This is a genomic window from Acidisoma silvae, from assembly GCF_020618775.1.
GTDB lineage: Bacteria > Pseudomonadota > Alphaproteobacteria > Acetobacterales > Acetobacteraceae > Acidisoma > Acidisoma silvae.
This window is the reverse complement of sequence record NZ_JAESVB010000004.1, coordinates 115344-227867: the sequence shown is the minus strand read 5'-3', so window position 1 is coordinate 227867 and position 112524 is coordinate 115344. Positions and strand designations below refer to the sequence as shown.

Below are 112524 nucleotides of genomic sequence, written 5' to 3'. Positions count from 1 at the left end.
GGCGGCAATCTGTCGGTCATCATTCTCGACATCGATTTCTTCAAGCGCTTCAACGATCTTTACGGCCATATGATCGGTGACCGCTGCATCGTGCAGGTCGCCGCCACGCTGCATCGTGCGGCGCGCCGCGCGGCGGATGTGACGGTACGCTACGGCGGTGAGGAATTCGCCTGCGTGCTGCCCGATATCGGCTATCAGGAAGCGATGGAAATCGCGGAGACGATCAGCATGCGGGTTTCCGCCCTGGGCATTCCGCATGACGCCTCGGATACCGCGCCCTTCGTGACCGTCAGCCTGGGCGTTGCGACCGCATCCTGCACGATGGATATTCCCCCGGGCGCCTGGATCAACGCGGCCGACCGGCAATTGTATCTGGCCAAGAATGCAGGGCGCAATCGCGTCATCGGGCGGGAATTCAGCCATGCCGAACTGCGCGAATATGTCGTGATGCTGTAAGGGAAGGCGCGGCGGCTACACCAGCCGCGCAATCGCCGCGAATCCCGTCACCGCGCCGAGTTCGACAACCGCCATGGACAGAACGGCGGGGGTGATGCCGATACGGTCCGTCAGCACCGCGAAGACGAAGGGCGAGATGGCGCCGGCCACCAGCCGCACGGACATGATCTTGCCCTGGCGCGCGCCATAGCCCTCCGCCCCGAACAGCGCCAGCGGCAGCGTTCCGGCAACGATGCTGTTCAGCCCGCTGCCGATGCCGAACAGCAAGGTGAACAGCATGGCACCGGCGAAGGATGGCGCCGTCAGGCACAGCACGACCAGCGCCACCGGAAACATCGCGGCCGAGGCCGTCGCCAGGGTCAACTGGGGCATGTCCTTGTTGAAGACGATATTGATGATGCGGCTGGCGACCTGAGCCGGCCCGAACAGCGCGCTAACAAAGACGGCCGCCGGCCCCAGCGCGAGGGCCTTCAGCATGGGCAGCATATGGACCTGGATTGCCGCGCCGACGAAGCTCTGGAAGGAGAAGGCAATTGCCATCAGCACAAAGCCGCGGTCCCGCGCCTCCGGCGGCAGCGTTCCCGGCATCGAGACCCGAATGACAGCCGGCTGGTGCGCCACCGTCTCCGGCATTCCGGGCCGCCGGCAGAACCAGAGATGCACCGGCAGACACAGGCACAGATGCAGGGCCGCGAAAATGAAATAGACCTGTCGCCAGGTCATCAGATGCTCCAGCCCGCTCGTCAGCGGCCAGAACACGGTCGAGGAAAAGCCGCCGATCAGGGTCAGATAGACGATGCTGGCGCGCGCCTTGGCCGGGTGGCGTTGCACCAGCAAGGGAAAAGCCGCGCCATATTGCACGAGGGTCGAGGCGACGCCGGAGGCGATCAAGGAAGGGACAAAAAACAGACCGGTCGGCGCCAAGGCGCAGGCTGCCAGAGAGGCCGCTGCCGCGACCGAGCCGATGCTCATGACACGGCCGGCGCCGGCGCGGTCTATCCAGCGGCCGACGAAGGGTGACGCCAGGCCCCCGGCCAGGAAGGCCGCCGACAGCGCACCGAAAATCCAGTCGCGCGACCAGTGGAAATCCCGCGCCATGGCGGGCGCCAGAATGCTGAAGCTGTAATACAACGTGCCATAGGCCAGCAGCTGGGACAGGCCCAGCATGGCGATATCGAGCCAGTCGCGGCGGCCCTGCCGTCCAGTCGCAGCCAGCATCCGACTCTCAAGACGTTATCCTTGTCTCCTCGGTAGGCGCAGTCGCGCAGCGCCGCCAGCCCTTAAATCGCCGGACTTTGCGGCTGGTGATGCACCCTGCGCATGAGTGCATGGGCCGCGACAATCGCCGCCGCAAAACCGGACGCGGCACCGACACCCAGCGCCCAGCGTGGCCCGCAATGGTCGGCCACCCAGCCGACGACCGGTGCGCCGACCAGCGTGCCGCCCAGCGCAATGCCGACGCGCAAGGCCATCACCCGGCCGCGCATCGCGGGTTCGGTCGACAGCTGCATCAGGCTGTTCGTCGTATTGGTCAGTGTCAGCGCCGCGACACCAATGACAACTAGGCAGGCTGCGAAAAACCAAACGCCGGGCGACAGTGCGGCCGCCAGGCAGCCGATGCCGAAAAACGCCGATCCGACGAGGAGCGACCGGAAGCGGGCTGTCTCCCGGCTGGCATTGAACAAAGCACCGCTGATGGTGCCGATGGCCATGGCGGAGGTTAGCCAGCCAAAACCATTGGCGCCGGTATGAAAGACCCGCACGGCCATGGTGGCGATATAGATTGTGAAATTCAGGCCGAAGGTGCCGATCAGCGCGAGCAGCAGCAGGATGGCGCGCAGGTCCGGCCGCGCCCAGGCATAGCGCAGCCCCTCGACAAAGCTTCCACGCCCGCGCCGCGCCCGCGCTTGCAGGTGCAACGCGCCGACGCGGATCAGCTTGAGCGACATCAGCACGGCGACGAAGGACAGTCCGTTGATCAGGAAAGCCCAGCCGGTGCCGACGGAGGCGATGACAAGTCCGGCCAGGCCCGGTCCGATCATGCGCGCCGCATTGAAGGAGGTGGAATTGAGCGAGACCGCATTTGACAGGTCACGCTCTCCCACCAGTTCACCCACGAAGGTCTGCCGCACCGGCGCGTCGAAGGCGGCGGCGGAGCCGAAGAGGAAGGCAAAGACGTCCACCTGCCAGAGACGGACATGACCGGTGACGGTCAGCAGGCCGAGTGCCAGCGCCAGCAGACCCATCGCCGCCTGCGTGGCCATCAGCAGCCGGCGCTTGTCGAAGCGGTCGGCGGCCGAACCCGTCCAGGGCAGCCACAGAAGCTGCGGGCCGAATTGCAGCGCCATGACGACGCCGACGGCCGAGGCATTGTGATGCGTGAGTTGCGTCAGCACCAGCCAGGCCTGCGCCGTGCGCTGCATCCAGGTGCCGATATTGGAGACAAGCGCACCCGCCGCCCAAATCCGGTAATTATGGACCCGCAGAGAACGGAAGGTGCCGCCGCGCGCCGCGCTCACGCGCGCTCTGGCCTGTTGCCGCCATGGAATCGGCCGAAATGCCGGGCGGCAAAAAGCGACAGCGCCAAAATACCCAGAGCCAGCGCCAGCACATCAGAGGTGTCACGGAGATTGAAGTTTCCCACGCGGCAGATGAGAAGATAGCCCGCGACGAGATTGGCGAAACCCCAAAGAATATTAACGGTGGAGGAGGAAAGCCCCTCCCCGCGCGGCTTGGCGAAGGGCGACTGAAAGGGCCGTCCCATCAGCCCGGCGACGCCATGCGGCACGGCATTGGCCAGAAAGACGCCGCCAAAGAAATAGGCCAGAACATGAGGTTCGAGCATGATCAAACGTTCCTGGTGTTCAGCAGGTCGATGATCGCCTGCGTGGTTGCTGTCTCGCCCAGGCGCGGAAAGACATGGGTCAGGCAATAGTCATGCGCTTCCGCCCGCCGATCCGTCATGGCGTCTATCGCCAGCGTGACATGGAAACCCTGTTCGTACGCCTGTCGGGCCGTGGCCTCCACACCGCCACCGGTCGCGATGCCAAGAATGACGACCTGCGTCACGCCAAGCGCCGTCAGCCGCGCATCCAGGTTGGTCGTCGCGAAAGCCCCCCAGCTGCGCTTCGTCACCACGATATCGCCGGGGCGCTGGCCGAGTTCGGGCACGAAATCGGTCCATCCCTCCGGCCATATCTGTGCCGGGCGTGGACGCTCCGTCCGCCCCGGCGCGCTGCCGTCGACATTAACCAGCACAACCGGCAGGTCTTTTGCGCGAAAGGCATCGGCCAGAAGGCGCGCATTGGCCAGGATTCCCGCAATCGGGTGCAGCAGCGGCAGTTCCACGATGCCCTTCTGCAAATCGACGATGATGAGGGCCGTCTGCTTATCCAGTGTGGTGACGGGCATAGGCCGCCTCCTTCTCTATCTGTGATCAGTCATCGACCAGCCGCTTAAGGAGATCGACGGCGATGCCGAGGGTTTTCTGCTCACCCGGTGAGAGCCGCGCGGCGATGGTGCGGGTCAGCCAGTCCTGCCGGGCGGCGCGGCCGTCCCGCAGCAGGGCAAGGCATTGATCGGAGAGCGACAGGATGGTCTGCCGCCCGTCATGCGGGTCCGGCCTGCCCTCCACCAGCCCCGCCGCCTCCAGCGGCGCGATGGCCGCACCCATGGATTGCGGGCGCATCCCCTCCGCGCGCGCCAGGGCCGAAACCGTGGTCGGCCCGTCTTTCTCCAGCCGCAGCACGACCGCGACCTGCGAGGGCGTGAGGTCGCCGCTGCCCGCTTGATCGCGCAGGCGGCGCTTCAGCTTGCTGGCAATGGCGCGCAGCTCGCTGGCGAGGATGGCGGCCAGATCGGGCTGGCTATCGGCTTCAGGCATGCTCATGCCTGCCGTTAGAGCAGTACGAAGGTAAACTTCCAAGTTAATCTTTGTAGATAGGCTTCACAGTTAAATTCTAAGATGCCGGTGAGAAGACCTTGCCGGGAAAGGCGCTGTCGAGCAGATCGAGAAACGCGCGAACCTTGGCGCCGATCAGCCTGCGCGAGCTTTGCAGGGCCCAAATTTCGACGGGCGGCCCGGCATGGACGCCCCAAAGCGCAAGACGGCCGGCGGCAATATCCTTGGCCACCAGCAGTTTCGGCAGCAAAGCGGCGCCGGCGCCGGCTAGAACCGCCTCCCGCACCATGAGTAAAGACGAGAGCCGCAGCACCGGCTCGGGGCGCATGGCAAGCGCCCCGCCCGCGTCGGCCGCGATGCGCCAGACCTGGCCCGGCGTGCTGGCCGAAAGCAGCACGGCCCGCACCGCAGCTCCATCATCCTGCGGCATGACCTGGCCCAAGGGCGCCACGATCAGCCGCTCGTCATGCAGGAAACAGCGGCCGACCAGGGTTTCATCCGGCGCTGGATCTATGCGAATGATAAGGTCATAGCCGTCCTCCACCGGATCGACCTGACGATCCTCCGCCGTGATCTCCAACTGCACGTCCGGATAGGCCAGGGCAAAACGGGCGGCGATGGCGCCAAGCGCGACATGGGCGAAGACCACCGGCGCGCTGACCCGGAGGCGGCCACGCGGGGTCGCCGCACCCAGCACCACGGCCTCCCCCGCTTCGGCGATCTCAGCCAGCAGACCCTCCGTCCGGTCATGCAGGCTGCGGCCCTCATCGGTCAGGCGCAGGCTGTGCGACCCGCGCTCGATCAGCCTGACCCCCAGGCTCTGCTCCAGTTCGGCCACGCGCCGCGACAGCGTGGCCTTGGATCGGCCGGACAGCCGGCTGGCACGCCCGAATCCGCCGTGGGACGCCACCAGATTGAAATCGGTCAGAGCATCGAGATTCATTACGGTGTTCCGATTTTGAGACGTTCCGTCTCTATTTTGCCGCCTTCTATCGAAAATCGGAACAGCTAATTGTCTACCCAGCGAGCAGCTTTGCCCGCATTCGGAGGAGCAACCCAATGACCATTCTTGTTACCGGCAGCACCGGCACGATCGGCGCCCAGGTCCTGGCCAATCTGCAATCGTCAGGCAGCGAGGTGCGGGCGCTGACCCGGTCGCCCGATAGCGCGATACTGCCCAAAGGGGCCAAGGCCGTTCGCGGCGATCTCGCCGATGTCGACAGCCTGCGTGCGGCTATGGCGGGCGTCAGCACGCTATTCCTGCTGGCCCCTAATGTCCCCGACGAGCTGACCCAGGCTATGCTGGCCCTGACGGTCGCCAAAGATTCCGGTGTCACCGGCATCGTCTATCTGTCGGTGATGCGGGGCGAGGCCTATGCCGACGTGCCGCATTTCGCCGGCAAGTTCACCGTGGAACGGATGATCGCGGCGCTGGACCTGCCGGCGACCATTCTGCGCCCGGCCTATTTCATCCAGAACGACCTGCGTCAGAAGGACGCGCTGCTGCAGGCCGGCGTCTATGGCTCGCCCATCGGCAGCCTTGGCGTCTCCATGGTCGATATCCGCGATATCGGCGAGGCCGCAGCCATCGAACTGGTGCGGCGCGACCGATCCCCTGCGCCGCTCGGCCGCGAAATCTACGAACTCGCCGGTCCGGATGCTTTGACGGGCGAAGGCATCGCCGCGATCTGGACCGGCCTGCTGGGGCGCGCCGTGCGCTATGCCGGCGACGATCTGGGGGCGATGGAACAGCGGATGCGTGGCATGCTGCCTGCCTGGCACGCCTTGGACATGCGCCTGATGTTCGCGCGCTACCAGTCGGACGGGGCAGTGGCGACAGCACAGGATATAGCGCGGCTGACCGCCCTGCTGGGCCACGCCCCGCGCTCCTACAAAGGCTTCGCCGCCGATGCGGCGCTCCATTGGGCCAAGGGCTGACCGTCTGGCCGGGCGGTTGGCCTCTTCGTCGGCGCCGTCACGGCGTCGACGAAGGCGCGCAAGGCTGGCGCCATGTGCCTTTGCTGCGGATAGCATAGATAAAACCCTTCGAAGGGGGCGGACCATTCTTCCAGCAGCGGCACCAGCCGACCGTCCGCGATCAGCGCCGCCGCGTCGGAATCCTTGACGAAGGCGATGCCGACGCCGCTGGCCGCCGCCTGCACCGCGAAGGCGCGGCTATTGACGATCAGAGGCCCGTCCACCGCGACCGAAAACCAGCGGTCATTCTCGCAGAATTCCCAGTCGTAGATCGTGGTCTTGCCCGGCCAGCGCCAATTGATGCAGCGGTGATGCAGCAGATCGGCCGGGCTCTCGGGCCGGCCCTTTTCCGCGATATAGGCCGGCGAGGCCACGGCGATCTGGCGGATGGCCTCGCCCAGCTTCACCGCCACCATGTCACGCTCGATCACCTCGCCCACCCGGATGCCGGCATCGAAACCGGCGGCGACCAGATCGATGACGGCATCGTCCAGCGTGATATCCAGCACAATGTCCGGGAAGTCCCGTTGAAACCGGGCCAGCATGGGCAGCAGGAAGATATCCGCCGCGATGCGGAAGGCATGGATTTTGACGATGCCCGCCGGGCTGCCGTCGGTATGGCGGGCACGGCCGAAGGCCGCGGCCAGCGCCGCGATCGCCGGCCTCGCCTCCTGCAACAACACCGTGCCGGCCTCTGTCAGCGAGACGCTGCGCGTGGTGCGGTTGAGCAGCCGCGCGCCCACGCGATCCTCCAACCCCCGAATGGTCTGGCTCAGCGCCGAGGATGACACGCCCAAAGTTTCGGCCGCGCGGGCGAAGCTCAGGGTCTCGGCCACCGCCGTAAAGGCGCGCAAGGCACCGTAATCTGCCGGCAGAACCATGGGCCGCTTCCATTCATAAGTTCAGCTAAGCAACCCGTGTAGCAGATCACCGATTATCCCGTCTCGCGGCAGGATTATCTCCCATCCAGTTCTTCAAGGAGATGGGTAATGACGACATGGCTTATCACCGGCATCGGCCGGGGCCTGGGCAAAGCGCTGGCAGAGGCCGCACTGGCCCGTGGCGATACCGTCATCGGCACGGTGCGCGAAGGCCAGCCGGATATCGCCACCGGCGCGGGCAAGCTTCACGTCCTGCCGCTGGAAATCACCGACGGGGCATCGGTGACGGAGACGGTCTCCCGCGCCTTCGCGCTGCTCGGCCGTATCGACGTCATCGTCAACAACGCGGGCTACGGCTTGCTGGGCGCGGTTGAGGAAGCGACAGACGCGGAAGTGGCGCGGCTGTTTGCCGTCAATGTCTTCGGCCCTTTCCAGCTGATCCGCGCGGCGCTGCCGCATCTGCGGGCGCAGGGAGCCGGCCACATCATCAACGTCACCTCCATCGCCGGGCGCGCGCCGATGGCCTCCTCCGGCCTCTATGCCGGCGCGAAATTCGCGGTGGAGGGTCTGTCGGCCGCCCTGGCGCAGGAAGTCGCGCCCTTCGGCATCACCGTCACCGCCGTGGCCCCCGGCGCCTTCCGCACGGATTTCCTGTCCGACCATTCCATCCGCCGCAGCGGCGCGGGCCTGGGCGAGACCTATGCCGAGACCGTGGGCAAGGCGCTGGCCTATATGGACGGCATGGCCGGGCAGCAGATCGGTGACCCGGACCGTGCCGCCAAGGCGCTGCTGACGCTGGCGGATAGTGCCACGCCACCGCTGAACCTGCTGCTGGGGTCGGACGCGCTGCGCCGCGCGCGGGCGAAGCTGGCGGCGGTCACCGCCGAAATCGACGCCTGGGAAGCGGTGACGCTCAGCACCGACTATCCTCAGGCTTGACAGCACAAAACCGGCGGCCGCGTCTCTGCGGTCGCCGGTTCCGTGGCAGAGCCAGTCAGGCGACTTGCGTCAGGCGGCGATCTTCATCGGCACGCCGAACAGGGCTTCGGCGCGAGCCATGAGTCGATGCTGCGTCAGAGGCTTCACCTGACGTGCCGATTGCGCACGCGGCAGATCCATTTCCTCGATCGGCGCATCACCATACAGCGCTTCGTGTTCCGCCCAGTTGTCGAAGGCCATGCGGCTGACATTGTCCACGAAGGTCTCGGCCGGGACGCCTTCGGCCAGGATGAGTTCATGGCTGGACAGTTCGATATGGTAATAGGTGAAGGTCTCCGGCACGTCGTATTCGCGGGTGATGGAGAGGTCGTTCACCAGAGCGCCCGCCTGCACCAGCACACCGTCGATCAGCAGCGCATGATCGGGCGAAACCAGCAGGTCGCGCAGCGGCAGATTGTCACCGAGCGCACCCGCGCGGATGCGGATGGGCAGAACGTTCAGCGGGTCGCGGCCTTTGGCGGAATTGGTGCTGATGCCAATCCAGCGAATCTCTTCCACCTTGCCGCTGGATGTTACCACCAGATCGCCGATCTCGAAGGTTTCGATGGCCTGCTCGCCGTCCAACGTGCGGATCATGGTGCCGTCGAGGAAGCAGAGGATCGAGTCACCGGTAACGTCCGCGCCAACGGTGATGCCGCCGGCATTGGCCGAGAAGACCAGTGACCCGGTATCGGGATTTCCCGAACCCGGATTGATCGAGGTTGTTCCGACATGGAGCGTGCTGGGAGCGGCAAGCGTGCCCACCGTGAAGCTTGCAATCTCACCGGTGCCATCCGCGCCACCGCCGTACAGCGTCACAGTCTGCTGGCCGAGCACCGACGCGCTGACGGTGTAGCTGGTGACCGGCGTGGTGAGGCCTTCGAATTCAATCTTGTCACTGGCATTGACGAAACCCGTGATGGATTGTGCCGTCAGAATAGCGATGCCACCACCGGAACCGTTGACGATGAAAGTACCGCCCGTGGTTGTGCCGCCGGTATTCTCGAAATTCACACTCACGCCCGTCAGCAGAGACAGGCCGGTCGCGCCGACATCGAATGTGCCGCCATTGCCGATATTGGCCGTGACAGTGCCAAGGGCGGTCACGAGGCCGCTGTTTTTGACATCACCGCCGTCGATATCGAAGACATTCCCCAATGCGCCGACGACGGAACTGAAATCGAGTTCACCACCGACATGGAAGGTATTAGCCAAACCGATCGTGAAAGTCACCGTGTCCACAACGGTCGGAACGATCGCAAAGGTGGAGAGTGCCGCGAGAAGGCCCGATATATTCTCGGATGTCGTGATGACGTTGGTTGTCGGGATGGGATAGACATTGTCTTCCCAGCTGCCGGTAATGGTTACGTTGGTGAATGTGACGAGAGATAGAGGCGGAAAGTAAGGCAGACCAACCGCATAGGTCACACCATTAGCATTACTGTAACTCATCCCAGCTCTCCATGCGAAATCGGCGATTAAGAAACGGATGTCTGACGCAGCACGTGGGTGTGCGATTTCTCCCGCTTCCTAAGCAGAATTTCTCGGGGACATCGCTCTGAGTGGGACCGTAATAAGATTAACAAAGCATGGTCAATTGCTTTCTACTTTCAAAACCAGAGTGATGACTTTGCAAAATTCAGTCATAAAAATCGGTTCTTCTTTTTTTTAACAATATGTTTTTGTTAGTTTTTTATCGATTTATCCGGCCATTTTTTGCGATATTTTCGATGAGCCAATATCGGTTCTTTACATGACTAATTCTGTCGATTGAGACCTAGTCCCGATTATTTACTGCGCATTTTATTTGCGAGCGGTTTTTGACGTTAAATCAATGGATTACAAATAATTCTGAAGGAGTTATCTTCCAGGCCGCTTAGTTTTCTAATCTCACGGCCTAGTCCGCCGCACTAGGCGCTGACCACATCAACTAAGCCGATTGACCGGGCAACATTTTTTTGTCTGATTATTTTTAAAGCCCGATCACGAAATCGTCTTTATGGATCAGCAACGAGTCTCGCGTTTGCGTGAGTGCTACCGCAGGATCGGCAGGAACACGGCAGGTCTCCGGGCATGTGGCGTGCCGTGCGCCTGTCGCGGCAAAGCCATTCGCATGACCCTTCGGTCCGCAGACGGGACGTCTCGCCAGGGCGGCCCAAGAGCAATCTGGATTTATGAGAGATTTGGCGGAGAGGGTGGGATTCGAACCCACGGTACGCTTACACGCACGGCGGTTTTCAAGACCGCTGCCTTAAACCGCTCGGCCACCTCTCCGCGGTCGGCCGCAAACTAGTGCGCCTTGCGTCCCAGCGCCAGTGCCACCGGGCCGCAAATCGCGCTTATCCGCTGTTTCTAAACCAATGCGACGCCCTGGCTGCTGAGATCGGGCGGCATGGCGCGGCCAAGGGCGTGGGTCGCCGCCCCCACGTCGCGCACGATATAGCCACGCCCCCAGACAGTGGTGATGACATCCCCTGCCCCGGCCTGGCTCAGCTTGCGGCGCAGCTTGCAGACGAAGACGTCAATGATCTTGATGTCAGGCTCGTCATTGCCGCCATAGAGGTGGTTGAGGAAGGATTCCTTGGCGACGATGCTGCCGCTGCGCAGGAACAGCAGTTCCAGGATGCGATATTCCTTCTCGGTCAGATGCACGGTCTTGCCATGCACGGTGACGATGTTGGAATCCATATCGAGGACGGTGGACCCGAGCCCGATGCGCGAATGACTGAGCCCCTTGGACCGACGCACCAAAGCCTGGATGCGGGCGCCCAGCTCGGCGTCATCGAAGGGGCGGGCCAGAAAGTCATCCGCGCCCAGGGAGAAGGCCTTCACCTTCGCCTGCGGCCGCGTGAGACTGGACAGAACCAGGATAGGCACACCGACGGAACTCCACCGCAGCCGGCGGATGACCTCATACCCATCCGTGTCGGGCAGAATCAGGTCCATGACCAGCGCGTCATAGTCGTAGCGCTTGGCGAGCTGGAAGGCTTCTTCCCCGGTCTCGACATGTTCCAGCACCGCCCCGGTCGATTTCAGGGCCCGCTGGGTTGTCGTCACCGCTTGCACGTCATTGTCAACGAGGAGGACACGCATTGGCCTACATCCTATGGTTGTAAGCCAATGGTGCTACCTATGCGTGTATTCGTCAATAACGGGCGCAACCCCAGGCTGCATCATTAGGGTAAAGGCAAGAAACCTCTAAACACAGCCTATTGTTACGATGACGACGCAATTTATTGAGCATCGCTTCATAGCGCTCACGAATTCGTGATCGCAATAAACTGACAAACGACGACACGGCTCAAACGCAAAAAGCTGCAACCGGAGGATGCAGCGTTTTAACAGTCAGCGCGATAGCGATTTTGGGGAAATGATCAGAACCGTGGTGGGCGCAACAGGGATTGAACCTGTGACCCCCACCGTGTCAAGGTGGTGCTCTCCCGCTGAGCTATGCGCCCACGGTTCCGATGGACGTCTTCCTAACCGCAGTTGCCGGAGGCTGCAAGAGGGCTGTCACAATCAAGCCCCTCTTCGTCCGGGGATCGGCTCTGCGCCGCGCGGTTTGCGGAAGTCCAACCGGCAGGCACTGCAAGTTTTGCGACTCCGCGGGCGATTCGGGCCGGCCAGGGTCTCACCGCCCGCCGTCCGAACGCCCGCGAAACGCCCTTTAACCCGCGATCCGCATCAGATGGATATCGACCAGCGGACGCTTCTGCACGCGCTTGCCCACCGTCCGGCGCAGCGACGCCTTGGCCGATTCCGCCAGCGCGAAATCGTCCCGCCGCAGGGGTGCCGGCAGGTCAGCGACGGCGGCCGTAAATTCGGCTTCCATACGCACCCGCTCGGGATCCTCGGCATCGAAAAGGCCCGGCGCGCTGATTTGCGCATTGCCGCGAATACGGCCCTGCTCATCCACCACCAGACTGCCGATAACGACACCGTTGAACAGCATGCGCCGGCGGGCCGCCAGCACGCCGCCCGACATCGGCACCAGCCGGTTGCCGTCCACCGCCAGACGGCCGACCGGCGCGCTGTCGATGATCGCGGGGCGACCGGGGGCGAGTTCCAGAATGTCGCCATCTTCCAGCATCAGCGGCTTGGCGCCGGCTTCCTCGGCCAGACCCGCATGGGCCGTCAGATGGCGCCATTCGCCATGCACCGGCACCGAATATTTCGGCCGCACCAGGGCATAGATCCGCCGCAGCTCGTCCCGAGCCGGATGGCCGGAGACATGAACCATATGGTCGTTATCCGTCATCAGCCGCACGCCACGGCGGACCAGATTGTCCTGCACCAGCCCGACCGCCCGCTCATTCCCCGGAATGACGCGGCTGGAGAAGATGACGGTATCGCCCTCCCCCAGTGCGATGCGCGGATGGGTATCCAGCGCCACGCGGGACATGGCGCTGCGCGCCTCGCCCTGGCTGCCCGACAGGATCAGCAGCAGACGATCATCCGGGACATCCGCCGCCGCGTCCTCACTGAGGAAATGCGGCACGTCGGCCAGATAGCCGCATTCGCGCGCCGCTGCCTCGATATTGCGCAGACTGCGCCCCGCAATCGCCACCTGGCGGCCGACGGCCTTGGCGGCCAGGCCGATGCTTTCCAGCCGCGCCACATTGCTCGCGAAACAGGTGATGGCCACTCGCCCGCTCAGATTGCGAATCAGTTCCGGCAGCGCGCGGCGGACTTCCGCCTCGGACCCGGAATGGCCTTCGACCAGCGCATTGGTCGAATCGCAGACCATGGCCAGCACGCCCTGGTCGCCCAGGCGCTTCAGCGTCGCTTCGTCCGACACCGGACCCACGACCGGGTCCGGGTCCAGCTTCCAGTCGCCACTATGCAAAATCACGCCATAGGGCGTGGTGATGGCCAGCGCCTGCGCTTCCGGCACCGAATGCGCCATGGAGACGAATTCGATCGAAAAATCGCCGAGGGCCAGCGTGCTGCCCGGCTGCACGACATGCAGCGTCACTTCGGCCAGCAGTCCGGCTTCCGTCAGCTTGCGGCGCAGAACGGCGGCCGCGAAAGGTGTGGCGTAGATCGGGCATTGCAGCCCGCGCCACAGCCAGGCGACGGCGCCGAGATGGTCTTCATGGGCATGGGTAATCACAAGGCCCAGCAGCTTGTCGCGCCGCTCGGCAATGAAACTCGCGTCCGGCACCATGACATCCACTTCGGGATGCTCCGGCCCGCCGAAGCCCAGGCCGCAGTCTACCGCCAACCACTGCCCATTGCAGCGGTAGAGGTTCAAGTTCATGCCGATCTCGCCCGTCCCGCCGAGCGGGAGGAAAGCAAGATCGTCGTCATAATTGGTCATTAGGCCCTTATCCTTGGTCAATCTCCTGTGGAATGGCGCTTCCAGTCCTTCGGCAGGCTGGGAGCGGAATTGCGCAGCGCCAACAAGCGCATCCCTTCCAGCGTGAGATCGGGGTCAATCGATTCGAAAATAGCGGTGCCTTCGGCAAAAAGCGGAGCGAGGCCGCCGGTCGCGATCACCTTGATCGGCACACCCAGCTCGCCACGGATGCGGGCCACAAGCCCCTCCACCATGCCGACATAGCCCCAGAAAATACCGGACCGCATGGCGGGTACCGTCGAACGTCCAATCACCACCTGAGGCCGACCGATCGCAATGCGCGGAAGACGCGCCGCGGCTCGGTGCAAAGCCTCGATCGACAGATTGACGCCCGGCGAGATGATCCCGCCGATAAAATTCCCATCCTGGTCCACGACATCAAAATTGGTGGCCGTTCCGAAATCCACAACCACCAAGGGGCCACCGTAAATGTGATGGGCGGCCAGCGTATTCAGCAGACGGTCCGCCCCCACTTCGGTCGGCGAATCGCTGCGGATCTCAAAACCCCAATCGAGCTCGGCCGAGGCGATCATCGGCTCGACCTCGAACCACTCGCGGCAGAGACGCCGCAGGTGATAGAGCGCCGCCGGCACCACGATGCCGATGACGGCCCGGGTTACCGATTTCGGCTCCAGCCCGCAATGGCGCATCAAGGTCATCAGCCAGACCGCATATTCGTCCGAGGTGCGCTGCGCATCGGTCGAGATGCGCCAGTCGCCCCGCCAGCCTTTGCCGTCATGAATGGCCATGACGATATTCGTGTTCCCGGCGTCGATCACCAGAAGCATGGCCGATTAGCCTCCCTGCCCCAAAAGTACGTCGCCGGTGGAAATGGCGCGTATTGTTGCGCCCATGGATAATAACAACTCGCCGGTTTCGGATAGTCCGGCGAAGAGACCTTCGGCCATGCTGTCGCCGCGTGCGTCGCGCACCGTGATCGGCGTGCCGATGGGGTGAGCCCGCTCCAGCCAGGCCGCGCGGATCGGCCCGAAGCCGGTTTGCGCCAATAGGCCGCGCCAATGGTCGATGCGGGCGATGAAGATGGCCGCAACGTCACGGGGTGTGGGCGGGGCATCCGTGCGCGAGCGGAGGGCGGCCGTGCGCCGGCCAGCCACCACCGGCGCCACCGCCAGATTGCCGCCGACGCCGATCACCAGCCAGTCCAGCCCGTCAGGACTCATGCCGGCATCGACCAGCACGCCGCCCAGCTTGGCACCGTCGCGCAGCACGTCATTCGGCCATTTGACGGTCAGCAGATCGGGTTCGGTGTCGAAAGCCGCCAGCGCCTCAACGAAGGCAAGGCCGGCCAGCAGCGCCCATTGGCCGGCGCCGCCGGCCTCGGCCGCATTGCGCGGCCGCAGCAGGACAGAAAGATAAAGATTGCCGAGCGGCGCGCTCCAGCTGCGCCCGCGACTGCCGCGCGCGGCGGATTGGGCGAGCGCCAGAATGGCGAGCCCATCTTCGGCGCCCGCATGGGCGCGGGCGACGCAGGCATCCGAGGTCGAGGGGATCAGCTGGACTTCTTCGAGCCGATACCCCCGGGCAAGCTGAAGCGGAACCGCCGAGGGGCTTGCTGTCACCCCAACAGGGCCATGGCCGCGGCCTGCGCCGCGGTGGTGACGGGACCGGCCACCAGAATGAACAGCAGCGTCACCGCCCCGGTCAGCGCGACGACGAAGGACAGCGACGGTGCCGGATGGTCAAAGGCCGCTTCCGGCGCATCGAAATACATCAGCTTGACGATGCGCAGGTAGTAATAGGCACCGATGACGCTGGTGATGACGCCGATCACGGCCAGCAGCCACAGCCCGCTTTGGATTGCCGCCAGGAAGACGTAAAGCTTGCCGAAAAAGCCGGACAGCGGCGGCACGCCGGCCATGCTGAGCATGAAGATGGTCATGGCGATGGCAAGGCCGGGATGATGGCGGCCGAGACCGGCAAGATCGGTGATCTTCTCCACCGAGCGGCCCTGGCGGCGCATGGCGATGATGATGCCGAAGGCGCCGAGCGTCATGAAGATATAGGTGGCGAGATAGACCAGCATGGCGCTGATGCCATTGCCGTTGCCGGCGGCCAGACCCATCAGCGCGTAGCCGACATGGCCGATGGAGGAATAGGCCATCAGGCGCTTGATATTGGTCTGCACCAGCGGCGCCAGCGCGCCGAGGATCAGCGAGGCGATGGCGATGATTTCGATCAGAAGCTGCCACTGCACGAACAGATGCCCGAAGGGCCAGGCCATGACGCGGATCAGCATCGCCATCGCCGCCACTTTCGGCGCGGAGCCGAACAGCGCCGTCACGGATGTCGGCGCGCCCTCATAGACATCCGGCGACCACATGTGGAAGGGCACGGCAGCGATCTTGAAAACGATGCCGACCAGCACGAAGACCATGCCGATGACGAGGCCGACCGACGGCGTGCTGGTAACCAGCGCGCGGGCGATATGGATGAAATCCGTGCTGCCCGAGAAGCCGTAGGTCAGCGTCATGCCATAGAGCAGGATGCCGGAGGCAAGCGACCCGAGGACGAAATACTTCAGGCCGGCTTCCGAGGATTTCAGGCTGTCGCGGGCGAAAGCGGCGACCACGTAAAGGGCGAGCGACTGCAATTCCAGCCCCAGATAGAGGGTCATGAGATTGGTGGCACCCACCATGATCATCATGCCGCTGGAGGCGAAAAGGATCAGGATCGGGAATTCGAACCGCGCCAGTCCCTCCTCCCGCTCATTGAAGTCGAGCGACAGGATGATGGCGAGGCCGGCGCCGGCCAGGATCAGCAATTGCGCGAAGCGGCTGAAGGCATCGGCGATGAACAGGCCGCCGAAGCCCAAGCCGGTCGGCGAGACCAGAACCAGGCCGCCGACACCCAGCAGGGCGCCGAGCGACAGCATGCTGGACAGCTGGAAGGCGTGCTTCTTGGGCGCGAAGACACCGGCCATCATGATGGCGAGCCCGCATAGCGACAGCGCGAGTTCGGGGAGAGCGATCAGCCAGTTCATCAGTTGGCCCCCCCGGCCGGAACGCTGCTCGGGGCGAGAGTGCCTGCCGCCGAAGCCAGATGCGCGGGCGTGCCGGCCAGGGCCACCGTATGGGCCTGGGCCATGGCATTCGCCGTCGCATCGAAGAAGGTGGAGAAGCTGGAGGGATAGATCCCCATCCAGATGGTCAGGATCACCAGCGGCACCAGCATGACGATTTCACGCGGGCCGATATCGGCAAGCACCTTCAGCTCGGGCCGTTCCAGCCCGCCGAAGATGACCTTGCGATACATGACCAAGGTATAGATGGCGCTCAGGATCAGCGTCGTGCCGGTCAGCAGCGACAGCCAGAAATTGACCTTCAGGGCGGCCACGATGACCAGGATTTCGCCGATGAACCCGGCCGTGCCCGGCAGGCCGACGGTGCCCATGGCGAAGATCATGAACAGCAGCGCGTAGAAGGGCATGTTGCGGGCCAGGCCGCCGAAACCGTCCATGCTCTGGCTGCGCGTGCGGTCCATCAGCACGCCGACGCAGATGAACAAAGCGGCGGTGATGAAGCCGTGGGACAGCATGCGGAAAAGCGAGCCTTCGATGCCCTGCACCGAGAAAGTGAAGATGCCGACCACCGCGATGGCCATATGGCCGACCGAGGAATAGGCGCAGAATTTCAGCAGGTCGCGCTGCACCAGGGCCGCGATCGATGTGTAGATGATGGCGACGACGGCCAGCGTGAACATGAAGGGCGCGAAATACTGCGAGGCCTGCGGCAGCAGCGCCACCGAGAAGCGCAGGAAGCCGTAGCCACCCATATTGGCCAGCACGCCCGCGAGCAGAACCGAACCCGCGATCGGCGCCTCGTTATGGGCGTCGATCAGCCAGGTATGCACCGGCCAGATCGGGATTTTCACCGCGAAGGCGGCGAAGAAGGCCAGGAAAAGCCAGAACTGCATGTGCGGCGGCAGCGGCATGCGCAGCATGTCGGGGATGCTGGTGGTGCCGTCATGCACCCAGAGGGCGATGAGGCCGAGCAGCATCAGCATGGAGCCCGCGAACATGAAGAGGAAGAACTTGATGGCGGCATAGCGCCGGCGTTCCCCGCCCCAGACGCCGATGATGACGAACATCGGGATCAGCACGGCTTCGAAGAAGACGAAGAAAAGCATGAAATCGAGCGCGCTGAAGATGCCGATCATGGTGGTTTCCAGCACCAGGAAGGCGATCATGTATTCGCGCGCCCGCGCCCCGCCCTGTTTCCAGGCCGACAGAATGGCGATGGGCGTCAGTGCGGTGGAGATCAGGACGAACAGAACGCTGATGCCATCCACGCCCATGCGGTAGGAGACGCCATATTGCGGCAGCCAGGACATGACCTCCTGGAACTGGAAGCCCGCGAAGCTTTTGTCGAAATCGAACCACAGAACGAGGCTGAGAACGAAGACGATGAGGCTGGTCCAGAGCGCCGTCCAGCGCGCGGCGCGAGCAACCGACTCTTCATCGCCGCGAAGGAAGAACAGCACCACCACGCCCGCCAGCGGCAGGAAGGTGAGCAGAGACAGCAGGGGGAAACCGGCCTGGTTCATCGTGCTCACCGGAAGATCAGGAAGACGGTGATCAGGACGACGAGCCCGATCAGCATGACAAAGGCGTATTGGGCCAGCGAACCGCTTTGCAGACGGCCGACGCCACCCGCCGAGAAGCGCGCGAGACCCGCCCCGCCCCGCGGAATACCGTCGATGATATCCTCGTCGCCCACATGCCAGATCGCGCGGGCGATGGCGTGATAGGGCTTCACGAAGATGACGTCATAGAGTTCATCGAAATAGTATTTGTTGAGCAGCAGCCGGTAGATCGGCGCGAAGCGCGTCGCCAGCATGGCCGGCAGTTCGGGCTTGGCGACATACATCACATAGGACAGCACGAAGCCGAGGACGGCCAGCACGGTCGGCAGGATTTCGATCAGGAAAGGCGTCTTGTCGATATCGAGCAGGATCGACGGATGGTTGATGGCCGAAATCGCGCCGTTCCAGAACTTCGCCTGGTCCGCGCCGATGAAGTCATGCGCGAAGACGCCGCCGACGAAGATGGCGCCAAGGGCCAGCAGGAACAGCGGGCCGGTCATCACCAGCGGGCTTTCATGGACATGGCTCATGACATGATCGTCGCCGCGCGGCTTGCCGTGGAAGGTCAGCAGCAGCAGGCGGCCGGAATAGAAAGCCGTCAGGAAGGCGGCGGCCGCGACGCAGAACCAGGCATAGCCGCCGCCATGGCCCATGAAGGCGGCGTTGACGATGGCGTCCTTCGAGAAATAGCCCGACAGCGGCGGGATTCCGGCCAGCGCCAGGCTGCCGATCCACATCATGACATAGGTATAGGGAATGAGCTTCGCGAGACCGCCCATCTTGCGGATGTCCTGCTCGCCCGACATCGCGTGGATGACGGAACCGGCGGTGAGGAACAGCAGCGCCTTGAAGCAGGCATGGGTGATGAGGTGGAAGATCGAGGCCTGATAGGCGCCGACCGAGACCGCCACGAACATATAGCCGAGCTGCGAACAGGTGGAATAAGCGATGATGCGCTTGATGTCGGTCTGCACGCAGCCGATCGTCGCGGCGAACAGCGCCGTGGTGCCGCCGATGACGCCGACCACCGCCAGCGCCACGGGCGCATATTCCAATAGCGGCGACATGCGCACCATCAGGAAGACGCCGGCGGTGACCATGGTGGCCGCGTGGATGAGGGCGGAAACCGGCGTCGGGCCTTCCATCGCATCCGCCAACCACGGATGCAGACCGATCTGGGCCGACTTACCCATGGCGCCGATGAAGAGCAGGATGCCGATCACGTCGAGGGCGTGCAGATCCGTGCCGAACAAATGGTAGACGGCATGGCTCTGCGCGCTCACGGCGGCGAAGATGTCCGGGAAGCGGACCGAGCCGAAGAGGAAGAAGACCAGGCCGATGCCAAGCGCAAAGCCGAGGTCGCCGACGCGGTTCATGACGAAGGCCTTGATGGCCGCCGCATTGGCCGAAGGCTTCTCATACCAGAAGCCGATGAGCAGGTAGGAGACGAGACCCACGCCTTCCCAGCCGAAGAAGAGCTGGACGAGGTCATTGGCCGTCACCAGCATCAGCATCGCGAAGGTGAACAGCGACAGGTAGGAGAAGAAGCGCGGGACCGAGCGGTCACCATGCATATAGCCGATGGAATAGATGTGGATCAGGGTGGCGACCACCGTCACCATCAGCACCATGACGGCCGAGAGGCTGTCGTAGCGCAGCGCCCAGTCGACCTGGAAACCGCCGACATGCAGCCATTCGGCGATGGCGATCGTCGTCGGATGCCCGGCGCCCGACAGCAGATGCACGCCGGAAATGACGCCGCAGACCGCGGCGATGAGCATCCCGAGGATGCTGACGAATTGAGCGCCCTGGTCCTTGAGCCAAGGACCGAACAGACCCGCGATCAGCGAGCCGAAGAGCGGTGCGAAGACGGCAATAGCGAAGATCACGTCTCAGCCCTTCATCAGATTGACGTCTTCGACCGCGATCGAGCCGCGGTTGCGGAAGTAGGTGACGACGATCGCGAGGCCGATGGCCGCCTCGGCGGCGGCGACGGTCAGCACGAACATCGTGAAGATCTGCCCGGTGAGGTCATGCAATTCGCCGGAAAACGCGACGAAGTTGAGGTTCACGGCGAGCAGGATGAGTTCGATCGACATCAGGATGGTGATGACGTTCTTCCGGTTCATGAAGATCCCGAAGATGCCCACCACCAGCAGGATGGAGGAGACGACCAGATAGGGGCCGATACCGATGGGCATATCAATGCGCTCCCGGCTTGTGGGTCACGGCGACGGCGTCGCCTTCCGGCAGCGTCACCTTCGGTCCTGGCGCGGTCAGCGCCGGGTCGGTGCGGGCCGCGTCAGGACGCAGGATGCCAAGCTGCTTCACGCCGACGCCGATCGGCACATCCATCATGGTCAGCGCATCCGCCGGCTGGCGGGCGTTCTGGCGTGCGATGTTCTGGCTCTTGGAGCGCGTGCGTTCACGATGCGTGAGCACGATGGCGCCGATCATGGCGACCATCAGCACGACCGAGGAGGTTTCGAACAGGAAGGCATATTGCGTGTAGAGGATGCGGCCGATGGCATCCGTATTGCTGATGCCGAAGGGCATCGGCGTCATGCGCAGCCCGGCGGCGGCCGGGGCGATCTTCCAACCACCCACCGCCATCACCAGTTCCAGCAGCAGGATGATACCGACCACGGCGCCGATGGGCGCGTAGCGCTGCACGCCCGCCCGCAATTCCGAGAAGTCGATGTCCAGCATCATGACCACGAACAGGAACAGCACGGCGACGGCGCCGACATAGACGATGATCAGGATGAAGGCCAAAAATTCGGCCCCCGCGATCAAAAACAGGGCGGCAGCGTTGAAGAAGCACAGGATGAGGAACAGCACGGAATGAACCGGGTTCCGGGACGTCACCACCATCACCGAGGAGACGATGAGGATGGCGGCGAAGAGATAGAAGAAGATTTGAGCGAAGATCATGGCGCGCTGTTACCGGTACGGGGCGTCTAGTTCGAGGCGCCGCGCGAGTTCCGGCTCCCAGCGGTCGCCGTTCGAAAGAAGCTTGTCCTTGTTATAAAGCAGCTCCTCGCGCGTTTCGGTCGCGTATTCGAAATTCGGGCCTTCGACGATGGCATCCACCGGGCAGGCTTCCTCGCAGAGGCCGCAATAGATGCATTTCACCATGTCGATGTCGTAGCGCGTGGTGCGGCGGCTGCCGTCTTCACGCGGTTCGGCCTCGATGGTGATGGCCTGGGCCGGGCAGATCGCCTCGCAGAGCTTGCAGGCGATGCAACGCTCTTCGCCATTGGGATAGCGGCGCAGCGCGTGTTCGCCACGGAAACGCGGGGATAGCGGGCCCTTCTCGAAGGGATAGTTGATCGTCACCTTCGGCTTGAACATGTAGCGAAGCGTGATCGCCATGCCGCCGACGAGTTCCGTCAGCAGCAGACTGCGCGCCGCACGGTCGAGGACACCCATTATTCCATTCCCCTTTTCGTCGTCGCAGCCATGGTGACCGTATGAAACTCAGCCATGGGGCAGCCATCCGAAGATTTCGAGCGCGCAGGCCGTCAGCACCATCCAGCCGATCGACAGCGGCAGGAAGACTTTCCAGCCCAGCCGCATCAGCTGGTCGTAGCGGAAGCGCGGGAAGGTCGCGCGCACCCAGATGAAGACGAACATGACGAAGCAGATCTTCAGGATCAGCCAGATCGGTCCCGGGATGAAGGCCAGGAACGGCACCGGCGACATCCAGCCACCCAGGAAGAGGATGGAGGTCATGGCGCTCATCAGCGTCATATTCGCGTATTCGCCGAGGAAGAACATGGCGTAGGTCATGGAGGAATATTCCACCATGAAGCCGGCCACGATTTCGCTTTCACCTTCCGCCAGATCGAAAGGCACGCGGTTACATTCCGCCAGGCCCGAGATGAAGAAGACGATGAACATCGGGAAAAGCGGGATGAAGAACCACAGCCCGTTCTGCGCGCGCACGATGTCGTTCAAATTCAGGCTGCCGACGCAAAGCAGGACGGAGACCATGACGAAGCCGATGGAGACTTCGTAGCTGACCATCTGCGCCGCCGAGCGCAGCGCGCCGAGAAAGGCGTATTTGGAATTGGACGACCAGCCGGCAATGATGATGCCGTAGACGCCGAGCGAGCTGATCGCGAACAGATACAGAATGCCGACATTGATATTGGCGACCGCGAGATGGTTGCCGGTCGGCACCACCGCCCAGGCGACCATGGCGAGGCCGAATGTCAGCAGCGGCGCGATGAGGAACAGAACCCGGTTCGCGCCGGTCGGCACGATGGTTTCCTTCATCACCATCTTGATGGCGTCGGCGAAGGGCTGCCACAGGCCGAAGGGACCGACGACATTCGGCCCCTTGCGCAGCTGCATCGCCGCCATCACGCGGCGTTCGCCATAGGTGGCATAGGCCACGATCATCAGCAGCGGCACCAGCACCGCGAAGGTTTCGAGGGCCGCGAGAATGATCTGGCCCAGGATGGTGGAGAAGAAACCCATGACCGTCTCTTACTCCGCCGCCTGCAGGACGGGGACGTAGGTCTCGGTACAAGCTTGCATGGTCGGGCTCGCGCGGCTGATCGGGTCGGTCTGGTAATAATCGGCGATGGTATTGCCGAAAGGCAGGTCGCTGACGGACTGGCCGAGATTGGCAGGGCCGGCCGTATCCGTCGTTGCCAGTCGCGTGAAATTATCGACCGTTCCGAAGACCGGGTTGACGGCGACAAGGCGCTGGCGAAGGGCGGCGATGCTGTCATAGGGCAGCGTCTTGCCGATCACCGCGCTGAAGGCGCGCAGGATGCGCCAGTCTTCCTTGGCGTCGCCGACCGGGAAGGTCGCCGGCTGGATCTGCTGCACGCGGCCTTCCGTATTGACGTAGGTGCCGCTCTTTTCGGTATAGGCCGCGCCTGGCAGAATGACATCGGCGCGCGCCGCGCCCCGGTCGCCGTGATGGCCCTGATAGATGACGAAGGTTTCCGGCGCGATGGCGCTGGCGTCGAATTCATCGGCGCCCAGCAGCCACAGCACGTCCACACCGCCGGAGACCATTTCGGCCCAGCCCTTGGCACCCGCCGTCGGCACGAAGCCGAGATCGAGCGCGCCGACGCGGGCGGCGGCGCGGTGCAGCACGTTGAAACCGTGCCAGCCTTCGACAAAACCGCCGACCTTTTCGGCCAGCGCCCAGGCGGCGGCCAGAACGGCGGCACCATTCGGTCCCTGCAAAGCCCCCTCGCCCACGACGATCATCGGCTTGGCGGCACCCGCCAGAACTTCGGCGAAAGCATGGTCGCCCGACAGCAGCGCCGTCAGCGTGTCAGCCCCCGCACCGATGATGTCGGACGGATAGGTGAGATCGATCGCCTGGCCGATGACGCCGACCGGCAGACGGTTCTGGCGCCAGCGCTTGCGGATGCGGGCGTTCAGGATCGGCGCCTCATGGCGCGGATTGGTGCCGATGAGCAGAACCGCATCGGCTTCTTCGATGCCGGCGATGGTGCTGTTGAAGAGGTAGAAGTCGCGACGGCTGGTATCGAAGGCAGCACCACCCTGACGGGCGTCGACATTCTTCGAGCCGAGCGAGGCCAGCAGATCCTTCAGCGCCAGCATGCTTTCGGCATCCGCCAGGTCACCGGCCAGCGCGCCGATGCGGTCACCGGCGACATCCTTCAGCCGCGCGGCGACGGCCAGGAAAGCCTCTTCCCAGGTCGCCACCTGCAACTTGCCGTTCACGCGCAGCCAGGGCTTGTCCAGGCGGCGGCGGGTCAGCCCGTCCACGATATGGCGGGACTTATCGGCCAGCCATTCCTCGTTCACGTCCTCATTCAGGCGCGGCAGGATGCGCATGACCTGCGGCCCGCGCGTATCGATGCGAATGGCGGAACCGACCGCATCCATGACGTCGATGCTGTCGGTCTTCTTCAACTCCCAGGACCGCGCCGAGAAGGTATAGGGTTTGGAGGTCAGCGCACCGACCGGGCAGATATCGACCAGATTGCCGGAGAGTTCGGAAGACAGCGCCTTCTGAACATAGGTGGTGATTTCCAGATTCTCGCCGCGCGAAACGCCGCCCAGTTCCGGCACGCCGGCGATTTCGGTTGCGAAACGCACGCAGCGCGTGCATTGAATGCAGCGCGTCATCACCGTGCGGACCAACGGACCCAAGTCCTTGTCGCGCTGCGCGCGCTTGTCCTCGGTATAGCGGGAATGGTCGCGGCCATAGGCCATGGCCTGATCCTGCAAATCGCATTCGCCGCCCTGATCGCAGATCGGGCAATCCAGCGGATGGTTGATGAGCAGGAATTCCATCACGCCCCGGCGCGCCTTGCGGGCCAGGGGGCTGTCGGTCTTCACCACCATGCCCTCACCCACCGGGAAAGCGCAGGAGGCGACGGGCTTCGGCGCCTTTTCCACTTCCACCAGGCACATGCGGCAATTGGCGGCGACGGACAGGCGGTCATGGAAACAGAAGCGCGGGATTTCCTTGCCGGCGGCTTCCGCCGCTTGCAGCACGGAAAAGCCCGCGGGAACGTCAACCTCGATACCGTCGATGGTCAGCTTGGTCATCGGTGCTACTCCGCCGCGATCGCCATGGGTTGCGTGGCCGTGGGGGAAGCGCCGCGCGATGCCTTATAGGCCGCGATTCGCTCCTCCATCACGGGGCGGAAATGCCGGATCAGCCCCTGGATCGGCCAGGCGGCCGCGTCACCCAGCGCGCAGATCGTATGGCCTTCGACCTGCCGGGTAACCTGCTCCAGCATATCGATCTCATCGACCTCGGCGCGGCCTTCGACCATGCGGTTCATGATCCGCATCATCCAGCCCGTGCCTTCGCGGCAGGGCGTGCACTGGCCGCAGCTTTCATGCTTGTAGAAAGCCGAGATGCGCGCAATGGCCTTGATCAGATCGGTTGACTTATCCATGACGATGACGGCGCCGGTGCCGAGGCCCGAGCGCATTTCGCGCAAACTGTCGAAGTCCATCAGCGCCTTTTCGGCCATGTCCTTGGTGATCATGGGCACCGAAACGCCGCCCGGAATGATCGCCAGCAGATTGTCCCAGCCGCCACGCACGCCGCCGGCATGAGTTTCGATCAATTCGCGCATGGTGATGCCCATCGATTCCTCGACGGTGCAGGGCCGGTTCACATGGCCGGAAATCGCGAAAAGCTTGGTGCCCTGGTTCTTGTCGCGGCCGAAGCTCGCGAACCATTTGGCGCCACGGCGCATGATGGTGGGGGCGACCGCCACCGTCTCGCAATTGGTGACGGTGGAGGGCAGACCATACAGGCCCATCGCCGCCGGAAAGGGCGGCTTGGAGCGCGGCATGCCCTTCTTGCCTTCCAGGCTTTCCAGCATCGCCGTCTCTTCGCCGCAGATATAGGCGCCGGCGCCGCGATGCACGAAGACGTCGAAATCATAGCCCGAACCGGCGGCGTTCTTGCCAAGAAGCCCGGCCGCATAGGCCTGCTCCACCGCCGCCTGGAGGCGCGTATATTCAAACCAGTATTCGCCGCGCAGATAGCAATAGGCGGCCGTCGCACCCATCGCGAAACCCGCGATGAGGCAGCCTTCCACCAGCTTATGCGGCTCGTTGCGCAGGATCTCGCGGTCCTTGCAGGTGCCGGGCTCGCTCTCATCGCAATTGACGACGAGATAGGCCGGCTTATTGCCGCGATCCTTCGGCATGAAGGACCATTTCAGGCCGGAGGGGAAACCGGCGCCACCACGGCCGCGCAGGCCGGAGGCCTTGATCTCATCCACGATCGCGCCACGACCGAGGCCGAGAATCTCGGCCGTGCCGTCCCAGTCGCCACGGGCGCGCGCGCCGTCCAGCGACCAGTCCCGCTGGCCGTGGATATTGGTGAAAAGACGATCCTTGTCTTCCAGCATCTTGGGGCCTTCGACCGTCATGGCTTACGCTCCCGCAGGCTTGGCCGCGCCATCGGCGGCGGGCGGATTAGCAGCGGCCGCAGCGGCAGCGGCCTCGGCTTCAGCGGCCGCCTTCGCAGCGGCTTCCGCGCGCTCGCGCTTCACCACGGCATATTTCTCCGGCGACCAGAATTCCCCGGCATGGGTCAGTGTCGTCGGGCCGCCCTCGGCCTGGCTGCCGAGACGATTGATCGTCGGGCCTGCGGCCGGCGGCTCGCCACGACGAAAAGCATCCAGCAGTGCTTCCGTGCGCGGACCGTCGAGATCCTCGTAATAGTTTTCGTTATTGACCTGCATCATCGGCGCATTGACGCAGGCGCCCAGGCATTCGACCTCGGCCATGCTGAACAGCCCGTCCGCGCTCACTTCGCCGAAATGCGAGAGGCCGGTTTTCTTGAAACAGGCCGCCACGACCTCGTCCGAGCCACGCAGCCAGCAGGGTGTCGTCGTGCAGACCTGTAGATGGTAGCGGCCGACCGGCTTGAGGTTGAACATCGTGTAGAAGGTCGCGACCTCATAGACGCGGATCGGCGCCATATCGAGCATGGCCGCGACCACATCCATACCGACGCGCGGCACCCAGCCGCTATTGGTCTGGCGCGCCATCTGCTTCTGCACTTCATAGAGCAGGAAAATAACGGCGCTCGCCTTCCGCTCGGGCGGATAGCGCTTCAGGATTTTCTCGATCTCGGCGAGGCTTGCGGCATCGAACGCGAAGCTTGCCGGCTCCGCAACCTCGGCAACGTGTGAAGAGCTCATGATTACCTGTCGATTTCGCCGAAGACGAGGTCAATGGACCCGATGATGGAGACCGCATCGGCCAGCATGTGACCCTTCGCCATCTTGTCCATGGCCTGCAGATGGGCAAAGCCCGTGGGACGGATCTTGCAGCGGTAGGGTTTATTGGTGCCGTCGGCGACCAGATAGACGCCGAATTCGCCCTTGGGCGATTCGACCGCCGTATAGGTCGTCCCCGCCGGCACGTGGAAACCTTCCGTAAACAGCTTGAAGTGATGGATCAGCGCTTCCATCGACCGCTTCATCTCACCCCGCTTGGGCGGCGTGAACTTGTTGTCGGCGATGCGCACCGGGCCGGGTTTCATCTTGGCCAGGCACTGGCGGATGATCTTCAGGCTTTCCCGCATTTCCTGCACGCGGACCAGATAGCGGTCGTAGCAGTCGCCGTGGCGGGCGACGGGAATGTCGAACTCGACTTCGCTGTATTTGGAATAGGGCTGCGCGCGACGCAAATCCCACGGCACGCCGGAAGCGCGCAGATTAGGGCCCGAAAAGCCCCAGTTCAGCGCTTCCTCGGCTGTCACCACGCCGATATCGACGGTGCGCTGTTTCCAGATGCGATTGCCGGTCAGAAGCCCTTCCATGTCATCGACGAAGGTCGGGAAGGTATCGCACCAGGCGAGCATACGCTCTTCCAGGCCGGCCGGCAGATCACGGTTGACGCCGCCCGGACGGATGTAATTGGCATGCATGCGCGCGCCGGACGCCGCTTCGTAGAATTCCATCAGCTGCTCACGCACCTCATAGCCCCAAAGGCTGGGCGTGGTGGCGCCGACGTCGAGCGCGAAGGACGTGATATTCAGCAGATGATTGAGGATGCGGGTGATTTCCGCGAAGAGCGTGCGAATCCACTCCGCCCGCTCCGGCACTGCAATGCCGAGAAGCTTCTCGATCGCCATCACATAGCACTGTTCCTGCGCCATGGGGCTGACATAGTCGAGCCGGTCGAAATACGGCGTATTCTGCAAATACGTCCGATATTCCATCAGCTTTTCGGTGCCGCGATGCAACAGCCCGACATGCGGGTCAGCGCGGTCGACGACTTCGCCGTCCATTTCCAGAATCAGGCGCAGCACGCCATGCGCGGCCGGATGCTGGGGACCGAAATTCAGCGCGTGACTGTCGATCTCGATGATCTTGGTCTCGGGATTGACGATCGTGTGTTCCGGCACGGTGCCGGTGACGGTTTCGCTCATGGCTCAGCCCTCCCGATGGGCTTTCTCGTCACCGGGCAAGTTCGTCATGCCTTCCCAGGGCGAGATGAAATCGAAACGGCGGAAGTCCTGAACCAGCTTCACCGGCTCATAGACGACCTGCTTGCGCTCTTCGTCGTAGCGGACCTCGGTATAGCCGGTCAGCGGAAAGTCCTTCCGCATCGGGTGACCGACGAAACCGTAATCGGTCAGGATGCGGCGCAGATCCGGCTGGCCCGAGAAGGGTATGCCGAACAGATCCCAGGCCTCGCGCTCCCACCAGGTGGCGACGGCCCAGAGATGCGAGACGGACGGCACCGGTGCCACACCGTCGGTCGTCACGATGACGCGGATGCGATGGTTCAGCGAGACGGACAGAAGATTGTAGACGACCTCGAAGCGCTCGGGATTCGCGGGCCAGTCGACGCCGCAGATATCCATCACCTGCTCGAAAGCGAAGCGCGGATCATCCTTCAGCACCGTCATCAGCCCAAGCAGCGAGTCCCGGTCGGTGCGAATTTCAATTTCGCCGACATCGACCTTGGAGGACAGAACGCGCGGCAAAGCGGCCGCCTCAGCCGCCAGAACCTCGAAGGGGGTCAGCGGCGCCGGAACCGGGGCTTCGGCGGCTGCGGTGTCGGGAGTGTCAGCCACGGAGAATGGTCCCCGTGCGGCGGATCTTCTTCTGCAACTGCATGATCCCGTAAACCAGCGCTTCGGCGGTCGGCGGACAGCCCGGAACATAGACGTCCACCGGCACGATGCGGTCACAGCCGCGCACCACCGAATAGGAATAGTGATAATAGCCGCCGCCATTGGCGCAGCTGCCCATGGAAATGACCCAGCGCGGCTCGGACATCTGGTCGTACAGCTTGCGCAGCGCCGGGGCCATTTTATTGGTCAGCGTGCCGGCGACGATCATGACGTCGCTCTGCCGGGGGGAGGCGCGCGGAATGACGCCCATCCGGTCCAGATCGTAGCGCGGCATATAGGCATGGATCATCTCGACCGCGCAGCAGGCCAGGCCGAAGGTCATCGGCCACAGGCTGCCGGTGCGCGCCCAGTTCACGATATTGTCGAGATTGCCGACGATGAAGCCCTTGCCGGAAATCTCGCCAGTAATAGCCTTCATCACGGCGTCCTGATCCGGTCCCGGCGGAAGCTCGCGCCCGTTCCAGACGACGTCGGTTCCGGTGGTCCCGGCTGCTGCACCGCTCATCGCTGTCACTCCCAATCCAGGGCGCCTTTGCGCCATGCGTAGACGTAGCCGACCATCAGTTCCGCCAGAAAGGCCAGCATGGTCACGAAGCCCATGATGCCGATATGGGACAGGCTGACGGCCCAGGGGAAGAGGAAGGCCACTTCCAGGTCGAAGATGATGAAAAGCAGGCAGACGAGATAGAAGCGCACGTCGAAACGGCGGCGCGCATCGTCGAAGGGCTCGAACCCGCATTCATAGGCGGAGAGTTTCTCGGCATAGGGTTTCTGGCGCGCGGCCAGCATGGCGCCAGCCATCATGGCCCCGGCGATGACCGCTGCAATCGCTCCAAAGATCAGAATGGGCCAGTACTGCGAAAGCAGAGGTTGCACCTTCATCTCCTCGGTCGGGACGCTAGACGTGTCGCACTTATGCAGCGGCTTACCGCATTTGCGAACGGACCCTAGTCCCTCCGCAAGCGGTGCGCCACCCCCCTTAACCCACTGTCATGAAAGACTTGTAATCATGGCACACCCGGCCATTAGGCATGGCAGACGGCAGGCAAGCAACGGCGAAAAGCCCCGGTTGTCCGGGGCTTTTTCGATGATGGCAGATTGACGTATTTAGGGGAAGGTTGTCGCCGCTGGCGCGAGTGACGGGGCTCGAACCCGCGACCTCCGGCGTGACAGGCCGGCGCTCTAACCAACTGAGCTACACCCGCAGCGACGAGAGGGGAATTAGCCCGCTGGCCTGACAGCGTCAAGCGCGCAAAGCCTGGAAAAACGCCGTTCTGCTGCCCGGTCAGCGATGGCCGCCCTGCCCGCTTTGGGCGTTGACATCAAGTTGACGCATATTTCGTGAGTCGCGTGGGCGGTGGAATATCCGCAGTAAACACGTCATCCCCGGCCTTGCCGGGGATGACAGACAAAACGATGCGGTCCGGCTTCATGCGCGGGCGACGACCGACGAATGCGCGACCGCGTGCAGCCACAGGCTGCCCAGCGGCGCGAAAATCGGATGCAAAAAACTGGGAAAAGAATGGTGGGCGGTGACGGTTTCGAACCGCCGACCCTCTCGGTGTAAACGAGACGCTCTACCGCTGAGCTAACCGCCCGCCGTGCCGATACGCATATCGGTATGGGAAAACCCGGTAGCGTCCCGATGCGGCCAGCACAAGAGCGCTGGACGCATCGAGCTTTGCTTTGTGCTTCGAACCGCCAGAGCGGCCTCGACCATAAAGCGGGGCCGGGGACGAGGCCCCGGCCCTTATTACCGGCTGGAAGACCAGCCGCAGCCGTCAGGCAGCCCCCAGGAGACCCAGGAACCGTCCGACAGGCTGATTAGTTCAGCGAGTCCTTCAGAGCCTTGCCGGGCTTGAAGCGCACGGAGGTGGAAGCCGGAATGGCAATCTCCTCACCCGTGCGGGGGTTACGGCCCGTGCCGGCCTTGCGATGGGCGGTCACGAAGTTCCCGAAGCCGACCAGGCGCACTTCAGAGGACTTCAGCCCTTCCGTGATCTTGGCGAAAACCGCGTCCACAACCTCACCGGCCTTAGCGCGGGAGAGATCAGTCGCTTCCGCGACCGCCGCGATCAAATCATTTTTGTTCACGCTCGAACTCCCTGTTCTCAAAAAACCTAAATCCACGACGGAGGAACACCGGGCATGTCGGTCCGGATGTCTGCGGACCCACTCCCAAAAGTTCGTGCCCCCATCGGCACAAGCCAAAAGAGTCTGCGCTTGTGGCACAAGCTCTCACGCCATGTTTCGTGCCTAAAGATGCCATAGGGCAGGAAAAAGGCGGCGGATAGTCACCCGCCGCCTTTTTCAGTCACGTTTTTGTAGAAAAACCGCCGATTAATGGGGAAGCGATGGCGCCTTGTCCCCAGTCTCCGATTTCGCGGGAATCGCGTCGTCATCAGGAGCAGACCATTCGATAGCTTCAGGCTTTCTGGCCAATGCTTGGCTGATCACCTCATCCACATGGGACACAGGGATGATCTTAATGCCCTTCTTCACATTTTCGGGAATTTCCGCGAGGTCCTTCTCGTTTTCCTTCGGAATGAAGACCGTGGTGATCCCGGCGCGCAAAGCGGCCAGCAGCTTTTCCTTCAAGCCGCCGATCGGCAGGACTCGGCCGCGCAGGGTGATCTCACCCGTCATGGCCACATCGCGCCGCACGGGGATGCCCGTCAGCACGCTGACGATGGAGGTCGCCATGGCGATACCAGCGGACGGACCGTCCTTCGGAGTCGCCCCTTCCGGCACATGGACATGGATATCCCGCTTCTCGAACAGCGTCGGCTTGATGCCGAAGGTGATGGACCGGCTGCGCACGTAGCTGATGGCGGCCGCCACACTCTCCTGCATCACGTCGCCGAGCTTGCCGGTCTGCTTGACGCCACCCTTGCCGGGCAGCAGCACGCTTTCGATGGTCAGGATCTCGCCGCCGACTTCCGTCCAGGCCAGACCCGTCACGACTCCGACCATGTCTTCCGACTCGGCCTCGCCGTAATGGAACTTTTTCACGCCGGCATAGGTTTCAAGATTCTCGGCCGTGAAATCGACCTGCGTCGCCTTGCCGGTAACGATCTCCTTCACCGCCTTGCGGGCGAGATTGGCGACTTCGCGTTCCAGATTACGGACGCCGGCTTCCCGCGTGTAGTAGCGGACCAGATCGCGCAGCGCATAGTCGGCGACGGACCATTCCTCTTTCTTGAGGTTGTGGGCCTGACCCTGCTTCGGCACCAGATGGCGCTTGGCGATTTCGATCTTCTCATCCTCGGTATAGCCGGGGATGCGAATGATCTCCATGCGGTCCAGCAGCGGCTGGGGCATACGCAGGCTGTTCGCCGTGGTGACGAACATCACGTCCGAGAGGTCATAATCGACTTCCAGGTAATGATCCGCGAAGGTGCCGTTCTGCTCCGGGTCCAGCACTTCCAGCAGCGCCGAGCTCGGGTCGCCGCGCCAGTCGGCGCCCAGCTTGTCGATCTCGTCCAGCAGGAAGAGCGGGTTGGAGGTCTTGGCCTTCTTCATGCCCTGGATGACCTTGCCCGGCATGGAGCCGATATAGGTCCGGCGATGGCCGCGCACTTCCGCCTCGTCCCGCACGCCGCCGAGCGACATGCGCACGAAATTGCGGCCCGTGGCATGGGCGATGGATTTCGCCAGCGAGGTCTTGCCGACGCCCGGCGGCCCCACCAGGCACAGAATCGGCCCTTTGATCTTCTGGCTGCGCACCTGCACCGCCAGATATTCCAGAATGCGCTCCTTGATCTTCTCCATGGCGTAATGCTCGTCGTTGAGCACCTTCTCCGCCGCGTCGAGATCGGATTTGATCTTGCTGCGCTTCTTCCACGGGATGGACAGGATCCAATCCAGGTAGTTGCGCACGACGGTCGCTTCGGCGCTCATCGGGCTCATGGTGCGGAGCTTCTTCAGCTCGGCCATGGCCTTGTCGCGGGCTTCCTTGGACAGCTTGGTCTTGCGGATCTTCTCTTCGATTTCCGCCGTCTCGTCCTTGCCGTCCTCGCCCTCGCCGAGTTCCTTCTGGATCGCCTTGAGCTGCTCGTTCAGGTAGTATTCGCGCTGCGTCTTCTCCATCTGCCGCTTCACGCGGTTGCGGATGCGCTTTTCCACCTGCAGAACGCCGATCTCGTTCTCCATATGGGCGAAGAGACGTTCCAGCCGGTCACCGACGACCGGCGTTTCCAGCAATTCCTGCTTCTCGGCAATCTTGAGCGTCAGGTGGCTGGCGACCGTATCGGCCAGCTTGCCCGAATCGTCGATCTGATTGAGCGAGACCAGGACTTCCTGGGCGATCTTCTTGTTCAGCTTGATATACTGCTCGAACTGGCCGACGACCGTACGGCCGAGCGCTTCCAGCTCCTTCGGGTCGCCAAGCTCTTCCGCCAGCGGCTCAACCTCGGCCTCGAAGAAATTCTCGACCTCGGTGAAGCGCGTCACGGTGGCGCGGCTGGAGCCTTCCACCAGAACCTTCACCGTGCCGTCCGGCAGCTTCAGCAGCTGCAGGATCGTCGACACGGTGCCGACCTTGTAGATGTCGTCCGCCGAAGGGTCATCCTGCGCCGCGCTTTTCTGCGCGACGAGCAGGATCTGCTTGCCTTCCTTGGCAACGGCTTCCAGCGCGCGGACGGATTTCTCGCGACCCACGAACAGCGGCACAATCATATGCGGGAATACCACGATGTCCCGCAGCGGCAGAACGGGCATGCGGCCCTCGACGGGCGCCTGCTCGGTCTTCACGTCGTCAATTTCACTCACGATGACCTCCTTTCAAGGACAGTCGTTCTCTCTATCGGGCCCGTCAGCGGCACCCGAGTTCAAGCACTCTCTTCGGCCCGTTCCTTGCCGTAGGTGAACAAGGGTTCGGCCCGGCTTTCGGCGACTTCGCCGTTGATGACGACTTCCTCGACATTGCTGAGGCCGGGAAGCTCGTACATCGTGCTCAGCAGGATCTGTTCCATGATGGACCGCAGGCCACGCGCGCCGGTCTTGCGCTTGATGGCCCGGCCCGCCACGGATTTCAGAGCCTCGTCCGTGAAGTTAAGCTTGACGCCTTCCATCTCGAACAGACGGCCATACTGCTTAACCAGGGCATTCTTGGGCTTGGTCAGGATTTCGATCAGCGCCGCTTCGTCCAGGTCTTCCAGCGTCGCCAGCACGGGCAGACGACCGATGAATTCCGGGATAAGGCCGAAGCGCAGCAGATCCTCAGGCTCCACTTCGCGCAGCAGCTCGCCGGTCTTGCGCTCGTCCGGGTCTTTCACGGAAGCCCCGAAACCGATGCCCGAGCCCTTGCCGCGCGCGCCGATGATCTTGTCCAGACCCGCGAAAGCACCGCCGCAGATGAACAGGATATTGGTGGTGTCGACCTGCAGGAATTCCTGCTGCGGATGCTTGCGCCCGCCCTGCGGCGGCACGGAGGCGACGGTGCCTTCCATGATCTTGAGCAGGGCCTGCTGCACGCCCTCACCGCTCACGTCGCGGGTGATGGAGGGGTTGTCGGACTTGCGGCTGATCTTGTCGACTTCGTCGATATAGACGATGCCGCGCTGCGCGCGCTCGACATTATAGTCGGCGGCCTGCAACAGCTTCAGGATGATGTTCTCGACATCTTCGCCGACATAGCCGGCTTCCGTGAGCGTGGTCGCATCCGCCATGGTGAAGGGCACGTCCAGCATGCGGGCCAGGGACTGCGCCAGCAGCGTCTTGCCGGAGCCGGTGGGCCCGATCAGCATGATGTTGGACTTCGCGATCTCCACATCATTGTGCTTCTGACCATGGGCCAGGCGCTTGTAATGATTGTGGACCGCGACGCTCAGCACCTTTTTGGCGTGTGTCTGGCCGATGACATAATCGTCCAGCACCTTGCAAATCTCGCGCGGTGTAGGCACGCCATCGCGCGACTTGACCAGATGCGTCTTGTTCTCCTCACGGATGATATCCATGCAGAGTTCGACACATTCGTCGCAGATGAAGACCGTCGGTCCCGCGATAAGCTTGCGCACTTCGTGCTGGGACTTGCCGCAGAACGAGCAGTACAGAGTGTTCTTCGAATCGCTGGTCTTGCTCATGGCAGGCTCCTCTCCCGGGTCGGCCCAGGCGTCAATCTGGTAGACTACGCCCCGGAAGCGTTAAAAAACAAGGTGGTGGCCCGATCGCCCCGACAGCCGGACCCGCCTCCCATCAAAGACCTTACCGCCCCGGCGCAAATCAGGGGATACCCGCGCCCGGGCGTGTCACCGTCTTTCTATGCGACGGCCAAGCCTTCCAAGTTTCAGGCCATCGGACCGGACTGCTTAGTCGGCCCGATGGTCTGCCCTCAGTCTCAGGCCTATTTCGCCTCGTCGCCCAGAATCGGGCGGCTTTCCACGACCTCGTCGATCAGCCCGAATTCCTTCGCCTCGGCCGCCGACATGAAGCTGTCACGCTCCAGCTTCTTTTCGATGGTGTCGAGCGACTGGCCCGTATGCTTGACGTAGATCTCGTTCAGACGCTGGCGGATCCGGAGGATCTCCTGCGCCTGAATCTGGATATCCGTCGCCTGGCCCTGCGCACCGCCGGACGGCTGATGCACCATGATGCGGGCATTCGGCAGCGCGAAGCGCTTGCCAGGGGCGCCGGCCGTCAGCAGCAGGCTGCCCATCGACGCGGCCTGCCCAATGCATACGGTGCTGACCGGGCAGCGGATGTATTGCATGGTGTCATAAATCGCGAGGCCCGAGGTCACGACGCCGCCGGGGCTGTTGATGTAGAACGCGATGTCCTTGGTCGGATTCTCGCTTTCGAGGAACAGCAGCTGGGCGCAGATCAAGGAGCTCATCTCATCGAAGACCTGACCGGTCATGAAGATGATTCGCTCTTTCAGCAGGCGCGAATAGATGTCGTAGGACCGCTCACCCCGAGAGGTTTGCTCAACGACGATCGGAACCAGCGTGTTGTTGTAGACGGTTAAGGGGTCCCGGTCTTGCATGCTCACAGTCCTTTCCCCGCTCGGGCCTTCGTCCCGGAGCGTCACGATGCGATAGGGGGACATTTCCTCATGAACCTGTCCGTATCGCAAGAGCCCTCGGCCTAGAGCCGACCCCAGCGTTTGCCGTCCCGTAATGGCGACGGGCTTTCAGCCAGGGGCGACCTGCGGCCTCAAGGCAATGTGAGGCCACAGGTCGGAAATTAAAAGAGGGGGACGCTTATTCCTCGGAAGAGGCGGCGGCCAGCTCTTCCTGCGTCACGCTCTTGTCCTCGACCTTCGCCAGCTCGAGCACATAGTCCACGACCTTCTCTTCGAAGATCGGTCCGCGCAGGAATTCGGCCGCCTGCGGGTTCTTGCGGAACATGTCCAGCGCCTCTTTCTGGCGGGCGCCATACATCATGCTGTGCTGGAAAATGGCCCGGTTCAGCTCGTCATTGGTGACGGTGATGCCGTTCTTCTGGCCGATTTCGGCAAGCAGAAGACCCAGGCGAACGCGACGGTCGGCGATCGCCTGATACTCGGTCTTCAGCGTTTCCTCGTCCTTGTCCTTGTCGGCTTCGTCCAGACGGCCGGCCTTGCGCTCTTCTTCCAGGCGATCCCAGATCTGCTTGAATTCGCTGGCAGCCAGGGTCGGCGGAACGTCAAAGGTGATGCGCTCGGCCAGGGCGTCGAGCAGCTGGCGCTTCAGGTTCTGGCGCGCTTCCGAGTCGAGCTCGCGTTGCAGGCGGTCGCGGATGAACTTCTTGAGGTCTTCCAGATCCTCGAAGCCCAGTTCGGTCGCCAGCGCGTCGTCGGCGACGGCGGTCTCGAAGGTCTTCAGCGCCTTGGCTGTGATCGCGAACTCGGCGTCCTTGCCGGCCAGCTCGGCCGCGCCGTATTCGGCCGGGAAGGTCACCTTGATGGTGCGGTTTTCACCGGCCTTGATGCCGTCCAGCTGCTCGGCGAAGCCCGGAATGAAGCCCGTGCCGCCGATTTCGACCGGAACGTCGGTCGCCGTGCCGCCTTCGAAAGCGACGCCGTCGATGGTGCCGACGAAATCGACCACAACCGCGTCGCCAGCAACGGCCGGGCGGTCTTCGGTGACTTCGATTTCCTTGCGGCGGCTCTTGAGCAGATTGTCGAGCCCCTGGGCCAGCGCCTCGTCGGTCGGCTCGGCCTTCAGGCGGGTCAGCGTGATCTCACCCAGGTTGGGGATGCTGATTTCCGGCAGGACTTCGAGCTCGATGGTGAATTCAAGATCCTTGTCGTCGCCGGCCGAGACCAGATCGACCTTCGGCTGCAAAGCCGGGCGAATGCCGCGCTCGGAGAAGAGCTGGCGGGTCGCTTCGTTCACCGATTCGTCGGAGATTTCGGCGAGGACGGCAGAACCATAGCGCTTCTGCAGCAGGCTCATCGGCACCTTGCCGGGGCGGAAGCCGGGCAGGCGAATGGTGCGGCCCAGTTCAACCAGCCGCGCCTGACGCTTCTGGTCGAGGTCAGCGAAGGGCAGCGTGACAGTGAAAGCCTGCTTCAGGCCGTCGGACTGGGTTTGGTTGATCTGCATTTGAAAGTCTGGGCTCCGGTCGAACGAAAAGGCGTTAGGGTTAACCCGTAAAGGCGGCGGTTAGTCGGGCGGAGAGAGACCGCAAGGCCGGCGGCCGAGCGGCCTGACGCCGAGCAATCATGGTGCGGGCGGAGGGACTTGAACCCCCACGACTTGCGCCACCAGAACCTAAATCTGGCGTGTCTACCAATTTCACCACGCCCGCAGGCTAAAGCCGTAGGGGCGGCGCTTTACAGGAGAAGTGCCACCCCCACAAGCGCGAGCGTAACAGAGCTTGATTGAAAGATTTGCCCCTTAGACTGGCGGCCTAGCCGCGCTGCATCGCAGCAAGGGCGCGCCTGAGCCCGTCCGCCAGATCCTCGGCGATCAGACCGGCGCCGCCGCTGTCGGCATCCGCGAGATTTGCCGCCTCGCCATGCAGCCAGACGCCGGCCGCCGCCGCTTCCCATGGGGCCATGCCCTGGGTCAGCAGCCCGGCGATGATGCCGGCCAGCACGTCACCCGACCCGGCGGTGGCCAGCGACGGCGGCGCATTGTGGTTGATGGCCGCCCGTCCGTCCGGTGATGCGATGACGGTATCCGCGCCCTTCAGCACCACCACGGCGTCGATGCGCTTCGCCGCCGCGCGAGCGGCCGCCAACTTGTCCGCGCCCACAGGGCCGAACAGCTTGGCGAACTCGCCGCCATGCGGGGTGATGACGGAAACGCCGCGCAGCTTGTCCGGCGCACCCGCGCAGGCGCCCAGCGCATCGGCATCGGCGACGATCTGGCGGCCGGCGGCGATAAGCTGCGGTAGCACCGCCCGCGCCCGGTCGATGCCCAGGCCCGGACCGCAAAGCCATGTCTTACACCGTTGATCTTGCAGCAATTCATCGACCGGCATTTCGGAGATGATCAGGCCGGGCTCAGTCGCGCGCAGCACGTCGCCATTGCCCTGCACCACGACCGTCAGCAATCCGGCCCCTACCCGCCTGGCGGCGAGCGACGCCATGCGCGCGGCACCCGCCATTTCGCTGCCCGCCAGCACGGTCAGCATGCCGCGCGTATATTTCTGACCGCTGAGGCTGAGCTGCGGCAATGTCCAAAGATCAGGGCTATTGGCGAAGGTCTTCACCTGATCTGTGAGCAGAACGCCTGCCGGCATGCCGATATCGGCCAGCACGATCTCCCCGCACAGATCCCGCCCCGGCAGCAGCAGATGGCCGGGCTTGAGGCGGAAGAAGGTGACGGTGAATTCGGCCGGCACGACATCGCCCCTCGGCTGGCCAGTGGCACCATCCAACCCGCTCGGCACATCGACGGCAACGACCCGCTTCGCGGATAATAATATTTTAAAAACAGCGCTTTCCACCTCACGGCTGAGACCGGAACCAAAGACCGCGTCGATCACCAGATCGGCGCGGGCCGCGGCCTGCTCTGTAAAATCGGCACGCGGCCCGTGCCAGGCCGCCGCCATCGCGGCGGCATCCGTGCCGGCTTTGGGCTCGGCCAATGCCGCGACGGTGACGGGCCAGCCTTCCTGCGCCAGATGACGGGCGATGACATAGCCGTCGCCGCCATTATTGCCGGGTCCGCACAGAACCAGCGTCCGGCAGGGTGCCATGCGGCGGCGAATGGCGCGTGCCACAGCGCGCCCGGCATTCTCCATCAGCGTGAGCCCCGGCACGCCCAGCAATGGGGCGGCCCGGTCGACCGCCGCCATCTCCTCCGGGGTCAGCAATTCGGCCGGAAAGCTCATATCACCCTCGCCATGTAAAAAAGGCCCAGGGATCATGCCCCCAGGCCTGCCGCCACGCCAGTCAGCGGCGCTTCGTGTGTTCGGTCAGCCGGCTCGCCGGTCGGGGCCGGAGCAGGCTTTCAGCAAACCGATGAAGGCCTCTGAAAAGGCGGGAATATCGTCCGGCTTGCGCGAGGTGATCAGCGCGCCGTCCTGCACCACTTCCTGATCCACCCAGGTGGCGCCGGCATTGGTGAGGTCGGTGCGAAGCGAGGGCCAGGACGTGACCTTGCGGCCTTTGACGGCACCGGCCTCGATCAAGGTCCAGGGCCCGTGGCAGATGGCGGCAATCGGTTTGCCGGATTTGGCGAAATGCCCGACGAAGGCCACGGCATCCTTGTTCACGCGCAGATAGTCCGGATTGGCGACGCCGCCCGGCAGCAGCAGCGCGTCGAATTCCTCCGGCTTGGTTGCCGATAACTGCCGGTCGGGCGTGAAACTGTCGCCTTTCTCGTCATGGTTCATACCCTGGATCTGGCCGTCCTTGGGCGAGACGATGGTGACATGGGCGCCAGCCTGGCGGAGCGCCCCCACCGGCCCTGTCAGTTCCACCTGCTCGAAACCATCGGTCACCAGCGCCGCGATTTTCTTGTCCGATATGGCCAATGCCTTGTCCTCCATAGGGGTGCCGCCGGCCTTGTCTGCCCGCGTTCTTGCCCCGGAAGGTTGGCGGCCCGGCAGGCTGCCTCAAGCTCGGCGCCGGGCAATGTGACGCCACCTTCTACGTGAAGCGCGGAAATTGCGCGTATTTGCGCCTTCTCCCGCCTCGCCCGAGGTGGCAGAACCCGTGGCAGATCGCACTGCCGGCTTTGGCGGCGGGTTAAGCAGGAGATGAAGATGATCGTTCTTATCACGGGTGCCTCGGCTGGTTTCGGCGCGTCCATCGCCCGCCTTCTCGCCCCCCTGGGTCATAAGATCATCGCGACCGGCCGCCGCGCCGACCGCCTGGAGGCCCTGGCCAAGGAACTCGGCACCGACCGCGTGCTGCCGCTGGTTTTCGACGTGACGGATCGCGCCGCCGTCGAAAAGGCGATTGCCGGTCTGCCGGCCGAATGGGCCGAGATCGACGTGCTGGTGAACAATGCCGGCCTCGCCCTTGGCCTGGAACCCGCCCATGAGGCCGACCTGGAAAACTGGGAGCGGATGATCGACACCAATATCAAGGGCCTGACCTATGTCACCCGCGCCGTATTGCCGGGCATGGTGGCCCGCGATCGCGGCCATGTCGTCAATATCGGCTCCATCGCCGGGTCTTGGCCGTATTTCGGCGGCAATGTCTATGGCGCCACCAAGGCCTTCGTCCGCCAGTTCACGCTCAACCTGCGCACCGATCTGCTGGGCACCAAGGTCCGCGCCACGGATATCGAGCCGGGCCTGGTCAGCGGCACCGAATTCTCGAACGTCCGTTTCGCGGGTGACGACAACAAGGCGGCCAATGTCTACGCCAATACGACGCCGCTGACCTCCGAGGACGTGGCCGAGACGGTGCGCTGGATCATCTCCCTGCCCGCGCATTTCAACGTCAATACGATCGAGATCATGCCGGTGGTGCAGGCCTTCGCCGGCATGAAGATCGTCAAGACCGAAGGCTGATTGCGGCCCTGCCCCGCCTGCATCGCAGGTCGGCAGAAGCGCAATCAGATTGACACGAACAGGGCCGGCCGATACATGCCGGCCGCTGGCCTCCCTGCGAAGGGAAGCGGGTTCGTCCCGCTATGTCGGCCTCAAAAAAAGAAGCCGCCCCAACGAGGGCGCAGCATGAAAGAGATTGAGACTATGTTTGCAGTGATCCGCACTGGCGGAAAGCAGTATCGCGTTGTCCCCAACGCGATTGTTAAGATTGAGAAGCTTGAGGTCGAGGAAGGCAGCACGGTCACCTTCGACGAGGTTCTGGCCGTTGGCGGCGAAGGTATCGCAGCCCAGGTCGGCGCCCCGCTCGTGGCCGGCGCCACCGTCACCGCGACCGTCGTCGCCCAGGATCGCCTGGCGAAGATCATCATCTTCAAGAAGCGCCGCCGGCAGAACAGCCGCCGCAAGAACGGCCATCGCCAGCACGTCACCGTGCTGCGCATCGCCGAAATCGTCGCGGCCTGAGCCCACGCTTTAAGCAGGAGATACAGAGATGGCACATAAGAAAGCAGGCGGTTCATCCCGCAACGGCCGCGATACCGCCGGCCGCCGCCTTGGCGTCAAGAAGTTCGGTGGCGAAAGCGTCATCGCCGGCAACATCATCATCCGCCAGCGCGGCACGAAGATGAAGCCGGGCGCGAATGTCGGCCTCGGCAAGGATCACACGATCTTCGCGCTGGTCGACGGTCACGTGTCCTTCGAAAAGAAGGCCGACCGCGTCCATGTTTCGGTGAAGCCGCTACCCCTCGCCGCTGAGTAAGAGCCGACCCTTATTGACGCAGCGCCCCGCGGGGCGCTGATCCAATCGACTTTCAAGGGGCCGGCTCTGTCGGCCCCTATTTTTTTTCCGGTGCGTTTATGAAGTTCCTCGATCAAGCCAAAATCTATGTCCGCTCCGGCGACGGCGGGGATGGTGCGGTCGCCTTCCGCCGGGAAAAGTATATCGAATTCGGCGGGCCGGACGGCGGCAACGGCGGGCGCGGCGGCGATATCATTTTCGAAGCCTCGGCCGATCTCAATACGCTGATCGACTTCCGCTACAGCCAGCATTTCAAGGCGCCCAAGGGCGGCAACGGATCGGGCAGCAACCGCACCGGCCGCGATGCCGAATCGATCACCATCAAGGTGCCGGTCGGCACCGAAATCATCGCCGATGACCGCGAGACCATGCTGGCCGACCTCGATCACCCGGACGCGCGGATCGTCTTCTGCCGTGGCGGCGATGGCGCCCATGGCAATGCCATGTTCAAGAGCAGCACCAACCGCGCGCCGACGCGGGCCGATAAGGGCTGGCCGGGCGAGGAACGCTGGATCTGGCTGCGCCTGAAGCTGATCGCCGATGTCGGCCTCGTCGGCCTGCCCAATGCCGGCAAATCGACCTTCCTGTCCCGCGTCTCGGCCGCCAAGCCGAAGATCGCCGACTATCCTTTCACCACCCTGGTGCCGCAGCTGGGCGTGGTGCGCCCCACGGAATACGAGGAATTCGTCCTCGCCGATATTCCGGGGCTGATCGCCGGCGCGCATGAAGGCGTCGGACTGGGCGACCGCTTCCTGGGCCATGTCGAGCGCTGCGCCGCCCTGGTGCATTTGGTCGACGGCGCCGCCGGCAGCGTGGTCGATTCCTGGCGCACGATTCGCGGCGAGTTGGAAGCCTATGGCGCCGGCCTGCTCGACAAGCCGGAAATCCTCGTCCTCAACAAATCCGACGCCATGTCCGCGCGTGAGCTCTCGGCCCGCAAGTCGGCTCTGGCCAAGGCCTCGGGCTCGCCCGTCTTCGTGGCCTCCGGCGTCTCGGGTGATGGCCTGCCGGAAGTGCTGCGCGCGCTGATGAACTTCGTGAACGTGGCCCGCGCCGACCGCCAGGAAGCGCAGAAGGCCGCCGCCCGACGGGCCGCGCGGGCGTGAGTGCCACGGCTGCCGCGCTGTCAACAGCCGGCCTGCCGGCCCTGAACCAGGCGCGCCGCCTCGTCATCAAGCTGGGCAGCGCGCTTGTCGTCGATGGCGAAGCCGCGACACCGCGCCAGCTTTGGCTGAACGAGGTGGCCGAGGATATCGCGGCACTCCGCGCCCATGGCACGGAGGTCATCGTCGTCTCCTCCGGCGCCATCGCCCTGGCCCGCCGCACGCTGAACCTGACGCAGCCCAAGCTGCGGCTGGAGGAAAAGCAGGCCGCCGCCGCCGTCGGGCAGATCCGCCTGGCCCAGGCCTGGACCGAGGCGCTGTCGGCGCAAAACATCACCGCCGCGCAGCTTCTGCTGACGATGGAAGATACCGAGGACCGCCGCCGCTACCTCAATGCGCGCGAGACGCTGACCACGCTGCTGTCGCTGGGCTGCGTGCCGGTCATCAACGAGAATGACACGGTGGCCACCGCCGAAATCCGGTTTGGCGACAATGATAGGCTGGCCGCCCGCGTGGCCGAGATGGTGCAGGCCGACCAGCTTGTCCTGCTGTCCGACATCGACGGCCTCTATACCGCCGACCCCCGCCGCAACCCGGACGCCCAGCATATTCCGGTGGTGACCGGCATGACGGCTGAGATCGACGCCATGGGTGGCGAACCGCCGCCGGGCTATTCCTCCGGCGGCATGCGCACCAAGCTGGTCGCGGCGCGCATCGCGACGAGTGCCGGCTGCGCCATGGCCATCGCGCTAGGCCATCGCGCCCATCCGGTGCAGGCGCTGGTGGATGGCGCCCGCTGCACCTGGTTCCTGCCGAGCCAAGACGGACGCTCGGCCCGCAAGCGCTGGATCGGCGGCAGCCTGTCGCCGCTTGGCGCCGTGACGGTCGATGCCGGTGCGGCCCGTGCGCTGTCTGGCGGGAGTTCCCTATTGCCGGCCGGCGTGCGCGGCATCGGCGGCGAATTCGCGCGCGGTGACGCCGTGCGCGTGCTGGGACCGGCAGGCGATGAAATCGCGCGCGGCCTTTCCGCCTATAGCAGCGAAGATGCCAAGCGCATCGCGGGCCATCGCTCAGAAGAGATCGAAGCCCTTCTGGGCTGGCGCGGCCGCGACGAGCTGATCCACCGCGATGATCTGGTGCTGCTGTAGGGCCTATCGAGTTTTTACGGAAACCGCGTCATTCCCGCGGATGCGGGAATCCTCTTTTTCCACGATTGGGCCAAGGAGATGCCCGCTTTCGCGGGCATGACGCTAGGGCCACTGACCCGGCCCAACAAACTCCAAGGCCGCGCTCGCCAAAGCTTGAAGACCGCGTCGCCCCGCTTTTCCGCCCTCGCCATGTCGTGAGCCGTGCAAAAGCCGGCAACCGCCCCTTTATACCGTTCCATGGAGCAGCAAACGGCGGTCCTGGACCGGTCCGCGATCCGCGACGATCGCATCGTGCCCAAGGGCAAGGACGAAATCGACGCGCTGACGGGCGTGCGCGGCGCGGCGGCTGTGATCGTCATCGCCTATCACAGCTATCCCGCCGCCGATTTCCCCTATGGCATCAGCCATCTGGTGGCGCGGGGCTATCTGGCGGTCGATATCTTCTTCGTCCTCAGCGGCTTCGTGATGGCGCTGACCTATGGCAGCATGTTCCGCAACCGCGTGACCCTGCCCAGCTTCTTCACCTTCCTGATGCGACGCGTGGCGCGGCTTTACCCGCTCTACATCACCTTCCTGGCGCTGCGGATCGCCTATTCCCTGGCGGTCTATGGCAGCCTGCAAGTGCCGGGGGGCTGGTTCGCCATGAACCTGCCGATGCCGGTGAAGGACATCATCGCCAATATCTTCATGATCCAGTCCTGGGGCGTGGCGAAGGCGGTAACGACGCCGACCTGGTCGATCAGCACCGAATGGGGCGCCTATTTCGTCTTTCCCTTCATCGTCGGCGGCATCCTGTTCCGCCGCACGGCCTATGCCATGCTGTCGCTGCTGGCCGCCGCCACGCTGATCATCGCGGCGGGCGCGCTGACCGGCTATGACGGCATGCATCACAATGGCGCGCTGGATGCCTATGACGGCCGCACCTTCATCCCCATGCTGCGCTGCCTGGGCGGCTTCACCTTCGGTCTGCTGACCTACCGGCTGTATCAATGGCCGCCGGCCAGACGCTGCGCGGCCTCCGGCATCGGCTGGGCCGTGCTGGCCTATCTGATGCTGGGGCTGCTGCTGCATCTGCCGGATCAGCTGATCTACCCGGCCTTCCCGCTTCTGGTCTTGTGTCTTGCCTGCGACCGGGGGGCGCTCGCCCGCGTGTTTTCCTGCAAGCCGCTGATGCAGCTTGGCGTGCTGAGCTACACGATCTACGTCATCCACAATGTCTGGATCGGCCTCATCCACTGGCTGATCAAGCATCTGCCCAGCACCATGCCGACGGTGGTGGCGCAGACCATGTCGGCGGTCTTCCTCATCGCCAGCCTCTATGCCGTGGGCCATGTCCTGCATCATTGGGTGGAGGTGCCGGGCCGCAGCATCGTCCGGCGCCTGGGCGACCGTACGGTCGCATGGCTGCGCCCGCAGGCGCAGCCCCGCGCCCTCAGTCGTGGATGAAGGTCGCCTCGATCTCTCCGAATTCGAAGCCGAGCTTCGTGCCCCAGGCCCGGTTCATCATGATCTTGGGCGCCACCATCCACTGCCAGTCGTCGAAGGTCAGGGTATGGTTCGACCCGCTGCTGGCCAGATTGAACACGTAATGCATGCGATAGGCATTGCCGGCGGTCTGGCCGCGCGTCACGCCGACCACATCGGGCGTATGGCCGATCCAGGTGCCGCTCGCGTCACGCTGAAAGGTCCAGTCCCGGTCCTGGGTCTTGCCGTCGGAAAACAGGTAATGCTCGTGCAGGCGCAGGGTGGTGCCGTCCCACATGCCGTTTTCATCGGCGGTGAACTGCTTCACCACATTGCCGTTGCGGTCGAAGAAGAAGCCGTAGCCGCGGGAATGGCCGTTGTAGAAATCCTCGACCTTGAAAGTGGGCGCGCGGCCTGAAAAGGCGGTGACCGGCTGCCGCGCGCAGGCGGAGAGCGCGGCAAGCGCGCCGATAGACAGGATGGCGAGGACGCGCATGAGGGAAGCTCCCGGCCTTGGAGGCCATGTTTCCCTTGTCTAACGTCAGTCCTCGGCGGCCGGATGCGGCACGACCTTGCCGCCCTCGACATAGGCCAGCGCCAGCGGGTGGTGGTTTTCCACCAGCTTTTGCAGCCGCTCAGTCAGCAGATGGGTATAGACCTGGGTCGTCGCGATGTCGGAATGGCCTAGCAGCATCTGTAGGCTGCGCAGATCGGCGCCGCGCCCAAGCATATGCGAGGCGAAGGAATGCCGCAGCACATGCGGCGATACCCGCGCCGGGTCCAGCCCGGCCTTCAGCGCCGCATCCTTGAGCGCCAGAAAGAAGGCCTGCCGCGTCAGCGGCTGCCGCGCATCCCGCCCCGGAAACAGCCATTTACTGCCCTTGGGATGCGTGTCCCGGAGCTTGCGGGCGACCTCCCGCGCCGTCTCGGACAGCGGCACGACGCGATCCTTGCCGCCCTTGCCCCGCACCATCAGCATCTCGGCGTCCCGCGTCAGCGCCACGGCGGGCAGCGACAGCAATTCGGAAATGCGCAGACCGCTCGCATAAAGGATTTCCAGACCGGCCTGCAGCATCAGCCCGCGCGGACCTTTGGCGGCCTCGGACGCAGCCGTCGCCAGAAGCGTATCGACCTCGGTCTCGGTGAGGTTTTTGGGCAGGACCGGCCGCGCCTTGGGCGATGACAGCAGGCGCGCCGGGTCGTCGGCACGGATGCCCTCACGCAGCAGGAATTTGGTGAGGCCACGCAGGCTGGCCAGCCGCCGCGCCTGGGTGCGTTCGGACAGGCCCAGATCGGTGAGCGAGGCCAGATAGGCGCGGAGCGCCGCCGTCTGGCAGGTCAACAGGTCGTCGCCCCGCGAGCGCAGGAAGGCCAGCACGTCTTCCAGATCGGTGCGGTAGGCCAGCAGCGTATTGCGCGCCGCCCCCTTCTCCGCCGCCATCATTTCCAGAAAAGCTTCGAGGTGACGGTTCATGCTTGGGTCCGCAATTCTGCCAAATCTATCCGCTTTACGGATATCCTTTTTCGGATTATGTTTTCCGTATGATTAAGTCCGCAGCGGACAAACGGACGGCTCGGTTTCTGCAAGGCCAGCGCGTTCCTGATTTCCAGGGATTTGAACAGCAGGCCACGCGCCGGCTTGCGGTATTGCGCGACGCGTCTTGCATCGAAGACCTGATGAAACTGCGCTCCAATCGCTTCGAGGCATTGAGCGGTGACCGCCGGGGTCAGTTCAGCATCCGCATCAACGATCAATGGCGGATCTGTTTCACCTTTCATGACGGAGACGCCAACGATGTCGAAATCGTCGATTACCATTGACGCCGTCAAACTGGCGCCGGTCCATCCCGGTGTCATTTTGTCGGAAGAGCTGGAGGCGATCGGCCTGTCGGTCTCGGCCCTGTCGCGGGCATTGGACGTGCCGCAAAGCCGGATCGCCAGCATTGTGACCGGGAAGCGCGGCATCACCGCCGATACCGCGCTCCGGCTGGCCGCCTTCTTCGGAACTTCCGCGCGGCTTTGGATGAACCTGCAATCCTCCTACGATCTGGCAGTCACCGAAGCGGAAAGCGGATCGCATATCGCAAGCGTGGTTCGCCGCATTGCCGCCTGAGGGTCTGGTGGCGTTTGACGTCATGATGTGAAGGACGTCTGCCGCGCCTCATAGGCGGTCTGCAAGGCGCGCCACCCGTCCAGCAGGCCGGGGCGGTCGGCCGGATAGGTGTCATCCAGGATCACCAGATCCTGCACCCGGTCGGCGCGGAAATGGCGGTAGTCCTGCCGCAATTCGCACCAGGTGCCGAGCAGCGTCGATTCCCCGAAATAGGCGATGCCAAGCGGCCAGACGATGCGGCGCGTCTCGATGCCGTCGCGGCTGACATAGCCGATGCTGATTTTGCGGGCATCGCGCATGGCGTCCCGCACCTCCGCCATGCAGACGGCCGGCGCCACGGACGCGCCGCGCCCCCAGACATAAAATGGCGTCTCCGCCACGGGCGCTGGCTGGCACGGCAGCACGGCCAGGATTTTGGCGCGCACGGCGGCGGCGGCCTCCTGCAAGCCGCGGTCCCCGGTGCGGCGCACCAGATCGAGGGCGACGGCAATGGTCTGGAATTCCTCGGCCGTGAACATCAACGGCGGCAGATCGTAACCCGGCCCCAGCACATAGCCGAAGCCACTGGCGCCATCGATGGGCAGGCCGCTGGCCTGGAGGCTCGCGATATCGCGGTAGATGGTGCGGGTGGAGACTTCCAGCCGTCCAGCAATGGCGGAAGCCGTCAGCGCGCGCGGGCTCGATCGCAGCAACTGGATGATGTCGAACAGCCGATCCGCCGGTCGCATGAAAGACCGCCCCTTTTAGCTCTGGCCCTTGGGCACGGTTGCTGACACCACGCTGTCAGACCATCCTCGTTATAACCCCGATCACGCGACAGGATACGGACAGCGATATGCAGCGGTGGTTGGGAATCGGGTTTCTGTCGGCCTCGGCCGTTGCTTATAGCATGGCCGGATTCTTCACCCGGCTGATCCCGCTCGATGTGGTCAGCCTGCTATGCTGGCGGTCCATCATCGCCGGCATCATGCTGACGGTTCTGGTCATCCTCCGCTATCGTGGCAATGCCTGGCGGCAGACGCGGGCCATCGGCCGCACCGGCCTGACGGTCGCCTGCATGGGCGGCTTCTCCTCCTACCTGTATCTCAGCGCCTTCCGGCATACGACGGTCGCCGATGTCGCGATTATCTACGCGACCTTGCCCTTCATGACGGCCGCCCTGGCCTGGGTCTGCCTGGCCGAGCGCGAGGGCTGGCGGGTTCTGGCCAGCAGCCTGCTGGCGCTGGTCGGCGTCGCCGTCATGGCGCATGGCGCGATCCATGCCGGGCATGTGGTCGGCGACCTGCTGGCGGTCGGCATGACCGCCACCTTCGCCATCACCATGGTCATGCTGCGGCGCGGCGGGCGTCAGGGGTCGATGATGCCGGCGGTCGCGGTGATGTGCGTCATCACGGCCCTCGCCTCCGCGCCCTTCGCCCATTTCTGGCCGCTCGCTCCGCGCACGATGATCTATCTGCTGCTGTTCGGCATCTGCCAGCTCGGCCTGGGCCTGCTGTTCCTCAGCCTGGGGATGCGCCATGTCACGGCAACCCAGGGCGCGCTGCTGGGCCTGCTGGATACGCCGCTGGCGCCGCTTTGGGTCTGGCTGGGATTCGGCGAGGTGCCGCCGTCCGCGACGCTGATCGGCGGCGCCATCGTGATGGCGGCAGTGCTGTGGACGGTTCTGCCCCAGCGCAAGCCGGCTGCCGCGCCGGCCTGACGGCTGGCGCTCAGGCCCCGGCGCGGGCCGGCTATTAGCCGTTAGGTCTTGTCAATCATGCTGTTTGGCAGGATTTCATGCACCTGATGCTGGTGCAGCGGCAGGGGAAACATGCCCAAAGCCACAAACCCGCCGCCGAGGACGACCAACAGGACGACGATGAGAACCAACAAGAAACTGCGCATAGGGTGGGCCTGCCCGTGGTAACTGCGGCTGTGCTAACCTCTGCCTTGATGACGCGCAATAACGACGACGACCTTACGGGCGATACCCTGCCCCGCCATCTGGCTGATCGCAGCATCGTGCTGGTGGGCATCATGGGCGCCGGCAAGACGGCTGTGGGCAAGCGTCTGGCCGCGACTCTGGGCCTGACCTTCATCGATGCCGATCAGGAAATCGAAACGGCCTCCGGCTATACGGTCAGCGAAATTTTTGAGCGTTTCGGCGAACCGGCGTTTCGCGATGTCGAGCGCCGGGTGATCCGCCGGCTGCTGGAAGGGCCGCGAATCGTGCTGGCCACCGGCGGCGGGGCCTTCATGGACCCGGCGACCCGCACGGTGATCCGCGACAAAGGCCTGTCCATCTGGATCCGCGCGCCACTGCCGCTTCTGTTAAGACGAGTCGCCGGGCGCACCCATCGCCCGCTGCTGATGAGCGGCGACCCGGGCACCATTCTGCAAGGGCTGATGAAGCTCCGCCATCCCATCTATGCCGAGGCCGATATCGTGATCGATTCCCGCGACGAAACAGTGGATGCCATGGCCACCCGCATGGCCGAGACCGTGATGGACCATCTGCCGGCTTTGTCCGTACCCGTGGTTCTGGCCGGCGGCGGCTATCAGGTCATCATCGGCAGCAGCCTGATTACCCGCGCCGGCGGTCTGCTGGGCGCCGTATTGCCCCAGCGCCGCGCCGTGATCGTGACCGACAAGACGGTCGCCGGACTGCATCTGCAAACCTTGCTGACGGGCCTGGAAACGGCCGGTTTCACGACTGAGACCATTGTCGTGGAGCCCGGCGAACTTTCGAAATCCATCGAAACCTGGGCCTCGGTCATCGACCAGTTGCTGGATCTGGCGGTGGAGCGGCGCACGGCCGTCATCGCGCTCGGCGGTGGCGTGGTGGGGGATCTCGCCGGCTTCGCGGCGGCGGCGACCATGCGCGGCCTGCCCTTCGTGCAGGTGCCGACGACCCTGCTGAGCCAGGTCGATTCCAGCGTCGGCGGCAAAACCGGCATCAATACCCGGCAGGGCAAGAACCTGATCGGCGCCTTCTATCAGCCGCACATGGTTCTGGCCGATACGGATACGCTCGGCACCCTGCCGCCGCGTGAACTGCGCGCCGGCTATGCCGAGATCGTCAAGACCGGGCTGATCGGCGATGCCGCTTTCTATGATTGGTGCGAGGAAAACGGCAGCGGTGTCGTCTCCGGCAATCGGGCTCTGCAAGCCCAGGCCATTCAGGTTGCCTGCGCCTTCAAGGCGCGTGTCGTGGGGGATGACGAGCGCGAGGAAAAGCCCAATGACGGCCGCGCGCTGCTCAATCTGGGCCATACGTTCGGCCATGCGCTGGAGGCCGAGGTCGGCTATGGCGCCGGTCTGCTGCATGGCGAGGCTGTCGCCATCGGCCTTGGTCTTGCCTTCGGCCTCTCGGCCAAGCTCGGCCATTGCGCGCCCGATCTGGCGCCGCGCATCCGTCGGCATCTGGACAGCGTCGGGCTGCCGTCCGAGATCGCCATGCTCAACCGCCGCTTTTCGGTGGAAAAGCTGGTCGGCCATATGCGCAAGGATAAGAAGATGCGCGACGGCGCGCTGCATTTTGTGCTGGCGCGCGGCATCGGCCAGGCTTTCACCTCCCGCGACGTGCCGCCCGAGGCTGTCGTGGAGCTGCTGCGCGAGGCCGGCTGCGAGGCTTAAGAGCTGAACTGAAGATGTGTCGTCCCCGGCCTTGTGCCGCGGGCCTACCCGGTTTGGCGCCCAGCCGGGTAGGCCCGCGGAACAAGTCCGCGGGCGACCCAAGACAACGCCCACAAACTGTACACAGTTTGGTCGTTTCGATGCAGACGGCGCCCCTCGCGGCGCCTTTTGCATTTCTGGCCTAACGTTTTTTGCCACCGTCATCCCCGCGCTTGTCACGGGGATCTTCTTCCCCGGCACCGCAGTAAGAAGATTCCGGCTCAAGGCCGGACTGACGCCCTTCGTGTCATCCCCTTTGGCATGACGTTTGCGTGAGAGCGGTGACCACCACTGCCGCGGGGCGTGCCATTGTGACGACGGTTCTGGATGTCGAGCTGATCTCGGTCACCAAGCGCTACGGCAATACGACTGCCGTGAGCGACATCAACCTGCGCATTCCGCGCGGCACCTATTGCTGCCTGCTCGGCCCGTCGGGCTGCGGCAAGACCTCTACGCTGCGCATGATCGCGGGGCATGAGGATATCAGCGACGGCGACATCATCATCGCCGGGCAGAATGTCGGCAATCTGCCGCCCGTGAAGCGCGGCACGGCGATGATGTTCCAGAACTACGCGCTGTTTCCGCACCTCAACTGCGTCGACAACGTCGCCTTCGGCCTCAAGATGCGCGGTGTCGCGAAGGACGCGCGCCGGGCGGAAGCGCGCAAGCTGTTGGCCATGGTGGAGATGGAGAAATACGCGGCCCGCCTGCCCGCCCAGCTTTCGGGCGGCCAGCAGCAGCGGGTGGCCTTGGCGCGCGCGCTGATCACCCGGCCCAAGGTGCTGCTGTTGGACGAGCCGCTGTCGGCGCTCGACCCCTTCCTGCGCGGCACGATGCGGGAGGAGCTGAAGCGCCTGCAGCGCGAACTCGGCATCAGTTTCATTCATGTCACCCATAGCCAGGAAGAAGCGCTGGCGCTGGCTGATCTGGTGGTGGTGATGGATCACGGCATCATCGTGCAATCCGGCCCGCCGCAGGAGATTTTCAACCGCCCGGCCACCGCCTTCGTGGCGCGCTTCATGGGCGGCCATAACGTCATCCGCGCGGACGGCGGCGCTTTCGCCGTGCGGGCGGATCGCTGCCGCATCGCGTCCCCCAGCCCGTCAGACGGCCATGCGGGCAGTATCGGCGGTGCGGTGTCATCGATCGAATATCTCGGCACCGTCGTCAAAGTCGGCATCGCCACGGCCGCGACCGGCGAGGTCGTGGCCCTGGTACCGGACGACCAGTTTTTCGCCGCCCCGCTGGCTCTAGGCGAAACGGCCAGCCTGACCTGGGCCGCCACCGACGCCCATCCCGTTACGCTCTGATCACGCTCACAACAAAGGATCTTTGGAAATGACCGAGACAAAAACCATCGACCGCCGTGGCCTGCTGAAAGGCGCCGCCGCTGTCGCGGGCACCGCCATCGGCTCCGGCGCCATGACCGGCTTCCCGACCATCTGGGCGCAGAACATCAAGAACATCACGCTGCGCCAGTTCGGCACCGGCGTGTCGAACCTCAATGACATCGCGACACGCTGCAAGGCCGATACCGGCATCACCATTTCCATGACGGCGATGGATACGGACGCCGCCGCCATCCGCGCCATCACCCAGCCCAATAGCTATGACGTCGCCGATATCGAATATTTCACCGTCAAAAAGGTCTTCCCGACCGGCCGCTTGCAGCCCCTCGATATCAAGAAGATCAAGTATTACGAAGACATCGTGCCGCTGTTCAAAGACGGCAAGGTGACGCCCACCGCCTCCGTCGGCCAGGGCACCGCGCCCTGCCGCGTGAGCTATGTTGAGGGCGCAAGCTCCACGAAATTCGCCGCGGCACCCACCGAATGGATGACGCTGATCCCGACCATCTATAATGCCGATACGCTGGGCATCCGCCCTGATCTGGTCGGCAAGCCGATCACGCATTGGAAGGAACTGGTGGACCCCGCCTTCAAGGGCAAGGCCGCCATCATCAATATCCCCGGCATCGGCATCATGGACGCCGCCATGACGATCGAAAGCCTTGGCCTGATGACATATGCCGACAAGGGCAATATGACGAAGGCCGAGATCGACAAGACCATCAAATTCCTCATCGAGCAGAAAAAGGCCGGCCAGTTCCGCGCCTTCTGGAAGAGCTTCGAGGAAAGCGTGGACCTGATGGCCTCGGGCGAGGTCGTCATCCAGTCGATGTGGTCGCCGGCCGTCACCGCCGTGCGGTCCAAGGGCATCGCCTGCACCTTCCAGCCGCTGGCCGAAGGCTATCGCGGCTGGGGCGGCGGTCTTGGCATCGCCAAGCACCTGACCGGCCTCGAGCGCGACGCGGCCTATGAATATATCAACTGGTATCTGTCGGGCTGGACCGGCGCCTACCTCAACCGCCAGGGCTATTACTCGGCGGTGCTGACGACGGCGCAGAAATACATGTCGCCGAACGAATGGGGCTACTGGATGGAAGGCAAGCCGGCCACCGCCGCCATCATGAGCCCGCAGGGCCAGCAGATCGCGAAGATCGGCGACGTGCGCGACGGCGGATCCTACTATGACCGCATCGGCCATATCGCCTGCTGGAACTCGGTCATGGATAACGACCGCTACCTGATCCAGAAATGGAACGAGTTCTCGGTCGCGTAAGGCCGTTTCCGGTTTGGTCTCAAACCTCCCTTCTGTCGCCCGCGGCTTCATGCCGCGGGTCTACCCGCTGCGGCGCCCAAAGGCCGTCACGGCGCCAAACCGGGTAGATGCGCGGCATGAAGCCGCGCATGACACTGTGGGGTGGTGTTCGACTTGACCTTACAAACGCTAAGTCAAAGGCAAGGGAGCTGGCTCGTTTGAGCAGTACGATCAAAGCCGCTGCAGCCAACCCGACAGCACGTTCTGGCGCAAAGCCCGGCGGCACCTCCGCCGGCGCCTGGCTGCTGGCCACGCCCTTGGCGATCGTGCTCGGGATTTTCCTGGTCATCCCGATCCTGATGCTCGTGGTCGTGAGCTTCCTGGACTACAACTCCGTCCAGATCATCTGGAGCTTCGTCGTCCAGAACTATATCGATGCGGTGTCATCGGCAGCGACCTGGCAGACCTTCGCCGTCACCCTGAAATACGCCGTCATCACCTGGGCCATCACGCTGTTCCTGGGCTTCTGGCTGTCCTATTTCCTGGCCTTCGAAGTGCGCGGCGCGGCCTGGCAGATGGGATTGTTCCTCGTCTGCTCAATCCCCTTCCTGACGTCCAATATCATCCGCACCATTTCCTGGATTCCGGCGCTGGGCCGCAACGGCATCGTCAATAGCGTGCTGCTGCATTTCCACCTCATCCATCAGCCGCTGACCTTCCTGCTCTACAGCCAGTTCGCCATCATCCTGGCCTTCGTGCATCTGAACACGCTGTTCATGGTGACACCCATCTTCAATTCCATGATGCGCATCGACCGCACGCTGATCGAAGCGGCGCGCGACAATGGCGCGGGCTTCTGGCAGACGATTCTCAACGTCATCCTGCCGCTGTCCAAAACCGGCATCGGCATCGGCACCATTTTCGTCATCACCCTGGTAATGGGCGATTTCGTCAGCGTCAGCATCATGGGCGGCGGCCAGAGCGCCTCGGTCGGCATCATGATCCAGAACGAAATGTCGCAATTGCAATATCCGGCGGCGGCGGCGAACGCCGTCATCCTGCTCGCCATCGTGCTGATCATGGTTTTTTTGATCCTGCGCGTGGTCGATATCCGCAAGGAGCTGTGAGGTGGCATCGTTCAACGTCTCATCGCCACAACCCCGTCATGCCCGCGAAAGCGGGCATCCTCTGCCGCCCAAGGGCTTGCCCATAGAAGATGCCCGCTTTCGCGGGCATGACGGAGCGACAGCGACGCGTGGCGGAGCACACCGATGAACCGGGACCGGCGCGGCAAATCCTTCTATATTCTGGCGTCGCTTTTCGCGGCGTTCGTGCTGTTCCTGTACGGGCCGATTGCGACCATCGTCATCCTGTCCTTCCAGGGACCGGACGGCGGCCTCACCTTCCCCATGCACGGCTTTTCCGTCCACTGGTTCCATGCGCTGTTCCAGCAGCAGATGGTGGGGGATTTCGGCGGGTCGATTACCCGCTCGCTCATCCTTGCCTTCATGGTCATGGTGGCGAATGTGGTGATTTCGGTGGCCGGCGGCATGGCCTTCCGCCGCCGCTTCGCGGGTTCCACCTTCCTGTTCTACCTCGTCATTGCCAGCCTGATCGTGCCGTCCATCCTCGTCAGCCTCGGCATCGGCCTGCTGTTCAGCCAGCTCGGCCTGAACCCGGCCTGGTGGAGTTCCGCCTTCGGCGCGCAATTGACCTGGACCATTCCCTTTGGCCTGCTGATCATGTTCGCGGTCTTCAACCGCTTCAACAAAAGCTGGGAGGAAGCCGCGCGCGACCTCGGCGCCGGACCCTGGCGCAGCTTCACCAATGTCATCCTGCCGATCATCCTGCCCGGCGTGGTCGGCATCGCGCTGTTCGGCTTCTCGCTCTCCTATGACGAATTTCCGCGCACCATGATGACGGCCGGCGACAGCAATACGCTGCCGCTGGAAATCTTCGCCATGACGGCGAATGTGACGACACCGGTGATCTATGCGCTGGGCACGCTGACGACGGCTTTTTCGGCGCTCGTCATCATCGTCGCCATGACCAGCATGGCCATCATCCGCCGCCGCCGCGCGGCCAAGCTTGGCTGAACGCTTATGAAAATTCTTGTCGTCAATCCGAACACGACCGCTTCCATGACCGCGAAGATCGGTGCCGCCGCGCGATCCGTCGCCGCAGCAGGCACGGAGATCGAGGCCGTGAACCCCGCCATGGGGCCTGTCAGCATCGAAGGGTTTTATGACGAGGCCTTCTGCGTGCCGGGCCTGATCACCGAGGTGATGGCGGGCGAAAAGCGCGGCGCGCAGGCCGTCGTCGTCGCCTGTTTCGATGACCCTGGCATCGACGCCGCCCGCACCGTGACATCCATTCCCGTCATCGGCATCTGCGAGGCCGCGATGCGCATGGCGGGGTTCCTGGGCCATCGCTTTACCATCGTCACCACCCTGCCCGTCTCGCTGCCCGCCATGGACGGGCTTATCCGCCGCTACGGCATGGAAGGGCGTGGCCGCGCCCGGGCCGCCGGCGTGCCGGTGCTGGCGCTGGAAGACCCGGCCAGCGGCGCGGTTGAGAAGGTGCGCGCCGAAATCCGCCGGGCGATTGCCGAGGACGGATCGGAATGCATCCTGCTTGGCTGCGCCGGCATGGCCGATCTCGCGCGCGAACTCACCGCTGAGATGGGCCTGCCGGTGATTGACGGTGTGGCGGCGGCGGTGAAGCTGGCGGAAGGCCTGGTGGGACTGGGCCTGTCCACCTCCAAGGTCGCGGGCTACGCGCGCCCAGGCGTGAAGCCGTATGCGGGAATGCTGGAAGGCTTCGCGCCCAGCTAAGGTGGCGCCGGAACGGGTGGGCCCCCGGGCTAGGCGCCCCCGAACAAGTCCGGGGGCGACATCAGAAAGGCGTTTCGATCAAACCCGAACGACTCTGATTGACCACACTAAGCGTCTCCTATGCGCCCCATTCGGCCAAGCCATCCGATTTGACCGGCTTTCTGGCTGCGCGCTCTCAGGCTAGGAATGTTCCGACCATTACGGAGCCGCCTGCGCCATGAAGCCCTTGATCATCGACCGCATCGAAACCTTCGCCGTGCCGCCACGCTGGCTGTTTGTCCGCGTTGAAACCAAGGACGGCGCGGTCGGCTGGGGCGAAGCCAGCCTGGAAGGCCATTCCGAGGCGGTTGAAGGCGTTTTCGCGTCCTTCCGGGACCGCTTCATCGGCCAGGACGCCCATAATATCGAGGAAATCTGGCAGGTCGGCTATCGCGGCGGCTTCTATCGCGGCGGCCCGGTGCTGATGAGCGCGCTGTCCGGCCTGGATCAGGCGCTGTGGGACTTGAAGGGCCGCGCGCTGGGTGTGCCGGTCTGGCAGCTGCTCGGCGGCAAAGTGCGCGACAAGGTCGAATGCTATGCCTGGATCGGCGGTGACCGCCCGGACGAGGTCGGCGAAGCCGCCCGCGCCCGCAAGGCGCAGGGTTTCCGCGCATTGAAGATGAACGCGACCTCCGAACTCAACTGGGTCGCGTCTCCGCGTGATTTGGACGCGGTGGTGGAGCGTGCGGCGGCGGTGAAGGCCGAAGGGCTCGATATCGGCCTCGACTTCCACGGCCGCGTCCATAAGCCGATGGCCCGCCGTCTGGCTGAGCGCCTGGAAGAGATCGAGCCGCTGTTCATCGAGGAGCCGCTGCTGTCCGAGAATATCGAGGGGCTGGAGCAGCTGTCGCGGATGACCACCATCCCCATCGCGCTGGGTGAGCGCCTGTTCACGCGCTGGGACTTCAAGCCCTTTCTGGAGCGCGGCATCGTCGACATCATCCAGCCCGACCTGTCCCATGCCGGCGGCATTTCGGAAGTGAAGCGCATCGCGGCGCAAGCAGAAGCCTATGACGTGGCGCTGGCCCCGCATTGCCCGCTGGGGCCGATCGCCTTTGCCGCCTGCCTGCAAATTGCGGTCTCGACGCCGAATTTCGTGATCGAGGAAATGTCCCTCGGCATTCATTACAATACCGGCGGCCATGACCTGCTGACCTATCTGGCGGACAAGTCCGTCTTCGATCTGGAAAACGGCTTCGTCAAGGCGCCGACCGGCGCCGGCCTCGGCATCAACCTTGACGAGGCATTGATCCGCGAGCTGTCGCGCGACTTCAAGGGCTGGCGCAACCCGATCTTCCGCCTGGCCGACGGCAATTTCGCCGAGTGGTGATCGGTCACCGCTAAACAGTATAGCGGGCATCGCCCATGATGGCGATGCCCGCTGTGGCATTTAAAACCGAGTCCCGCGGCGACCCACGGGGTTCGGCCAGTCTGTGCGTCACCTTCAGCCCATTCCGGCGACCGTTAACCGGCCGCCGGCATCGGTCAGCTGAACAGCTTGTGGTCGACACCCGACAGCGTAATGGTGGTGCCATCGCTGAGCGTGATGACATCGCCCATCGTCCCGACCGCCTCGCCTTTGATCGTCAGCCCTGGCTCGAAGCCGATATTGTCCTTGGCGCTGAAGCCCAGGATGGTATCGGCGCCCGGCAGGCCGTTGCTGAGGAAGAGGAAGACATCCGCGCCACTGCCGCCCTGCACCACCGTATGGGTGGTGCCGCCGCCGACGAAGGTATCGGCGCCGGACCCCATGATGGCCGACAGGACGCCAACGCCGCTCGGGTTGGTGGAGATGGTCAGGCCACCTGTCGTCTGCGAGGCATCGATGACCGTGATGCCCGTGCCGGCGACCGCGAAATCGTCCTGGGACGCGCCGGACAGATTGATGAAGGTCGCGAAAGACCCGCCGACCAGGGTGTCATTCCCGCCCGAGCCGCCGTCCATCGATGCGAAGCCCGATCCCGCGAAAACCAGATCGTTGCTGGACGAGCCGCCATTGAAGGCCAGGCTGCCGCTGCTGCCTTCGACCGTGGTCGAACCTGCACCGGCATTGATGGTCGCCGAACCCGAGGAGGCGAAGACCGTGGATTGCCCTGAACCCGTATTCAGCACATTGCTGCCGCCGCCATTCAGAAAAGCCTGATAGGGCGACGACCCGCCGGCCGTCACGGTATCGCTGGCCCCGGTGATGGCGATGGCATTGGCACCGCTCAGCGTCACCGCCACTTCGCTGGCCATGATCGCAGTGGGGGACGGAAAGGTTCCGTCATTCACCACGAAACTGCCGGCACCACTGATCTGGGTCACGATCGTGGACGGGTTGAAGAAACTCAAAAATGCCGTCTGCGCGAAGCCGGCACTGAAGTTCGACGGGATCGACCCGCCGTTAACCGTCATAATGTCGCTCATCATTAACTCCAGCTAGAATAAAGGAGACGCACTAATCGGTCAGGCCTTTGCCGGTGGTCGCTTGTCGCCTCGGCGAACCGGAAGAATCACAAAGTTTTTGTGGTCGTTTACAAGACGCAAGATCCCGACTTCATCTTTCCATGAAAGATGAAATGACATAGCAATCACGTTCAAATGGAGACAAAACCTGCGATCAATACTGACGCTTTGCCGGCTGACGAAGCAGCCGAGCAAAAACCGCCACAGATTATGGCTGCCTTATCCATCTTCAAGACAAATATGTGCAGAACCCGAGCGAATTGATCCGACCCATCCGGACCCGCCCCGCCTGCTGTCATGCACTTGGGTGAACTATCACCGCACTGACGTTTCTCCTGCCCTATGCAGTCGTTTTTCAAAATCCAAGGCTCCGGCAGCGATGTCTTAAAACCGCTGATAGAGCCAAAAATCATGCGATCTCTTGATGAGACGGCAGCCGTCGCGCCTGAAGTCTGATGGCGACCCGGAACGAAAGCCATGATGGTGAAACGTAAATAATTAGTAAAGCGAATTTTGGTCGATATAAAAATTTATCAGCCATTAACTTAGTTTTTTTGTTTGAACAAACAACCAACTGGCTTGATTGACTAAATCGACGAACCGGAATTACTTACGCCGCCAGGTCTAGTTCTTGGTTATTTTCTGGACCGGTTCGTCAATTCTGGACCAAAGACCTAGGCGCCGTGACTAGGTCTCCTTCCTTTTTCAATCGACCGGACAGGGTCAATCAAAACGTTTTTTTGGGTGCTTTTAGCGCCGGGGAACCGCTGTCCCAGGGACGATTTTTGGCCAGAAGCCGCCATTCCGGCTTGCGCAGGCGCGGACAAGTTTCCGAGAGCGCTGAGCCCAGCGCGACGAAAGCCGGCGCGCCGGTGGCGCGATCAGGCCAGTTTACGACCGGCGCCGGCCACTTCCCGCCCACGGCCGCCTTTTTCCATGAAGTCCGCGATATGGGGGCGCTTGTCGATCTGCCGGCGATAGAGGTCGAAAACCGCCTCCGTCAGCCTGCCGTCGCGGCCGAGCGCGCCATCGCCCAATTCGATCATCCGCAGATTAGGCCAAGTTTTTTCGCGAATGCCATGAACCTGCCCCAGCACCGATTCGGCGCTGCTGTCCGGCCGCGCCTGGGCAATGATCAGCGCCAGCGCCGCCGTGGAGCGGGAAATGCCGGCGTGGCAATGGACCAGAAGCCGCGCTGCCGGACCGCTGGCCTGCACGCTGCGGCCGAAGGCCAGGATGGCCGCGATATCCGCCTCAGACGGCAGGACCATCCCCGGCTGCGGATCGATGATGTCATGAAAGCGCAGTTCCAGCCGGGCATGCTCGCCATACTGGCCGAAAGCCTCCGGCACCGGATGATCAGGGTCGAGGATGGACAGCACATGCGTGGCCCCCAGCGCGGCATGGTCGCCCAGTTCCTCTATACCGCAGACGGCTATGCTGAAGCCCAAAGCGTCGATCATCACGCGGCAGTCCTGTCAAAATCCTGACGACAAACATGGGACGATCTGGTTTTGGGCGCCAGACTGACAGCGCAAACGCATTAATCGCGGTTAAGAGACAACATCCACCCGACGCAAAACCATCACGCGGCTGTCATCAAAGCCGGACCATAAGGCCGCCCCTCACTTTATTGAGAACGGACCGACCTTATGACGATTTCCCGGCGCGGCCTGCTTGGCGCAAGCGCTTCCCTGGCGACGCTGGCCGCTGCCGGCACCCGCTTTGCCCCCATGGCTCGCGCGGCCGAAGCCGCCCTCTCCCCGGCCCTGATCGCGAGCGCGAAGGCCGAGGGCAAGCTCAACCTTGTGGCACTGTCCCATAACTGGGCCTTCGAGCCGCTGATGAAGACCTTCTCGTCGCGCTACGGCATCGCCATCGACGACAGCAATTCCGAAGGCAGCTCGGCCGAGGAAATTCAGGCGGTGCGCACCCTGAAGCATGACGACCGCGCGCCGGATTGCATGGACCTGTCCCCCACCTTCGCCGTGCTCGGCACCCAGAAGAAGCTGCTGGCGCCCTATAAGGTCGCGACCTGGAAGGATATCCCGGCCGATGCGCGCGACCCGGAAGGCCATTGGGTGGGCGACTATTTCGGCATCGTCTCCTTCGCGGTGAACCGCAAGGTCGTCGCCAATGTGCCGCGCAGCTGGCGCGACCTGCTGAAGCCCGAATATCGCGGCATGGTCGCCATGGACGGCACGCCGCTGGGCTCGGGTGACGCGCTGGCCACCGTCATGGCCGCCAATCTCGCCTTCGGCGGCACAATGCATAACGTCGCACCCGGCGTCGAATTCTTCGCGCGCCTGGCAAAAGCCGGCAATCTGAACCCGGTCGCGGTGACGGAGCCCATGCTGGTCAGCGGACAGGCGCCCATCGTGCTGCGCTGGGACTATCTCAACCTCACCTCGCGCGACAATGCCGCCAAGATGGCGCCGATCGAGGTTGTGGTGCCCAATGACGGCGCGCCCTTCGGCGCCTTCTATGCCCAGGCCATCAGCGCCTTCGCGCCGCATCCCAAAGCCGCGCGCCTGTGGCAGGAATTCCTATATAGCGATGAGGGCCAGCTCGGCTTCCTGGCGCAATACGCCCATCCGATTCGCTTCAATGCCATGCTGGCGGCGGGCGCCATCCCGGCCGAAATGCTCGCCAAGCTGCCTTCGCCGGAAGCTTATAAGAAGACGCAGTTCGCGACGCTGGATCAGACCAACGCCGCCAAGAAGGTCATTTCCGACCTCTGGACCCGCGACGTGAAGGTCGGTTGATCTCCTTCCAGGGGCCGGGCAAGAGGTGCCTATGACCGAGACATCGCCCGGCTCCTGGCCCGAACTGACCACCGCGCGTCTGCGCCTGCGTATGTGGGAGGCGCGGGACGCGGCACCCTTCGCCGCGCAGAACGCGGATGAGGAAACCATGCGCTACCTCGGCGGCCCTAAAACGGCTGCCGAAAGCGATGCCTATATCGCGCGTACCAAAACGCATTGGGCCGAGGACGGCTACGGCAAATGGGCCGTGGAACTGGCCGAGACCGGCGCCTTCATCGGCGCGCTGGGCTTGCAGCGCATACGCTTCGAGGCGGATTTCACGCCGGCGGTGGAAATCGCCTGGCGCTTGACGCGCGGCTTCTGGGGCCGCGGTTATGCGACCGAGGCCGCTCGCGCCGCCATCGCCTATGGGTTCCACACGCTCCGTCTGCCCGAAATCGTCGCCCTCACCGTGCCGGACAACACGGGCTCCCGCGCCGTCATGGAGCGCGTGGGCATGAAGCTGGCGGGCGAATTCGACCATCCGCTGCTGCCGCACCCCCATCCCCTTTGCCGTCATGTGCTGTATCGGCTGACGAAACAGACATCCTGACCTGACCGGCCCCAAAAGGGCTGAGATGTCGTGCTGCATTGCGGTAGAAATGCGCATGCCCCATCGCCGCACCCGATTCCTGAGCGTCGTATTGCTTCTGACCGCCTTGGTGCCGGCCGCGCCAGTCCGCGCGCAGCCCGTGGCGGTCGATCTGACAGCCCAGCCCTGGCGGTCGCTGGGGCGCGTGCAGACGGAACTGGGCACGCGCTGCACCGGCTTCCTGATCGCGCCAAGTCTGGTCATGACCGCAGCCCATTGCCTGTTCCGCCCGACCACCGGCCATTACGTGCAGCCGAGTTCGGTGCATTTTCTGTGGCGCTATGATCGCGGCACCTATGCCGACCAGGCCAGGGCGCTGAGCTTCGTCGTCTCCCCCGGCTACGACCCGACGCAGGAATTGCGCACGCTGGGCCTCGACCGCGCTTTCCTGACGCTGGACCATCCGATCGGCCAGGACGCGGACAGCGTGCGATTCGCGCCCGCCATGCCCCCGGTCGGCACCGTGGTCTATCTGGGCGGCTATAATCGCGACCATGACGAGATTTTACAGGTCGACCGCTGCCGGATTTTGGGTTTTCGCGTCGACCGTGGCGGCAACCGGCTGCTGGAGGATGACTGTCATGGGGAGCCCGGCACCAGTGGTGCGGCGCTTTTCACGCAACTGGCGGGCGGGAGCTGGGGTGTCATCGGCCTGTCGGTCGCCAGCACCGGGGGCCGCCATGTCAAAGGCCTTGCCGAACCTCTGGCGCCCTAGCAGACAGGGGCGTCGCCTTCGTTCAAATCTCCAGGCACCTGCGTTCTGGCTGCTTTGCTGCGGTCAGCGCACCACTATTGCATCCTGCGCATAGAAACGATCGGCCCATATGGAACGCTTCTCTGGCCTATCCCTCCTTCGTCACGCTCTCGGCGGCCATCAAGGGTGGAAACCCTTCTGGCGTGAGCCTGAGCCCAAGGCTGAATATGACGCCGTCATCGTGGGTGGCGGCGGCCATGGCATGGGCGCGGCCTATTACCTGGCCAAGGAACACGGCCTGCGGAATATCGCGGTGCTGGACAAGGGCTGGCTGGGCGGCGGCAATACCGGCCGCAACACCACCATCATCCGCTCCAATTACCTCTTCCCCGAGAGCGCTGCCCTTTACGATCATGCGCTCAAAATCTGGGAAACGCTGTCCCAGGATCTGAACTACAACACCATGTTCTCCCCGCGCGGCGTGCTGATGCTGGCGCATACGGTGCATGACGTTCAGGTCTTCAAGCGCCATGTCTTCGCCAATCAGGCGGCGGGCGTGGATAATGAGTGGCTGACGGCGGAAGAGTGCAAGGCCTATTGCCCGGCGCTGAACATCTCCCAGAACATCCGCTATCCGGTCGTGGGCGGCGCCTTGCAGCGGCGCGGCGGCACGGCCCGGCATGACGCAGTCGTCTGGGGCTATGCGCGCGGGGCGGACGCCATGGGCGTCGATATCATCCAGAATTGCGCCGTCACCGGCATCCGCCGCGACGCCTCCGGCGCGGTGGAAGGGGTGGAGACCGAGCGCGGCTTCATCCGCACCAAGAAGGTCGGCGTTTCGGCCGCCGGCAATACCTCGGTCGTCATGTCCATGGCGGGCCTGCGCATGCCGCTGGAAAGCTTTCCGCTCCAGGCTTTGGTCTCGGAACCCGTGAAGCCGGACTTTCCCTGTGTCGTCATGTCCAACACCATCCACGCCTATATCAGCCAGTCCGACAAGGGCGAGATGGTGATCGGCGCCGGCACCGACGCCTATACCAGCTACACGCAGCGCGGCGGCCTGCATATCGCGGGCCATACGCTGGATGCGATCTGCGAATTGGTGCCGATGTACCGGCGCCTGCGGATGCTGCGCAACTGGGGCGGCATCGTCGATACGACGCCCGACCGCTCGCCCATCATCTCCAAGACCCCTGTGAAGGGCCTTTACGTGAATTGCGGCTGGGGCACCGGCGGCTTCAAGGCCACGCCGGGCTCGGCGCATCTTTTCGCGCATACGATCGCGAAGGACGAGCCGCATCCGATCAACGCGCCCTTCAGCCTGGACCGTTTCGTGACCGGCAATTTCATCGACGAGGCCGCCGCCGCGGCCGTGGCGCATTGAGGGAGCTGGACCGATGCTGATTATCCCCTGCCCCCATTGCGGCCCCCGGCCGGAACTGGAATTCCGCTACGGCGGCCAGGCGCATATCGCGCGCCCGGTTGATCCGTCGCCGCTGACCGACCAGGAATGGGCCTCCTTCCTGTATAGCCGCGACAATGAGCGCGGCATCCATGCCGAGCGCTGGCGCCATATCCACGGCTGCGCGCGCTTCTTCAATGTCGTGCGCGACACCACGACCGATCAGATCCTGGCCAGCTACAAGACGGGCGAAGCCCGCCCGGAAGGCGTGTGATGCCTGATTCTCTCGCACCCGATTTCACCGCCGCCACCGTGAACGAGCCCTTCCGCACGCCCTCCGGCGGGCGCATTGACCGCGCAAAGCCCGTCACCTTCAGCTTCGACGGCAAAGCCTATAGCGGCGTGGCCGGCGATACGCTGGCCTCGGCATTGCTCGCGCATGGCGTCCATCTCATGGGCCGGTCCTTCAAATATCACCGCCCTCGCGGCGTGATGACGGCGGGATCGGACGAGCCGAATGCGCTGGTCACCGTCAGCCGCGACGCGGGGCGTACGGCCCCCAATCTGCGCGCGACGCAGGTGGAATTGTATGAGGGCCTGTCGGCGATCAGCCAGAATCGCTTTCCGTCTCTGGGTTTCGATGTCGGCGGCATTAACGACCGTTTCGCGGCCCTGCTGCCGGCGGGCTTCTACTACAAGACCTTCATGTGGCCGCGCAGCTTCTGGGACCGCGTCTACGAGCCCGTTATCCGCGCCTCCGCCGGTCTCGGTAAAGTGCCGACCGCGCCGGACCCGGATCGCTATTTGCAGCGCCACGTTCATTGCGAGGTGCTCGTCATCGGTGCCGGCCCGGCGGGCCTTGCCGCAGCGCTCGCCGCCGCAGAATCCGGCTTGCGCGTCATCCTCTGCGACGAGCAGAACGAATTCGGCGGGTCGTTGCTTGCCGACACCAGTTCCCTCATCGCCGGCAAGCCCGCGCAGGTCTGGCTGGCCGAGACGCTGGCGGAACTGGCAGGCTACAGCCACGTCACCCTGCTGCCGCGCACCACGGGCTTCGGCTATTACCCGCATAATCATGTCGGTCTCGTCGAGCGCGTGACCGATCATCTGGCCAGCCCCGATGGCGCTCAGCCGCGTGAGCGGATGTGGCAGGTGCGCGCCCGCGAAGTTGTGCTGGCGACCGGCGCTTTCGAGCGTCCGCTGACCTTCCCCGAGAATGACCGCCCCGGCATCCTGCTGGCCGATGCGGCGACAACCTACCTCAACCGCTATGGCGTGAAGCCGGGCAAGCGCGCCGTCATCGCCGCCGCCAATGACAGCGGCTATCGCGCGGCGCTCGCGCTCGCCGAAGCCGGCGTCGAAATCGCCGCCATCGCCGATCTGCGCCGCGCGCCCAGCGGCACGGGCTATGACGCGGCCAAGCGCGCCGGCCTGCCCATCGAGACCGGCAAGACCATCGCCGGCACCTCGGGCAAGATGCGCGTCGATGGCGCCTCCATCGCCTCGGTCGGTGAGGACGGCACTGTTTGGAAGACGCAGGACATTGCCTGCGACCTGCTGCTGATGGCCGGCGGCTGGACGCCGACGCTGCATCTCTATTCGCAATCGCTGTCGAAGCTGCGTTGGGATGACACGGTGCAGGCCTATGTGCCGGGCGCGGTCGCGGCCAGCCAGGCCTTGCGCGCGGCGGGCGCCGCCAGCGGTGCCTATGGTCTGGAAGCGGCACTCAGCACCGGTTTCAAGGCCGGTAATGACGCCGCCGTCGCAGCGGGCGGCGATGCCGTCACCACGCGGGTTTTCGTCACCGTCTGCCCGGCGGGCGATGCCTCCACCTTCCTTGGCGCGCTGCCGCATAACCGCGACGCCAATCGTGTGCGCGCCTTCGTCGATTTCCAGAACGACAGCACGGCGAAGGATTTGAAGCTCGCGGTGCGCGAAGGCTTCCGCTCGGTGGAACATGCCAAGCGCTATACGACGACGGGCATGGCGACCGACCAGGGCAAGACCAGCAATATGCCCATGCTGGGCGTGATGGCGCAGGCCCAGGGCAAGACCATTCCCGAAATCGGCTTCACCACCTTCCGGCCGCCCTTCACGCCCACGACCTTCGGCAATTTCGCCGGGGCCGCGCGTGGGGATCTGTTCGACCCCATCCGCCGCACGGCCATCCATCACTGGGCCGAGGGCGAAGGCGCGGTTTTCGAGGATGTCGGCCAGTGGAAGCGCGCCCGCTACTTCCCCCGCCAGGGCGAAGACATGCACGCCGCCGTCGCCCGCGAATGCAAGGCGGTGCGCGGCAGCCTGGGCATCTTTGACGCTTCAACCTTGGGCAAGATCGAGGTCGTGGGGCCGGACGCGGCCGAATTCATGAACCGCATGTATGTGAACCCGTGGACCAAGCTTGGCGTCGGGCGTTGCCGCTATGGCGTCATGCTGCGCGAGGACGGGTTTGTGTATGATGACGGCGTCGTGGGCCGCATCGCCGAAGACCGCTTTCATGTCACGACCACGACGGGCGGCGCGGCTTCCGTTCTGAACATGATGGAAGACTACCTCCAGACCGAATGGCCGGACCTCAATGTCTGGCTGACCTCGGCGACCGAGCAATGGGCGGTGATCGCCCTGCAAGGGCCGAAGGCGCGTGAAGTGCTTGCGCCCTTCGTCGAAGGCATTGACCTGTCACCGGCGGCCTTCCCGCATATGGCCATCGCCGAAGGCCGCATCTGCGGCGTCAAGACCCGCCTGTTCCGCGTCAGCTTCACCGGCGAATTGGGTTTTGAAATCAACGTGCCGCCCAGCGAAGCCCGCCGGGTCTGGGAAGCGTTGTACGCCGAAGGCCGCAAGCACGGCATCACGCCCTATGGCACCGAGACCATGCATGTGCTGCGCGCCGAAAAGGGCTTCATCATCGTGGGGCAAGAGACGGACGGCACGGCGACGCCGGACGACGTGGGTCTCACCTGGGCCATCGGCAAGGCGAAGAAGGACTTCGTCGGCAAGCGGTCCCTCACCCGCCCCGGCATGATGGAGAGCAAGCGCAAGCAGCTGGTGGGCCTGCTGTCGGCTGACGGCCGCACGGTGCTGGAGGAAGGCGCGCAGATCGTGGCCGACCCCCGCCAGCCCAAGCCGATGACGGTGCTGGGCCATGTCACCTCCTCCTATATGAGCGCGGCATTGGGCCACCCGATCGCGCTGGCCCTGGTGGAAGCCGGGCGAAGCCGTATGGGCGAGACCCTTCAGGTTCTGGTGCCGGGCCGTGGGTCCGTCGCCGTCAAACTCGTCTCGCCTGTCTTCTATGACGCTGAGGGAGCACGCCTCGATGTTGTCTGATATTGTCGAGACCACGCCGATCGACGCTAATGGCGTGCGGCTGGAAACCCTGCCCGCCTTTGGCCGGCTGAATTTCCGTGGCCGTGGTGCGGCGGTCAGCGCCATGGGCGAGGCTTTCGGTCTGGCGCTCCCGCAGGAGGCCTGCCGCGCCGCCATCAGCGGCAGCCGTGCAGCGCTCTGGCTCGGGCCGGACGAATGGCTGCTGCTGCTGATGCTGCCCAGCGATACGGATGCCGTGATCGCGGCAGCGGCCACGTCGCTTGCCGGCCAGCCGCATAGTCTGGTCGATATTTCCGAGCGGCAATACGCGCTGGGCCTGTCCGGCCGGCAGGCCGCGACCGTCCTGGCCGGCGGCAATCCGCTGGATTTCGACCTGCGGGCCTTCCCCGTCGGCATGTGCACGCGGACCGTCATGGGCAAGGCCGAACTCGCCATCTGGCGCACCGAGCCCGACCGTTTCCATATCGAGGTCTGGCGCAGCTTCGCCCCCTATATTCGGGGCTTCCTGCGCGAGCATATGCGCGAATTCGGGGCCTGATCTTGCCGGCTGCTTCTGTCTTTTGCGTGGAGTGGCCTCATGATCAGCGTCTTTGATCTCTTCAAGATCGGCATCGGCCCTTCCTCCTCCCATACCGTGGGGCCGATGAAGGCGGCCGCCGCCTTCGTGGCCGCGCTGCCGTGCCTGCCCGAGCGGATCGAGGTGCGGCTGCTGGGGTCGCTCGCCTGGACCGGACGCGGCCACGCGACCGATACCGCCGTCATGCTGGGCCTGGCCGGCGAGAGCCCCGATACCGTCACGGCGGCTGCCGCGCGGCGCATCATCGACGATGCGCGCGGCGCCTATCGCCTGCCGCTGGGCAGCCAGATGATCGGCTTCGACCCCACCCGCGACATCATCTTCGATACCGAGGCCGAGACGCCGGTCCACGCCAATACCATGGTGCTGACGGCGCTGGACGCCGATGACAGCGTGCTGCTGGCCGAGCGATGGTGTTCCGTCGGCGGCGGCTTCATCGCCCGCGAGCATGAGGTGGGCGAGGCTTTCGAGGATGGCGCGGTGCCGCTGCCCTATCCCTTCACCAATGGCGCCGAAATGCTGCGAATGGGTGAGGCCGCCGGCCTCTCTGTCGCCGGCATGATGTGGGAGAATGAGCGCGCCCGCCTGCCGCAGGCTGAAATCGAGCGGCGGCTGGATGCGATCATCGCCGTGATGATGGATTGCATCGATCGCGGCATGGAGGGCGAAGGCGAATTGCCGGGCGGATTGAAAGTCCGGAGACGCGCCAAGGCGCTTCTGGAACGCATGGAAGCAGCCACCCGCCGCAATACGCCGCTGCCGCATGGCATGATGGACCGCGTCAGCCTCTATGCCATTGCGGTGAACGAGGAGAATGCGGCCGGTGGGCGCGTGGTGACGGCGCCGACCAATGGCGCCGCCGGCGTGGTGCCGGCCGTGCTGCGCCACTACCGCGACCATTGCCCGGAGAGTTCGCTGGAAGGGATGCGGGATTTCATGCTGACGGCGGCGGCCATCGGCGCGCTGTTCAAGATCAATGCCTCTATTTCAGGCGCGGAGATGGGCTGCCAGGGCGAAGTGGGCGTTGCCTGCTCCATGGCCGCCGCCGGCCTCACCGCCGCGCTCGGCGGCAGCATTCTGCAAGTCGAGAATGCGGCCGAGATCGGCATGGAGCATCACCTGGGCATGACCTGCGATCCGGTCGCCGGGCTGGTGCAGATACCCTGCATCGAGCGCAATGCTTTTGGGGCCATCAAGGCCATCAACGCGGCGTCCCTCTCGCTGCATGGTGACGGCACGCACCGCATTTCGCTGGATCAGGTGATCGCGACGATGCGGCAGACGGGCATGGATATGCAGTCGAAATACAAGGAGACGTCGCTGGGTGGGTTGGCCGTGAATTTCACGGAGTGCTGAGACCCTAGAAAATTCCGCCTGCCTGGATTATGTAACTGCATTATACGCACATATTGCAGTGACGGAGCGGGCCATGCCCCGGACCAGCCGAACACCCAAGGATAGCAGCTTCAACCTGCGCATCGACCCAGCGCTGAAGGCCGCATTCACGACTGCGACCGAAGCGGAGGACAAGCCAGCCGCTCAAGTTCTGCGCGACTTCATGCGGGCCTATGTGAAGCAGCGGGAACGGCAAGCCTTTGAGGCCGAAGCCAAGCGGGAGTCTCTGGAGGCTGCCCGAGCCGCACGTGATCCTCTCAGTGATGAAGCGCAGATCATGCGCGAAATTGCCGCCGACCTCGACGACCCAGATTTCTGGGCGGCTTAAAGGCTTTGATGCGCGGCGACCTCGTGACGATCGCGGTGTCGGGCGATTACGGCAAACCGAGACCGGCGCTGATTATCCAAGCGGACCCATTTGCTGAACTCAACAGCATTACCGTTCTGCGCCTGACCAGCGAGTTGCACGACTGGCGCAACTTCCGCGTCACCATAAAACCGAGCCCGGAAAACGGATTGCGGGTGGTGTCGCAAATCATGATCGACAAAGCGGTGACCGTTCCACGCGACAAAATCGGTCCTGTTATCGGCGTGGTGGATTCGGAAACGATGCAGGCGGTGGACGCCGCCTTGGCCCGATTCCTAGGGCTCGATCGGCGTTAACCCGCCTGAAATTCCGCCCAGACCTTCGGCAGCAGACGGATCAGCCGATCCGCCCATTCCGCCTGGCCCGTTTCCGTCGCGATCAGGTCTTGGCGGATTTCGAGTTCAAGGTAAGGCAGGTTGCGGCGCTCGGCATGGACCGGAATGGTGTAGTCGGTCAGGTCGCTGACGAAATAGGGCTCGTTATCGCCGATCACGAGGCCACCCTCTTCGTCCAGCAGCCGCTTCAGAATCAGCGACATCCGCGCATCGCGATTATACAGCACGGCCGCGTGCCAGGGCCGTGCTTCGCCCTTATAGACCGGCGTGAAGCTATGGACGGCGACGATGGCGGTGGGTTGCCCGGCAGACAGGCGCGCATCCAGCGCCGCCGCAATGGCATCGTGATAGGGCTGGAAAATCTCCACCTGCCGCGCCAGCCGCTGGTCATCCGTCAGGCCGATATTGCCCGGAATTTCGGTCGTCTCGCTGATCTCGGGGATGGAACTCGGCACCGAGGGGTCGCGATTGCAGTCGATCACAAGGCGGGAATAGACCTGCCGGATCAGCGTCGCGTCCAGCGCGTCCGCCAGCCGCAGGGCGACGGCGCGGGCCCCGATGTCATAGGCGATATGCCGCTCCATCTCGGCATCCGAGACGCCAAGCTGCCCCAGGCTTTGCGGCATCCGCCGGCCAGCGTGATCGCAGGTCAGGAAAAGATCGGAGGAGCCTTGCGCATGGTCGATGACCACGGGCGCGGGATCACTGTCTGAAAGCAGAGTCGTGGCGTCATTCATCCGCGCAGCATAGCTGGCCCAAGCGCCAGCGCCAGCCCCGGCCGGCATCCATGACTTGACCTCGTCGGCAATTGGTTCTGACCTTGGCCCGCGTCATTGAAGGATAGCGTCATGGATTTCGAAACCAAGCTCGACCGTCTGGCCGAAGTCGCCGTGAAGACGGGGCTGGGCCTGGCCCCCGGCCAGGAACTGGTGATGACGGCGCCGCTGGAAAGCCTGCCCCTCGCCCGGCTGATCACCCGCCACGCCTATAAGGCCGGCGCTTCCCTGGTGACGACCTTCTACGGCGACGATGACGCCACCCTGGCGCGGTTCGAACTCGGTTCGAATGAGAGTTTCGACACGGCCCCGGCGTGGCTGTTCGAGGGCATGGCGAAGGCCTATGGCGCCGGTGCCGCGCGCCTTGCCATTTCCGGCGAAAACCCGGCTCTGCTCGCGGGTCAGGACGCGGACAAGGTCAGCCGCGCCAACCGCGCGCGGTCAAAGGCCTATCAGCCGGCGCTACAGCATATCGTCGATTTTCATATCAATTGGAGCATCGTCTCCTTCGCCAGCACCGCCTGGGCGACGATGGTGTTCCCGGATGCGACCGAGTCCGACGCCGTGATGAAGCTGTGGGATGCGATCTTCGCGGCGTCGCGCATCGATCAGGCCGATCCGGTGGCCGCCTGGGCCGCGCATAACGCGCGCCTGCACGACCGCAAGACCTTCCTGAACGACAAGCGCTTTTCGGCGCTGCGGTTCCGTGGCCCCGGCACCGACCTGACGGTCGGGCTGGCCGACGCGCATGAATGGGCGGGCGGGTCGGAAAAGGCGCGCAACGGCATTACCTGCAATCCGAATATCCCGACCGAGGAGGTTTTCACCACGCCGCATGCGCGGCGCGTGGACGGTTTCGTGCGCAGCACCAAGCCGCTCTCCTACCAAGGCACGCTGATCGAGGATATTTCCGTGCGCTTCGAGGCCGGCAAGATCGTCGAAGCCAAGGCCCGCACCGGCGAAGAGGTTTTGCAGAAGGTGCTGGAGACGGATGAAGGCGCGGCGCGCCTGGGCGAAGTGGCGCTGGTGCCGCACTCCTCCCCCATCTCGCAGAGCGGCATCCTGTTCTACAACACGCTGTATGATGAGAACGCCGCCTGCCATATCGCGTTGGGGCAGGCCTATAATAAATGCATCATCGATTTCGAGAATAAGACCGAGGCGCAGCTGGTCGAGGCCGGGGCCAATCGCAGCCTGATCCATATCGACTGGATGATCGGCTCGGGCGAAATCGATATCGACGGCGTGACCGCCTCGGGCGGGACCGAAGCCGTGATGCGCGGCGGCGAATGGGCGATTTGAGTTAGCCCGCTCTTTCCCCTTAGGGCGCCCGCAGAACCGTCGTGATGGTCAGCGTCACGTCATCGGCGATCAGCGGGCGGTCCGCCACCATGCCGAAATCGGTCCGGTTCAGCCGGCTGTGAAAGACGAGACGCATCACCGGCACGCCCTTGGCAACGCTATGAACCAGCGTGCCGGTCAGCGCCTGCGGACGGGACACGTCGCGGATGGTCAGATTGCCGGCGATGGCGAAGCGGTCGCCCGGCAAAGCCTGCACGCTGTCGCTCTCAAACCGGATGGTGGGGAAGCGCATCGCGTCGAAATAGGGGCGCGAACGTAGGGTCGCTGCCCCGCCGAAAGGCACATTAATCGCATCGTCAAACACCAGAACCGCGATATTCACCGCTGACGGGTGATCGGTATCGAAGTGGATATGCGCGGTGAAATGCCGGAAATCGCCGTTGACCGGCACCACATTCGCGACCGTCGTGCCGAAGGCGATGCGCGCTGTCGTCTGGTCGATCACATATTCCACCGGATGCGCCACGGCCGGCCTGGACGCCAGACCGATGCCGGCGGCCAGACACAGCGCCATCAGCCAGGATTTTCGCCGAAACGGGTCGCGGCCGGTTTTTATGAAGGCCATGGTGTTTACCCCTGCTTTGGGGAGTAAACACCAATCCGGCGGTTTTATTCGGTTACTTTTGCGATGGCGAACTGGCCGCGACTGACGGCGCGGCAGGCCGCTACTTGCCCAGCACATCCAGCGTATGGCGCAGCGGCTCGCTGGACAGGCGGATGGGCGGGCTGGAGAATTTAATGCCGCCTTCGAAGGGCGCTTCCATATCCAGCATCAATTTCAATGCCGCCGAAACCGCGAAAGCGCAGAGCAAAAGCGCGATCACCGCCGTCAGGTTTCTGGGGGCGAACAGGCCGTAGCTGAGGAAGAGAACAACCAGCCACAGCAGGACCGCGCCCAGGAAGGGCGCCGGAAAGGCGCTCCATTCCTCCTGCACCAATTGCCAGCGCGCGGCGCTGATATCGCTCGACACCTGCAAGGCCTGCCCCACCAGCCAGGTCTGGCGGGCGTCGGCAGGCTTCAGGGCGAGGATGCTGTCCTGAACTTTATTGAGAACGGCGGTCGTCGCCGGATTCTCCACCGCGCGGCTGCTGCGGTTTTCGGTGAAGAGATCCTGATAGGTCCGTGCCGCATAGTCCTTCAAATCCTGACGGATCGGATCGGCGGCCGGACCGTAACGGTTCAGCACGTCCTGCATCTTGATGATGTCGCTGGAAAGTTCGGCCACATTGGCGTTGCGGGCCGAGAAGGACGTATTCGCCGTCGAGATCAGCAGGCCAATGACCAAGGCCGACATGGTGCCGACCACCGCCATGGACGCGGTGACGACAGACCGGGTTTCGGGACTGAAATGATGCTGCGGCAGCTTGCCCGACAGTGCCATGCCGAGCATCGCGCCGCCGAAGATCAGCACCATCATGATCAGAGCGACCAAAGGCGAGTGTAGGACCATTATCGTGGAGCTTCCCTGCCATGACGCTGGGCGAAAGCTCTGACCGAGGAACGGCTTCGCGTCAATCTGTCGAAAGATAACGAATAGAAGGCGCTAAGCCGCCTTATCCTGTCCCGCGATGCGCGCCAGATTGCCCAGAATGTCCTTGGCCAGCCGGATGCGCTTGGAAATATCCATATCCGCCACCACCACCAGCTTGTGGTCGGGGCGCAGCTTGATGGCCCCGCCCCGGCTGCCGATCCAGGGGATAAGCCCCGCGACATTGCCGAAGGCATTGCCCCGGAAGCCCAGCACCATGCCCTTCGGCCCGGCATCCAGCTTCTCCACCCCCGCCTCGCGGCAGATGCGTTTCAGCGTCATCACCTGCAACAGATTGTCGACCTCCTCGGGCAGCGGCCCGAAGCGGTCCACCAGTTCGGCGCCCATCGCCTCCGTCTCCTCGACCGAAGACAGGCTGCCGATGCGGCGATAAAGGCCGAGGCGAACCGGCAGATCCTTCACGTAAGCTTCGGGGATCAGCACGGGCAGGCCGAGGCCGATGGTCGGCGTCCAGTCCCGCTCGGCCGCGCGGCTTTTCTTGCCGCGTTCGGCGCGCAGATCGGCGACCGCATCTTCCAGCATCTGCTGATAGAGCTCGATGCCGACTTCGCGGATATGGCCGGATTGTTCGTCGCCCAGCAGATTGCCGGCGCCGCGAATATCCAGATCATGGCTGGCGAGCGTGAAACCCGCGCCCAGCGTATCCAGCGTCTGCATCACGTCCAGCCGCTTTTCGGCTGCCGCCGAAAGGCGGAAGCTCGGCGGCCAGGTGAGATAGGCGTAGCCGCGCTGCTTGCCGCGTCCGACACGCCCGCGCAGCTGATAGAGCTGACCGAGACCGAACAGATCGGCGCGATGAATGATCAAAGTATTCACCGCCGGCATGTCGAGACCGCTTTCGACGATATTGGTCGAAAGCAGAACATCGTATTTGCCGTCGCCGAATTCCGTCATGACGCGTTCCAGGTCGGTCGGCGACAGGCGGCCATGGGCTTCGACGATGCGCAGATCGGGCACGATTTCCAGCAGCCGCTTGCCGACGCGCTCCATATCCTCCAGGCGCGGACAGACGCAGAAAATCTGCCCGCCCCGGAAGCGCTCGCGCTGGATCGCCTCGCGGATCACCAGACCGTCGAAGGGCATGATGAAGGTGCGGACAGCCAGCCTGTCGACCGGCGGGGTCGCGATGATGCTCATCTCCCGCACGCCTGTCAGCGCCAATTGCAGCGTGCGCGGAATGGGGGTCGCCGTCAGCGTCAGCACATGCACATCGGCCTTGAGCGACTTCAGGCGTTCCTTATGCGCGACGCCGAAATGCTGCTCCTCGTCGACGATGACAAGGCCGACATCGGCAAAGCTGATGGATTTGGCGAGCAGCGCATGGGTACCGACGACGATATTGACGGTGCCATCGGCCAGACCGGCCTTGACCTGCGTCGCTTCCTTGGCCGTCACCATGCGCGAGAGCTGCGCCACATTGATCGGCAGGCCGGCGAAGCGCGCCGAGAAGCTGCGGAAGTGCTGCCGCGCCAGCAAAGTTGTCGGCACAACTACCGCCACCTGCGCACCGGACATCGCGGCGACAAAAGCCGCGCGCAGCGCCACTTCCGTCTTGCCGAAACCGACATCGCCGCAGATCAGGCGGTCCATCGGCTTGCCGGAGGCCATGTCTTCCAGCACGTCGGCGATGGCGCGGGACTGATCCTCCGTCTCCACAAAGGGAAACTTGGCACAGAATTCGTCCCACATGCCTTCCGGCGGGGCCAGGCTCGGCGCTTCATGCAGACGCCGTTCGGCGGCGATGCGGATAAGCCCGGCGGCCATGTCGCGAATGCGCGTCTTGGCCTTCGCCTTGCGGTTCTGCCAGGACGCACCGCCCAGCTTGTCCAGCGTGACGCCGGCGGTCTCCGTCCCGAAGCGGGACAGAACCTCAATATTCTCGACCGGCAGAAACAGCTTGTGCTCGCCGTCATAGATCAGCCGCAGACAGTCATGCGGGGCGTCATTGACGCGGATGGTGACAAGCCCGTCATACCGGCCGATGCCGTGATCCTCATGCACCACCAGATCGCCCTCGGCGATGTCGGTGGCCTCGGCGATGAACTGATCGGCGCGCTTGCGCTTGCGGGGCGGGCGGGCCAGACGGCGGCCGAGCAAATCCTGCTCGCCCACCACGGCCATGCGGTCACCCACAAAACCGCGTTCCATGCCGAGCGTGACCAGCGCGATGGCGTTCGGCGGCAGCTTGCGCACGGCATCCGCATTGGCCGCGACCATCAGCTGGTCGAAACCCTGTTCCCGCAGCAGCCCGCCAAGGCGTTCCCGCGAGCCATCGGTCCAGGCGGCGATGACAAGACGCTTCTTCTCAGCCGTCCAGGTGGCGGCCTGCGCCCGCAGCTTGTCGAAAATATCCGGTTGCATATCGCCGCCGGGCGCGAAGATGGGCGCGGGCCGGCCGCCGCCATCCACGCCCTGCGCGCCATCCGGCCGCCCGAAGGGGCTGAAGGTGAAGCTCGGCACCTGTGCCAGCAGGCCGGACCAGTCATCCGCGCTGAGATACAGCCGCTCGGCCGGGATAGGTCGATAGGGCGTCTCGCCGTCGCGCGGCGGCACGCGGCGCGCCTCGTAATGATCGCCGATCAGTTCCAGGCGGGAGGCCAGAACCTCCTCGGCCTGATGATCCAGCGCGATGGAAACGCCGGGCATATAATCGGCGAGCGTTTCCATCGCGTCGTAGAACAGCGGCACCCAATGTTCCATGCCGGCATGGCGGCGCCGCTCGGAAATGGAGAGGTAAAGCGGATCTTCGGTCGCGGCCTGGCCGAACAGCTCGCGCCAGCTGGTGCGGAATCGGGCCACCGATTCGGGGTCCAGCGGCACTTCCGAGACCGGATGCAGGGTCAGGCCCTTCACGGCATCGCCGCTGCGCTGGCTGTCGGTATCGAAGCGGCGCATGGACTCGATACTGTCGCCGAAGAGATCGAGGCGGATCGGGTCCGGCTCGCCAGCCGGAAACAGGTCGATAATACCGCCGCGCATAGCGAATTCGCCCGGCTCCATGACGGTGGAGGCGCGGGCGTAGCCATGGGCTTCCAAAAAGATCGCCAGCTTCTCAGGCTCGACGGTGGCGCCGGGCTTGAGGTTCAGGCTGGTGCCCTGGAACATGGCGCGCGGTGGCACGCGCTGGATGAGGCCGTTGACGGTCGTCAGCACCACGCCGCGCTGAAAGCCGCCGCCCGACAGCTGCGCCAGGGTCGCGATGCGTTCCGAGACGATGGCCGGATTGGGGGAGACGCGATCATAGGGCAGACAGTCCCAGGCGCCGAAGCGCAGCACCGGCAGTTCGGGCGCGAAGAAGGCCAAGGCCTCGGCCATGCGGGCCAGCCGCTGGTCGTCCCGCGCCGCATGCAGGATCGGCCCCTTGGCATCCAGCGCCTGGCGGACGAGCAGGGCCGCGTCCCAGCCTTCGGGCGCGCCATAGACGGTCAGACGGGTCATTATTTGCCACCTGCGGCGATCATGGCCTGGAGCAGCGGATGGTCCAGCGCGGGTGGCACAGCTTGACGGCGGGTAAGCCACTCGGCCAGATCGGGCTCCGGCAGTTCCAGGAGTCGCTCGATCTCCGTCAGCTCATCGGTCGTGAAGGCGTGAAGCCGGGATGAGACGAAACCGCCGATCAGAAGGTCAAGCTCATGCGTGCCGCGATGGGTGGCTCGGAACAGAAGGCGCCGCCGGCGCTGGTCAAGGTCTGGTACGGAATCGCTCATGGGTGATCAAAGCTATAGCCACCCAAGCCCAAAGAGTCAGCCAGTGAGCGTCGATCCCCTCAGCCAAATTCACGCGCCACTGACCCTCCTTCCCGGCATAGGCCCGCGACTCGCGACGCCCTTGGCCCGGCTGGCGGGCGGGCCGCGCATCCGCGACCTGCTGCTGCATCTGCCGGACAGCTACGTCGATCGGCGCGAGCGGCCGAAACTCAGCGCTGCCCGGCCCGGCGGCATCGTGACCCTGGAAGTCGAGGTCATGAGCCATGAAAGCCCGCGCACGCGCAGCCAGCCCTGGCGCGCCGTGGTGACGGACGGCTCGGCCTTCGCCGACATCGTGCTGTTCCACCAGGCGCGGCTGAGCCAGATGCCGGTGGGGGCGACGGTCATCGTCTCGGGCAAGCTGGAAAGTTTCAACGACCGGCTGACCCTGCCCCATCCCGATTACGTGCTGCCGGTGGGCCGTGCGCATGAAATGCCGGCGATCGAGCCGGTCTGGCCGCTGACGGCGGGCATCACCAACCGCACAGTGGGAAAGGCGATGTCCGGCGCGCTGATGCGCCTGATGGAATTGCCGGAATGGATTGAGCCGTCCCTTCTCTCCCGCCGCCACTGGCCGAGTTTTGCGGCGGCGCTGAAGCGCATTCAGGCACCGGATACAGACGTCGTCGCACGCGACACGTCCCGGCTGCGCCTGGCCTATGACGAATTGCTGGCCGAACAGATCGCGCTCGGCCTGCGCCGGCTGGCGCTGAAGAAGCGGCCGGGCCGGTCGCTGATCGGCGACGGCCATCTGCGCGACGAGGCTTTGCGGCGCTTCGGTTTTCAGCCGACCGCCGGACAGGCCCAGGCGCTGGCCGAGATCGACGCCGATATGGCCGCCGCCCATCCCATGGTGAGGCTACTGCAAGGCGATGTCGGGTCCGGCAAAACCCTGGTCGCGCTCCTCGCCATGCTGCGCGCGGCCGAGGCCGGCGCGCAGGCCGCCATCATGGCGCCGACCGAAATTCTGGTGCAGCAGCATTTCCGCACGCTGTCGGCGCTGTCGCCCGTGCCGGTGGGGCTGCTGACGGGGTCGATGACCGCGCCCGCGCGGCGGCAGGTTCTGGCCGGACTGGCGGATGGGTCCATCCCGCTGGTCGTCGGCACCCATGCGCTGTTCCAGAAGGCGGTTGCGTTCCAAGACCTGGGCCTCGCCGTCATCGACGAGCAGCACCGGTTCGGCGTCGATCAGCGGATCAGTCTGGGCGACAAGGGCGACCGCACGGATGTGCTGGTGATGACGGCCACACCCATTCCGCGTTCCCTCCGCCTCACCCAATATGGCGAAATGGATTTGAGCCAGCTGACGGAAAAGCCGCGCGGCCGGGGCAGCATCCGCACCACGCTGCATGGTCTGGGTGCGATGGGACAGGTGATCGGCGGCATCACCCGCGCGATGGAGCGCGGCGCGCGCATCTACTGGGTTTGCCCGCTTGTCACCGAAAGCGAGGCGATGGACCTCTCGGACGCCGAATTCCGCTTCGACATGCTGAATAAGCGCTTTCCCGGCCTTGTCGGTCTGGCCCATGGCCAGCAGGACGCGAAGGTGCGCGAGGACGCGCTGGCCGATTTCGCGGCCGGGCGGACGCAGCTTCTGGTGGCCACCACCGTCGTGGAAGTCGGCGTCGATGTGCCGGAAGCGACCGTCATGGTCATCGAACATGCCGAGCGCTTCGGCCTGGCCCAGCTGCATCAGCTGCGCGGGCGTGTGGGGCGCGGCGCAGAGGAAAGCTTCTGCCTGCTGCTGCATGAAGATGGACTGACCAAGATCGCGCAGGAGCGGCTGGTGCTGATGCGCGACACGACCGACGGCTTCGTCATCGCCGATGCCGATTTCCGCATTCGCGGCCATGGCGATGTCACCGGCACCAAACAATCCGGCCTGCCCGGCTACCGGCTGGCGGATGTGCCGGATCAGGAGAAGCTGCGGGAGGTCGCCGTAAAGGACGCCACCATGCTGCTGGACCAGGATCCGCAATTGCGGTCCACGCGCGGCCGCGCGGCGCATGTCTTGCTGCGGCTTTTCGACAAGGAAGACAGCGTCAGACGGATGCGCGCCGGATGAGCGGCCGCCAATATCCAGCACGGCCGATCGTCGGCATCGGCATCGTACTGCTGAAGCCGCCGTCCCATGTTCTGCTCATTCGGCGAGGACAGCCGCCCATGCTGGGTGCCTGGGGCCTGCCGGGCGGCGCGCAGGATGTGGGTGAAACCGCCGAAGACGCGGCGCGGCGGGAATTGCTGGAAGAGACCGGCCTGACGGTCGGCGCGCTGACGCTTGCCGGCAATGTCGACAGCATCGACCGCGACGGTGAAGGCCGCGTGCGCTACCACTATACGATTCTGGATTTCGCGGGATTGTGGGAGGGGGGCGAACCCCATGCGCTGTCCGACGCGGCGGACGTCACCTGGGCCGATCTGTCCGACCTTGGGCGCTACGATCTGTGGAGCGAGGCGCATCGCATCATCGCGCTGGCGCGGCAGGCTTTGGGGATTTAGGGCTGACCCGTCCCGATCGTCTGTAAGAAAATGTCAGGTTTGACCTGAAACAGCGTCATCCCCGCGAAAGCGGGGATCTTCTCACGTCGGAGCCGCGAGGCAGCAGAGAAGATGCCCGCTTTCGCGGGCATGACGGTTGCGTTTCTTCTGCTCAGACTTCCGACGCAGGAACGTCCGGACGGCCGATATCGAGCGGGCTCTGCGAACCCGTTGTGGCGATGGGCGCGGGTGCCGGGGACGCGGCCGGCGGGGCGTCGTTCAGCATTTCGATCTGGCCGGTGATCTGGCCGCCATCTTCCACCTGCAGGCGGCGGCAGCGGGCCTTGCCCAGCACGCGGCCGGTGGCGCGCACGATCAGGCTGGTGCGGGCGGTCACGACACCGTCGATGATGCCGGCGATCTCAGCCTCTTCGACCTCGATCTCACCCTTGAAGATGCCGCCGTCGATCACGGACAGCTCAGCCGCATGGATGAGATTGGCCTCGACCTTGCCCTCGACGACGAGGCGTTCGGCATCATTGATGGTGCCCTGAACGCTGATGCCACGGCCGACGACCAGCGTGCGGCGTTCGGCGGTATCCGGCAGGCCGGGCACGCGGGTCTGCGGCGGGATGCCGGGGCGCATGGCGCCGGGAGCCGGCGGCATGGACGGCACGGCGGAGGCATTCGGAGCGAAGGGCGGTCGAGCCATATCGGAAGGGTCCTTATCCTTGGGCGGGGCTGGGCGGAAAGGCGGCACGCCAAGGCCATTATCGGCTGGTTTGGCGGCAGGAGCGCTTCCACCTTGGCCCACGGGTTTGAGACTGGAAAGCGGCGCCGGTGCGGCGGCCCCTTGGCTCTCATCTTCGGGTTTGGTGCTGCGGCGTTTAAACACGTTGGTCTCGTCCCTGCCTTGACGGAGGGGTCGGCCTATCATGAACCCCCCGATATTAACAACCCGAAGCGGGGGATTTGTGAAGTCCCGCCGTGCGAGCCGGTGTTTGCGTCGTGATCACGCCGCTGCTACCGACAGGCAAATTTCGCAAACTGTCCGGGCAAGCGCATGACCACCCCCCAATACGATATTCTTTCCATCGGCAATGCCATCGTCGATATCCTGGCCGAAGTCGATGAAAGCTTCCTCGGCGAGCAGAAGATGATCAAGGCCTCGATGGAGCTGATCGACGCCAGCCAGGCCGAAAGCCTTTATGCGCTGATGCCGCCGGCCGTGCAGACCAGCGGCGGGTCGGTCGCCAATACGGCCGCCGTCGCCGGCCAGATGGGCGCGCGCGCCGCCTTTATCGGCGTCGTCGCCGACGACCAGTTCGGCGGCATCTTCCGCCATGACATTCACGGTTCGGGCGTCCATTACGCGACCCATGCCGGCCAGGGCGAGACGCCGACGGCCCGCTGCCTTATCCTGGTGACGCCGGACGGCCAGCGCACCATGAATACCTTCCTGGGCATCTCCAGCACGCTGGCGCCGGATCACCTCGATCATGACCTGATCGCGGCCTCCGCCATCAGCTATCTGGAAGGCTTCCTGTTCTACGTGCCGCATTCGCGCGACGCGGCCATTGCCGCCGCCGGCATCGCCCATGCGGCCGGGCAGCGCGTGGCCCTCAGCCTGTCGGACTTCCTGTGCGTCGAGCGCAATCTGGAGGCCTTCCAGGCCATGGTACGCGACCATGTCGATATCCTGTTCGCCAATGAGCAGGAACTGGCGGCGCTGACCGGGCTGGAGGATTTCGAAGCGGCGGCAGAGGTCGTGCGCGGCCAGGTGGAGATCGCGGCGCTGACGCGCGGCGACCGTGGCAGCGTCATCCTGCGCGGCGACGAGCGCGTGGACGTGGCACCCGTCACCACCAAGGTCATCGACACCACCGGCGCGGGCGACGCCTATGCCGCCGGCTTCATGACCGCCTTCTGCGCGGGTGAGGATCTGGCGACCTGCGGCCTCTGGGCCTCCCGCGCGGCCGCCGAGACGATCAGCCGCATGGGCGCCCGCCCGCCGGGCGATTTGTCTTATCTGCGGGGGTAATAACGTCTTCGGGAGGCGTGGACGCAGCGTCATGCCCGCGAAAGCGGGAATCTTCTTTGAGACAGCCAGGGCAAGTAGATGCCCGCTTTCGCGGGCATGACGGCGGAGGATTCTGATTAAGTCAGACAAACTCCCCAAAACAAAAAACCCCGCAGTTTTCGCTGCGGGGTTTTTATTGTCTCGTCGCCAGAGGAAGCCTCAGACGTTCTCGGTATCCAGCGCATAGCCGGCGGCGCGGACCGTGCGGACCACGTCCAGCTCGTCCGGCCCGTTGATCGCCTTGCGCAGGCGGCGGATATGAACGTCCACCGTGCGCGGCTCGACATGGATCGACGGACCCCAGATCGCGTCCAGCAGTTCCTCGCGCGAAAACACGCGGCGCGGGCGCTGCATCAGGAATTCCATCAGCCGGTATTCGGTCGGGCCCAGATGCAGCTGGCGGCCGTTGCGGGTGATGCGATGGGCCGAAAGGTCCAGCGTGATGTCGTGGAAGCGCAGCTCGCCCTTGGCCGGCACCGTGTTGGAACGGCGCATCAGCGCACGCATGCGGGCGACCAGCGCCTCGGTGCTGAAGGGCTTGGTGACATAGTCATCGGCGCCGGTATTCAGCCCGCGCACCGCGTCCTGATCCTCGCTGCGCGCCGTGATCATGATCACCGGCAGTTCGCGGGTTGCGGGACGGCGGCGGATCTGGCGGCAGACCTCGATCCCGGACAGATGCGGCAGCATCCAGTCCAACAGAACCATATCGGGCTTCACTTCGCTGATGCGGGTCAGCGCTTCTTCGCCGTCTCCCGCTTCTTCGACGCGAAATCCCTGTTTTTCGAGATTGTAGCGCAGCATGGTCATCAGCGCGGCCTCGTCCTCGACGATGAGGACAAGGGGCTTATTGGAAAGAGAGACGCTGTCAGGGATCACTACGGTCTGCCTTTAAATCAAACGCCGTGCTGGCGATTGACGGTAAAGCTGCTCTCGCCCTTCGGCCGGTCGCTCGGCATGGTCTCGCCGGTGATCGCGTAATAGACGGTCTCAGCGATGTTGGTGGCATGGTCGCCCATGCGCTCAAGGTTTTTGGCCATGAACAGAAGATGCGTGCAGGGCGTGATATTGCGCGGATCTTCCATCATGTAGGTGATCTGCTCGCGGAAGATCGCCGAATAGACGTCGTCGATCATGATGTCCGAGCGCCAGACCTCGATCGCGCGGTCGGCATTGCCCTCGCCCACGGCATCGACCGTGTTCTTGAGATTCTCCTGCACCAGGCGGCACATATTGGCGACGCCGCTGAGCGAGAAAGGCACAGCCATATCGTTCAGAACCAGGCTGCGCTTGGCGACATTGGCGGCATAGTCGCCGATGCGTTCCAGGTCGGCCGCGATCTTCATGGAGGAGACGATCAGGCGCAGGTCGGCCGCCATCGGCTGGCGCAGGGCCAGCAGACGGATGGCGAAATCCGTGATTTCCCGCTCCAGACGGTCGACCGCTAGGTCGTCCTGCACGGCATAGCCGGCGGCGGTGGCGTTATGCTCCACGAGCGCGCGGCTGGCATTGGCGGCCTGCGCTTCGACCATGCCCCCCATCTGCGTGAGGAGCGCCTTCAGCCGGCCAAGCTCCTGCTCGTAGCTTTTCACGATATGCTCGCTCTCACCCTGATTATCCATGTCAGCGCTCAACCAAATCGACCTGTGATGTATTCCTGGGTGCGGCGTTCCTTCGGCGTGGTGAACATGGTGGCGGCCGCATCGACCTCCACCAGCTCGCCCAGGTAGAAGAAGGCCACGCGATCGGCGCAGCGCGCCGCCTGTTGCATGTTGTGCGTCACGATGACGATGGTGAATTCTTTTTTCAGCTCGTCGATCAACTCTTCGATCTTGAGCGTGCTGATCGGGTCGAGCGCGCTGGTCGGCTCATCCAGCAGAAGCACCTCGGGGCGCACGGCGATGGAGCGCGCGATGCAGAGACGCTGCTGCTGACCGCCGGACATGCCGGTGGCGGGCGCCTTCAGGCGGTCCTTCACTTCATCCCACAGCGCGGCGCGGGTCAGCGACCACTGCACGCGCTCATCCATTTCCGCCCGGCTCAGCTTCTCATGCAGCTTCACGCCGAAGGCGACGTTGTCGTAGATCGACATCTGAAAGGGCGTCGGCTTCTGGAAGACCATGCCGACGCGGCGGCGCAGCATATTGAGGTCGATATTGGCGCCGACGATGTTCATTTCGTCGAGCATCACCTCGCCCTCGGCGCGCTGGCCGGGATAGAGGTCGTACATGCGATTGATGACCCGCAGCAGCGTGGACTTGCCGCAGCCCGACGGGCCGATCATGGCCAGAACGCGCTTTTCGGCGACGTCGAGATTGATGCCCTTCAGAGCATGGCTCGCGCCGTAATAGAAATGAAGATCGCGGATCTTCATGCGCGGCTCGGCAGTCATGGCGCCAGCCTCTTGATTGGCCGCGACCGGCCTAGCCTGTTCCGTCACCGACATCTCACATCACCTGCCTTTGGGTAACCGATCAAAACCAGATCGAATCTCAGCCGACCGGGCCCATTCACGAGCCCGCATAGCCGAGTGGCCTCATGGGAGCCATGGGCCTTGCGTTAAGGTTTGATGACGGCCTCTGCCGCCTTCCAACCCCATGGCCCCGACCTTGGCACAAAAAAGGGCTGCCGAAGCAGCCCTTTTTGACGAATATCGGATGACGTTTGGCGGCTTATTCCGCCGCCTCGGCCTTGGCACCCAGGTCAACGACGCGCAGATAGGGGCGCAGCGTCTTCCAACCCTGCGGGAAACGCGCCTTCGCGTCCTCGTCCGACAGGCTCGGCACGATGATGACATGCTCGCCCGGCTGCCAATTGGCGGGGGTGGCGACCTTGGTGCTGTCGGTCAGTTGCAGGCTGTCGATGACGCGCAGGATTTCATTGAAGTTACGGCCCGTGCTGGGCGGATAGGTGATGCTGAGGCGCACCTTCTTGTTCGGGTCGATGATGAAGACCGAACGCACGGTCACCGAAGGATCGGCCTCGGGGTGGATCATGCCGTAGAGCGTGGAGACGGTGCGGTCCTTATCGGCGATGACCGGGAAATTGACGGTCGCGCCCTGCGTCTCCTCGATATCCTTCGCCCAGCCGGCATGGTTTTCCGTGCTGTCGACCGAGAGGCCGATCGGCTTGACGTTGCGCTTGTCCCATTCGCCGGCCAGGCGCGCGACGGCGGCCAGTTCGGTGGTGCAGACCGGCGTGAAATCCTTCGGATGGCTGAACAGAATGCCCCAGGACTGGCCGAGATAGTCATAGAGATCGATGCGGCCCTGGCTGCTGTCCTGCTGGAAATTGGGGGCGAGCTGGCCCAGCTGGATGGTCATGATTGTGGTCCCTTCGGCGTTTTCCGGCGCCAGATTGCACCCCGCGAAGGCCCGATCAAGCGCCTCCGAAAAGAAAGACAGTCTCTTCCCCCACCGCCGCGCTGATGGATTTTTCTTCCCCAAATCAGCAGATTGAGGGTGATATATTTTTAGCCGTTCCGTTCCAATCTTGCCTCGGAAAAGAGTTTCCTAAAGCCTGCGGAGGCTTCAGGCGCGGTCGTCGCCCTCCGGCGCCGGGCCGGGCGATGCGTGACAGGCGGCAGCCTCGCCCCCGATCAGCCGGTGCACATGCGACAGATGGCCGGCATACCAGCCGTCCGGTGTGAAGGGCCGCAGCCGCACGCCGGGCGGAATGGCGACGCCGGCACTGTCCCGATGCGAAAGCTGGCTGCAATCGATGAACAGCGGCGGTGTGGCCGCACCATCCGGCCCCTGGCCGATCGTCCCCAGCCACAGCGCGACATGACCGATTTTGCCACGGCTGTTGCGGAAATAGAGCAGGTCGGCCGGCTGCAAGGCGGCGACCACGGCCGTGAAGCGGTCGCGGATGAGCTGCGCCGTCAGGCACGCTGCGCCGCCCGCGCCCGGCAGCCGGCGCGTTTCCGCCTGACGGCCGATGCCAGTCGGCAGTTTCAGGCCCAGCGCATAGTTGAAGACGAAGGAGGTGAAATTGCTGCAATCGAGGCCGGTGCCATTGGCCCCCGCCTTCACCGGCAGCCAGGGCCAGCCGGCCGGCGGCTGCCAGGACGGCAGATGATGATGCTGGTACGGCAGGCCGATATGCCGCGCCGCCACGCTGATCACCCGTTCGCGCCGATAGGCGTCGTCATCGCGCGGCAGAGCGGGCGCCGGATATTGCCGGGCCGGCGGTCCCCAGGCGGCTCCGCGCGCATGGGCATTCTGCGCCTGCCAGACCGATGCCGGCTGATCGGATTCGGCATCCGGATCGTCCCAGGGATCGGCATCGAAACCGGCGTCCAGCATCGCCTGCGGCACCGTGAAGCGCAGCGCATAGGGAGAGACATAGCTGCCGCCGCCGACATCCGGCGTCGCGACACTGCTTGACTGGACAGACGTAGAAGGTGGCGACATTTGCGCTCGCGCGTCGTGAAGGCTAAATCGCCCGATACCGGCCAAGGCAGCGGCGCGCAGACAAATACGCCTGCTCGTTCTCACGGCCGCTGCCGTGACGTGCTTACCAGCCGCGCTCATCACCCACCCCAGGAAAGATCAGGACAGAAGATGCGTTTTGAAAAGGGACGGCAACTCACGGCGCGCGGCTTCCTGTTCGATATGGACGGTACCCTGGTCGATTCGGGGCCGGTCGTCGAGCGCGTCTGGGGCAAATGGGCCGAAACCCAGGGGCTGGACATTGCCGGGCTGATGCCCGTCGCCCATGGCCGCCGCGCCATCGAGACCATCGCCATGTTCGGCAAGAATATTCTCGATCTGGAGGCTGAGGCACGCAAGCTGGAAGAGGCCGAGCGGCTGGATGTGGATGGGCTGTCCGAAATCGCCGGCGCGCGCGCGCTGATTGCCGCCCTGCCCGCCGATCGCTGGGCTGTCGTGACCTCGGCCGACGAATCCCTGGCCCGCGTCCGCCTGGGCGCCTGCGGCTTTCCCATCCCCCGCGTCTTCATCACCGCCGAGTCGGTGGAACAGGGCAAGCCCAACCCGCGCTGCTATCAACTGGGCGCCGAAGGTCTTGGTTTCGACCCGAAGGACTGTTTCGTCTTCGAGGATGCCGATGCCGGCCTCGCCGCCGGCCGTGCCGCCGGCGCGCAGGTGATTGCCGTCGCCTCCACCCAGTCCTCCGAAGGGCTGGACCGCAAGGGCGAGCTATGGGTTCCCGATTTGGCCGGGCTGCGCGTCACCTTAGACGGCGATTGGATCCATCTGACGCATGATTGATGGCGGGCTGTCTGGCTTCCATCGGGTCCGCCTCGATTTGGCCAAGGTCGCGGGCGCATAGTCTTGGGCAATAGGTCATCGAGGATGCGGACGATGGGTCTCGGACAGCGAATGATGGGTGCCGGGCGGCTGAAGGGCCTGGCCTTCGCCGCGATCGGCGGCGTGGCGTTTCTGGCCGGCAGCGGCGTCTTGGCGCCGCAACCGGCGCTGGCCTGGTGGCGGGGCGGCGTCTGGTACGGCGGCCCCGGCCCCGGCTATTACGGACCGCGTCCCTATTACTATCCGCCGCCGATCGTGGTGGCGCCGCCGCCCGTCTATTACGCGGCCCCGCCGGTGATCTATGCCGCGCCGCCCCCGCCGCCCACCGTCTATTACCCGCCGCAGACGCCCGCGCCGACGGCCGCCGCCCGCGCCTGCTATACGCCGACTTCCACTTGCCCGATGGAAGTGGCGCGCGCGCCCGGCAGCACCTGCTACTGCTCGGACAGCAGCGGCGACCGCATGTATGGCCAGGCGCGATAGCGCGGAGCGAAAGGCCAGGACTTGAGCTGGGACTTGAGCCGGGGCGGCTTCTGCTTCATGAGCCCCAGGCCGCGGGAGGTTTCGCGGCCTGATAAGGGCGACTGAGATGAAAGTGACCGCGCTGATCGTCTGTGCCGGGCGCGGCACGCGCATGGGGCCAGGGGCGCCCAAGCAATACCGCCAATTGGGTGGGATGCCGGTGCTGCGGCACACGGCCATCGCCTTTCTGGATCATCCGGACGTCACCGATGTCGCCGTCGTCATCCATCGCGACGATCTGGCGCTGTATGAGGAGGCCGCGCGCGGCCTGCCGCTGCTGCCGCCGGTCATCGGTGGCGCGACGCGCGACGAAAGCGTGCGGCTGGGCCTGGAAGCGCTGGCGGAGCGCGCGCCGGATGCAATTCTCATTCATGACGGCGTGCGGCCTTTCGTGACGGCTGAGACCATTGCCGCCAGCATCGCCGTTCTGGATGGGGCCGAGGCCGCCATCGCCGCCATGCCGGTTTTTGACACCATCAAATCTGGCGCGGACGGCGTGGTGACCGGCACCATCGACCGGTCAATCCTATGGCGGGCGCAGACGCCGCAATCCTTCCGCTTTCAGACCATTCTGGCGGCCCATCGCGCCGTTGCCCTGCGAACGGACCTGCCGCCGATCACCGATGACGCCTCGGTCGCGGAAGCCCTGGGCATTCCCGTGCGGATCGTTCCGGGGTCGGAAGACGCCTTCAAGATCACGACGGAGGCAGACCTCCGCCGTGCCGAGCGCCATCTGCGCGGGGATGAGTAGAGGGAAATTACGCCGCCCTCACCTCCCAAGAGCTTTCACGCCGCCAGTCGTCGCAACTCGGCCTCGGCCACATCCTCTTGGATCACATTCGCTGACTGAGCCAGGATACGGAGATAGTCGCCCATCTCCTCCTTATTCCGCACGACCGCGATGGGAACCACTTTGCGCTCGAGCAGGAAAAGATCGTGCAACATAATACCTGAAGTATAGACGGAACTGTGATGGTTCGTGACTGCCTGAAAGGCTAGTGTCGGCCCTCCCAACTGCACCAGGGCCGACACAGTCCATTTGTGAGCGGAGGCACCAGAAAGCTCCACCCTCTCGCTCACATTTTGCTTACCGAATATTTTTTTAAGCTTCGGATAAAGATGGTCTTCAATGTCCGTCTCACTGCGTTTCGCCAGACGTTCAACGATCGTCCGGGCCAATTCAGTTGAGGCCCCAGCAACATCCGCTATTCCACCCGCAAGCTGGTCGGATTGGGCCATCCAGTGAAGGGTTTGACGTCCTGCCTGCACCCCATGCTTCTGTGCCACTTTGGGGGCATTGCGCTGGAACAAATATTCGCCACCCAGCATTTCGGCCTCATGATATGCGAGCCCACAGTCATTAATATGAAACTGCGGGCCGACATATTTCACCTCCACCGTTGCCGCAGCGCCACTTGGGTAAAATAGCGGAAGGGTGACGAGTTGGCGGGTGCCTTCGCGCGTGACTTGAACGAGCGAGCGGGCAGCCGCCTCAACAGCATCCGCTTGGGTAGCGTTAAAAAGATTAGTCGCTGTCATGCTACAAAAGTTGCCTCGACCAAGGTGGCTCGGGTATTTTCTCTATGTCGCTGATTTTGAACAATTTTTTCCCAAGCTTTAATGGGCCCAGGAAATCCACGGGATCTTCGGATACAGTAGCCCACGGCAAGTTATTTGTTAACATACGCAATTCCGTCTCAGACCAGTTTAGCGCGAACGGATGTATATGCGTTCCATAAATTTGGCGCTTGTCAGGATTTTTATGGATAGGCGACAGGGGGCGCCAATCCAGCCGAACAAGCGCCTCCCGCGTGCGGGAGTTGCTTACTCCGACCTCAACTTGGAGTGTAATAGCTTCATTTGGCTGATGGGCATAGGCACGCCCTCTGAGCGCAAACTCTGCGATGGTGACGCCTTCTATTGCCAAAGGAGCAAGAAAACCTATCGTCCCACTTTCCGGGTTTGACGGCAGAGACCACTCGACCGCCCCCGATATGAGTTTCCACTGATCAACGATAAATTGAAACGAATACGACATGAATTTTTAGTATCGTACACAATCTATTTTGAATAGATCCAGCTTGCCGACAGGTAGCCCCCCTGCCACATTGAGAGATTCCTACGCTGGAAACTTTATTCTAGTCTTTCTCGATCAGGCTCACGCCATTCGCCTCGGCAATGAAATCCGCCAGCATGGGCACGTAGTCATCCCCCCTGCCCGCACCCACGGCGGCGGCGAAGGAATTACGCACGGCGGCACCGACCGGATTGGCGAATTGCACGGCATTGGCATAGGCCGCCAGATAACTCGTGTCCTTCAGCGCATTGCGAATGGCGAATTTATGGGCGTCGCGGTCGCGCTCCAGCGTATATTTCATGAAGGTCTGGTAGAAGCCGCAATCCATCCGGCCGCCGCGAATGACGCTGTCGAAAACCTGCGGACTGAGCCCTGCCTTGGCCCCCAGCGCCATGGCTTCCGCGTAAAGTGCGGCATAGCCCATCGACAGGAAGTTGTTGAGCAGCTTCATGGTATGTCCGGTGCCGACCGGCCCCGTCTGTACCACGCGGCCCGCGAAAGCCTCCAGCAGCGGGCGGATACGATCCACAATGGCGCTGTCACCGCCGACCATCACGTCCAGCGTGCCGGCCTCGGCATCCTTCGGCGTGCGGCCCAGCGGCGCGTCGATCAGCGTGATGCCTTGCGCCGCCAGCCGGCTTGCCAGCGCCACCGTCTGCGCCGGGTCTGACGTTGAACAGTCAATCACGACCAACGGCTTGCCGGCGGCGGCCAGACCGTCCGGCCCTTCCGTCACCGCCGAAACCTCGGGCGATCCGGTAACGCAGAGCACGACGATATCGCTGGCTTCCGCCAGCGCACGGGCGGAGGTGACTTCCGTCGCCCCTTCGGCCACCAAAGCTTCCACCGCCGTGCGGCTGCGATGGGCCAGAACGGACAGCGGCCAGCCTTTCTTCAAGATATTGCGGGCCATGCCCTGGCCCATCAGGCCGAGGCCCACAAATCCCACGCGTTCTTGTGTCAAGGCTGGCTCACTTTCCTGGTCAAATATCAATCGTCACGACAGGCCGCTATCAGATAATCTGCGCCGCACGCACGTCATTTGGCGACAGGCGCGCCCCCAGCGGCAGCACGATGCGGCCATGGGTTTCGTTGATCACCTCTGCCGCCGAAACGTAGAAGGCGATGATCGCCGTGAGAAGCCCGGTATAGCCGCCGATGCGGGTGGCCGCGCCGATGCCCCATGTGCCCAGCGCCAGCAAGCCGAAGGTGACCCACAGCGCCAGGAAGATATACGACACGGCGCGGTTCAGCGTCAGGCTGCCGATCCACATGTAGAAGGTGAAGACGCCCCACATGAACAGATACCAGCCGACGAAGGCCGCCGGCACATGGGCCGCGAAAAAGGCCACGAACAGCGCGAAGGACCACCAGAAGGCGCCGTAGGAACAGAAGGCGACGAAGCCGAAGGTATTGCCGCGCGGCAGTTCCAGCAGGCCCGCGCAGAACTGGGCGGCGCCGCCGAAGGCGAAGGCCAGAGCAAGCACCATCGGCACCCCGGCCTCGGAATACCAGCCTGCATTGACCATGCTGAGCATCCAGGTGGTGAGAGCGAAACCGGCAAGCCCAAGCGGCGCCGGATTGGCAAGCTTGTTCATCTGATGTCTCCCTTTGTCCGGCTTGTTGGCGCGGATCTTTTGGTTGGGCGGCGGGCGCTGGGCCTGCCACATGAGAAGGCTACACCCAGTTCCGCGGCTTGTGGAAGGGTCGGATCATTGCGGGTGCCGCGGCCATGCTGGCCCTGTTTCGTTTCGACCCGCCCGTGTTAGGCTGACGCCTGCAACCGATCCTGGAGCCTGAGATGACGAGCCCGACCTGGCACGAAAAAGCGGCCAACCTCAAATTCGAAACCCGATCCTTTATCGGCGGCGAGATGGTTGAGCTGACCGGCGGCCATTTCGAGACCATCAACCCGGCTGACGGCAGTGTGCTGGCCGCCATCTCCCAGGCATCGCAGGCCGATGTGGACCGTGCGGTGGCCGATGGCCTGAAAGCGTTCAAAAGCGGGTCATGGTCGCGCATGGCGCCGCGCGACCGCATGGCCGTGCTGTATCGCTTCGCCGATCTGATCGAAGACTCGGTGGAATTGCTGGCCCTGCTCGACACTTTGGACATGGGCAAGCCGATCAACGACATGGTCACGATCGACGTGCCGTCGGCCGCGCATACCATTCGTTTCTCGGCCGAATGTATCGACAAGATGACGGGTACGACGACGGCGACCCCCGACAATGTGCTGCATTACACGACGCGCGAACCGCTCGGCGTCGTCGCCTGCATCGTGCCGTGGAACTATCCGTTGCTGATGGCCGTTTGGAAGATCGCGCCCGCACTCGCCGGCGGCAATTCCGTCGTGCTCAAACCCGCTGAGCAGTCACCCTTGTCAGCCGTGCATCTGGCTCGACTTTTTGTCGAGGCCGGCGGCCCGCCGGGCGTCTTCAATGTCATCAACGGCATGGGCGAAGTCGCCGGTAAGGGTCTTGCTCTGCACATGGACGTGGCCAAGGTCAGCTTCACCGGCTCCACCGAAGTCGGCAAGCTGATGATGATCTATTCCGGCCAGTCCAATATGAAGCGCGTCGCACTGGAATGCGGCGGCAAGACCCCGCAGCTGCTGATGGGCGACCTGCCGGATATCGCGACCGCCGCCAAAACGGCCGCCTGGGGCATCTACAATAATATGGGCGAGGTCTGTAACGCCGGGTCGCGCTTGCTCGTCGACAAGAAGATTCATGACGAGTTCCTGTTCAGCTTCATGCGCGAAGCCGAATCCTGGGTGCCGGCAGACCCGCTGCTGGAAAGCACCAATATGGGGCCGCTGGTCACCTTCGAACATCAGAAGCGCGTGCTGAACTATATCGATATCGGCAAGCAGGACGGCGCGCAGCTCGCCTTCGGCGGCAATGTGCCGCAGGGTCTGGAAAAGGGCGCCTACGTCGCCCCGGCTCTGTTCACCGGCGTCGGCCCGAAGATGCGCATCGCCCAGGAAGAGATTTTCGGCCCCGTTGCCGCTGTCATTCCGGTGGACGGCATCGAGAACGCCATCGAGGTCGCCAACGACACCATCTATGGCCTCGCCGCCGGTATCTGGACCTCCGATCTTTCCACCGCGCACCGTCTGGCGCGGGAAGTGGAAGCCGGCACCATCTGGGTGAACTGCTTCGACGAGGGCGACATGACCCAGCCCTTCGGCGGCTACAAGCAGTCCGGCAGCGCGCGCGACAAATGCATGGACGCCGTTCTGGCCTATACCCAGTCGAAATCGACCTGGGTGAAGCTGGGTTAAGTCAAAACCTTGGCTTTCACTTACGCTTTGGTCCGCCACCCGGCCGTGTCGGGTGGCCAGGGCCGCTGCTACGGCCGGCTGGATTTGCGTCTGGCCCGGCCGAAGCAGGATATCCTGACCCTGGTCGCAAAACTCGCGCCGCTTCGGGGGGCTGCGATCCATACCAGCCCCCTGCATCGCTGCCGGCTGGTGGCGGACGCCCTGGCTGCCGATTGGGGCCAGACCGCCCAGCGGGACGACCGGCTGATTGAAATGGATTTCGGCGCCTGGGAAGGCGTGCCATGGGATGAGGTTCCCCGCCACGAACTCGACGCCTGGGCGGCCGATCTGCAAGGCTTTACCCCGCCCGGCGGTGAGAACGGCCAGCAGCTCATCGCCCGCGTCTCGGCTTTCTGGGCGGAGATTGCGGCCCAGGGCGGCCGCCACGTCGTCATCACCCATGGCGGGCCGTTGAAAGTGCTGTGCGCGCTCAGCGAAAGCCAGCCCATCGATCTCGCGCGGCCTGCGCCCCCCATGGGCGGGGTAATAGAGGCCCGAGCCTGACACCCGAGACTGCCCGATGCCTGACGCCCCTGCCGCTTCCAATCCTGTCCTGCGCGCCCTGCGTGACCCGCGCCTGCGCTACCGGCACGGCAGGCTGATCCACGCCGTGCGCTGTGCTCTCGGCATTTTCCTTGGCCTCAGCATCACCTATCTGGCGCATATCCCGAATGGCGAATGGACCTCCATCTCCTTCATCATCGTCATGGTGGGCCTACAGCATCACGGCAATATCCGCAGACGGGCGTTGGAACGGGGCGCCGGCACCTTGCTGGGCGCGGCGGCCGGGCTGGTGATTATCGGCATGCAGAGCACGGTCGGCATCACCCCGCTGACCTTTGCCGTCATGGCCCTGTTCTGCGGTGCCTGCGGCTATCACGCCATCAGCCGGGGCGGCTATGTGGCGCAGCTTTCCGCCATCACGCTGCTGATCGTCACCGGCTACGGCATGGATTCGATCAGCGTCGGCCTGTGGCGCACGGTGAACGTGCTGATCGGCATCGGCATCGCGCTGGCCTTGTCTTTCACCCTGCCGCTTTACGCGCGGGACTTCTGGCGCTTCGGCATGGCCGAGGCGCTGCGCCGTTGCGCCGATCTGGTGGCCCCGGCCCCCGCTCAGCCGGCAGCGGATGACGCGCCCCGCCGCGCGGGCGTGGAGACCATCACCCCGGTTCTACAGCGCCTTCGAACCCTGATGCCGCCGGTGGCGCGCGAGACGAAACTGTCCATGGCGCAGCTGGAGGGGATTCAGAACAGCCTGCGCCTGTTTCTTAGCCTGCTGGAACTCGTCACCAGCCCCGAACCCGCCGCCCATGGCGCCCTGCCCGGCACGACGGATTGGAACCTCGCCACCGATGAAAGCGCGCGTCTGGCCGCCCGGCTGACCGCCATCGCCGAAGGGTTGGAAACCGGGGCCTGGGCCCTGCCCTGGTCCGCACCCCAGCCGCAGGAAAGCCAGGCCGCGCGCATGACGAGCGCCGAGCTGGAAACGCTGCGCCGGCATCTGCTGGCGGCCCCACCGCTCTGGTCCGTTTGACCCCATGCCTGCCGGACCGCCGCTTGACCCTGAACCGACCCGCCCCCTAGCGTGACAGCCATGCCAGATATTGAGCCGGATGACGGCGCCCTGCTTGCCCTGGAAGCCCCCGAGGACCAGGAAATTGCCATCACGCGGGAAACGCTGCGCGATGGCGCGGTTTTGGCGCGCATCATGGCCGAGGCCCCGGCGGACATGAAATTCATGACCGAGGCGGAACTGGCCGCCAGTCAGGCCAAGACGATGGCCGCGCATCCGGCCGACCAGGATCTTTGGCTCTTCGGCTATGGCTCGCTGATGTGGAATCCGGTGATCGACTTCACCGAGCGCCGGGTGGCGACCATCTATGGTTTCCATCGCGCCTATTGCATCTGGCTTCTGCTGGGACGCGGATCGCCTGCCCATCCCGGCTTGATGCTGGCGCTGGACCGGGGCGGATCCTGCGCCGGCCTCGCCTATCGCATTCCGGCCCATCTGCTGGCGCGCGAATTGCCGCTGCTGTGGCGACGGGAAATGCCGGGCTATACCTACCGCCCGCAATGGTTGACGGCGCATTCGGCGGAAGGACCGGTGCGCGCGCTGACCTTCGTGGTAGACCGCGCATCCCCCCGCTATACCGGCAAGCTGACGGATGATGAGATCGTCTGCCGCGTGGCGACCGCGTCGGGCATTCTGGGCAGCTGCACCTCCTACCTCTCGGACACGGTGCGGGTGCTGCAATCCCTTGGCCTGGAAGATGTCCGGCTCAGCCGCATCGCGAAGCTGGTGGCGGCGCGGAAGGCCCTGGCGGCGGGCGCAACCGCAGACGCTCCGTGACGGAGCTCCATTTATGACACCGCAACGATCCGGCTCGTTTTCATCACATCTTTGATAGCGCATTTTTCCAAGACTGGCGTCGCAGCATGCGATGCAGCATTGCAGTTGGCGAAATGCGGTCTCACTATCCGGGATGAATGGCGATGCGTCTGCTTGCCCTTGCAGCCAATACCGGCCTGGCCGCGCTTGTCCTTGCGTCAAGCCTGCTGTCCTTGCCGCAAGCCAATGCCGCGTCTTCGCAAGGCCAATTGTATGTGTCCATGACCATCCTAACCAGTTGCACAATGACAAGCGAGCCGCTTGGTTTTCCGTCTTCCGCCCCATCGGCCTCGACCGACGGGGCAGGCAGCATCGATATCACTTGCACAAACGGCACCCCCTACGCGCTCGACCTCAGTGCCGGCTCCGGCCAGGCCGCAACCCAGGTCGTGACGGGCGTCGGCACCGGACAAACCGTGACCGTTCCGGTCTATGACCGGATATCCTCCGAGCGATTGCCGACGGCACAGACCTATGGCGACACGGCTACGGTGACGATCGATTATTGACTAGCCTCGCTGGTCCGTCTGTCGAATGCCTGGCGGGACTGATCGACCCGGGACAGATTTTCGGCGGCCCAAACCCATACCCCGCAAAAGGCGGTCCCTAAAGTGAAGCCCAGTTCCGTCAGCTGATATTCGACCTTCGGCGGCACGACCGGATAGACCTCCCGCGTGATCAACCCATCGCGTTCCATCGTCCGCAATGTCTGGGTCAGCATCTTCTGGCTGATGGTGCCAATGGCCTCCGCCAGCTTGCCGAAACGCAGCGTCTTTTTCTCGGCCAGTATTTCCAGGATCACCATCGTCCATTTATCAGCCACCCGGCCGATCAGGTCGGTGACCAGCGCTTCGATGCGTGGATCGATCGCGGTCGGCGGCGTCATGGCCGCATAGCGTTTGGCCGCCGCGATCTGCTCGGCCGTGAATTTGGCGGTGATTTCCATGGCTACACTCTCCGTTTGGTAAGTATAGAACTTTTCGGTGCCTTCTTCCTAGCAGGAAGTGTGCGGCGTAATGAGCGCTCGACACAGCATTGCCGAAAGCAGCCGTCATGAAACTCAGCCAGCGAACGATACTGATTACGGGAGGCACCAGCGGCATCGGCCTGGAACTGGCCCGTCAACTCATCGCGCGGGACAATGTGGTGATCGTCACGGGACGCAGCGCGGACCGCATTGCGCAAGCCAAGCGCAGCCTGCCGCAGCTCCATGCTGTCCAAAGCGATGTGACCGAGCCCGACAGCATCAGGCAGCTTTATGAAACCCTTGTCGGACGCTTCCCGACCCTGGATACGCTGATCAATAACGCCGGCATCATGCGCAGCCTAAAGCTGCCGCAGCATCGGGCTTTGGAGGATGTCACGTCAGAGATCGATATCGATCTGACCGGGCCGATGCGCATGGTGCAGCAATTCCTGCCGCATCTGCTGCTGCGGCCCAATGCCTTGATCGTCAATGTCTCGTCTGGCCTCGCCTTTGTCCCTTTCGCGGCGTCGCCGATTTATTCGGCGGCCAAGGCCGGGCTTCATGCCTATACGCGCTGCCTGCGCGCGCAGCTTCACGGCACGCGCATCACAGTCGTTGAACTGGCGCCGCCCTTGACCGAAACGCCGCTCTATTCGGCGGAATACAAGCAGCAGATGAATGGCCAGAAGGCCATGGCCGCCGACACGCTGGTGCGGGCGGCCATTCGTGGCATTGAGGCCGGAAAGGCTGAAATCCGGCCGGGACTGGCCAATGTCCTGAAGATCGCGAGCCGTGTCGCGCCGGGCACCATGTTCCGGCAATTGGCGAAAGTCGGCCGCGACTAAGCGGCCGCCACGACAGACGATTACGGCGCCGCCTTGAACAGATCCTGGAAGATGAGCGGTCCCCAGACAGGGCCGCGCGCATGCACCAGCGCACCGCCCTCCTGGAGCTTGCCCAGGCTGACAGGCGCGAAGCCGAGCTGCCTGGCGAGGTCTGCCACGGGCGCGATCGCATCCGCATCGTCACTCGACAGAAAGACGACGCGATGCCCGCCCGCGACAGCCGGATCGGCCGCCAGCTTGGCCGCAGGCAGGTGGTTGAAGCCTTTGACGAAACGGGCGCCGGTGAAGGCCTTCGCGGCAAAGGCCGAGGACAGAAGCCCGTCCATCGCCTCCAGCGGGCTCTGGCTGTTCATGGCGTCGATGACCGTCTTGCCGCCCCAATGCGGCAGGGCTTTTGCTACGTCGCCATGCTGCTCGAAGGTGACGGCGAGGAAGATCGTCTCGGCCTTCAGCGCATCCCCCAGCGATTTGGCGATGACCTTGGGGCCGATGGCCTGGGCTTGCGGCGCCAAAGCCTCCGCCGGGCGGCGGCTGGCGACGGCGACCTCGATATTATTGCGGGCAAAGGCCTGGGCCAGCGCCTGGCCTATCTTGCCGAAGCCGATAATCGCGTAGCTCATACTATGTCTCCGTTCTGATTGTTTGATGCGGCAAGCTGTCAGATGGCCGAGAAGCCGCCATCGACGGCCAGTTCCATGCCATTGACGAAGCTCGAGTCATCCGAGGCCAGAAACAGCGCGACGGAGGCGATTTCCTCGGCGCGCCCCATGGTTCCGCGCGGAATCAGGGATTCGAACATCTGCTTGGCTTCCGCCGTCAGAACCTGATCCTGCATCGCTGTGGCGATGGGGCCAGGATGCAGCACGTTCACCCGGATATTCCGGCCCTTCAGCTCATTGAGCCAGCCACGTGCGAAGGCGTGCAGCGTCGCCTTGCTGGCCGCATAGACGCTGTAGCCGGGAAAGCCTTTGAGCGAGGCGACCGACCCGGTCATGAAGATCGATCCGCCATCCTGAAGCAGCGGCAAGGCCTTCTGAACGGTAAACAGCGTGCCGCGCGCGTTCAGATTGAAAATCGTATCGAAATGCGCCTCGGTGATCTCGCCAAGCAAGGCGGCCTCGCCCCAGCCGGCGCTGGCATAAAGGACATCGATTTTGCCCTTCTCCCGCCTGACCGTCTCGAAGAGCCGGTCGAGATCGTCGAGATTGGCCGCGTCGCCGCGCACGCCGGTGACGTTGCGGCCGATCTCTGCCACCGCCGCGTCCAGCGCTTCCTGCCGGCGGCCGGTGATGAAGACATAGGCGCCTTCCTCCACGAAGCGCTTGGCGCTGGCCAGCGCCATGCCGCTCGATCCGCCGGTGACGACGGCAACCTTACCCTCTAGCTTAGCCATGACTTGTCCTTTCAGGTCTTGCGGGGCGAACCCCATGACCATCGACATAGGTCCGCCGTCGGCCGCCGTTGAGTGCGGAAGCGCGCACAAGGGTGGTGCGAAAACGATCCGCCTGGACGGGCCATCACGCTTGCTGGCCGCCATTTCTACGCTAGGATAAACCCGGCAATGACCTGGGAAAGCGCACCCTTCGGTGCCGGATTGCACCATGATCGACTGGGATGACATTCGCTACTTTCTGGCCGTGGCACGCGGCGGCTCGGTGCGGTCGGCCGCTCAAAGCCTCGGCGTGAACCACGCGACCGTGCTGCGGCGCATCGGCCAGTTCGAGGAACGCCTGGGCGCGCAGATGTTCGAAAAGCTGCCATCCGGCTATCGCCTGACCGAAGCCGGTGAGGAGGTTTTGGAACTCGCGGAGCAGATGCGGGCCACGTCGCACCAGTTGGAGACGCGGGTCTTCGGGCGCGACCAGACCCTGCGCGGGCCTTTGCGGGTGACGCTGGCCCCGCCGCTGGCGACCCATCTGCTCATGCCGGATTTCGCCGATTTCGCGCGCCTGCATCCGGAGATCGAGATGGAAATCCTCTCCTCCGGCGAATTGGCCAATCTGACCAACCGCGAAGCCGATGTCGCCATCCGCGTCGTCTACGACCGCAAGACCCTGCCGCTCAATCTGCATGGCCTAAAGGGACCGGACCTCTTCGGCGGCATCTATATGTCCCGCGACCGGCTGGCCGCGTGGCGCGCCGGCACGCCTGCGCCCATGCGTTGGATCGTCATCAGCATGCATGGCGTGCCGGATTGGGCGCATGAGGGGGAGGTTCGCACCACCGGCGTTCCCTTCCGCGTGACGGATATCGCGGCGCAGATCGTCGCCGCGCGGCAGGGGCTTGGGATGACGACACTCCCCTGCTTCGTCGGCGACGCCGACCCGCTGCTGGCGCGCGTGCCGGGTACCGCATTGCATCTGTACGGCACGCTGTGGCTGCTGACGCAGGGGGAGACGCGCAAGACGAAGCGCGTGCGGCTTTTCACGGAATTCCTGTCCCGCAGGCTGGGCGCCTACGCGCCGCTTGTGGCGGGCCTGTCCCCGTCGCGCGACTAGTAGGCGGAATGCTGACGCTGCTCAGAACGTCTCAGCTTTTCACGGAAACGACGTCATTCCCGCGCAGGCGGGAATCCTCTCCCTTTGGCACTGCGACAAGGAATAGAAGATGCCCGCTTTCGCGGGCATGACGGTTGGGGATGCGCTTCAATCCAAACCTGGAATTTTTTAGGCGATCTCAACCACGAACATGCGCGCCTCTTGCGCCTCTGCCGCCTGCTTTGCGGGGTCTATGACACGCAGATTGACGTGAACCTATGCCGCCATGGAAAGCCCTGATTTTACGGTATCAGAGGATAATGAGGTTCAAGTGTTTTAACTAATTCTACAGCGCCCACCAATTCTTCGTAAGGGCAAACCATTCCAAAATTGTGCAGGACAAAGTCACCATCGAATAGATAGACGTCACAGGATACGTCTGTCGGCGCTAAATTCCAGCGCAGTTTAGGTTTAGTTCGCCAAATGGCATTTGCTGCCGATGTAATTTTGTTTGCTTCACCTACCAATAAAGGTTTGGTGACTTGGTATGTTATTCTAACTCCTCGCCTCGGCCTCGCCATAGGTGGCCGGGGCCGGGTGCGGCGGCCCATCGGCATGTTCGAGTGCGGCCAGGGCCATGATGCGTTCTTCCGAGGCGTCATCGAAGGCAATCTCCCCCGCCAGCCGGCCTGACCGCATGACGAGGATGCGATCTGAAATGGTCAGCACTTCCGGCAGGTCGCTGGAAATGACGAGAATGGCCAGACCGTCCCGCGCCAGTTCGCGCATCAGCGCATAGATCTCGGCCTTGGTTGTCACATCCACGCCGCGCGTCGGCTCATCCACAATCAGCACGCGGGGCTTGGCGGCCAGCCATTTGGCCAGCACGACCTTCTGCTGATTGCCACCCGACAGCAGGCCCACAAGCTGATCGACCGAGGGCGTCTTGATGCGAAAGCGATCGACATAGCCGTCGATCATGCGGCCTTCCGCGATGGGCTTGACGAAATTGGCATTCGACAGCCGGCCCAGGCCCATGGCCGCCAGTGACAGATTGGACCCGACGCTCATGCCCAGAACCAGCCCCTGCTGCTTGCGGTCTTCCGGCACCAGCCCGATGCCGAGCCGCATGGCGTCACCCGGCTTGCGGATGCGCACGGGCTTGCCTTCCAGCACGATCTCACCGCGCGGGGCGGCGGGCGCGCCGAAAATGCCCAGCGCCATTTCAGACCGACCGGCGCCGATGAGCCCGGCAACGCCGACAATCTCGCCCGCCCGCAAGTCGAATGATATGTCATTATAGCGCTTGCCGTCCGACAGGCCACGGACGGAGAGCATCACCGGCTTGCCGTCATGCGAGGGGCGGATGCGCTGCACGCCCGCCAGGTCGCGCCCGACCATGAGCCGAACAACCTCTTCCGGGTCTGTTTCGGACAGGCGCGTCGTCTTCACATGCCGCCCGTCGCGCAGCACGGTGACATAGTCGCAATTATCGAAAACCTCGCGCATACGGTGCGAGATATACAGAATGGTGACGCCGCTGGCCTTGAGGTCATGCACCACCCGGAACAGGACCAGGCTATCGGCTTCCGACAGGCTGGATGTCGGCTCATCCAGAATGAGCAGACGCGGCTCATGCACCAGGGATTTGCAGATTTCGATGAGCTGCTGCTGCGCGATGGTCAACTCGCCCAGACGAATGTCGGGGTCGATGTCGATGCCCATCCTTGCCAGTGCGGCCTGCGCCCGCGCCCGCTGGGCCGTGCGATCCACCATGACGCCGGCAATACGCGGCTCAGCCCCCAGAAAGATATTCTCGGACACCGTCATATTCGGCGCCAGCATCAATTCCTGAAAGACGATGGATATGCCTTTGGACGCGGCATCGCGCGTACCCGAAAGCTGCAACTGATTGCCGTCAAAAATCAGCCGGCCGGTATCGGGCCGCAAAGCCCCGGCGATGACCTGCATAAGCGTCGATTTGCCGGCGCCGTTTTCCCCCATGATGGCGTGGATAGTGCCCACTTCCACCTGAAAGGTAACGTCGCGCAGCGCCTGCACGCCCGGAAAGCCCTTGGAAATATCTTCCACCGCCAGCAGCACGGACATCGCTTGATCCTTGAGCGGCCCGCATCCTCAACCGTCATGCCCGGCTTCATGCCGGGCATCCACCCGTAGCGGCGCCGAACCGGGTAGACCCGCGGGACAGGCCCGCGGGTGACGTGTTTTGTTACTTCGACGCCTTGGCGATGAAGCTGTCGACATTATCCTTGGTCACGACATCGGTGCCGGTATCGGTGATCTTCGGCACGGTGCCGCCCTTGGACAGCGTCTCCAGCATGTCGATGGAACCGGTGCCCATGGCATAGGGGCGCTGGCCGACGAGCACGGTGGCATCCCCTTCCTTGAGCAGCTTCAGCTGCGGCAGCAGCGTATCGAAGCTGACGACGACGAACTTGCCGGACTGGATGTCAGCCTTGCGGCTTTTCACCGCACGGGCATAGGCGGCGGGGGCGAACATCGGCCAGCCGCCGGAGAAATAGATGCCGTCCAGATGCGGATATTTCGCCAGCACGTCCTGAATGATCTGCACGCCGGCATTGGAATCGTCATTGCAGGAATAGGGCGAGCCCGCGACTTCCTTGAAGTTCGGCCCAAGCTGCTTCTTGAAGCCGGCGATGCGGTCATTCAGGTTGGCGGCGGACAGGCCGCCCGTCAGCACGGCATAGGTGCCGCCATTGGGCAGCGCCGCCGCGAAGGCCTTGCCTGCCGTCTCGCCGCCGCCTTCGTTATTGGTGCCGATGAAGCCGATGCGCTGGGAATCCGGCGAATCGGAATCGAAGGTGATGACGGGAATGCCGGCCTTGATGGCATCCGCGATCACGCCCTTGATGCTGTCCGGGTTGTTCGGGGCCACCGAAATGCCAGCGACATGCTTGGTGATGAGATCGCGCATGATGCTGATCTGCGCCGCGTCATCAAGCTGCGACGGGCCGGTGAAATCGCATTTCGCGCCGATCTTGGCGGCTTCCGCCTCACAGCCCGTTTCCGCATCGGCATAGAAGGGAATGCCGAGCGCCTTAGGCACCATGGCGAAGGTCTTCTCGGCCGCCTGGGCGCGCGTGCCGCCCAGGCTTGCCAGACCAAGGCCCATGGTCATCACCGCCGCCGTCGTAAGCAGGATTTTCTTCATCGTCATGGTGTCGTTCCCTGTCTTTTTGTTCTGAGGGGCTTTTACGCACGTCTATCGTGTTCGCCAGAAGCCCTTGCGGAGCTGATCGATGAACACCGCCAGCACGATGACCGAGCCGACGAAAACGCCCTGCCAATACGCATCCGTGCCGAGCAGCACGAGACCGTTGCGCAGGACTTCCAGAATGACCGCACCGACGAAGACGCCCAGAATGGTACCCTCGCCGCCGGTCAGCGCCGTGCCGCCGATAACGGCCGCCGCAATGACGCTCAGCTCCTTGCCCAGTCCCTGATTGGAAATGGCGGAGGAGAGATAGCTCACCTCGATGATGCCGGCGATGCCGGCCGTCACCGCGGAAATGACATAGACGCTGATCTTGAGACGATCGACTTCAAGCCCGGTCAGGCGTGCCGCGCGCTCATTGCCGCCGATGGCGTAAAGCTGGCGGCCATAGACAGTGCGGCTGAGGGCCAGGCCCGCGATGACGGACAGCACAACGAAGACGATGAAGGGATTGGGCAGGCCGAAGGTGGCACCGCCGCCGAGATTGAAAAAGATGCTGTCATCCGGCAGAAAACCGTCAATCGAATGGCCGCGCGTGATGACCAGCGCCAGCGCGCGGGCAATGGACATGGTCGCCAGCGTCGGCACGAAGGGCGGCATCCGCAGCTTGGTGACGCAAAGCCCGTTGAACAGCCCGATGGCAGCCGAAATCAGCAAGGCCAGGATGCAGGACGGAATGGCACCGAAGCCGATATTCATGAAGGCCGCCGAGGAAACGGCCGCCAGGCCCCAGACCGAGCCGACCGACAGATCGATGCCGCCGGTGATCATCACCATGGCCTGTCCCAGCACGACGATGCCGACGAAGGAGAAGTTGCGGGCATCGTTGAGCATGTTATTGGGCGAGGCGAAGTCCGGCGCGAAAAAGGACAGGCCGATGACCATGATGGCCAAAGCAGAGATGATACCAGTTTCTCGCGACCGCAGCATGCGGCCAAGAAACGATTTCTGGGCGGGCGCAGGCGCGGCCTTGCCAGACGCGCTCATGCGCGACCCCGCCCCAGGCCCATATCGCCATCTTGACTGCCCAATCCTGCCTCCATCCCTATCCGGCTTAGCCGTTTTTATCCGTCCGCGCTTATGGTCGCGGTATCGTTCGGGGCCGGATTGGTCCGACCACCCAATGAGACGGTATAGCGCCCCTGCGCAGGGCGGCAAGCCCACAGTTTGAAAACAATGTTAAAGCTGAGAACAGAACAAAAATTCTGAGAGGAAACAGATGAGCGAAGATCTAAGCGGCAAGGTTATTGTGGTGACGGGTGCCAGTTCCGGTATTGGCCGGGCGGCGGCCCAGCTTCTGGCCGCCAAGGGAGCGCGGCTGGCTTTGGTGGCGCGGAACAGCCCGCGCCTGACGGCGCTGGCCGAGCGGCTGGGCGAACAGGCCATCGCGGTGCCGGCCGATCTGTCCCGGCCCGAAGATACCGACGCCATGATCGCCCGCACGCTGGCGCATTTCGGGCAGATCGACGTGCTGTTTGCCAATGCCGGCATCTATCTTCCCGGACCGGTGGCGGAGGGCAACCCGGATGACTGGGAGCGTATGATGACCGTCAATGTCACCAGCGTCTTCCGCGCCGCCCAGCGCGTACTGCCGGGCATGATCGCGCGGGGAACGGGCGATATCATCGTCACCAGTTCCATTTCCGGTCATCAGGCTTTGCATTGGGAGCCGATCTACAGCGCCAGCAAGCACGCCATCCGCTCCTTCGTGCATGGCTTGCGGCGCCAGGCCCTGCCCCATGGCATTCGCGTCGGGTCCATCTCTCCGGGCGTGGTGCTGAACGAGCTGTGGGGCATCGACGATCCGGCTGAAATCACCCGCCGGGTTGCGGATAAAACCGGTTTGATGTCGGAAGATATTGCGGACGCATTGCTCTACAGCCTGACGCGGCCACGCCATGTCACGATCCGCGACATGGTTATCCTACCGGCCGGGCAGGATATCTGAGGCCGCCACGCCGCAATCATCATTTGACAGCGGCCGCACAGCCTACCTAACCTCCCGCAGCATTGATCTGATCAATGCTGCGGGTGCGAAACTCCACACACAACCGAAACCGCCCGCAGGAAAGACACGCCAAAAGACCATAATAAAAGACCAAGAAAAAACGAGGGCTATTGATGATGGATAAGCAGCCGGAAACAGGTGGCGCCTATCAGCATATCGTCCGTGCCGAAGGCATCAGCCTGTCCTACGGCAAGATCCGCGCCTTGCAGGGGATTGACCTCGCCATTGGCCGCAATGAAATCGTCGGGCTGATCGGGGACAACGGCGCCGGCAAATCGACGCTGATCAAGGTTCTGACCGGCGTGGTGCGGCCGACATCCGGCAAGCTTTATATCCGCGACAAACCTGTGGACTGGACGCATTATTCGGTGCGGGAAGCGCATCGGCTGCGCTTCGAGACGGTCTATCAGGAAAAGTCCCTCGGCGAAAAACAGCCGCTGTGGCGCAATATCTTCGTGGGGCGACAGATCACCAACCGCTTCGGCTTCATCAAGGTGGCCGAGGAACGCCGCATCGCCAACGACCTGCTCAAGAACCAGCTCGGCTTTCGCGGCGTCGGCATCGACGCCGATTCCACCATTTCCAAACTCTCCGGCGGCGAGCGGCAGGGCATTGCCATCGGCCGTGCCATGCATTTCGACAGCGACCTTATCATTCTCGACGAGCCCACCGTGGCGCTGGCCATCAGCGAGGTACGGAAAGTTCTGGATTTCGTGCGCTCCATCAAAGCCTCTGGCCGCGCCTGCATCTATATCGAACACAACTTGGCGCATGTGCATGCCTTGGCCGATAGGTTGATCGTGCTGGATCGCGGGCGCATCGTCGCCGATATCAAATCGGGCGAGATGACGCTGGAGGAATTGACGAAATTCCTGATCGACCTGCAACAAAGCGGCCATGCCGTGGGAGTAGGCTGATGAGCACGCATCTTCCTGCCTCGCCTGCCCGCCGGCCGACACGCCGCCTGCCTCTGGCGCAGATCGAAGGTCTGCCGATCATCCTGGTCTTCCTTGTGCTGGTGGGCCTGTTCATCGTCACCGCCCCGCAGGTCTTCCTGCATTGGCCGATCTACCTGTCCTTTCTGACAACCGTGCCGCCGATGCTGGTGCTGGCCATCGGCCTGACCCTGGTGGTGGCGGCCGGCGAGATTGACCTCTCCTTCCCCTCCACCCTCGCCTTCTCGGGCTTCCTGTTTTCGGTGTGCGAAAGCAGCCTCGGCAATCCCTGGCTCGGCGTCATTGCCGCGCTGGCCGGCGGCGCGCTCATCGGCCTCGTCAACGGGCTGCTGGTGGCCTGTATCGGCGTGCCCTCCATCATCGTCACCATCGGCACGCAGTTCTTCTGGGCGGGCACCGCCTCCATCCTCTCGGGCGGGCAGTCCAACGCCTTGCAGGAGTTGGACGGCAGCGTCGTCTATACCGTCTTCGCCGGCAATCTGTTCGGCTTCCTGCCCATGCAGTCGCTCTGGGCCTTGGGGCTGGCCGTCTTCATGTGGTTCATCCTCAACCGGCACCGTTTCGGCGAGCATATCCTGTTCATCGGCGACAGCCGGCACGTGGCGCGCGTCGCCGGCATCAATGTCATGCGCGAGACGGTGAAGCTGTTCGTGCTGATGGGCGTGCTGGGCGGCTTTGCCGCCGTGTTGCTGACGCTGGAGAACCTCAACTATTTCTCGACCCAGGGACAGGGCTACCTGCTGCCCGCGCTGGCCGGCGTCTTCATCGGCGGCACCTCGGTCTTCGGCGGCACCGCGACCATCGTCGGCACGTTTTTCGGCACTTTCATCATCGGCATGTTGGAAGCGGGCATCGTCGCCACCGGCATCGCCGGCTTCTGGGTCCAGGCGATCGAAGGCGTGGTCTTCGTCGCGGCGGTGACCCTGCATCTTCTCATGGAAAGCCCGGGCAAGTTGAAGCAGCTACGCGCCCTGGCGGGTCTGGGCGGGCGCCCATGAGCTGAATTCCCCCAAAGCCCGACAAGAAAAGCAATCAGAGGAACAAGAAGAATGACCAAAACCAAGGCATCCCTCATCGCCTGCCTCGCCTTGGGCGGCACCGCCCTGCTGAGCAGCCCAGGCTGGGCCACCCAGCCCACCACCAGCGGCCCGCTCGGCCAGGGCATGACGATCTATATGCAGATGGGCGGCAATCCCGGTGACGGCGCCACGCTGGCGCGGCAGACCGGCGCGGCGGATGCCGGCCACGCCTTCGGCATCAAGGTGGTGGAGCAATTCTCCGCCTGGAACCCTGAGACCATGCTGACGCAATTCCGCCAGGCCCTGGCCGCGCGCCCCACCTGCATCGCGGTCACTGGCCATCCGGGTGACCCCGCCTTCGATCCGCTCATCGCCAAAGCCGAAGCGCAGGGCAGCATCGTCACCGTCGGCAATACACCGCTCCCCCTTGCCGAAAAGACGTACGACGAAAAGGGTACCGGCTATGCCGGCGTCGATCTTTACATCGGTGGCGCGATCACCGCCCAGGCCATGCTGGCGGCGGGATTGAAATCGGGCGACGAGGCTTTGGAATACGGCGTCTTTAACGAGACGACCCGCAGCCAGAGTGACCGCGGCCTGACCGACACGCTGGAAAAAGCCGGGGTTAAGGTCACCAAGCTCAATATCTCGCCGCAGGTCGATTCCGATTCCTCCCTCGCCGTTCCCATTCTGGTGGCCTTCCTGGAATCGCATCCCAACCTGCGCGCCATCGGCACCCAGCATGGCGGCGTCACCGGGTTCATTCCCCAGGCCCTGCGGCAAGTCGGCAAGAAGCCCGGCCAGATCATTGTCGGGGGCATTGATCTGGCGCCGTCCACCATCGCCGGGCTGCAACAGAAATACATCACCGCGACACTGGACCAGCAGCTGTATTTGCAGGGCTTCCTGCCGGTCATGCAATGCGTGCTGTCAGCCAAATACGATTTCGCCGGCCTCAACATCAATACCGGCGCCGGCGTGCAGACCCCAGCCACGATCGACGCCCTGATCCCGCTCATCAAGCGCGGCATACGCTGAGCCAAGACAGCCTCGTTTAGGGCTTTGCCCGAGGCACAATGATGGGGATGATGCCTTCCCAGCGTCACTCCCATCATATTTCGGATTTGCATCATTTGCCTGACCGCACAATCCAATCACACAATTTTGTGAAACTGCATCCAAAACCGAAGTCGCGCGTTAGCACTCTATCGGTGCTAACGCGTTCGCTTTGGCATCACTGAACAAAACCGCCTGTTTTCTTGCGTTTTTTGAGTGTGAATGTCATGTACGGTGGGAATGACGGCATCTATGCCTGACTCGCCCCAGACATAAAATTTGGCCGTTGACTACGTTATATGAGGATTGAGACGAGTGACTGATCTCTACCTGGCATCCGCCATTCATCCGGGTAGCTTCACGGCGTTAACGAGCGCGCCGACAAAGCTTGGCGTGCCGGTCAACCTTCTTTGCGTTGCCTGGATCGATGACAATCAACTGACACGCGAATGCTTCGCAAATGCAGCGGGCGCCATGCAGTCGCTGCTCGTCATCGTGCCGTTCGGCTCATCATCCGAATTTCTGGCCGATCCGCCGCCCACGGCCGATCTGGTGGTCTATCATCATCGCGGCAGCGATACCGCCGCATTGCTGCTTCTGGCCAAGGCCAGCGTTGAGGCTGGCGCGACCAGTCCACTTGTCATTCTGGCGGACGATATCTCCGACGATTTGCGGAAGGTTGTCGATAAATTCCCGCAGGCCAGCACAACGCTGCTGCATACCAAGCGTACCAGCTTGCAGATGGTCGTCGCCTCGCTGTTCCTGATCCATCATGGGCGGGAGGTGATACCGCCGGCCGTGTCGCTGCCGCCGGTACCCTTGCCGGGGGAAACGCCCACGGCTGCGCCCTTGTCGCAGACCGGCATCGCGCCGATGGGCGGCGGCAATGACAGCGGCCCGCTGACGAAGCGTGAACGCTCGGTGCTGGAACTGGTGCGCCAGGGCTATGCGAACAAGAATATCGCCGAAGACCTGCAAATGAGCGTCAGCACTGTCAAGGCCCATATCCGCAACATCATGCAGAAGAAGCGCGCCAGCAACCGCACCCAATTGGCGCTGGGCGCCGAGCGGCAATTGCGCAGCACCGCCGTGGCGCAGGACGACTGAGGCGGATCAGGCTGCCGCCTGGGTTGATGATACGACATTGCGCAGCGCATGAATGATCCGCTTCGGCGGCAGACTGAGCGGCAGCAGAACCCCGCCGCCATGCTGCCTGATGCGTTCGGCCGGGGCGCCGATATCAAAGGCCACCACCGGCAGACCCGCCTGCCATAGCTGGCTCAGGACATAGGACCAGGTCTCCGGCCAGAGCGCCGGCAGAAAGGCAAGGTCTGATTGCTGGGCCTGCATCAGCGCCACAGCCTCGTTTTCCTCATAGCGCCCGGTAATGGTCACGCGCCCCGTCTCCAACAGCCGCGCATCGTCGCAGGTGAAGCCGACGATCTGGAACAGGATCGGCAGATCCTCGGCCTGCGCCAGGCGGGCGCAATCCAGCAGGATCTGATAGCCTTTTTCATAGCCGATGGCGCCCGCCACGCAGACTTTGCGGATCTTGCCGGGCGCGCATCGTGCAACGGGCCTATCGTGCAGGTGAGCCAAATCCCGCTCCCAAGGCAAGACCTGCGGCTTGACCGGAAAGCGGCGCTGAAAACGCGCCGCCGTATCGGCCGTCGGCGCAATGACGACACGGGCCCTGGTGAAAATCGCGCGCGACCAGTCGATCAAGGCAGCGGGGGTGATGTCGCGGTCCAAGGCACTGCCGCGGTCGCGCACGCATGTGTCGCAGGTCGCCAGGTCCGGCTCACCGCAATAATGGTTGCCCTGGGCGGTCAGGGTGATGCGCGGGCAGAACCAGGCATAGTCATGCAGATGCAGGTCGAAGGGCGGCCCCAGCGCCATGACCATCGCAATGGTTGCCGGCTCATGCCCGATGAAATGATGCAGTTCGATCGAGTCCAGCCGGCAGCTTGCCAGAAAATCCGCCAGCAGCGACGGTGCGGCGAAGGCCGCAAAGGTCAGATTGGGCAAGGCCAGGGAGGGCGTCTCAATACGGCACAAGGCCGCGCCGGCCCGGTCGCGGCCGGGTTTGAGAATGAGCGCCAGAAACCCTTCCTCCTCCGCCTGCCGCGCCCGCATCAGCACATGCCGCTGCACACCGCCTTCGCGATTATGCGTCACGAACAGGATGGCGGCGCGGTCCCCCTGCAACCGGTGCAGCCGGGCGCTATCCACCGCGCGGCGCTGCTCGCTCAAAGGATCAGCCTTCAGCCAATCCGCGATCAGGCCGTCATAACCCGGATGCAAAGTATTGAGCATGACGAGGTTGCGCCGCACCAGGCTGTCCTTGGCGGCGGCAAAGGACTGACCTTCCAGATGGCCGATATAGCAGCCGGTGGCGGCGACATGCCGCCAGCCCAGATGGCGCGCGCGCATGCAAAAATCGTTTTCCTCGCCATAACCCTGGGCGAAGACGTCATCCCGCAGCACCCCCGTCTCGATCAGACAGTCATGGCGGATATAAAGGCAGAAGCCGTGGCCGGTGGGGATTTCGACGGTGGCACCGCCATTCTGGGCGGCGAAGAGGCCAGCCAGTTCGTCGATCTCCTCCTCGGTCGGAATCGCATTGGCGCGCTGCGAATCCGGGTAGCTGAGGATGGTGGCGGCGTTCGAAAAGGGCGTCGCCGTGCCGATGTCCGGCGCGCCATAGGTCGCGTCCCGCAGGCCGGCAACCCAGCCCGCCGTCACCAAAGTATCGCTGTTCAGCAGGATGATATCCTGCCCGGCCGCCGCCGCCTGGCGCATGGCGAGGTTGACCGTGCCGGGAAAACCGCGATTGACCGGCTCCACTCGCAGCAGAATATCTTCCTTTCCGGCCAGCGCGCGAAGCGCCTCGACCAAGGCCGGTTCAGGGGAGGCATCAGAAATGACGAGAATCACCTCATCCGGACCGCGATGCGCCAGCACCGAACGGATGCAATCAATAGTCGTACGCAATCCGCGGTAGACGGGAATGGCGATCAGCACCTGCCGGGAAGCCGGCATCCCCGGCGCCGGCCGGTTTTGAGACGGTGTTTCGGGTCTGCGGCCGCGATGGACCGCCGGAATGCTGATCTCGGCCGCGATCTCGCCCTCCGCCCCTGCCTCGCCCTCCGTCAGGGCTTCGCCGGAGGCCGGAAAGCGGCGACGCAGGCGCTGGGCTGCCGCCATGCCGCTGTCGATGCCGCCGGACGGCCATAGCGGGCTGCCATACAAAGGGCGGCCATGCGGGCCGGCCAGAGCGATGCGTCCCGGCGGCAATGCCGCGAAGGGCAGCGTGAAGCGCCGCTGCCAGATCAGCCGTTCCGTATTGGCAGGCGTCAGGATCAGGTCTTTCGCGGCCAGGGTAATCTCCCCCGCCGGGCCGGGAAGCCGAACCAGCGGCTGGACGGTCGGCTCGCCCGGCAGCCAGCACCAACCGGCGATACCGGTCTCAACCCGCTCCACGAAGCCCTCGCAGCGGATGATCGACTGTGGCTTGAGGCGGCTGCCCAGAAGCGGCACGCCGGAGGCCGTGACTTCGATCGACTGCGCGGCGAAGCCGGCCTTGCCGAGCGGAAAGCGGATAAAACCCTGGTCGCGCAGGCGCGCCGTCAGCCGCAAGGGCTTGCCGTCCAGCATGACCCGGAGCGTGGGCGCGCCGCACCGGGTCACGGGGCCGCCGACGATCAGGTCACCGCCATTGGTCAAGCCGCACCAGCCCCGCGCGCCCGTCGCCCGCAGAATCTCGTCCAACAGCGCGACCGCAGGCCGGTCCAGCAATGGCGCGTTGCGGCTGAGGGTTTCATGGATCTCCACCGCCGCCAGGTCGGGCCGGCCGAACCGCAGGCGGGTCTGCGCCAGGCGATACCAGGCCGCGTTCCAGTCGCTACGCCGGGCCAGAAGATCGAAAGGTTCCGCCGCATCGGCGTGTCCCAGATG

109 protein-coding genes, 5 tRNA genes and 1 pseudogene (2 of these 115 running past the window's edge) are annotated in these 112524 nt (G+C 63.9%); 48 read left to right on the top strand and 67 right to left on the bottom strand.

Annotated elements, in window-relative coordinates:
- Nucleotides 1–456: the end of a diguanylate cyclase gene (locus tag ASILVAE211_RS11690; protein ID WP_227321485.1), read on the top strand. 486 nt of this gene lie to the left of the window's left edge; the window shows 456 of its 942 coding nt (coding positions 487–942); the start codon falls outside the window, past its left edge; it ends in the stop codon at nt 454–456.
- A gap of 15 nt (nt 457–471) precedes the next feature.
- On the opposite strand, the gene arsK is transcribed toward ASILVAE211_RS11690, so the two are convergent.
- The 6 genes from arsK to ASILVAE211_RS11660 form a co-directional block, all read right to left on the bottom strand.
- Nucleotides 472–1674 carry an arsenite efflux MFS transporter ArsK gene (arsK, locus tag ASILVAE211_RS11685; RefSeq protein ID WP_227321484.1) on the bottom strand — a complete coding sequence of 401 codons (1203 nt, stop codon included), beginning with the start codon at nt 1672–1674 and terminating at the stop codon, nt 472–474.
- A 62-nt stretch (nt 1675–1736) separates the two neighbouring features.
- On the bottom strand, nt 1737–2975 hold the full coding sequence (locus ASILVAE211_RS11680) for an MFS transporter (protein WP_227321483.1): 1239 nt from the start codon (nt 2973–2975) through the stop codon (nt 1737–1739).
- Complete coding sequence (locus ASILVAE211_RS11675) at nt 2972–3301, bottom strand: hypothetical protein (RefSeq protein ID WP_227321482.1); 330 nt, start codon at nt 3299–3301, stop codon at nt 2972–2974. The genes ASILVAE211_RS11680 and ASILVAE211_RS11675 overlap by 4 nt, the downstream gene beginning before the upstream one ends.
- 2 nt (nt 3302–3303) lie before the next feature.
- The gene (locus ASILVAE211_RS11670; protein ID WP_227321481.1) at nt 3304–3867 is read right to left on the bottom strand and encodes an isochorismatase family protein; all 564 of its coding nucleotides are present in this window, start codon (nt 3865–3867) and stop codon (nt 3304–3306) included.
- Between the two features lie 25 nt (nt 3868–3892).
- Nucleotides 3893–4339, bottom strand: coding sequence for a MarR family winged helix-turn-helix transcriptional regulator (locus tag ASILVAE211_RS11665; protein WP_227321480.1), 447 nt, complete (start codon nt 4337–4339; stop codon nt 3893–3895).
- Between the two features lie 76 nt (nt 4340–4415).
- On the bottom strand, nt 4416–5300 hold the full coding sequence (locus tag ASILVAE211_RS11660) for a LysR family transcriptional regulator (RefSeq protein ID WP_227321479.1): 885 nt from the start codon (nt 5298–5300) through the stop codon (nt 4416–4418).
- 116 nt (nt 5301–5416) lie between these two features.
- Here ASILVAE211_RS11660 and ASILVAE211_RS11655 point away from each other — a divergent pair, with 116 nt between their 5' ends.
- Entirely contained in the window at nt 5417–6295 is an 879-nt protein-coding gene (locus tag ASILVAE211_RS11655; RefSeq protein ID WP_227321478.1) for an NmrA/HSCARG family protein, read from the top strand.
- Here ASILVAE211_RS11655 and ASILVAE211_RS11650 read toward each other — a convergent pair.
- Nucleotides 6247–7215 (bottom strand): LysR family transcriptional regulator, encoded by a 969-nt coding sequence (locus tag ASILVAE211_RS11650; RefSeq protein WP_227321477.1) that lies wholly within the window; start codon nt 7213–7215, stop codon nt 6247–6249. The two genes, ASILVAE211_RS11655 and ASILVAE211_RS11650, sit on opposite strands and share 49 nt — an antisense overlap.
- 108 nt (nt 7216–7323) lie before the next feature.
- Between ASILVAE211_RS11650 and ASILVAE211_RS11645 the strand changes: the two genes are divergently transcribed.
- Nucleotides 7324–8154 carry an oxidoreductase gene (locus ASILVAE211_RS11645; RefSeq protein ID WP_227321476.1) on the top strand — a complete coding sequence of 277 codons (831 nt, stop codon included), beginning with the start codon at nt 7324–7326 and terminating at the stop codon, nt 8152–8154.
- Nucleotides 8155–8223: 69 nt separating this feature from the next.
- Here ASILVAE211_RS11645 and ASILVAE211_RS11640 read toward each other — a convergent pair whose 3' ends face one another.
- From ASILVAE211_RS11640 to ASILVAE211_RS11490, 31 genes and pseudogenes are all read right to left on the bottom strand, one after another.
- Entirely contained in the window at nt 8224–9645 is a 1422-nt protein-coding gene (locus tag ASILVAE211_RS11640; RefSeq protein WP_227321475.1) for a Hint domain-containing protein, read from the bottom strand.
- A 732-nt stretch (nt 9646–10377) separates the two neighbouring features.
- Nucleotides 10378–10467, bottom strand: a tRNA-Ser gene (locus ASILVAE211_RS11635).
- Between the two features lie 78 nt (nt 10468–10545).
- The gene (locus ASILVAE211_RS11630) at nt 10546–11286 is read right to left on the bottom strand and encodes a response regulator transcription factor (RefSeq protein WP_227321474.1); all 741 of its coding nucleotides are present in this window, start codon (nt 11284–11286) and stop codon (nt 10546–10548) included.
- Between the two features lie 290 nt (nt 11287–11576).
- Nucleotides 11577–11651 (bottom strand) — tRNA-Val (locus ASILVAE211_RS11625).
- Between the two features lie 209 nt (nt 11652–11860).
- Nucleotides 11861–13513, bottom strand: coding sequence for a ribonuclease J (locus ASILVAE211_RS11620; protein ID WP_227321473.1), 1653 nt, complete (start codon nt 13511–13513; stop codon nt 11861–11863).
- Nucleotides 13514–13530: 17 nt separating this feature from the next.
- Entirely contained in the window at nt 13531–14340 is an 810-nt protein-coding gene (locus tag ASILVAE211_RS11615) for a type III pantothenate kinase (RefSeq protein ID WP_227321472.1), read from the bottom strand.
- 6 nt (nt 14341–14346) lie between these two features.
- Complete coding sequence (locus ASILVAE211_RS11610) at nt 14347–15132, bottom strand: biotin--[acetyl-CoA-carboxylase] ligase (RefSeq protein WP_227321471.1); 786 nt, start codon at nt 15130–15132, stop codon at nt 14347–14349.
- Nucleotides 15129–16553: an NADH-quinone oxidoreductase subunit NuoN gene (nuoN, locus tag ASILVAE211_RS11605; protein ID WP_227321470.1), complete on the bottom strand. Its 1425-nt coding sequence runs from the start codon at nt 16551–16553 to the stop codon at nt 15129–15131. Before nuoN ends, ASILVAE211_RS11610 begins: the two co-directional genes overlap by 4 nt.
- Complete coding sequence (locus ASILVAE211_RS11600) at nt 16553–18115, bottom strand: NADH-quinone oxidoreductase subunit M (protein WP_227321646.1); 1563 nt, start codon at nt 18113–18115, stop codon at nt 16553–16555. Before ASILVAE211_RS11600 ends, nuoN begins: the two co-directional genes overlap by 1 nt.
- Before the next feature lie 5 nt (nt 18116–18120).
- Nucleotides 18121–20043 (bottom strand): NADH-quinone oxidoreductase subunit L, encoded by a 1923-nt coding sequence (gene nuoL / locus ASILVAE211_RS11595; protein ID WP_227321469.1) that lies wholly within the window; start codon nt 20041–20043, stop codon nt 18121–18123.
- Nucleotides 20044–20046: 3 nt separating this feature from the next.
- Nucleotides 20047–20355, bottom strand: a complete 309-nt coding sequence (gene nuoK, locus ASILVAE211_RS11590) for an NADH-quinone oxidoreductase subunit NuoK (RefSeq protein ID WP_227321468.1) — start codon at nt 20353–20355, stop codon at nt 20047–20049.
- Between the two features lies 1 nt (nt 20356).
- Nucleotides 20357–21085 carry an NADH-quinone oxidoreductase subunit J gene (locus ASILVAE211_RS11585; RefSeq protein WP_227321645.1) on the bottom strand — a complete coding sequence of 243 codons (729 nt, stop codon included), beginning with the start codon at nt 21083–21085 and terminating at the stop codon, nt 20357–20359.
- 12 nt (nt 21086–21097) lie between these two features.
- A complete protein-coding gene (gene nuoI / locus ASILVAE211_RS11580; RefSeq protein ID WP_227321467.1) occupies nt 21098–21586 on the bottom strand; it encodes an NADH-quinone oxidoreductase subunit NuoI in 489 nt (162 codons plus the stop codon).
- 48 nt (nt 21587–21634) lie between these two features.
- The gene (gene nuoH, locus ASILVAE211_RS11575) at nt 21635–22639 is read right to left on the bottom strand and encodes an NADH-quinone oxidoreductase subunit NuoH (RefSeq protein ID WP_227321466.1); all 1005 of its coding nucleotides are present in this window, start codon (nt 22637–22639) and stop codon (nt 21635–21637) included.
- A 9-nt stretch (nt 22640–22648) separates the two neighbouring features.
- On the bottom strand, nt 22649–24703 hold the full coding sequence (gene nuoG / locus ASILVAE211_RS11570) for an NADH-quinone oxidoreductase subunit NuoG (RefSeq protein ID WP_227321465.1): 2055 nt from the start codon (nt 24701–24703) through the stop codon (nt 22649–22651).
- A 5-nt stretch (nt 24704–24708) separates the two neighbouring features.
- Complete coding sequence (nuoF, locus tag ASILVAE211_RS11565; RefSeq protein ID WP_227321644.1) at nt 24709–26028, bottom strand: NADH-quinone oxidoreductase subunit NuoF; 1320 nt, start codon at nt 26026–26028, stop codon at nt 24709–24711.
- A 186-nt stretch (nt 26029–26214) separates the two neighbouring features.
- Nucleotides 26215–26826: pseudogene (locus tag ASILVAE211_RS11560) on the bottom strand (complex I 24 kDa subunit family protein); the annotation flags it as partial.
- A 2-nt stretch (nt 26827–26828) separates the two neighbouring features.
- Entirely contained in the window at nt 26829–28061 is a 1233-nt protein-coding gene (locus tag ASILVAE211_RS11555) for an NADH-quinone oxidoreductase subunit D (RefSeq protein ID WP_227321464.1), read from the bottom strand.
- A 3-nt stretch (nt 28062–28064) separates the two neighbouring features.
- On the bottom strand, nt 28065–28643 hold the full coding sequence (locus ASILVAE211_RS11550; protein WP_406566057.1) for an NADH-quinone oxidoreductase subunit C: 579 nt from the start codon (nt 28641–28643) through the stop codon (nt 28065–28067).
- 61 nt (nt 28644–28704) lie between these two features.
- The gene (locus tag ASILVAE211_RS11545; protein WP_227321463.1) at nt 28705–29277 is read right to left on the bottom strand and encodes a NuoB/complex I 20 kDa subunit family protein; all 573 of its coding nucleotides are present in this window, start codon (nt 29275–29277) and stop codon (nt 28705–28707) included.
- Nucleotides 29278–29282: 5 nt separating this feature from the next.
- On the bottom strand, nt 29283–29648 hold the full coding sequence (gene ndhC, locus ASILVAE211_RS11540) for an NADH-quinone oxidoreductase subunit A (RefSeq protein ID WP_227321462.1): 366 nt from the start codon (nt 29646–29648) through the stop codon (nt 29283–29285).
- A gap of 252 nt (nt 29649–29900) precedes the next feature.
- Nucleotides 29901–29977 (bottom strand) — tRNA-Asp (locus ASILVAE211_RS11535).
- Nucleotides 29978–30295: 318 nt separating this feature from the next.
- Nucleotides 30296–30370: transfer RNA gene (locus tag ASILVAE211_RS11530), tRNA-Val, on the bottom strand.
- 226 nt (nt 30371–30596) lie between these two features.
- Complete coding sequence (locus ASILVAE211_RS11525) at nt 30597–30866, bottom strand: HU family DNA-binding protein (RefSeq protein WP_227308518.1); 270 nt, start codon at nt 30864–30866, stop codon at nt 30597–30599.
- Nucleotides 30867–31112: 246 nt separating this feature from the next.
- Complete coding sequence (gene lon, locus ASILVAE211_RS11520; RefSeq protein ID WP_227321642.1) at nt 31113–33491, bottom strand: endopeptidase La; 2379 nt, start codon at nt 33489–33491, stop codon at nt 31113–31115.
- Nucleotides 33492–33601: 110 nt separating this feature from the next.
- Nucleotides 33602–34855 (bottom strand): ATP-dependent Clp protease ATP-binding subunit ClpX, encoded by a 1254-nt coding sequence (gene clpX / locus ASILVAE211_RS11515; protein WP_227321461.1) that lies wholly within the window; start codon nt 34853–34855, stop codon nt 33602–33604.
- Nucleotides 34856–35115: 260 nt separating this feature from the next.
- Complete coding sequence (clpP, locus tag ASILVAE211_RS11510) at nt 35116–35754, bottom strand: ATP-dependent Clp endopeptidase proteolytic subunit ClpP (protein ID WP_227321641.1); 639 nt, start codon at nt 35752–35754, stop codon at nt 35116–35118.
- Between the two features lie 217 nt (nt 35755–35971).
- Nucleotides 35972–37297 carry a trigger factor gene (tig, locus tag ASILVAE211_RS11505; RefSeq protein WP_227321460.1) on the bottom strand — a complete coding sequence of 442 codons (1326 nt, stop codon included), beginning with the start codon at nt 37295–37297 and terminating at the stop codon, nt 35972–35974.
- Between the two features lie 120 nt (nt 37298–37417).
- A tRNA-Leu gene (locus ASILVAE211_RS11500) sits at nt 37418–37502 on the bottom strand.
- A gap of 102 nt (nt 37503–37604) precedes the next feature.
- Nucleotides 37605–39035 carry an NAD(P)H-hydrate dehydratase gene (locus ASILVAE211_RS11495; protein ID WP_227321459.1) on the bottom strand — a complete coding sequence of 477 codons (1431 nt, stop codon included), beginning with the start codon at nt 39033–39035 and terminating at the stop codon, nt 37605–37607.
- A gap of 84 nt (nt 39036–39119) precedes the next feature.
- On the bottom strand, nt 39120–39695 hold the full coding sequence (locus tag ASILVAE211_RS11490; protein WP_227321458.1) for a type 1 glutamine amidotransferase domain-containing protein: 576 nt from the start codon (nt 39693–39695) through the stop codon (nt 39120–39122).
- Between the two features lie 210 nt (nt 39696–39905).
- On the opposite strand from ASILVAE211_RS11490, the gene ASILVAE211_RS11485 reads away from it, so the two are divergent.
- The 6 genes from ASILVAE211_RS11485 (at nt 39906) to ASILVAE211_RS11460 (ending at nt 45199) form a co-directional block, all read left to right on the top strand.
- Nucleotides 39906–40667, top strand: coding sequence for an SDR family oxidoreductase (locus tag ASILVAE211_RS11485; RefSeq protein WP_227321457.1), 762 nt, complete (start codon nt 39906–39908; stop codon nt 40665–40667).
- Between the two features lie 183 nt (nt 40668–40850).
- Entirely contained in the window at nt 40851–41168 is a 318-nt protein-coding gene (rplU, locus tag ASILVAE211_RS11480) for a 50S ribosomal protein L21 (RefSeq protein WP_227321456.1), read from the top strand.
- Nucleotides 41169–41196: 28 nt separating this feature from the next.
- Nucleotides 41197–41463, top strand: coding sequence for a 50S ribosomal protein L27 (gene rpmA / locus ASILVAE211_RS11475; protein ID WP_227321455.1), 267 nt, complete (start codon nt 41197–41199; stop codon nt 41461–41463).
- Between the two features lie 98 nt (nt 41464–41561).
- The gene (gene obgE, locus ASILVAE211_RS11470) at nt 41562–42608 is read left to right on the top strand and encodes a GTPase ObgE (protein ID WP_227321454.1); all 1047 of its coding nucleotides are present in this window, start codon (nt 41562–41564) and stop codon (nt 42606–42608) included.
- The gene (gene proB / locus ASILVAE211_RS11465; protein WP_406566051.1) at nt 42605–43753 is read left to right on the top strand and encodes a glutamate 5-kinase; all 1149 of its coding nucleotides are present in this window, start codon (nt 42605–42607) and stop codon (nt 43751–43753) included. The genes obgE and proB overlap by 4 nt, the downstream gene beginning before the upstream one ends.
- 237 nt (nt 43754–43990) lie before the next feature.
- On the top strand, nt 43991–45199 hold the full coding sequence (locus ASILVAE211_RS11460) for an acyltransferase family protein (RefSeq protein WP_227321453.1): 1209 nt from the start codon (nt 43991–43993) through the stop codon (nt 45197–45199).
- Here the strand turns inward: ASILVAE211_RS11460 and ASILVAE211_RS11455 are convergent.
- Nucleotides 45186–45713 (bottom strand): DUF3833 family protein, encoded by a 528-nt coding sequence (locus tag ASILVAE211_RS11455; RefSeq protein ID WP_227321452.1) that lies wholly within the window; start codon nt 45711–45713, stop codon nt 45186–45188. The genes ASILVAE211_RS11460 and ASILVAE211_RS11455 overlap by 14 nt on opposite strands.
- Nucleotides 45714–45758: 45 nt before the next feature.
- Entirely contained in the window at nt 45759–46691 is a 933-nt protein-coding gene (locus tag ASILVAE211_RS11450) for a site-specific tyrosine recombinase XerD (RefSeq protein WP_227321451.1), read from the bottom strand.
- A gap of 68 nt (nt 46692–46759) precedes the next feature.
- On the opposite strand from ASILVAE211_RS11450, the gene ASILVAE211_RS11445 reads away from it, so the two are divergent.
- Together ASILVAE211_RS11445 and ASILVAE211_RS11440 are read left to right on the top strand one after the other, a co-directional pair.
- On the top strand, nt 46760–47038 hold the full coding sequence (locus ASILVAE211_RS11445; RefSeq protein WP_227321639.1) for a type II toxin-antitoxin system RelE/ParE family toxin: 279 nt from the start codon (nt 46760–46762) through the stop codon (nt 47036–47038).
- A complete protein-coding gene (locus ASILVAE211_RS11440; RefSeq protein WP_227321450.1) occupies nt 47013–47330 on the top strand; it encodes a HigA family addiction module antitoxin in 318 nt (105 codons plus the stop codon). The genes ASILVAE211_RS11445 and ASILVAE211_RS11440 overlap by 26 nt, the downstream gene beginning before the upstream one ends.
- Before the next feature lie 20 nt (nt 47331–47350).
- Here the strand turns inward: ASILVAE211_RS11440 and ASILVAE211_RS11435 are convergent, their stop codons facing one another.
- The gene (locus ASILVAE211_RS11435) at nt 47351–48058 is read right to left on the bottom strand and encodes a helix-turn-helix transcriptional regulator (RefSeq protein WP_227321449.1); all 708 of its coding nucleotides are present in this window, start codon (nt 48056–48058) and stop codon (nt 47351–47353) included.
- Between the two features lie 107 nt (nt 48059–48165).
- On the opposite strand from ASILVAE211_RS11435, the gene ASILVAE211_RS11430 reads away from it, so the two are divergent.
- Nucleotides 48166–49029, top strand: coding sequence for a DMT family transporter (locus tag ASILVAE211_RS11430; protein ID WP_227321448.1), 864 nt, complete (start codon nt 48166–48168; stop codon nt 49027–49029).
- A 41-nt stretch (nt 49030–49070) separates the two neighbouring features.
- Here ASILVAE211_RS11430 and ASILVAE211_RS11425 read toward each other — a convergent pair whose 3' ends face one another.
- Nucleotides 49071–49214: a hypothetical protein gene (locus ASILVAE211_RS11425; RefSeq protein WP_227321447.1), complete on the bottom strand. Its 144-nt coding sequence runs from the start codon at nt 49212–49214 to the stop codon at nt 49071–49073.
- 15 nt (nt 49215–49229) lie between these two features.
- Between ASILVAE211_RS11425 and aroB the strand changes: the two genes are divergently transcribed.
- From aroB to dgoD, 7 genes are all read left to right on the top strand, one after another.
- Complete coding sequence (gene aroB / locus ASILVAE211_RS11420) at nt 49230–50945, top strand: 3-dehydroquinate synthase (RefSeq protein WP_406566050.1); 1716 nt, start codon at nt 49230–49232, stop codon at nt 50943–50945.
- A gap of 320 nt (nt 50946–51265) precedes the next feature.
- Nucleotides 51266–52294: an ABC transporter ATP-binding protein gene (locus ASILVAE211_RS11415; protein ID WP_227321446.1), complete on the top strand. Its 1029-nt coding sequence runs from the start codon at nt 51266–51268 to the stop codon at nt 52292–52294.
- A 28-nt stretch (nt 52295–52322) separates the two neighbouring features.
- Nucleotides 52323–53606, top strand: coding sequence for an ABC transporter substrate-binding protein (locus tag ASILVAE211_RS11410; RefSeq protein ID WP_227321445.1), 1284 nt, complete (start codon nt 52323–52325; stop codon nt 53604–53606).
- 197 nt (nt 53607–53803) lie between these two features.
- The gene (locus ASILVAE211_RS11405; protein ID WP_319799557.1) at nt 53804–54712 is read left to right on the top strand and encodes an ABC transporter permease; all 909 of its coding nucleotides are present in this window, start codon (nt 53804–53806) and stop codon (nt 54710–54712) included.
- Between the two features lie 144 nt (nt 54713–54856).
- A complete protein-coding gene (locus tag ASILVAE211_RS11400; RefSeq protein ID WP_227321444.1) occupies nt 54857–55681 on the top strand; it encodes an ABC transporter permease in 825 nt (274 codons plus the stop codon).
- A 6-nt stretch (nt 55682–55687) separates the two neighbouring features.
- Nucleotides 55688–56419: an aspartate/glutamate racemase family protein gene (locus tag ASILVAE211_RS11395; protein ID WP_227321443.1), complete on the top strand. Its 732-nt coding sequence runs from the start codon at nt 55688–55690 to the stop codon at nt 56417–56419.
- Nucleotides 56420–56636: 217 nt separating this feature from the next.
- The gene (gene dgoD, locus ASILVAE211_RS11390) at nt 56637–57788 is read left to right on the top strand and encodes a galactonate dehydratase (RefSeq protein ID WP_227321442.1); all 1152 of its coding nucleotides are present in this window, start codon (nt 56637–56639) and stop codon (nt 57786–57788) included.
- A 155-nt stretch (nt 57789–57943) separates the two neighbouring features.
- Here the strand turns inward: dgoD and ASILVAE211_RS11385 are convergent, their stop codons facing one another.
- The 3 genes from ASILVAE211_RS11385 to ASILVAE211_RS11375 all read right to left on the bottom strand — a co-directional run bounded on the left by ASILVAE211_RS11385 (nt 57944) and on the right by ASILVAE211_RS11375 (nt 60369).
- On the bottom strand, nt 57944–58867 hold the full coding sequence (locus ASILVAE211_RS11385) for a hypothetical protein (RefSeq protein ID WP_227321441.1): 924 nt from the start codon (nt 58865–58867) through the stop codon (nt 57944–57946).
- Between the two features lie 170 nt (nt 58868–59037).
- Nucleotides 59038–59319 (bottom strand): hypothetical protein, encoded by a 282-nt coding sequence (locus tag ASILVAE211_RS11380; RefSeq protein ID WP_227321440.1) that lies wholly within the window; start codon nt 59317–59319, stop codon nt 59038–59040.
- A 468-nt stretch (nt 59320–59787) separates the two neighbouring features.
- On the bottom strand, nt 59788–60369 hold the full coding sequence (locus ASILVAE211_RS11375; protein WP_227321439.1) for a tyrosine phosphatase family protein: 582 nt from the start codon (nt 60367–60369) through the stop codon (nt 59788–59790).
- A gap of 189 nt (nt 60370–60558) precedes the next feature.
- On the opposite strand from ASILVAE211_RS11375, the gene ASILVAE211_RS11370 reads away from it, so the two are divergent.
- The 10 genes from ASILVAE211_RS11370 to ASILVAE211_RS11325 all read left to right on the top strand — a co-directional run bounded on the left by ASILVAE211_RS11370 (nt 60559) and on the right by ASILVAE211_RS11325 (nt 70363).
- A complete protein-coding gene (locus ASILVAE211_RS11370) occupies nt 60559–61671 on the top strand; it encodes an ABC transporter substrate-binding protein (protein ID WP_227321438.1) in 1113 nt (370 codons plus the stop codon).
- Between the two features lie 31 nt (nt 61672–61702).
- Nucleotides 61703–62263: a GNAT family N-acetyltransferase gene (locus ASILVAE211_RS11365; protein ID WP_227321437.1), complete on the top strand. Its 561-nt coding sequence runs from the start codon at nt 61703–61705 to the stop codon at nt 62261–62263.
- Between the two features lie 55 nt (nt 62264–62318).
- Nucleotides 62319–63017: a trypsin-like serine peptidase gene (locus ASILVAE211_RS11360; protein ID WP_227321436.1), complete on the top strand. Its 699-nt coding sequence runs from the start codon at nt 62319–62321 to the stop codon at nt 63015–63017.
- A gap of 109 nt (nt 63018–63126) precedes the next feature.
- Nucleotides 63127–64380: a sarcosine oxidase subunit beta family protein gene (locus ASILVAE211_RS11355; RefSeq protein ID WP_227321435.1), complete on the top strand. Its 1254-nt coding sequence runs from the start codon at nt 63127–63129 to the stop codon at nt 64378–64380.
- Between the two features lie 13 nt (nt 64381–64393).
- Nucleotides 64394–64672: a sarcosine oxidase subunit delta gene (locus ASILVAE211_RS11350; RefSeq protein ID WP_227321434.1), complete on the top strand. Its 279-nt coding sequence runs from the start codon at nt 64394–64396 to the stop codon at nt 64670–64672.
- Nucleotides 64672–67728 (top strand): sarcosine oxidase subunit alpha family protein, encoded by a 3057-nt coding sequence (locus ASILVAE211_RS11345; protein WP_227321433.1) that lies wholly within the window; start codon nt 64672–64674, stop codon nt 67726–67728. The genes ASILVAE211_RS11350 and ASILVAE211_RS11345 overlap by 1 nt, the downstream gene beginning before the upstream one ends.
- Nucleotides 67718–68266: a sarcosine oxidase subunit gamma gene (locus ASILVAE211_RS11340; RefSeq protein WP_227321432.1), complete on the top strand. Its 549-nt coding sequence runs from the start codon at nt 67718–67720 to the stop codon at nt 68264–68266. The genes ASILVAE211_RS11345 and ASILVAE211_RS11340 overlap by 11 nt, the downstream gene beginning before the upstream one ends.
- A gap of 39 nt (nt 68267–68305) precedes the next feature.
- Nucleotides 68306–69661, top strand: a complete 1356-nt coding sequence (locus ASILVAE211_RS11335; RefSeq protein ID WP_227321431.1) for an L-serine ammonia-lyase — start codon at nt 68306–68308, stop codon at nt 69659–69661.
- A gap of 73 nt (nt 69662–69734) precedes the next feature.
- On the top strand, nt 69735–70028 hold the full coding sequence (locus ASILVAE211_RS11330) for a hypothetical protein (RefSeq protein ID WP_227321430.1): 294 nt from the start codon (nt 69735–69737) through the stop codon (nt 70026–70028).
- Nucleotides 70029–70036: 8 nt separating this feature from the next.
- On the top strand, nt 70037–70363 hold the full coding sequence (locus tag ASILVAE211_RS11325) for a type II toxin-antitoxin system PemK/MazF family toxin (RefSeq protein WP_319799556.1): 327 nt from the start codon (nt 70037–70039) through the stop codon (nt 70361–70363).
- On the opposite strand, the gene ASILVAE211_RS11320 is transcribed toward ASILVAE211_RS11325, so the two are convergent.
- Nucleotides 70360–71139 carry an N-formylglutamate amidohydrolase gene (locus ASILVAE211_RS11320; RefSeq protein WP_227321428.1) on the bottom strand — a complete coding sequence of 260 codons (780 nt, stop codon included), beginning with the start codon at nt 71137–71139 and terminating at the stop codon, nt 70360–70362. The genes ASILVAE211_RS11325 and ASILVAE211_RS11320 overlap by 4 nt on opposite strands.
- A gap of 111 nt (nt 71140–71250) precedes the next feature.
- On the opposite strand from ASILVAE211_RS11320, the gene ASILVAE211_RS11315 reads away from it, so the two are divergent.
- A complete protein-coding gene (locus ASILVAE211_RS11315) occupies nt 71251–72480 on the top strand; it encodes an aminopeptidase (RefSeq protein ID WP_227321427.1) in 1230 nt (409 codons plus the stop codon).
- Nucleotides 72481–72499: 19 nt separating this feature from the next.
- Here the strand turns inward: ASILVAE211_RS11315 and ASILVAE211_RS11310 are convergent, their stop codons facing one another.
- The 4 genes from ASILVAE211_RS11310 to ASILVAE211_RS11295 all read right to left on the bottom strand — a co-directional run bounded on the left by ASILVAE211_RS11310 (nt 72500) and on the right by ASILVAE211_RS11295 (nt 77797).
- Nucleotides 72500–73105 (bottom strand): YceI family protein, encoded by a 606-nt coding sequence (locus ASILVAE211_RS11310; RefSeq protein WP_227321426.1) that lies wholly within the window; start codon nt 73103–73105, stop codon nt 72500–72502.
- Between the two features lie 100 nt (nt 73106–73205).
- On the bottom strand, nt 73206–73991 hold the full coding sequence (locus ASILVAE211_RS11305; protein ID WP_227321425.1) for a bestrophin-like domain: 786 nt from the start codon (nt 73989–73991) through the stop codon (nt 73206–73208).
- A gap of 93 nt (nt 73992–74084) precedes the next feature.
- Nucleotides 74085–77528 (bottom strand): transcription-repair coupling factor, encoded by a 3444-nt coding sequence (gene mfd / locus ASILVAE211_RS11300; protein WP_227321424.1) that lies wholly within the window; start codon nt 77526–77528, stop codon nt 74085–74087.
- Nucleotides 77528–77797 (bottom strand): FAD assembly factor SdhE, encoded by a 270-nt coding sequence (locus tag ASILVAE211_RS11295; RefSeq protein WP_227321423.1) that lies wholly within the window; start codon nt 77795–77797, stop codon nt 77528–77530. The genes mfd and ASILVAE211_RS11295 overlap by 1 nt, the downstream gene beginning before the upstream one ends.
- Nucleotides 77798–77840: 43 nt before the next feature.
- Here ASILVAE211_RS11295 and recG point away from each other — a divergent pair, with 43 nt between their 5' ends.
- Nucleotides 77841–79901: an ATP-dependent DNA helicase RecG gene (recG, locus tag ASILVAE211_RS11290; protein WP_227321422.1), complete on the top strand. Its 2061-nt coding sequence runs from the start codon at nt 77841–77843 to the stop codon at nt 79899–79901.
- On the top strand, nt 79898–80335 hold the full coding sequence (locus ASILVAE211_RS11285) for an NUDIX hydrolase (RefSeq protein ID WP_227321421.1): 438 nt from the start codon (nt 79898–79900) through the stop codon (nt 80333–80335). The genes recG and ASILVAE211_RS11285 overlap by 4 nt, the downstream gene beginning before the upstream one ends.
- A gap of 151 nt (nt 80336–80486) precedes the next feature.
- Here ASILVAE211_RS11285 and ASILVAE211_RS11280 read toward each other — a convergent pair whose 3' ends face one another.
- Nucleotides 80487–81026 (bottom strand): bactofilin family protein, encoded by a 540-nt coding sequence (locus ASILVAE211_RS11280; protein ID WP_319799555.1) that lies wholly within the window; start codon nt 81024–81026, stop codon nt 80487–80489.
- A 351-nt stretch (nt 81027–81377) separates the two neighbouring features.
- On the opposite strand from ASILVAE211_RS11280, the gene ASILVAE211_RS11275 reads away from it, so the two are divergent.
- Complete coding sequence (locus tag ASILVAE211_RS11275) at nt 81378–82355, top strand: adenosine kinase (RefSeq protein ID WP_227321419.1); 978 nt, start codon at nt 81378–81380, stop codon at nt 82353–82355.
- A 198-nt stretch (nt 82356–82553) separates the two neighbouring features.
- Here ASILVAE211_RS11275 and phoB read toward each other — a convergent pair whose 3' ends face one another.
- The 5 genes from phoB to ASILVAE211_RS11250 form a co-directional block, all read right to left on the bottom strand.
- On the bottom strand, nt 82554–83270 hold the full coding sequence (gene phoB / locus ASILVAE211_RS11270) for a phosphate regulon transcriptional regulator PhoB (RefSeq protein ID WP_456304494.1): 717 nt from the start codon (nt 83268–83270) through the stop codon (nt 82554–82556).
- Nucleotides 83271–83290: 20 nt separating this feature from the next.
- Entirely contained in the window at nt 83291–84016 is a 726-nt protein-coding gene (phoU, locus tag ASILVAE211_RS11265) for a phosphate signaling complex protein PhoU (protein ID WP_227321417.1), read from the bottom strand.
- Between the two features lie 8 nt (nt 84017–84024).
- Nucleotides 84025–84840, bottom strand: a complete 816-nt coding sequence (gene pstB / locus ASILVAE211_RS11260) for a phosphate ABC transporter ATP-binding protein PstB (RefSeq protein WP_406566049.1) — start codon at nt 84838–84840, stop codon at nt 84025–84027.
- Nucleotides 84841–85066: 226 nt separating this feature from the next.
- Nucleotides 85067–85717 carry a peroxiredoxin gene (locus ASILVAE211_RS11255; protein ID WP_227321416.1) on the bottom strand — a complete coding sequence of 217 codons (651 nt, stop codon included), beginning with the start codon at nt 85715–85717 and terminating at the stop codon, nt 85067–85069.
- Nucleotides 85718–85924: 207 nt separating this feature from the next.
- Entirely contained in the window at nt 85925–86809 is an 885-nt protein-coding gene (locus tag ASILVAE211_RS11250; RefSeq protein ID WP_227321415.1) for an NlpC/P60 family protein, read from the bottom strand.
- Between the two features lie 150 nt (nt 86810–86959).
- Between ASILVAE211_RS11250 and ASILVAE211_RS11245 the strand changes: the two genes are divergently transcribed.
- From ASILVAE211_RS11245 to ispD, 3 genes are all read left to right on the top strand, one after another.
- Nucleotides 86960–87628 carry an HAD-IA family hydrolase gene (locus ASILVAE211_RS11245; protein ID WP_227321414.1) on the top strand — a complete coding sequence of 223 codons (669 nt, stop codon included), beginning with the start codon at nt 86960–86962 and terminating at the stop codon, nt 87626–87628.
- Between the two features lie 93 nt (nt 87629–87721).
- Nucleotides 87722–88150: a hypothetical protein gene (locus ASILVAE211_RS11240; RefSeq protein WP_227321413.1), complete on the top strand. Its 429-nt coding sequence runs from the start codon at nt 87722–87724 to the stop codon at nt 88148–88150.
- A 106-nt stretch (nt 88151–88256) separates the two neighbouring features.
- The gene (gene ispD / locus ASILVAE211_RS11235; RefSeq protein ID WP_227321412.1) at nt 88257–88940 is read left to right on the top strand and encodes a 2-C-methyl-D-erythritol 4-phosphate cytidylyltransferase; all 684 of its coding nucleotides are present in this window, start codon (nt 88257–88259) and stop codon (nt 88938–88940) included.
- Between the two features lie 35 nt (nt 88941–88975).
- On the opposite strand, the gene ASILVAE211_RS11230 is transcribed toward ispD, so the two are convergent.
- The 4 genes from ASILVAE211_RS11230 to ASILVAE211_RS11215 form a co-directional block, all read right to left on the bottom strand.
- Nucleotides 88976–89728, bottom strand: coding sequence for a hypothetical protein (locus ASILVAE211_RS11230; protein ID WP_227321411.1), 753 nt, complete (start codon nt 89726–89728; stop codon nt 88976–88978).
- A 1-nt stretch (nt 89729) separates the two neighbouring features.
- Entirely contained in the window at nt 89730–90227 is a 498-nt protein-coding gene (locus ASILVAE211_RS11225; RefSeq protein WP_227321410.1) for a hypothetical protein, read from the bottom strand.
- A gap of 100 nt (nt 90228–90327) precedes the next feature.
- Nucleotides 90328–91230, bottom strand: coding sequence for an NAD(P)-dependent oxidoreductase (locus ASILVAE211_RS11220; RefSeq protein ID WP_227321409.1), 903 nt, complete (start codon nt 91228–91230; stop codon nt 90328–90330).
- A gap of 49 nt (nt 91231–91279) precedes the next feature.
- A complete protein-coding gene (locus tag ASILVAE211_RS11215) occupies nt 91280–91936 on the bottom strand; it encodes an acetate uptake transporter (protein WP_264478825.1) in 657 nt (218 codons plus the stop codon).
- Nucleotides 91937–92067: 131 nt separating this feature from the next.
- Between ASILVAE211_RS11215 and ASILVAE211_RS11210 the strand changes: the two genes are divergently transcribed.
- The 5 genes from ASILVAE211_RS11210 to ASILVAE211_RS11190 all read left to right on the top strand — a co-directional run bounded on the left by ASILVAE211_RS11210 (nt 92068) and on the right by ASILVAE211_RS11190 (nt 96492).
- Nucleotides 92068–93552 (top strand): aldehyde dehydrogenase, encoded by a 1485-nt coding sequence (locus ASILVAE211_RS11210; protein ID WP_227321407.1) that lies wholly within the window; start codon nt 92068–92070, stop codon nt 93550–93552.
- Nucleotides 93553–93561: 9 nt separating this feature from the next.
- Complete coding sequence (locus ASILVAE211_RS11205; protein WP_227321406.1) at nt 93562–94095, top strand: histidine phosphatase family protein; 534 nt, start codon at nt 93562–93564, stop codon at nt 94093–94095.
- Nucleotides 94096–94111: 16 nt separating this feature from the next.
- Nucleotides 94112–95128 carry an FUSC family protein gene (locus ASILVAE211_RS11200; protein WP_227321405.1) on the top strand — a complete coding sequence of 339 codons (1017 nt, stop codon included), beginning with the start codon at nt 94112–94114 and terminating at the stop codon, nt 95126–95128.
- A 60-nt stretch (nt 95129–95188) separates the two neighbouring features.
- On the top strand, nt 95189–95944 hold the full coding sequence (locus ASILVAE211_RS11195; protein WP_227321404.1) for a gamma-glutamylcyclotransferase: 756 nt from the start codon (nt 95189–95191) through the stop codon (nt 95942–95944).
- Nucleotides 95945–96087: 143 nt separating this feature from the next.
- On the top strand, nt 96088–96492 hold the full coding sequence (locus tag ASILVAE211_RS11190; protein ID WP_227321403.1) for a spore coat protein U domain-containing protein: 405 nt from the start codon (nt 96088–96090) through the stop codon (nt 96490–96492).
- Here the strand turns inward: ASILVAE211_RS11190 and ASILVAE211_RS11185 are convergent.
- Nucleotides 96486–96929 carry a winged helix-turn-helix transcriptional regulator gene (locus ASILVAE211_RS11185; RefSeq protein ID WP_319799554.1) on the bottom strand — a complete coding sequence of 148 codons (444 nt, stop codon included), beginning with the start codon at nt 96927–96929 and terminating at the stop codon, nt 96486–96488. The genes ASILVAE211_RS11190 and ASILVAE211_RS11185 overlap by 7 nt on opposite strands.
- 107 nt (nt 96930–97036) lie before the next feature.
- Here ASILVAE211_RS11185 and ASILVAE211_RS11180 point away from each other — a divergent pair, with 107 nt between their 5' ends.
- A complete protein-coding gene (locus ASILVAE211_RS11180; protein WP_227321402.1) occupies nt 97037–97795 on the top strand; it encodes an SDR family oxidoreductase in 759 nt (252 codons plus the stop codon).
- A gap of 20 nt (nt 97796–97815) precedes the next feature.
- Here ASILVAE211_RS11180 and ASILVAE211_RS11175 read toward each other — a convergent pair whose 3' ends face one another.
- Nucleotides 97816–98415, bottom strand: a complete 600-nt coding sequence (locus ASILVAE211_RS11175) for an NADPH-dependent F420 reductase (RefSeq protein WP_227321401.1) — start codon at nt 98413–98415, stop codon at nt 97816–97818.
- 38 nt (nt 98416–98453) lie between these two features.
- The gene (locus tag ASILVAE211_RS11170) at nt 98454–99188 is read right to left on the bottom strand and encodes an SDR family NAD(P)-dependent oxidoreductase (protein WP_227321400.1); all 735 of its coding nucleotides are present in this window, start codon (nt 99186–99188) and stop codon (nt 98454–98456) included.
- 208 nt (nt 99189–99396) lie between these two features.
- On the opposite strand from ASILVAE211_RS11170, the gene ASILVAE211_RS11165 reads away from it, so the two are divergent.
- The gene (locus ASILVAE211_RS11165) at nt 99397–100293 is read left to right on the top strand and encodes a LysR family transcriptional regulator (protein ID WP_227321399.1); all 897 of its coding nucleotides are present in this window, start codon (nt 99397–99399) and stop codon (nt 100291–100293) included.
- A 534-nt stretch (nt 100294–100827) separates the two neighbouring features.
- Here ASILVAE211_RS11165 and ASILVAE211_RS11160 read toward each other — a convergent pair.
- From ASILVAE211_RS11160 to ASILVAE211_RS11150, 3 genes are all read right to left on the bottom strand, one after another.
- The gene (locus ASILVAE211_RS11160; protein ID WP_227321398.1) at nt 100828–102381 is read right to left on the bottom strand and encodes a sugar ABC transporter ATP-binding protein; all 1554 of its coding nucleotides are present in this window, start codon (nt 102379–102381) and stop codon (nt 100828–100830) included.
- Between the two features lie 121 nt (nt 102382–102502).
- Entirely contained in the window at nt 102503–103471 is a 969-nt protein-coding gene (locus ASILVAE211_RS11155) for a sugar-binding protein (protein ID WP_227321397.1), read from the bottom strand.
- 45 nt (nt 103472–103516) lie between these two features.
- Nucleotides 103517–104515 carry an ABC transporter permease gene (locus ASILVAE211_RS11150; protein WP_227321396.1) on the bottom strand — a complete coding sequence of 333 codons (999 nt, stop codon included), beginning with the start codon at nt 104513–104515 and terminating at the stop codon, nt 103517–103519.
- Nucleotides 104516–104747: 232 nt separating this feature from the next.
- Here ASILVAE211_RS11150 and ASILVAE211_RS11145 point away from each other — a divergent pair, with 232 nt between their 5' ends.
- The 5 genes from ASILVAE211_RS11145 (at nt 104748) to ASILVAE211_RS26320 (ending at nt 109674) form a co-directional block, all read left to right on the top strand.
- Nucleotides 104748–105476, top strand: a complete 729-nt coding sequence (locus tag ASILVAE211_RS11145; protein ID WP_227321395.1) for an SDR family oxidoreductase — start codon at nt 104748–104750, stop codon at nt 105474–105476.
- Nucleotides 105477–105649: 173 nt separating this feature from the next.
- A complete protein-coding gene (locus ASILVAE211_RS11140) occupies nt 105650–106453 on the top strand; it encodes an ATP-binding cassette domain-containing protein (protein ID WP_227321394.1) in 804 nt (267 codons plus the stop codon).
- Nucleotides 106453–107490, top strand: a complete 1038-nt coding sequence (locus ASILVAE211_RS11135; RefSeq protein WP_227321393.1) for an ABC transporter permease — start codon at nt 106453–106455, stop codon at nt 107488–107490. The genes ASILVAE211_RS11140 and ASILVAE211_RS11135 overlap by 1 nt, the downstream gene beginning before the upstream one ends.
- A 51-nt stretch (nt 107491–107541) precedes the next feature.
- Nucleotides 107542–108549: a substrate-binding domain-containing protein gene (locus ASILVAE211_RS11130; protein ID WP_227321392.1), complete on the top strand. Its 1008-nt coding sequence runs from the start codon at nt 107542–107544 to the stop codon at nt 108547–108549.
- A gap of 333 nt (nt 108550–108882) precedes the next feature.
- Complete coding sequence (locus tag ASILVAE211_RS26320) at nt 108883–109674, top strand: helix-turn-helix transcriptional regulator (RefSeq protein WP_227321391.1); 792 nt, start codon at nt 108883–108885, stop codon at nt 109672–109674.
- Between the two features lie 6 nt (nt 109675–109680).
- Here the strand turns inward: ASILVAE211_RS26320 and ASILVAE211_RS11120 are convergent, their stop codons facing one another.
- Nucleotides 109681–112524, bottom strand: partial view of a glycosyltransferase gene (locus ASILVAE211_RS11120; protein WP_227321390.1) — the 3' portion only. 279 nt of this gene lie beyond the right edge of the window; only the last 2844 of its 3123 coding nucleotides appear in the window; its start codon lies off the right edge, out of view; its stop codon occupies nt 109681–109683.

What these genes read in the sequence shown, in the direction of transcription:
- arsK (WP_227321484.1), bottom strand. Translation starts at nt 1,674, where the DNA reads ATGCTGGCTGCGACTGGACGGCAGGGCCGCCGCGACTGGCTCGATATC.
- ASILVAE211_RS11675 (WP_227321482.1), bottom strand. Translation starts at nt 3,301, where the DNA reads ATGCTCGAACCTCATGTTCTGGCCTATTTCTTTGGCGGCGTCTTTCTG.
- ASILVAE211_RS11670 (WP_227321481.1), bottom strand. Translation starts at nt 3,867, where the DNA reads ATGCCCGTCACCACACTGGATAAGCAGACGGCCCTCATCATCGTCGAT.
- ASILVAE211_RS11665 (WP_227321480.1), bottom strand. Translation starts at nt 4,339, where the DNA reads ATGCCTGAAGCCGATAGCCAGCCCGATCTGGCCGCCATCCTCGCCAGC.
- ASILVAE211_RS11660 (WP_227321479.1), bottom strand. Translation starts at nt 5,300, where the DNA reads ATGAATCTCGATGCTCTGACCGATTTCAATCTGGTGGCGTCCCACGGC.
- ASILVAE211_RS11655 (WP_227321478.1), top strand. Translation starts at nt 5,417, where the DNA reads ATGACCATTCTTGTTACCGGCAGCACCGGCACGATCGGCGCCCAGGTC.
- ASILVAE211_RS11650 (WP_227321477.1), bottom strand. Translation starts at nt 7,215, where the DNA reads ATGGTTCTGCCGGCAGATTACGGTGCCTTGCGCGCCTTTACGGCGGTG.
- ASILVAE211_RS11645 (WP_227321476.1), top strand. Translation starts at nt 7,324, where the DNA reads ATGACGACATGGCTTATCACCGGCATCGGCCGGGGCCTGGGCAAAGCG.
- ASILVAE211_RS11640 (WP_227321475.1), bottom strand. Translation starts at nt 9,645, where the DNA reads ATGAGTTACAGTAATGCTAATGGTGTGACCTATGCGGTTGGTCTGCCT.
- ASILVAE211_RS11630 (WP_227321474.1), bottom strand. Translation starts at nt 11,286, where the DNA reads ATGCGTGTCCTCCTCGTTGACAATGACGTGCAAGCGGTGACGACAACC.
- ASILVAE211_RS11620 (WP_227321473.1), bottom strand. Translation starts at nt 13,513, where the DNA reads ATGACCAATTATGACGACGATCTTGCTTTCCTCCCGCTCGGCGGGACG.
- ASILVAE211_RS11615 (WP_227321472.1), bottom strand. Translation starts at nt 14,340, where the DNA reads ATGCTTCTGGTGATCGACGCCGGGAACACGAATATCGTCATGGCCATT.
- nuoN (WP_227321470.1), bottom strand. Translation starts at nt 16,553, where the DNA reads ATGAACTGGCTGATCGCTCTCCCCGAACTCGCGCTGTCGCTATGCGGG.
- ASILVAE211_RS11600 (WP_227321646.1), bottom strand. Translation starts at nt 18,115, where the DNA reads ATGAACCAGGCCGGTTTCCCCCTGCTGTCTCTGCTCACCTTCCTGCCG.
- nuoK (WP_227321468.1), bottom strand. Translation starts at nt 20,355, where the DNA reads ATGCCCATCGGTATCGGCCCCTATCTGGTCGTCTCCTCCATCCTGCTG.
- nuoI (WP_227321467.1), bottom strand. Translation starts at nt 21,586, where the DNA reads ATGGGTGTCCTCGACCGTGCGGCGCGCAGTCTGCTGCTGACGGAACTC.
- nuoH (WP_227321466.1), bottom strand. Translation starts at nt 22,639, where the DNA reads ATGGGTTTCTTCTCCACCATCCTGGGCCAGATCATTCTCGCGGCCCTC.
- nuoG (WP_227321465.1), bottom strand. Translation starts at nt 24,703, where the DNA reads ATGACCAAGCTGACCATCGACGGTATCGAGGTTGACGTTCCCGCGGGC.
- nuoF (WP_227321644.1), bottom strand. Translation starts at nt 26,028, where the DNA reads ATGCTGGAAGACAAGGATCGTCTTTTCACCAATATCCACGGCCAGCGG.
- ASILVAE211_RS11555 (WP_227321464.1), bottom strand. Translation starts at nt 28,061, where the DNA reads ATGAGCGAAACCGTCACCGGCACCGTGCCGGAACACACGATCGTCAAT.
- ASILVAE211_RS11545 (WP_227321463.1), bottom strand. Translation starts at nt 29,277, where the DNA reads ATGAGCGGTGCAGCAGCCGGGACCACCGGAACCGACGTCGTCTGGAAC.
- lon (WP_227321642.1), bottom strand. Translation starts at nt 33,491, where the DNA reads ATGCCCGTTCTGCCGCTGCGGGACATCGTGGTATTCCCGCATATGATT.
- clpX (WP_227321461.1), bottom strand. Translation starts at nt 34,855, where the DNA reads ATGAGCAAGACCAGCGATTCGAAGAACACTCTGTACTGCTCGTTCTGC.
- clpP (WP_227321641.1), bottom strand. Translation starts at nt 35,754, where the DNA reads ATGCAAGACCGGGACCCCTTAACCGTCTACAACAACACGCTGGTTCCG.
- tig (WP_227321460.1), bottom strand. Translation starts at nt 37,297, where the DNA reads ATGCAGATCAACCAAACCCAGTCCGACGGCCTGAAGCAGGCTTTCACT.
- ASILVAE211_RS11495 (WP_227321459.1), bottom strand. Translation starts at nt 39,035, where the DNA reads ATGAGCTTTCCGGCCGAATTGCTGACCCCGGAGGAGATGGCGGCGGTC.
- ASILVAE211_RS11490 (WP_227321458.1), bottom strand. Translation starts at nt 39,695, where the DNA reads ATGGAGGACAAGGCATTGGCCATATCGGACAAGAAAATCGCGGCGCTG.
- ASILVAE211_RS11485 (WP_227321457.1), top strand. Translation starts at nt 39,906, where the DNA reads ATGAAGATGATCGTTCTTATCACGGGTGCCTCGGCTGGTTTCGGCGCG.
- rplU (WP_227321456.1), top strand. Translation starts at nt 40,851, where the DNA reads ATGTTTGCAGTGATCCGCACTGGCGGAAAGCAGTATCGCGTTGTCCCC.
- rpmA (WP_227321455.1), top strand. Translation starts at nt 41,197, where the DNA reads ATGGCACATAAGAAAGCAGGCGGTTCATCCCGCAACGGCCGCGATACC.
- obgE (WP_227321454.1), top strand. Translation starts at nt 41,562, where the DNA reads ATGAAGTTCCTCGATCAAGCCAAAATCTATGTCCGCTCCGGCGACGGC.
- ASILVAE211_RS11460 (WP_227321453.1), top strand. Translation starts at nt 43,991, where the DNA reads ATGGAGCAGCAAACGGCGGTCCTGGACCGGTCCGCGATCCGCGACGAT.
- ASILVAE211_RS11455 (WP_227321452.1), bottom strand. Translation starts at nt 45,713, where the DNA reads ATGCGCGTCCTCGCCATCCTGTCTATCGGCGCGCTTGCCGCGCTCTCC.
- ASILVAE211_RS11450 (WP_227321451.1), bottom strand. Translation starts at nt 46,691, where the DNA reads ATGAACCGTCACCTCGAAGCTTTTCTGGAAATGATGGCGGCGGAGAAG.
- ASILVAE211_RS11445 (WP_227321639.1), top strand. Translation starts at nt 46,760, where the DNA reads ATGATTAAGTCCGCAGCGGACAAACGGACGGCTCGGTTTCTGCAAGGC.
- ASILVAE211_RS11440 (WP_227321450.1), top strand. Translation starts at nt 47,013, where the DNA reads ATGTCGAAATCGTCGATTACCATTGACGCCGTCAAACTGGCGCCGGTC.
- ASILVAE211_RS11435 (WP_227321449.1), bottom strand. Translation starts at nt 48,058, where the DNA reads ATGCGACCGGCGGATCGGCTGTTCGACATCATCCAGTTGCTGCGATCG.
- ASILVAE211_RS11430 (WP_227321448.1), top strand. Translation starts at nt 48,166, where the DNA reads ATGCAGCGGTGGTTGGGAATCGGGTTTCTGTCGGCCTCGGCCGTTGCT.
- ASILVAE211_RS11425 (WP_227321447.1), bottom strand. Translation starts at nt 49,214, where the DNA reads ATGCGCAGTTTCTTGTTGGTTCTCATCGTCGTCCTGTTGGTCGTCCTC.
- ASILVAE211_RS11410 (WP_227321445.1), top strand. Translation starts at nt 52,323, where the DNA reads ATGACCGAGACAAAAACCATCGACCGCCGTGGCCTGCTGAAAGGCGCC.
- ASILVAE211_RS11400 (WP_227321444.1), top strand. Translation starts at nt 54,857, where the DNA reads ATGAACCGGGACCGGCGCGGCAAATCCTTCTATATTCTGGCGTCGCTT.
- ASILVAE211_RS11395 (WP_227321443.1), top strand. Translation starts at nt 55,688, where the DNA reads ATGAAAATTCTTGTCGTCAATCCGAACACGACCGCTTCCATGACCGCG.
- dgoD (WP_227321442.1), top strand. Translation starts at nt 56,637, where the DNA reads ATGAAGCCCTTGATCATCGACCGCATCGAAACCTTCGCCGTGCCGCCA.
- ASILVAE211_RS11385 (WP_227321441.1), bottom strand. Translation starts at nt 58,867, where the DNA reads ATGAGCGACATTATGACGGTTAACGGCGGGTCGATCCCGTCGAACTTC.
- ASILVAE211_RS11380 (WP_227321440.1), bottom strand. Translation starts at nt 59,319, where the DNA reads ATGATTTTTGGCTCTATCAGCGGTTTTAAGACATCGCTGCCGGAGCCT.
- ASILVAE211_RS11375 (WP_227321439.1), bottom strand. Translation starts at nt 60,369, where the DNA reads ATGATCGACGCTTTGGGCTTCAGCATAGCCGTCTGCGGTATAGAGGAA.
- ASILVAE211_RS11370 (WP_227321438.1), top strand. Translation starts at nt 60,559, where the DNA reads ATGACGATTTCCCGGCGCGGCCTGCTTGGCGCAAGCGCTTCCCTGGCG.
- ASILVAE211_RS11365 (WP_227321437.1), top strand. Translation starts at nt 61,703, where the DNA reads ATGACCGAGACATCGCCCGGCTCCTGGCCCGAACTGACCACCGCGCGT.
- ASILVAE211_RS11360 (WP_227321436.1), top strand. Translation starts at nt 62,319, where the DNA reads ATGCCCCATCGCCGCACCCGATTCCTGAGCGTCGTATTGCTTCTGACC.
- ASILVAE211_RS11355 (WP_227321435.1), top strand. Translation starts at nt 63,127, where the DNA reads ATGGAACGCTTCTCTGGCCTATCCCTCCTTCGTCACGCTCTCGGCGGC.
- ASILVAE211_RS11350 (WP_227321434.1), top strand. Translation starts at nt 64,394, where the DNA reads ATGCTGATTATCCCCTGCCCCCATTGCGGCCCCCGGCCGGAACTGGAA.
- ASILVAE211_RS11345 (WP_227321433.1), top strand. Translation starts at nt 64,672, where the DNA reads ATGCCTGATTCTCTCGCACCCGATTTCACCGCCGCCACCGTGAACGAG.
- ASILVAE211_RS11340 (WP_227321432.1), top strand. Translation starts at nt 67,718, where the DNA reads ATGTTGTCTGATATTGTCGAGACCACGCCGATCGACGCTAATGGCGTG.
- ASILVAE211_RS11335 (WP_227321431.1), top strand. Translation starts at nt 68,306, where the DNA reads ATGATCAGCGTCTTTGATCTCTTCAAGATCGGCATCGGCCCTTCCTCC.
- ASILVAE211_RS11330 (WP_227321430.1), top strand. Translation starts at nt 69,735, where the DNA reads ATGCCCCGGACCAGCCGAACACCCAAGGATAGCAGCTTCAACCTGCGC.
- ASILVAE211_RS11325 (WP_319799556.1), top strand. Translation starts at nt 70,037, where the DNA reads ATGCGCGGCGACCTCGTGACGATCGCGGTGTCGGGCGATTACGGCAAA.
- ASILVAE211_RS11320 (WP_227321428.1), bottom strand. Translation starts at nt 71,139, where the DNA reads ATGAATGACGCCACGACTCTGCTTTCAGACAGTGATCCCGCGCCCGTG.
- ASILVAE211_RS11315 (WP_227321427.1), top strand. Translation starts at nt 71,251, where the DNA reads ATGGATTTCGAAACCAAGCTCGACCGTCTGGCCGAAGTCGCCGTGAAG.
- ASILVAE211_RS11310 (WP_227321426.1), bottom strand. Translation starts at nt 73,105, where the DNA reads ATGGCCTTCATAAAAACCGGCCGCGACCCGTTTCGGCGAAAATCCTGG.
- ASILVAE211_RS11305 (WP_227321425.1), bottom strand. Translation starts at nt 73,991, where the DNA reads ATGGTCCTACACTCGCCTTTGGTCGCTCTGATCATGATGGTGCTGATC.
- mfd (WP_227321424.1), bottom strand. Translation starts at nt 77,528, where the DNA reads ATGACCCGTCTGACCGTCTATGGCGCGCCCGAAGGCTGGGACGCGGCC.
- ASILVAE211_RS11295 (WP_227321423.1), bottom strand. Translation starts at nt 77,797, where the DNA reads ATGAGCGATTCCGTACCAGACCTTGACCAGCGCCGGCGGCGCCTTCTG.
- ASILVAE211_RS11285 (WP_227321421.1), top strand. Translation starts at nt 79,898, where the DNA reads ATGAGCGGCCGCCAATATCCAGCACGGCCGATCGTCGGCATCGGCATC.
- ASILVAE211_RS11280 (WP_319799555.1), bottom strand. Translation starts at nt 81,026, where the DNA reads ATGGCTCGACCGCCCTTCGCTCCGAATGCCTCCGCCGTGCCGTCCATG.
- ASILVAE211_RS11275 (WP_227321419.1), top strand. Translation starts at nt 81,378, where the DNA reads ATGACCACCCCCCAATACGATATTCTTTCCATCGGCAATGCCATCGTC.
- phoU (WP_227321417.1), bottom strand. Translation starts at nt 84,016, where the DNA reads ATGGATAATCAGGGTGAGAGCGAGCATATCGTGAAAAGCTACGAGCAG.
- pstB (WP_406566049.1), bottom strand. Translation starts at nt 84,840, where the DNA reads ATGTCGGTGACGGAACAGGCTAGGCCGGTCGCGGCCAATCAAGAGGCT.
- ASILVAE211_RS11255 (WP_227321416.1), bottom strand. Translation starts at nt 85,717, where the DNA reads ATGACCATCCAGCTGGGCCAGCTCGCCCCCAATTTCCAGCAGGACAGC.
- ASILVAE211_RS11250 (WP_227321415.1), bottom strand. Translation starts at nt 86,809, where the DNA reads ATGTCGCCACCTTCTACGTCTGTCCAGTCAAGCAGTGTCGCGACGCCG.
- ASILVAE211_RS11245 (WP_227321414.1), top strand. Translation starts at nt 86,960, where the DNA reads ATGCGTTTTGAAAAGGGACGGCAACTCACGGCGCGCGGCTTCCTGTTC.
- ASILVAE211_RS11240 (WP_227321413.1), top strand. Translation starts at nt 87,722, where the DNA reads ATGGGTCTCGGACAGCGAATGATGGGTGCCGGGCGGCTGAAGGGCCTG.
- ispD (WP_227321412.1), top strand. Translation starts at nt 88,257, where the DNA reads ATGAAAGTGACCGCGCTGATCGTCTGTGCCGGGCGCGGCACGCGCATG.
- ASILVAE211_RS11230 (WP_227321411.1), bottom strand. Translation starts at nt 89,728, where the DNA reads ATGACAGCGACTAATCTTTTTAACGCTACCCAAGCGGATGCTGTTGAG.
- ASILVAE211_RS11225 (WP_227321410.1), bottom strand. Translation starts at nt 90,227, where the DNA reads ATGTCGTATTCGTTTCAATTTATCGTTGATCAGTGGAAACTCATATCG.
- ASILVAE211_RS11215 (WP_264478825.1), bottom strand. Translation starts at nt 91,936, where the DNA reads ATGTGGCAGGCCCAGCGCCCGCCGCCCAACCAAAAGATCCGCGCCAAC.
- ASILVAE211_RS11210 (WP_227321407.1), top strand. Translation starts at nt 92,068, where the DNA reads ATGACGAGCCCGACCTGGCACGAAAAAGCGGCCAACCTCAAATTCGAA.
- ASILVAE211_RS11200 (WP_227321405.1), top strand. Translation starts at nt 94,112, where the DNA reads ATGCCTGACGCCCCTGCCGCTTCCAATCCTGTCCTGCGCGCCCTGCGT.
- ASILVAE211_RS11195 (WP_227321404.1), top strand. Translation starts at nt 95,189, where the DNA reads ATGCCAGATATTGAGCCGGATGACGGCGCCCTGCTTGCCCTGGAAGCC.
- ASILVAE211_RS11190 (WP_227321403.1), top strand. Translation starts at nt 96,088, where the DNA reads ATGCGTCTGCTTGCCCTTGCAGCCAATACCGGCCTGGCCGCGCTTGTC.
- ASILVAE211_RS11185 (WP_319799554.1), bottom strand. Translation starts at nt 96,929, where the DNA reads ATGGAAATCACCGCCAAATTCACGGCCGAGCAGATCGCGGCGGCCAAA.
- ASILVAE211_RS11180 (WP_227321402.1), top strand. Translation starts at nt 97,037, where the DNA reads ATGAAACTCAGCCAGCGAACGATACTGATTACGGGAGGCACCAGCGGC.
- ASILVAE211_RS11175 (WP_227321401.1), bottom strand. Translation starts at nt 98,415, where the DNA reads ATGAGCTACGCGATTATCGGCTTCGGCAAGATAGGCCAGGCGCTGGCC.
- ASILVAE211_RS11170 (WP_227321400.1), bottom strand. Translation starts at nt 99,188, where the DNA reads ATGGCTAAGCTAGAGGGTAAGGTTGCCGTCGTCACCGGCGGATCGAGC.
- ASILVAE211_RS11165 (WP_227321399.1), top strand. Translation starts at nt 99,397, where the DNA reads ATGATCGACTGGGATGACATTCGCTACTTTCTGGCCGTGGCACGCGGC.
- ASILVAE211_RS11160 (WP_227321398.1), bottom strand. Translation starts at nt 102,381, where the DNA reads ATGTCCGTGCTGCTGGCGGTGGAAGATATTTCCAAGGGCTTTCCGGGC.
- ASILVAE211_RS11155 (WP_227321397.1), bottom strand. Translation starts at nt 103,471, where the DNA reads ATGACGATGAAGAAAATCCTGCTTACGACGGCGGCGGTGATGACCATG.
- ASILVAE211_RS11150 (WP_227321396.1), bottom strand. Translation starts at nt 104,515, where the DNA reads ATGAGCGCGTCTGGCAAGGCCGCGCCTGCGCCCGCCCAGAAATCGTTT.
- ASILVAE211_RS11145 (WP_227321395.1), top strand. Translation starts at nt 104,748, where the DNA reads ATGAGCGAAGATCTAAGCGGCAAGGTTATTGTGGTGACGGGTGCCAGT.
- ASILVAE211_RS11140 (WP_227321394.1), top strand. Translation starts at nt 105,650, where the DNA reads ATGATGGATAAGCAGCCGGAAACAGGTGGCGCCTATCAGCATATCGTC.
- ASILVAE211_RS11135 (WP_227321393.1), top strand. Translation starts at nt 106,453, where the DNA reads ATGAGCACGCATCTTCCTGCCTCGCCTGCCCGCCGGCCGACACGCCGC.
- ASILVAE211_RS11130 (WP_227321392.1), top strand. Translation starts at nt 107,542, where the DNA reads ATGACCAAAACCAAGGCATCCCTCATCGCCTGCCTCGCCTTGGGCGGC.